The following is a 94,856-nucleotide window of genomic DNA, read 5'->3' on the forward strand; positions in this document are numbered from 1 at the left end:
GGCCTGGTCAGAAATGAGGGAAAGTTTTCCTCAAAGGCCCCAAAAATCTTGTCCAGATGGTCAAATTTTGCGTCGACTGCAAAATCCGAACACCTTCCCTCTATATACATCCTCTCCGGCTAGCGAAGCCCATCCCTTCGAACACTCGCACGGCACATCGGGTTGCCCGGCAAAACCATCGGCTCCAAGCCTTAGAAAAACCGAGATTTTCCATAGAGTTTCTGCTATGGTTCAGGCCAGATATAAGAGAAGGGAGGAAACAATGCATACAACAAGACCGGAAAGCATCATCGAAGTCAGCTTCGACAGCGCCAGTGGCCGCCGCGCACTCGGTATTATGAGCATGCGCCAGGCATTGGATCTGCCCGACCTACCGAGCTTTACTTATACGCATCCGGATCCGCAGAAAGCAGCAGCCGGTATCGTATTGAACCGGCAAGAGCTGCAGAGATTCCTGACCTGCCATTGAGCAGGCCGCTCCGCGCAGACAGGCGATCGCGCGCCAGCGCGATTGGCTGGCAGGCGCGCTTATTTTAAGCTGCTTTTCTTTCCATCATCGTCGGCGGCAACACGACAACGGCGCTCAATCCGCCCCCTTCGCGGTCTTCCAGACAGAGCGCGCCGCCATGCGCATCGAGGATCTGGCGGACGATCGCCAAGCCAAGCCCACTGCCTCCGAGATCACGATTGCGCGATTCCTCCAGCCGCACGAAGGGTTCGAGGACCTCCTTGCGTCGCTCTGCGGGAATACCCGGTCCACGATCACCGACGATGATGGCAGCCTGATCACCGCGGCGCTCGACGACAATATCGGCCTGGCCGCCATAGCGCAGCGCGTTGTCCATGAGATTATCGAGCACTCGCACGAGAGCGGTCTCCGTCATTGCGACGGCGATCGGCTGGCCGACGGGCGTGAAACCTACTAGGCCCTTGCCGTCCTGCCGCTCCGCGAGGTGACGTTGGATGGCGACGTCGAGATCGACAATGGTCTTGCCGTCCGAGACGACGGTGCTGCGGGCGAAGCCGAGCGCGTCCTCCACCAGCCGCTGCATGGCCTCGACATCGGCAATCGCCCGCTCGCGATGCGGCGTTTCCGGCATCATTTCCATGCGCAGTCGGAAACGGGTGAGATAGGTCCTCAGATCATGCGATATCGCTCCGAGTATCAGGGTACGATTATTGACGAGCGCAGCGATACGCAGCTGCATGGCGTTGATCGCCTTGATCAGCATGCGCAGCTCGCAGGCGCCTCTTTCCGGAATATGAACCGGCTGCAATCCGTTGCCGATCGAGTTGACGGTACGGGACAAGCGCGTCAGGGGCCGGGTTTCCCGCGCAACGGCGGCAATGGCGATGACGGCGACCAGTATGCCAAGGATACCGCCAATGAGGCCGATGGGAATACCGTTCAATCGCACGGTCGGCGTTTCGGGCAGGTTGAAGACGGCGACCTTGCCGCCGGCGACGCCGATCGACACTTCCACGATCCTGTCCGGCGCGCCGACGGAGAACCAGCCCTGCGGCTTTTCGGAAAGCGAGCGCATGTTGAAATAACGATTGCCGAGGGCGATCGCTGCAAATTCGCGGGCGAGCTTGTCGGCAAGCGTCAGATTGGACGTCTCCTCCCGACCCGGAGCCGGCGGATCGGCCAGGTGGATCGTCAGGCCGTTGGCATTCAGTGCCCGCACGGCTACCTGCTGCGCCTCCGGTGGAATAGCATCGAGAAGACGGATGGCGGTCTTCACCTGTTTGGCGGGCGATCGCTCCGGATTGAACGGCGTGTCCGGCTTCAGCTGTGCAGCCGCAAAGGCCGCAAGCTGAATGATGAAGAGCGCCACGGCGACGATCATGATGATGCGAGCGACCAGACCGAGTTTCAGCATGGTTCAGACATCCTTCACGTCCATTGTCAGAAGATAGCCGGCATTGCGCACAGTGGTGATGATCTGGGCGCCATCGGGCAGGCAATGGCCGAGCTTGGTGCGCAGACGGGAGACGGTAACATCGATCGTCCGGTCGAAAGGATCGGCGCCGCGGCCGCGCGTCCAGTCGAGCAATTGCTCGCGCGACAGCACGCGGCGCGGTCTTTCGAGGAAGCAGACCAGCAGATCGAATTCGGCAGTCGTCAGATGTATCGCCCGCTCGCCATCCATCTCGATCACCCGGCCATCGAGATCGACGATCAATCCGGCGAAGCTCTTGCGCCGCGATGGAATGCCACCATCCTCTTGCCGCTCCGGTCCGGAGCGGCGGAGAATGGCGCGGATTCGTGCCAGGAGCTCGCGCGGATTGAAAGGCTTGCCGAGATAATCATCTGCGCCCATTTCGAGGCCGAGAATGCGGTCGATATCTTCGGTCTTCGCCGTCAGCATCAGGATAGGTACCTTGCTGCGGGTGCGGATGCGCCGACAAGCGGAGAGACCATCTTCACCCGGCAGCATCAGATCGAGGATGATCAGATCGGGGAACCCCTTGGACAGGATGCGATCCATCGCGGCGGCGCTGTCGGCGGTCTGCACGGCAAAACCTTCCCGGCTCAGGAACTCCTCCAGGAGCGCTCTAATCTCGCGGTCGTCTTCGACCAGAAGCAGCGATGCGGAAACCATGGCTCTTCCATGCGGGGCGAGAGGCGGTTTTGGCAACAGGGAAACGACCGGCGTTACAAACTGTAACAAATTTCCCTTTTTTTGAAAAATGCCAGCAAAAGAAGCCATGCGGCTTCTCCGCAACCGGATCCCTCCGGAGCGAAAGGCGGCAGCTTCGTTGCCGCCTACCCAACCCCATCGCCCGCTCCGGCCCGCGACAGGGCTTGCATCCATGAAATGCGAGCCCTGTCTGCTTTTTTCAAACCGCAATCCTTTAGCCTCTTTTCGACAATGTGGGTTTGCGTCCTGTTATCTGCCGTGCGAAAGGATTGACCTTCACCGACGGCAATGTCGGTCACGGCAACATGCTCATGAGGCAGGACGGTTGAGCCAAAGGCAATCACCGCTGAGATCCGGCAAGGCAGCGCGGCGCACTCAGGAGCCGGAAGGCAAGCGCGTGACCTTGCCGCGGGCGCTTTCGAAGCTCGGCTATTGCTCGCGCACGCAGGCGGAAGCGCTGATCGTCGCGGGCCGCGTGACCGTCGACGGCCGCAAGATTTCCGATCCCGCCACCTGGGTCGATCTGGAGCATTCGAAATTCGCGGTCGACGGCGTGGAGATATCAGCCGAGAAGAAGCTCTATTTCATGCTGAACAAGCCGCGCGGTCTGGTGACGACGCGCGACGATCCAGAAGGACGGCCGACTGTTTATGATTGCCTGAGGGAGATCGATGCCCGCCATCTCGCGCCCGTCGGCCGCCTGGACAAGGCGAGCGAGGGATTGCTGCTCTTCACCAACGACACGGTCCTGGCGCAGGCCCTGCTCGATCCCGTCAGCCACGTCGGCAAGGCCTATCATGTGCAGGTCGATCGCATCATGGACCAGGAACAGCTGGCGCGCATGGAGCGCGGCATCGTCGACGAAGGTGAACTCTTGACCGCGAGCTCGGCCCGGCTGCTGCGTAGCGGCGACCGTAACAGCTGGATCGAAGTGGAGCTCAAGGAAGGGCGGAACCGCCAGATCCGGCGCATGCTGGAGGCGCTTGGCATCGAATGCCTGCGGCTGGTGCGCGTTGCCTTTGGCGATATCGTGCTCGGCGATCTGCGGAAAGGCGGCGTGCGGGCCTTGACCGAGACAGAAGTTCTAAGCTTGCACCGGCGCGCCGGAATGAAAGTCAATCGATAGAAGGCTGAGCGCGATGCAACCCCATAACTTCTGGCAGGAACTGCATGCGCCGGGCACCTTCGATCCGACGGAGGAGCGTGCGGATTTCCATGTGGCCGAGCTTCCGGACGGACGGCAATTGCGGCTGCCGATCCGTGTGCTCGCCGACGGCGAACACGCGCTGGCGTCGTTGATCGTCAATCAGGCAAGCTTCACCGTGCTGGATGCTCTCGCGGAGATGCTTGCGAAGCGAATGACAGCATATGATATCGATGTCGTCGCCGGATTGCCGACGCTGGGACTGACGCTGGGGGCCGCAGTGGCCCGCGCGCTGGGCCATACGCGCTACGTGCCGCTAGGAACATCGCGAAAGTTCTGGTATCGCGAGGAACTGTCGATCCCGCTTTCCTCCATCACCACGCCGAACCAGGAGAAGCGGCTTTATATCGACCCGCGCATGCTGCCGTTGCTGGAAGGAAAGCGCGTCGCGTTGATCGATGACGTGATCTCTAGCGGCGCCTCGATCGTTGCAGGACTTGCTCTTTTGACGTCTTGCGGCATTGAGCCTGTCGTGATCGGCGCGGCGATGCTGCAGTCCGAACGCTGGCGGGATGTTGTCGATCTGGGCGGCAAGCGCTGGAGCGAGAAAATCGTCGGCGTGTTTTCGACGCCCATCCTCGAGCGGAGCGAAAATGGCTGCTGGCATCGGCCAGGTTGAACGCCTTTTGCTCCGGCAACCCAACGAACAGAGCCGATTACCTATTATGATCTATGAAAACCGTTCCGATTTCGACAGCAATGCGTTAAGGGTCCGCTCAAGAAGCATCCGCCAGGCGGATGCATGAGCCTGTTGGTGGACGCCTTGCGAACTCTCTCCGAAGCCTATTTTCCGGAATTGCCCAACTACTATCGCGGCAAGGTGCGCGAGAATTACGATCTGCCCGACGGCAGCCGCATCATCATCAGCACCGACCGGTTGAGCGCGTTCGACCGCATTCTCACCTGCATTCCCTATAAAGGGCAGGTGCTGACGCAAACCGCCCGCTACTGGTTCGAACAGACACGCGACATCTGCCCTAACCACGTGATCGACTATCCCGACCCGAACGTCGTGGTCGGCAAGCGGCTGAATATCCTGCCTGTCGAGATCGTCGTTCGCGGCTATCTCGCCGGCACCACAGGGACCTCGATCCTGACGCTCTACAAGAAGGGTCAGCGCGAGATGTACGGCATCACGCTGCCTGACGGCATGCGCGACAACCAAATCCTGCCGCAGCCGATCATTACGCCGACGAGCAAGGAATTCGATGGCGGTCACGACGAGCCTCTGACGCCGAAGCAGATCGTTGAGGGCGGGCTTCTGACGCAGCAGCAATGGCAGACGCTGACGAATTATGCTTTCGCCTTGTTCGCGCGCGGACAGGACATCGCCCGCAAACGTGGTCTCATCCTCGTCGATACCAAATATGAGTTCGGGACCGACGAAAACGGCACCATCATTCTCGCCGACGAAATCCACACGCCCGATAGCAGCCGCTACTGGCTGGCCGACAGTTATCAGGAGCGCTTCGAAAAGGGCATGCGCCCGGAAAGTTTCGACAAGGACTTCGTGCGCGCCTGGGTGACGGAGCGCTGCGATCCCTACAAGGACGAGATTCCAGAGATTCCGAGCGAGCTCGTCGAGCAGACGTCCAAGGTCTATATCGGCGCCTTTGAGGCGATAACGGGCATGCCTTTCGTGCCTGACGATCGCGAAGCAACACCACGTGACCGGGTTCGCGCAAGCCTCGCCCGCTATTTCCCCTCAGAGACCGTCTGAACGGTCGTTTCGCTGAATTTACACACCGCAACTTCCCGTAAGTTGCGGTGACTATGAGGTTTTGCGCTTTTCGCACCCCCTGATTGCGGATGGGAGGGTATGTTTTTTGCAACACTTCAGATTTTTTTTACCGATAAGCTGATATTTCGCCCGATCCCACATATGTTCGCAGCCGAGAATTCGTAAAAGCCACTGTGCTATTGCAAAACTCATTGCTAGATTGACGCCGACCGCTTCGCGTCGTTGTTTGTGTTGCGTTAAGACTGGAGCGCCGGCATATGGGATCAATCCGATCCCGAAAAACACTGATCAGTAAATTGAATTGTGGGACAATGTGATGGTTTCCATTCGTACTGCCGCCCCCGCCCTGCTGCTTGTTTTGGCAGGTTGCGTCAGCGGCCCAGACCATAAGCCACCGGAAATGCCTCTCCCGGCCAAATTCTCGGAGGGTGGTACGAAGGCGAACGGCGATGTCGCCGGCTCGCAATGGTGGACCGCTTTCGGCGACGCCAAGCTGAATGCCTTCGCCGCACAGGGACTTGCCCAGAACTTGAACATCCAGCAATCGCTGGAACGCATCAACCAGGCGGAAGCTGCCGTCGTCACTGCAGGCGCAGGCGGTCTCCCGAGCCTCACCCTGTTGGGCGACAACACAACCAGCGGCCAAAAGGGTGGCTCGAGGGTTTCTTCGTCGTCTGGACGGCGCAACACCACGCAAGGCACCGCTTCGGCTTCCTGGCTGCTCGACCTCTGGGGTCAGTATCGCCGCGCCACGGAAAGCGCTAATGCCTCGCTCGATGCCGCCTATTCCAGCGTCGACGTTGCACGCCTGACCTATCTGCAGGATCTCGCGAACAGCTATGTCAATGCCCGCTATTACCAGCGGCTCATCTCCATCGCCCAGGAAAACCTGAAGTCGCGGCGCGATACTCTTTCGCTGACCAAGTTCCAGCTTGAAGCCGGCGCGGCTTCCCGCCTCGACGTGGTTCAGGCCGAGGGCCTCGTCAACCAGACGCTGGCGTTGGTACCTGGCTATGAGATTCAATACCGTCAGCAGGTGCATCACATCGCAACGCTGCTCAACGTTCCCTCCTCGACTATCATCGCGCAGATGCAGGGCGGCGGCAGGCAGCCGATCTTCCGCGGTAGCGTCCGCACAGGTGTTCCGGCCGACCTCATCCGCAACCGTCCTGATATTCGCGTTGCAGAGCGTCAGCTTGCATCCGCCACAGCCGAGATCGGCGTAGCAGAAGCCAAGCTCCTTCCGTCGATCACGCTTAGCGGCTCGATTTCGCCGACCTATATCCACACTTCGGCGGCGAGTGGCGGCTTGACCACCTGGTCCTTCGGCCCGTCGCTGAACCTGCCGATCTTCGATGGCGGCGCCCTGCGTGCCGGCGTCAAGAACGCTGAATCGGCGAGCCGCGAACAATACATCGTCTGGCAGCAGAAGGTTCGCTCCGCGATCGAAGAGGTCGAAAACGCCCTGTCCGCGGTCGCCCGCGACGCACAGACGGTCGCGGCGTTGCAGGCTCAGGTCAAATCCTATCAGGAAGCCCTTCAGCTCTCGACGGCAAGCTACAAGGACGGTGCATCTTCGCTGCTCGACGTTCTCGATGCCCAGCGCAACGTGACCGCTGCCCAGCAAAGCCTGGCGCAGGCCATTCAATCAAGCGCTCTCGATTATATCTCGTTGAACGTCAACATCGGCGCAGGCTATGTGCCGGCCGATAAGGCGATCGCGGCCGCTGGACCGACCAGAGCCAAGGCCGAAGCCATCAAGGTTGCGGCCAAGAAGGCGATGTAACCTATAGCTTGGGGGCCGTACCAGGGCCTTACCGCTTGAACTTGAAAACCGCCGCAGTATCTGCGGCGGTTTTCTTTTGAGCGCAAGGAGATGCGAAAATGAAAATGGCGCGCTCCGCTTCCGCGGGAACACGCCATCGCAAAAAACAAAAAAGGCCGGAATAACCCGGCCTTTCGCCATCCGCCTTCTCATCAGTGCCAGTACATCCGTGGTCAAAGGCAAGGGCGGAACTGCAGCCAGATTGATCATGAAAGGTCAACGAAGAGTTAACGCCACTTTCATGATTTCATGGGCGAAACGGCTCGCTTTCCAGCGCGCCAGCGCCCATCGGCTGCATGACTGAACCCTATATGTGGGGGCAAGGTGGCAATTTCAAGGCCGCTTTGTCGTTTCTGCCAGGACCTTCTAAAACAGCCCTGCAGCCTTCATCAAAAACCTTAACGCCTTTTCGGATTCGAACTGACGCGTTCAAGCTGTATTCATGCAAGTGCTTCTACAATACATGCAGAGATTGAGGAGGCGGCCGGGATTTCTATCAGATCCCGTACATGGAGAAGCCTTTATCTTGCCGAAGTCGGCAAGTCTTAGCAGAGAGAGCGCCGGGGTAGGCGTATGACAGCAAACAAGCGCCGGGGTGGCGAAGTGCGCAAAAGGGAGAGTGATTTATGAAATTCAAGGTTCTCGCGGCGAGTCTTCTGACGGCGCTCGTGGCACTGCCAGCCATCGCGGAAGCGGCGGCAGGCTTTGCGACGGCAAACGTCAATATGCGGTCTGGCCCAAGCACCGCCTATCCGGCTGTCACGATGATCCCCGTCGGTGCGCCCCTTCAGATCAATGGCTGCCTCAATGATACGCCGTGGTGCGATGTTTCCTTCTATGGCGGCCGCGGATGGGTTGCAGGCCGCTATATTCAGGCGACCTACCAATCGCGTCGCATCTATGTCGACCGGCAATACTACCGGCCACTCGGTATTCCGACGGTGGTGTTCAATTTCGACGACTATTGGGGTCGCTATTACCGCGGCCGCGACTTCTACCGCGATCGCGATCGCTGGCGCCGCGGCCCCGGCTGGGTCGATCGGCGGCCCGACAGCGGCTGGGATCGCAATTCTCCAGGCTGGGATAATGAACCCGATCGCAATTGGGACCGCCGCCCAGATCGCAACCGCGATTGGGATCGCGGATCGGACTGGAATGACGGACAGGATCGCAGCTGGGATCGCCGGCCTGATCGTGATCGTAACCGCGACTGGGACAGACAACGCGACGGCAATCGCGACTGGGGCAGACAGCGCCCGGATGACAATCGGGACTGGGGTAACCGGCCAGACCGCCAGCGCGACAGCAACCGTCCGGACAGTAATCGCCCGGACAACCGCCCCCGCCCGGAACCGCAGCAGGCTCAACCGCAACCACAGCCGCAGAACAATCCGCGGCCAAATGCAAGCGAGCCGGGACCTTATAGCCCTAACCACAGGGATCCATGCCCCGCGTCGGAGCCCAATTGCCGGATGTCCGTGAGAGGCTCGAACCGCTGACCGCCAGGACTCGACCGCCTAAAAGCTAAAAGGCCGGCGACTTTGAAAGTCGTCAGCCTTTTTGTGACGTGCATCGCCTCCGAGAAGAATGCGTTCACCGCCATGCGGGAGCCTCACTCAGGAGATGCTTTCATGGAAGAGTACCTGTCCAACACTCTCGACGTCTACCGCGTTTTGCCGGTTCGCAAGGTTTGGCCGTTTAATCCGCAATCCTGGGCACCGTGCTTCAATGCATTTTCAGGTGCGCTTCCCGCGTCGCCGAAATGAACATCTCGCGCGCCTCTTCGGCCGACTTACGACCGTCTATGGCAGCCCGACAAAGGCTTCTTGCCGCCACATAGAGGGGACCACGGCGGTCAGGCCATAGATTGGCCATGCAGTTGAGGGCCTCGGAAGGGCCCGTCACGACCTGGAACGAATCCTGAGCAAAACCGATCTCAATCGGATTGCTCCATTTGATGTGTCGCATGAACACTCCTCCTCACGCGCTACCAATTGCTTGGAACCATCAATTAAGACGGCCACGTGACGATACTATAACCTTGATCAGATCATTCGAAAATATGGAAGATTGCCTGTTTTGCGTGAAGTATTGCCGCAGCCTCATCCGACACGAGTGCAAGTACGATAGTATCGCCAATTTGTAGGAGAACATCGGCTGTTGCGATACCTCAAGCCACCGGGGATCTACTTTTCTCGTGCAATCCGCCTTGCCTCATCCGGCGAGAAGCCGGCACGGCGCGCAAGCCGCTCAAGGCCGAATATCCGATCGATCCGATCCACCAGCCACAGTTCGAAACGTTTCCACATTGGCATAGCCTCCTCTGCTGCGATCTGTTTGCCGCAGCAGCCCACGATGGATATCGCGCCCCGCCAACCACCATTTTATTTCAACGAAATTGCGGCGGCCGCTGCGCGTTGGAGAGCAATTCCTGCTTCGTTGCGAAGTCGCCAAACAGCTTTTTCAGCCGGGCTTCCTCCTCCTTGCAAATCCGATGGCGCCGTACGAAATCTTCGACGCTCCAGACCTCGCGCAATTTGCTCTCTTCAACTTCCTCTATCTTCAGCAATGAAGTCATGTGCTCACCCTCTTTGTTTTATGAGAGGATAATGCTCAGGGTAGCAAAAAGTTCCTTACGTATCCCCCGCCGGTTTCAGGGCGGGTTCGCCGCCATTGCAGATTGGAATGTTCTTAATCCCTCCTTAAATCGCCGCATTTACAGTGCAGGCGGGATTTGATGTCTTCAGGAAAAGCGCGCGAACCAAGGCAGGTTGCTTTACCTCGATCGCCCATTGGCTCAAAGAGCGCTACCGCCGCTGCGATCAGCCTGATAGAAGATCTGAAACAAACTGGGCACCGAGGTACGACCGGCCGGCAATGGCAGATAAGAAAAAATCACGCCAGAGGATAGAACCATCCTTCTCCAGCGGCCGGGAACGCATCGATGACGGATTCAATGCAGGCGAACGCATCGTCGGCGGCAGGCAGTCTGCGAAGAAATATTACCGGGAGCCCGACGAAGAAGAGGACGATGACGACGAGGAAGAACCCGTGGTCGAAAAGCCTCGCCGAACTCGCGCCCGTAGCCGCCGCAAACCTGCGCGCCGTGCGCGGCCGCGCCGCGGCTTCTTCGGTTTCATCCGTTCGACGATCTATTGGGGCCTCGTACTGTGCCTCTGGGCCGGCATCGGCCTTGCAGGCCTCGTCGCCTATTATGGCTCTCGCATGCCGAGCGCCAGCACCTGGTCCATTCCCGAACGACCGCCGAACGTCAAGATCAACGATCTCGGCGGAACCCTGATCGCCAATCGCGGCACCACTGGGGGCGAAGCCGTATCGCTCAGCGAGATGTCGCCCTTTATTCCCGAGGCGATCGTCGCGATCGAGGATCGGCGATTCTACTCGCATTTCGGCTTCGACCCGATCGGCCTTGCCCGCGCCATGGTAACGAACGTGGTGACCGGACACGCCGTCCAGGGCGGCTCGACGCTGACGCAGCAGCTCGCCAAGAACCTGTTCCTGTCACCGGACCGCACATTGGAGCGCAAGGTGCAGGAAGTGCTGCTGGCGTTGTGGCTGGAGCACAAGTACACCAAGGATCAGATCCTGACGATGTATCTGAACCGCGTCTATTTCGGTTCCAACGCCTATGGCGTCGAGGCCGCCTCGCGGCGCTATTTCAATAAATCGGCCAAGGACGTCAATCTCGGCGAAGCCGCCATGCTGGCCGGTCTCGTCAAGGCTCCCTCTCGGCTATCGCCCGCCCGCGATCCCGCCGCCGCCGAGGCCCGCGCGCAGCTGGTGTTGCAGGCGATGCACGATCAGGGCTTCATCAGCGAATCTGACATCAAGACGGCGATGTCGCAGCCGCCGACCCGATCGAAGAGCTATTGGAGCGGCGCCGAGAATTACGTCGCCGACATGGTCATGGACCAGCTACCGAAGCTGATCGGCGGCGATGTCAAGGAAGACCTCATCGTCGACACCACGCTCGACATGTCGCTCGAAGAAAAGGCCGAGAAGGCGCTGAGCGACGTGCTCGAAAAGGAAGGCAAGAAGCTCAACGCCTCGCAGGCCTCGCTCGTCTCCGTCGATGCGACGGGTGCGGTCCGCGCGCTTGTCGGCGGCCGCGACTACGCGCAGAGCCAGTTCAACCGTGCCGTGACGGCAAAGCGTCAGCCAGGCTCCGCCTTCAAGCCTTTCGTCTATACCGCCGCGCTCGAGATGGGCCTGACGCCCAATTCGATCCGCAACGACATGCCGGTCAAGATCGGCAATTGGGCACCCGAGAATTACGAGCAGCGCTACAGTGGACCGGTGACGCTTGCCACCGCCATTGCGAAATCGCTGAACACGGTTGCCGCCCAGCTCGTGGCCGAAGTCGGGCCGGATCAGGTCATCAAGGTCGCCCGCAGGCTCGGCATCGAATCGGATCTGCAGGCCAATGCCTCGATCGCGCTCGGCACCTCCGAAGTGTCGCTGCTGGAGCTCACCTCCGCATACGCCACTTTCATGAACGGCGGCTACAAAGTGGCCCCGCATGTCATCACCAAGGTGACGACCGCCTCTGGCAAAGTGCTCTACCAGACCAATACAGACAATCCTGAGCGCGTCTTGAACCCGGATATCGTCACCAACATGAACGCCATGATGGCCGGCGTCATCGCCAATGGAACGGGCAAGACAGCGCGCATTCCCGGCTGGCAAGCGGCCGGCAAGTCGGGCACGACGCAATCTTTCCGTGACGCGCTGTTCGTCGGCTTCACAAGCCACCTGACCACAGGCGTCTGGTTCGGCAATGACGATGGCAAGTCGATGCGCAAGGTAACCGGCGGCGGCCTGCCAGCGAAGGCATGGAAGGAATTCATGGTTGCCGCCCACAAGGGCATCACGCCGACGCCGATCTTCGGCGGCGGCCAGATCATCGACAACGGCCTGCCGATGGCGCAGGCCGGGCAGAATGGCGACCAGCCGACCACCATCGGCAACATCATCTCCGGCGTCGCCGATGGCGGACAGCCGGTCCAGCAGCCAACCTTGCAGCAAAGACCGTCGCAACAGCCGATCCAGCCGCAGGTTGTCAACCAGGCCTCGGCAAACGACGAACCGCTGGACCTGCCGCCCGCAAATCTTGCCGACGACAGCAACCCCTACAGCTCCAATCCCTATGACAGCGATATACCGCCCGCCGATGTCGGCGACAGCGGCGCTCCGGTCGCCACCGCGCGGCCCCACCGCTCGTCGCTACTCGACGTCATCCTCGGTCGTTAAAATCGCGATTTTGCATCTACAGCGCCGCGCGCCGCACATCGCGGAGTGGGGCCGCTGCAGCACTTTAGATCTGCCACGTAATTTTATTCCTGAATCGATCCCGATTTAAGGAATTATGCAGTAGACGCTTGCATGGCCGCGGCAAGGCTGCTCTGATACGCGGTCGCGTCAAATCCTGAGGTCCTCGGCGCATATGGGACCATATGGAATTTGAGCGACAAACCATTTGTTTTGCTGGATTTCGGGCTATTTCCTGCCTTGCAGTCAGTAAAACCGCTACTTATATACGCGGCATCACCGCAGTCATGGCTGCGCAATCCTCAAGACCATCCCGTAAGGGGCTGTCAATGGAATGCCTGACAGGGGTTCCGATAGCTTGCTTCAAGGAGAGAATGACATGGCAAAAGTAATTGGTATCGACCTTGGAACGACAAATTCCTGCGTCGCCGTCATGGACGGTAAGGACGCAAAAGTGATCGAAAATGCCGAAGGCGCCCGGACCACCCCCTCCATGGTTGCCTTCACCGACGATGGTGAACGTCTCGTCGGCCAGCCGGCCAAGCGCCAGGCTGTCACCAACCCCACAAACACCCTCTTCGCTGTCAAGCGCCTCATCGGCCGCCGCTACGAAGATCCGACCGTCGAGAAGGACAAGCATCTTGTTCCCTTCAACATCGTTCGGGGCGACAATGGCGACGCCTGGGTAGAAGCCAACGGCAAGGGCTATTCGCCCGCACAGATTTCCGCAATGATCCTTCAGAAGATGAAGGAAACCGCCGAATCCTATCTCGGCGAAAAGGTCGACAAGGCCGTTATCACCGTTCCCGCATACTTCAACGACGCTCAGCGCCAGGCAACCAAGGATGCCGGCAAGATCGCCGGTCTCGAAGTCCTGCGCATCATCAACGAGCCAACCGCTGCCGCGCTCGCCTATGGCCTCGACAAGAAGGACGGCAAGACCATCGCCGTTTACGACCTTGGCGGCGGCACCTTCGATATCTCCATCCTCGAAATCGGTGATGGTGTCTTTGAAGTGAAGTCGACCAATGGCGACACCTTCCTTGGCGGTGAAGATTTCGACATGCGTCTCGTCGAATACCTCGTTGCCGAGTTCAAGAAGGACAACGGCATCGACCTCAAGGGTGACAAGCTCGCTCTGCAGCGCCTCAAGGAAGCTGCCGAAAAGGCCAAGATCGAATTGTCTTCTTCGCAGCAGACCGAAATCAACCTGCCCTTCATCACGGCAGACGCCACCGGCCCGAAGCACCTGACGTTGAAGCTGACCCGCGCCAAGCTAGAAAGCCTGGTCGACGATCTCGTCCAGCGCACCATCGCTCCGTGCAAGGCAGCACTCAAGGATGCCGGCGTCACTGCCGCTGAAATCGATGAAGTCGTTCTCGTCGGCGGCATGAGCCGCATGCCGAAGGTACAGGAAGTCGTGAAGCAGCTGTTCGGCAAGGAGCCGCACAAGGGCGTCAACCCGGATGAAGTCGTCGCGCTCGGCGCTGCCATCCAGGCCGGCGTTCTGCAGGGCGACGTCAAGGACGTTCTGCTCCTCGACGTGACCCCGCTGTCTCTCGGCATCGAAACGCTGGGCGGCGTCTTCACCCGTCTGATCGAGCGTAACACGACGATCCCGACGAAGAAGTCGCAGACCTTCTCGACCGCCGACGACAACCAGTCAGCCGTGACCATCCGCGTTTCGCAGGGCGAGCGCGAAATGGCCGCCGACAACAAGCTGCTCGGCCAGTTCGACCTCGTCGGCCTGCCGCCGGCTCCGCGTGGCGTTCCGCAGATCGAAGTCACCTTCGACATTGACGCCAACGGCATCGTTCAGGTTTCGGCCAAGGACAAGGGTACCGGCAAGGAACAGCAGATCCGCATCCAGGCTTCCGGCGGTCTTTCCGACGCTGACATCGAGAAGATGGTCAAGGATGCCGAAGCCCATGCTGCGGAAGACAAGAAGCGCCGCGAAGGTGTCGAAGCCAAGAACCAGGCCGAGAGCCTGATCCACTCCAGCGAGAAGTCGCTGAAGGATTATGGCGACAAGGTCACGGAAGCCGATCGCACCGCGATCTCCGATGCGATTGCAGCGCTCAAGGCGGCAACCGAAGCTTCCGAGCCGGATGCCGAAGACATCAAGGCCAAGACCCAGACGCTGATGGAAGTTTCCATGAAGCTCGGCCAGGCGATCTATGAGTCGCAGCAGGCGGAAGCCGGTTCCGGTGATGCCTCGGCAGCAGGCGGCAAGGACGATGTCGTCGATGCCGACTACGAGGAAATCAAGGACGAAGGCGACCACAAGCGGTCTGCATAAGCGCGAACCGAAAGGTTCTCGAGGAACTTTGATCCGGCTGCCTTCGGGCAGCCGGAAATCCATTTCCGGGGTCGAATGCTGAATGGCAAAAGCGGATTTTTACGAGACATTGGGCGTCTCCAGGACGGCGGACGAGAAAGAGCTGAAAAGCGCCTTTCGTAAGCTGGCAATGCAATATCATCCGGACAAGAATCCGGACGACAGCAACGCCGAGCGGAAGTTCAAGGAAATCAACGAAGCCTACGAAACGCTCAAGGACCCGCAGAAACGCGCAGCCTATGACCGCTATGGCCATGCTGCTTTCGAGCATGGCGGCATGGGCGGCGGTGGCGGCTTTGGAGCCGGTTTCGGCGGCGGTGGTTTCTCCGATATTTTCGAGGATATTTTCGGCGAGATGATGGGTGGCGGGCGCTCCCGCGGACGCTCTTCCGGCGGTCGCGAGCGCGGTGCTGATCTTCGCTACAATATGGAAATCTCGCTGGAGGAAGCCTTCAGCGGCAAGACGGCGCAGATTCGCGTCCCAACTTCGATCACCTGCGACGTCTGTTCGGGCTCGGGCGCCAAGCCCGGCACGCAGCCGAAGACCTGCGGTACCTGTCAGGGTTCCGGCCGCGTCCGCGCCGCGCAGGGCTTCTTCTCCGTCGAACGCACCTGCCCGACCTGCCATGGCCGCGGCCAGATCATTCCCGACCCCTGCACCAAGTGTCATGGCCAGGGCCGCGTGACCGAGGAGCGTTCGCTCTCCGTCAACATCCCGGCCGGCATTGAAGACGGCACGCGCATTCGTCTGCAAGGCGAAGGCGAAGCGGGTCTTCGCGGCGGCCCCTCGGGCGACCTCTACATCTTCCTCTCCGTCAAGCCGCATGAGTTCTTCCAGCGGGATGGCGCCGACCTATATTGCGCCGTGCCGATCTCGATGACGACGGCGGCACTCGGCGGTACCTTCGATGTGGCGACGCTCGATGGCACGAAATCGCGCGTCAGCGTTCCCGAGGGAACCCAGGTCGGCAAGCAGTTCCGTCTGAAGGGCAAAGGCATGCCCGTGCTGCGCTCCAGCCAGGTCGGCGATCTCTACATCCAGATCCAGATCGAGACCCCGCAGAAGCTGACCAAGCGCCAGCGCGAGCTGCTGCAGGAGTTCGAACAGATCTCCTCGAAGGACAACAATCCCGAATCGACGGGCTTCTTCGCCCGCATGAAGGATTTCTTCGATACGTTCAGCGACTGATTCGCGAATCAGAAGTGTTTCACATGAATCCGGCCGATGATTCGGCCGGATTTTTTATTGGCATACGCGAATCAGCCCCAGGTCAGGGGATCGAGCCGGAGATAGAAGGTGAGACGTTCGCGATCTGGCTCTGCTATTTCCAGGGTTTCGAACAGAATCGAAAAGGCTCGTTCTCCTTGTTCGGGCGTCATCCAGCTCTCCCCGGCATTGGCAATCATCAGCGAGAGATCGACATAGCGATCCGCCGTCCCTGCCCGGCCGAGATCGATCAGGCCCGTGCATTGCAGGCTATGCGGGTCGACCATGAAGTTCGGCATGCAGGCATCGCCATGACAAAGCACTCTATTGGTGGCCTCCTGATCGAGCCGCAGCGGCAGGTCGCGCTTAACGCGATCAAGCAGTTCGCGGGCCGGCCTATCCTGATCCTCCGGCGGCAGGAAATCCCGGTTCACGGCATCGCGTGAGACCACATCCGCCGCCTTCGCGAACATCACAGACAGCCTGCGATCAAACGGGAATTGATTCGGCGGCAGCTCATGAAGAGCTTGCAGCTGCCGCGCCATTGATGGCCAGGCCTTCAGCAGCGCATCTCCGTCCAGCTCGGCTGCCGGTACGCCGGGAATAGCAGTCATGATCAGGCACGCGCCCTCCTCCGCCTCCCGCCAATCAATGACCTCAGGCACGGCAATGCCCTTGCCTTGCAGCCAAAGCAATCGGTCGCGCTCGCCGGCAAGATCGGTCGATCGGGCCGACGCAGCTATTTTTGCATAGGCTTGGCCGTCTTCCCGCCGATAGACAAGATCGCCCGATTCGCCGGTCTTTATGCGCGTCCAACCGACAAGCGTATGCGCGAGCAATGTCTTTGCAAATTCCAATTGACGGCCCCTCCATCCAAAACTTTCCCGAGCAACGCGATATAGGGAGCGTAGTCTGTGAGTGCCAGAGCCCGATTCCAGCCGTTACGCTTTGTCGAGAACGAAGAAAAGCGGCAAAAACCTTGCACTCCTGCAGGGTTCGGCATACCCCTCGCCCATCGACTAGGAATCTCAAGAACCGATGCCGAACAAGGTTTCCATTTCGCGCCTGAAGCTGACCGACTTCCGCAACTATGCGGCGGCAGCGCTGGCGCTTGACGAGCGGCATGTGGTGCTGACCGGCGATAACGGCGCGGGCAAGACCAACCTCATGGAAGCGGTCTCGCTGCTTTCGCCCGGCCGAGGCCTGCGCCGCGCCGCATATGCCGATGTCACCCGGGTCAATGCCCCAGGCGGATTTTCTATCTTTGCCGAGCTCGAAGGCATGGATGGCAGCGTTGAAATCGGTACCGGCATCGACACGGTGGACGAATCGACCGCCCGCCGGCTGCGAATCAACGGCACGCCGGCCAAGACGGTCGACGAGCTGACCGAGCATTTGCGCGTTCTATGGCTGACGCCGGCGATGGACGGCCTCTTTACCGGCGGCTCCTCGGAGCGTCGTCGCTTCCTGGATCGGCTGGTGCTGTCGCTCGATCCCGCCCATGGCCGCCGTGCCAGCGACTTCGAGCGTGCCATGCGCAGCCGCAATAAGCTTTTATCCGAAAACCGGTTCGATCCATCCTGGCTTAGCGGCATTGAGGAGCAAATGGCAAGCCTCGGCATTGCCATGGCGATCGCGCGGCAGGAAATGCTCGGCCTTCTCTCGCGGCTGATCGCCGAAACGCGCGAGGCGACGCCGTTCCCCTCCGCGGCGCTGGAGCTTTCCGGCTTCCTCGACGGACAGTTCGACCGCCCGGCCGTCGACCTGGAAGATGCCTATGCCGATATGCTGCGCGAGGGGCGTTACCGCGACGCCGCTGCCGGCCGCACGCTGGACGGGCCGCACCGTGTCGATCTTCTCGTACGGCATCGCGAAAAGGACATGGAAGCAGAACGCTGCTCCACCGGTGAGCAGAAAGCCTTGCTCGTCGGGCTTATCCTTGCGCATGCACGGCTCGTCGGCAATCTCACGGGCTATGCGCCGATCCTACTGCTCGACGAAATCGCGGCGCATCTCGACAAGGGTCGGCGTGCGGCCCTCTTCGATCTCATCGACGGGCTCGGCGGCCAGGCCTTCATGACCGGCACGGACAAATCCATGTTCTCGGCCCTTGGCGAACGGGCGCAATTCTTTACCGTGGCGCATGGCGGCATTACGGAATCCTAGCGCCTCCCTGGCCGCGATTGTGTTAGACTTCTGCCCATGGATCCTTTGAGCTCAGACGAAATCGGCCGCTATCACCGTCATATCCTCCTGCCGGAGGTCGGCGGGGCCGGCCAGCAAAAATTGAAAGCGGCCCGCGTGCTTGTTATCGGCGCCGGCGGCCTTGGTGCGCCGGTGCTGCAATATCTCGCTGCCGCCGGCGTTGGCACGCTTGGCATTGCCGATGATGACCGCGTTTCGCTGTCCAACCTGCAGCGGCAGGTCATTCACGATACGGGCACGATCGGCGAACTGAAAACCCAGAGCGCGGCAGACGCCATCGCGCGGCTGAACCCGCATGTGCGGGTCATCCGTTTCGAGGAGCGGTTCAGCCTCGATACCGCAGCGCGGCATCTAGCCGGTTTCGATCTCGTCATCGACGGTTCCGACAATTTCGATACGCGCTATGCGGCTGCCGATGCGACTGAAGCAGCGCATTTGCCGCTGGTGACCGGCGCCGTCGGCCGATTCGATGGGTCCGTGACTACGCTGAAGCCTTACGAAAGCGATGCGGACGGTAACCTCAATCCGCGCTATCGCGATCTCTTCCCGGCACCACCGCCGGAAGGTCTCATCCCGAGTTGCGCGGAGGCGGGCATCATCGGCGCCCTAACCGGCGTCATCGGCACGCTGATGGCGATGGAAGCGATCAAGCTGATCACAGGCATCGGCGAGCCGCTGATCGGCCGCCTGCTGCTTTATGACGGGCTTTCCTCGCGCTTCGAAACGGTGCGCTATCGCCGCAAACGTGCCCAGGTTGCTGCCGAATGAGCGAAACCACACTTCAGCGCCTCGATGACGGATTCGACCGCTGGGATGCCTTGCTGGACCTTATCCTGACGTCCTTTGCCTATATGAACGGACGCATCGATCCGCCCTCCTCGGCGTTAGCGCTGGCATCCGAAACGTTGAAAGCGAAGGCACTTTGCGAGATCGCTTATGTGGCGCTCGATGGCGAACAGTTGGTCGGCTGCATTTTCTGCCGGCCGGAGGCAGAGAGCCTTTATGTCGGCAAGCTCGCTGTGCTGCCGGCGGCACAGAGTAATGGTATCGGCAGGCGACTGCTGGGCCTGGCCGAGACAACGGCCCAAGAGCTTGGCCTGAGGGCGTTGCGGCTGGAAACGCGGATCGAGCTCACCGACAATCACGCTACCTTCGCGGCATGGGGTTTTCAGAAGACGGCCGAAAATCGTCAGACCGGGTTCGATCGGACGACATCGATCGAGATGCGCAAGGCGATTGCCTAGTGCATCCTCAGCCGGTGGATGGAGCCGTCACGCTTCGCGCGGCGGGATGCGGGTGATGCGGGCACCCAGGGCGTTCAACCGCTCCTCGATGCGCTCATAGCCGCGCTCGATCTGCTGGGCATTGTTGATGACGCTTGTGCCCTCGGCGCACATGGCCGCGATCAGCATCGCCATGCCGGCACGGATATCCGGGCTTTCGAGCTGGGCGGCGCGCAGCTTGGAAGGGCCGGCAACGATGGCGCGATGCGGATCGCACAGCACGATGCGGGCGCCCATGGCGATCAGCTTGTCGACGAAGAACATGCGGCTTTCGAACATTTTTTCGAACATCAGCACGACACCATCGCATTGCGTGGCGGTGACGATGGCGATCGACATGGTGTCGGCCGGAAAGGCCGGCCAGGGCTGATCCTCGATCTTCGGAATATGGCCGCCGAAATCGGGCTGGATCTTCATCTCCTGGTCGGAACGAATGATGAGATCATCGCCATCGATCTGGCAGCGGATGCCGAGGCGCTCGAAGGTCATCAGCGTGGAGCGCAGATGCTCGACGCCTGCGCGGCGGATGGTGATTTCCGAGCCGGTGACGGCGGCAAGGCCGATCAGCGAGCCAACCTCATTGTGATCGGGGCCGATGCGATGCGATGCACCGCCCAGCCGCTGCCCGCCGTGAATGGTCATCATATTGGTGCCGACGCCCTCGATTCGGGCGCCCATGGCAATCAGGAAGCGGGCAAGATCCTGAACATGCGGTTCAGAGGCGCAATTGCGCAGGATGGTCGTCCCCTCGGCGAAAACGGCAGCGCAAAGGGCATTTTCAGTCGCCGTCACGGAGGGCTCGTCGAGGAAGACATCGGCGCCGCGCAGTCCTTCCGTGCGAAAGCTGTAGACGCTGTTGACCTCAATCTTGGCGCCAAGCTGTTCCAGCGCCAGGAAATGCGTATCGACGCGCCGGCGGCCGATGACGTCGCCGCCAGGCGGCGGCAAGGTGATCTCGCCGCAGCGCGCCAGCATCGGTCCGGCAAGCAGGATGGAGGCGCGGATGCGGGCACAGAGATCGGGATCGAGATTGGCGGGGCGAAGCTCACGCGCCTCGATTTCGAGTTCGTTGCGACCGAGCCAGCGCACTTTCGCGCCGACGGATTGAATCAGCTCCACCAGCGCCTCGACATCGCGAATGCGCGGCACATTGCTGAGCTCGACACGTTGATCGGTCAGAAGCGATGCGGCGATGATCGGCAATGCGGCGTTCTTGTTGCCGCTCGGCTCGATCTCGCCCGACAGCCTGAAGCCGCCCTCGACCACATATTGAATCCGCTCATGCGGCAGCGCCCGCGCCATGATTTCCGCCCTTCCTGATTTGTGTTTGTGGTCACCTCTGGGCCGGCATTGTGACATGCACATGACCGGCGAGAGGGACGTGAGATCAAATTTGCAGCCGAGACTAGCCGCTTGGCTTCGGCGAGAGAATCAGGGCGATTCGCTTATCGAAAGGGCAGCACGCGGTTGGGTGGGCGATGACCATCGATGAAGGTGCGGATGTTGATGATCACCTTGTCGCCCATGTCAATTCGGCCCTCGAGCGTCGCCGAACTCATATGCGGCAGGATGACCACCTTGCCCTCATTGGCGAGCTTCACCAGCTTCGGATTGACGGCCGGTTCGTTCTCGAAAACGTCAAGGCCAGCACCTGCGATCTTGCCTTCGCGCAGGATCTTGATCAGAGCTGCCTCGTCGATGACATCGCCGCGGGCCGTATTGACGATGTAGCTTGTCGGCTGCAGCAGTGCCAGGCGGCGGGCCGAGATGAGGTGATAGGTAGCCGGCGTCGACGGGCAATTGACCGAAACGATATCGACGCGGGCGAGCATCTGGTCGAGGCTGTCCCAATAGGTCGCCTCCAGCTCGTCCTCGGTCGCCGGATTGACCCGCTTGCGATTGTGATAATGGATCGACAGGCCGAATGCCTTGGCGCGACGAGCAACGGCGGTGCCGATCCGCCCCATGCCGACGATGCCGATGCGCTTGCCGTGGATGCGGCGGCCAAGCATCCAAGTGGGCGACCATCCGGCCCATTCGCCAGGGCTGTCCGTCAGCACGCGCGCACCTTCCGCCAGACGTCGCGGCACGGCGAGGATGAGCGCCATGGTCATGTCGGCCGTATCTTCGGTGAGCACATTCGGCGTATTGGTGACGGTGATGCCGCGCCGTGCTGCGGCTTCGACATCGATATGATCGGTGCCGTTGGAGAAGCTGGCAATGAGCTTCATCTGCGGGCCGGCTTCTTCGATGATCTCGGCGTCGATGCGGTCGGTGACCGTCGGCACCAGCACGTCGACGGAGCGAACGGCCTCGATCAATTCCTCCTTGGTGCGTGGGCGATCATCTATGTTGAGTTCGGCATCGAAGAGTTCGCGCATGCGCGTCTCCACCGCGTCAGGCAGTTTGCGCGTGACGTAGACCTTCGGTTTTTTCTTCGTCGTCATGGCGAGCGGCGATGCCTTGTTCAGATGTTCTTAACCAAGAAGCAGGATAATTTTCCCGTTCCGGGCATTTCTACCAGACCCGCAGGCGAAGACAAACAAAACTCGCTGACGCGATCCGAGGATTTGCCGCTCACCGGAGCGAAAGGTCGCCGGAATGGCGCCTTTGTCATGACGAACGAACGGAAATCCCATGCGTGGCAACGTCTTGAAGTCCTGCGCCATTTTCGCAATCGGCCTGATGATGGCCGCTGTGTCGGCCGATCTTGCCGCGGCCCAGGCCGCCAAGGGGCCGAGCGGTTTGCCGCTGCCGCGCTTCGTCACACTGAAATCGAAGCGGGTCAATCTGCGCATCGGCCCGAGCGCGGATTATGCCGTATCCTGGCTCTACCTCAAGCAGGGCCTGCCGGTCGAAATCATCCAGGAATATGATAATTGGCGGCGCGTGCGCGATGCCGATGGCACCGAAGGCTGGGTCAACCAGTCGCTGCTGTCAGGTCAGCGCTCGGCCATTGCTGCTCCGTGGATGAAGGGCAAGGGCAAGGCCGTCTTCGTCAACATGCGTCGCGAATCCCAGCCGTCCGCCGCCGTCATCGCCAAGCTTCAGCCCGGCGTGATGATGAGCGTCAAGGAATGCACGGGCGACTGGTGCCTCGTCACCGCCGACGGCACCGAGGGCTGGGTTGCGCAATCCGAGATCTGGGGCGCCTACCCCGGCGAAGCTTTCAAGTAACTTATTCCCAGGCGGTTTTTACGCTTAAACGATGATGCGACTTTTCCGGCACGATGATGTATCCGGTATGAGAAACGGAGACCGGTTACCTTGGCGTATGTGCTCGGCGTTCTTGGCGTTGCAGTCGCTACTTTCACATCGACGAACATAGACGATATTTTCGTGCTCCTCGGCTTCTTTGCCGATCCGAAGTTCCGCCTGAGGCAGATCATCATAGGCCAATATCTGGGTATTGGCGTTCTTTACGGCGTCAGTGCTATTGCCGCATTGCTCGTTCTCGTCATTCCCGCTGCTTATATCGGCCTGCTCGGCCTTGCGCCGATCTACTTCGGACTGAGGAGGTTGTGGGAGTTCTGGAACGGCGGAGAGGCCGACGACAATCCAGAGGATCATGCCAAGGCCTCGGCAGGACATGGAAACATCGTGGCGGTCGCCTTGGTAACGATCGCGAATGGCGGAGACAATATCAGCGTCTATACGCCGCTCTTTGCGACGCGATCGGCTTATGAGGTTTTGGCGATCGGCTGCATCTTCGCGGTACTGACGGCAGTTTGGCTGGGTGCAGCACATTCTCTCGTCAATCATCCGAAGCTCGGCGTCCCGATCAGGCGCCATGGGCATAGGGTCGTGCCGTTCGTACTGATCGCACTCGGCATCCTCATCCTCTATGAAGCGGGAACCGTGACGCTCTTTCGGTGACAGGCTTGCGCCGCTTCATAGCAAAATCCGCCCCGCGATCTGCCGGAGGCGGCTTCCATGATCTGCCGATAGGCGCCCCTGAAAACGAACTCCGTCAGAGAAGCCCGAATTCCTTGGCGGCCTCCGATAGCGACCGCATGGGCCGGGGGCCAATCTGCTCGATGACGATGGCAGCGGCGAGATTGCCGAGCTTGGCGCAATCTTCCAGGTCTCGACCCTGTGTGTAGCCGAAGAGGAAGCCGGCGGCGAAAAGATCGCCCGCGCCGGTCGTATCGACACGCTCCTCGATCGGATGAGCATCTACGACATAGCGCTCGTTGCCGCGTACGACGACAGCGCCATCCTTGCCCGTCGTCACGGCGGCGATCTTGCAATCGGCCGCAATGAGGTTCAGGGCCTTTTCGAAATCGTCGGTCTCGTAAAGCGAGAGGGCCTCGTCACGATTGGCGAAGACGATATCGACGGTGCCGGAGCGCATGAGGTCGAGGAATTCGTCACGGTAGCGGCCGACGCAGAAGCTGTCGGAGAGCGTCATCGACATTTCCCGGCCATTGGCATGGGCGATGCGGGCGCATTCGAGGATCGCTTCCTTGGCGCGTGGCGGGTCCCAGAGATAGCCTTCGAAATAGGTCACCTTGGCGTCGGCGACGACATCTTCCTCGACATCCTCCGGACCTAGCTCGACGCAGGCGCCGAGATAGGTGTTCATGGAGCGCTCGCCATCCTCTGTGACGAAGATCATCGAGCGCGCGGTCGGCGGGAAAGTGCCCTTCGGCTTGGTTTCGTAATGAACGCCCTGGGCGCGGATATCATGGCCGAAGATCTGGCCGAGCTGGTCTTCGGCAACCTTGCCGAAATAAGCAGCCTTGCCGCCGAAATTCGCCACTCCTGCCGCCGTGTTGCCGGCACTGCCGCCCGAGGCTTCCAGCGCAGGGCCCATGCGCGAATAGAGCAGCTCGGCGCGCTCGGCATCTATGAGGTTCATCGCGGCTTTGGTGATGTTGTTTTCGATCAGAAACTGATCGTCGCAACGGGCGATAATGTCGACGATAGCATTGCCAACGGTCAGTACGTCGAAGCGAGTCATCTATAGGAAGATCCCGGTATTGGTGATAGCCGGTATCCGGTAATATCGGTTTTTCTGAAGTTTTAAAGCAAAATCCGCGCCAACGCGGCCAACTTGATTCCAATCAGTCATTTGCCTGTTACTTTCTATCTTTAAATGCTCATCAAGCGGCTGGGATGGGAAGCTCGAAAGACTTCCAGGCCAGTCTGGGAAGGAATGATGCCTTCCGCCTCACCGGTACGCTGCCGACCACGGATGAACTGGCGGCATGTGCACCGGGGGGATCTCCCCACCGGGGCGAGATCGACAAGAGCGGGCCAAGCCCGCTTTTTTTGTTTTGCGGGTTTCCAGCCCGAGGCAAGCTGCTACAAGTTTCGGGTCCAATTCCTCGAAATCACGAGCTTCACACCCGCGTGTCCGAATTCCTCACAGACGTTCTTCCTGTCTTCCTGCTTATTCTCGTCGGCTGGGTCATCGTGCGCGCGGGTTTGCTGAAAACCGATGTCGGTGAAGCCATGAGCGAGTTCGTCTTCAAGGTCGCGGTGCCGCTGCTGCTGTTCCGGACCATCGCCGAAGCGGATTTTCGCGGTGCTTCGCCGTTTCGATTGTGGATCGCCTATTTCTCCGGCGTCGCCATCACCTGGACTGCCGGGCATATCGTCGCGACGCGGCTATTCGGGCGGGATGCGCGCATCGGCGTACTCGCCGGCGTTTCCTCGGCGTTTGCCAATACGATCTTCATCGGCCTGCCGCTGGTCGGGCGCACGGTGGGGCCTGACGGCGTCATGGCGATGTCGATCCTGATCGCCGTGCATCTGCCGACGATGATGATTGCAGGCACGCTGCTGATGGAACAGGCCGAGCGCAGGGAGAATGCCGGCGTCGGCCGCAGCACTGGCGAATTGCTGCGTCAGGTCGGCAGGAACCTCCTCCGCAATCCGCTCGTCATCGGGCTTTTCTGCGGTCTCGTCGTCCATCTGACCGGCCTTCCTATCCCCGCAACGCTTGGCACGGTCGTCGACAACATTGCCAACATCGCCGGCCCGGCGGCGCTGATCTCGCTCGGAATGGCGCTGCGCCAATATGGGCTGTCGGGCAATCTCGGCATCACCAGCGTCATCGCGGCCTTCAAGCTTTTTCTGCTGCCGGCCTGCGTGCTGGCTGCCGGACTTCTTCTCGGTCTGAGCCCGGAATGGCGGGCCGCACTCGTCCTCACGGCCGCCGTTCCTACAGGTGTGAACGCCTGGCTGATTGCCAATCGCTTCGGGGTGGGCCACAGTCTCGCCGCCTCGACGATTACCTTGACGACGGCGCTCGGGGCATTCTCGGTGTCGCTTTGGGCTTATCTGCTCGGATAGCCGACGCAGAGACCCGCCGATCGTAGCGACATCTCTCCGCTATCGGAGAAGCAGGCAGGAAAATGGTCATATATTTGCGCATCCCGGCCTTCCCATCCGGAGCGCAGCAAAGGATGGCACATGAACATTGCAACCCAAGTCACCAATCCCGCGTCAGCCTATGCGCAGAAGGTCTTCGTGCTCCAAGGCGGCGGCGCGCTCGGCTCCTATCAGGCAGGCGCGTTCCAGGCGCTCAGAGAACAGAATATCGAGCCGGACTGGATCGCCGGTATCTCGATCGGCGCGATCAACGCCTCCATCATGGCCGGCAACGTGCCCGGCGAACGGCTCAAGGCGCTGAGCTCCTTTTGGAACAAGGTAACTGTGCATCTCCCCGTCGATCTGCTGATGGAAAATCGGCGCGAGACAAATCCCTTCTACCGCACCGTCAGCAGCTGGTGGGTGTCAACCTTCGGCGTTCCAGGCTTCTTTTCCCCATGGCAGATCCCGGCCTGGTTCCAGACGCGCGGATCGGCGGGCGCAACCAGCATCTACGATACGGAGCAATTGCGCCAGACGCTGCTCGACCATGTGGATTTCGACCGGATCAATCACGGCCCGGTGCGTTTGAGCCTCGGCGCCGTCAATGTGCGCACCGGCAACTTCGCCTTCTTCGACAACAGGGACATCAAGATCGGGCCGGAGCACGTGATGGCAAGCGGCGCCCTGCCGCCGGGCTTTCCGGCCGTCAAGATCGGCAACGAGCATTACTGGGACGGTGGCCTCGTCTCGAACACGCCGCTCAGCTACGTGCTGCGCAATGGTGCCGATATCGATACGGTCGTGTTCCAAGTCGATCTCTTCAGCGCCGTCGGTCCCTTGCCGCAGGATCTCGAGGAAGTCGAGGAACGGCGCAAGGACATTACCTATTCAAGCCGCACCCGGCTCAACACCGATCTCTTCCTGGAGCGTCATCGCCTGCGGCGTGCAATATCTGATCTTTATGCGCGACTTCCCGAAGGGGCCAAGGCCGATCCGGAGATCAAAAAGCTGGAGCAGCATTGTTCCGATTACGGCGTCACCATCATCCACCTGATCTACCGCAACAAGCAATTCCGCTCGCATTCAAAGGATTACGAGTTTTCTGCGCTATCGATGCACGAGCATTGGGAAGCAGGCTTGCGCTATGCCCGCAAAGCGCTAATCGCGGAAGACTGGCGTACGCCTCCGAGCGCCGAGGACGGGTTGAAAGTCTTCGACCTCGATCAGCGTAGGGCCTCGCGCCGGCACGCGATCTGAACGATTAAACCCAAAAACGCGGTCCCGGCGACCGCGTTTTTCAATCGATCCAGTTAATTGGCTCAGTTCGTCGCAGCCGGTGCGTTCGGGTCCGGCAGCGGGACCTGCGTATCGGCAAGCGTACGCAGATAGGCGATCACATTTGCGCGATCCTCTTCCTTCGGCAAGCCGGCAAAGCCCATTGCCGTTCCGGCGACGAATTTCTTCGGTGCAGCCAGGAAGTGATAGAGGTGATCATAGGTCCATTTTTCCGAACCGCCCTTGGAAAAATCCTTCATGCCGGCCGAATAGGCAAAGCCCTCGTGCTCGGCGACCGGGCGGTCGACAATACCCCAGAGATCGGGGCCGACCTTGTTCGGACCACCCTTTTCTCCGGAATGACAGGCCTGACACTTCTTGAAGATCGTTTCGCCGGCCTTGGCATCAGCCTTCTGCAGGAGCTGAGCGATCGGCGTTTCCGCCTTGGCGGCCGCGCCCTTGTCACCGCCCGCAGCCGGCTCCTCGGTCGCGACGATGGCAAAACCGGGCTTTTCCGGCGCCTCTGAATGGAAAATAAATCCTGACGCGAGCGACACGGACTTCAACACGAACAGCGTGGCCAGAAGTGCCCCGACTCCCATGTTCACGTAGGATGAATTCATCTGCTATGCTCCCCTCGCCGCCAGCATCCTCCGCTGGCCCATCTTGAATTCGCGCGAAACCTATGTCTTTTGGCTGTTTCTTGCAACTCTGTAAACGGTCTCCACCATGAGACGTTTTGACACTTTTCCCTCGGGAATAGAAGGCCCAACAATGACTGATCCAAATTTAGACAAGACGCTGGTCCTCATTCCCGCCCGCATGGCCTCCACGCGCCTGCCGGGCAAGCCGCTCGCCGACATTTGTGGCCTGCCCATGATCGTACAGGTTGCCAAGCGCGCACGCGAGGCGGCGATCGGTCGCATCGTCGTAGCCGTCGACCATGAGGATACCTATGCCGCAGTCGCCGATGCCGGCTTTGACGTCGTCATGACGCGTGGAGATCATCAATCCGGTTCCGACCGCATCTATGAGGCGTTGCAGGCCGTCGATCCGCAAGGCCGGGCCGAAATCATCGTCAATGTGCAGGGCGACCTGCCGACGGTGGATCCCGAGACCATCCGAGCCTCGCTGCGCCCGCTCGAAAACCCGGCCGTCGACATCGCGACGCTCACCGTCGAGATCAAGGATGAAGAAGAAAAGACCCTGCCGAGCGTCGTTAAGGTCGTCGGCTCCCCGATTTCCGAAAATCGCCTGCGCGCGCTCTATTTCACCCGGGCCACTGCGCCCTATGGGCAGGGGCCGCTCTATCATCACATCGGCCTCTACACCTATCGCCGCTCTGCTCTCGAAAAATTCGTCAAGGCTGGACCGTCGCCGCTGGAGCGGCGCGAATCACTGGAGCAGTTGCGGGCGCTGGAGGCGGGCATGCGCATCGATGTCGAGATCGTTGACACGGTCCCGCTCGGTGTCGATACTCCCGCCGACCTCGAAAAGGCCAGACGCATCCTCTCCGCCGCTTCTCTCTGACGGCATTCCCCCAAGGGCAGTCCCATGATTACCAAGACCAACAAGATCTCCTTCCAGGGCGAGTACGGCGCCAATTCCGATATGGCCAGCCGTGACATGTTCCCGACCATGGAGCCGTTGCCCTGCCAGACCTTCGAGGATGCCCTCACCGCCATCGAGAACGGCGATGCCGATCTCGGCATGATCCCGATCGAAAACACGATCGCCGGCCGCGTCGCCGACATCCATCATCTGCTGCCGGAATCGCGCCTGCATATCGTCGGCGAATATTTCATGCCGATCCGTTTCCAACTGATGGTGCTGCCCGGCGTGAAGAAGGAAGAGATCCGCACGGTACACAGCCATATCCACGCGCTCGGCCAATGCCGTAACATCGTCCGCGCCAACGGCTGGAAACCGGTCATCGCCGGCGATACGGCAGGGGCTGCCAAGCTGATCAAGGAAACCGGCGACCGCAGCATGGCGGCGCTGGCGCCACGGCTCGCGGCCGATCTCTATGGGCTGGAAATCATCGCCGAGAATGTCGAAGACACCGAAAACAACATGACGCGTTTCGTCATCCTGTCGCGCGACGAGGATTGGGCGGAACGCAGCTCGGCGGACGAAAAGATCGTCACGACTTTCGTCTTCAACGTCCGCAACATTCCCGCCGCGCTCTACAAGGCGCTCGGCGGCTTTGCCACCAACGGCATCAATATGACGAAGCTCGAAAGCTATCAGCTGGGCGGCCGTTTTGTCGCAACGCAATTCTATGCCGACATCGAAGGTCATCCCGCCGATGCGCATGTGCGCCGCGCGCTGGAAGAACTGCGCTTCTTCTCCGAGAAGGTCCGGATCTTGGGCGTCTACAAAGGGCATCCCACGCGGGGCGATCTCTAAGTAGCGGTAATCATAATGCCTTGGTGACGAGTTCCCCTGCCCGCGCGCGAGCAGGGGTTAGGGTGCGGGGAAGGAGATGGCTTCTTACTTATCCGGCTCACAAACGCGCAGCCGATGGCCGTCCGGATCGAGCACGACGAAGGTTGGACCGAAATCCATGGTCGTCAGCTCCTGCGCGATCGGCAGGCCGCGTGCCTTCCAATCCTTGTAATGCTGCTCGACGGCGCCGGGGCCTTCGACCATGAAGCCCAGCTCGCCGCGATTGCCGATGGCGGAGGGCTGGGGCTCGACGCTGCTGCGGCGCCAGAGGCCGAGGCTAAGGCCGTTGTCGAGCGCAAAGGCCACGAAGTTCGGCGATGCGAATGCCGGCTCACGGCCGAAGAGATCGCGATAGAACGGCGTGCTTTCGCTGGGGTCCTTGACATAGAAGATGATGAGGTTGGGGCTGGTCATTTGGATGATCCTCTCGTTTGGATGAATTTAATGGCATGCGGATAGGGACCGGCGAACGGAGCAAAGTTCGCCTGACATGACTGTGTCATTGCCTGTTGGATGCTTGCGAAGATGCCGTTTCAAAGCGCATTGCACTTTTCGAATCGGCGTCTTGCGTTTGGATCTTTGATTATGCGTAGGTCGTTATCGCGAAGGCCGCGGCGAGGTCCCGTGGCGGGCCTCAGTGCATCCGATCTTCCTCTCGATACGGCGCACAACCGTCCAGGAAGCCAAGGTCCCGCTTCACGGAATCAGGCACTTCTTCGATATCGAGCCGATTCCACCGGTGGGAGAAATAGCCGAGCACGACCTCAAAGAGGCGAGCCGGCCATGACCCACGCTTGCCCCTGCGCGCGCCGACGTTTCCGCGATGCAGTTCTTTCGTTGTAATAAAAACAGTGCTTGCCATGATCGGTCCTCCTTCCTGATTGGATGGGCCCATTATAGCCAAGCCTACTGACAGTTTCTGGCAGTAGCGTTGCGTCAGACGGTCAGGTGTGGGCAATGCCCTCTTTGGCCTGCCATTCTCTTGCTAGGGCGACGCGGCGGCGTGGGTAACGCGCCTCGAGCACCGCGAAATCGACGATGCGGTCGGCGCGGAAATGGCGGAAATCCTGACGCAGCTCGCACCATGCCATAATGATGCGGGAGTTGTCGAAATAGCCGAGCGCGAAAGGCCAGATACGACGGGTGGAAATGGCGCCGTTCACATCCCCATAGGTCAGTTGCACCATACGTTCGGTGCGGATCGCCTTGCGCATCAGGGAGAGATCGGCCTTGTCTTCCGTGATGCGGCGTGTGCCGACGACCACGGCGGCCTGATCAATCGCCTCGCGCATCTCTGGAGGCAGAACGGCGGCGATCTTGGCGAGAGCATCGGTTCCGGCCGCCGCCAGGCGGGCATCGGTTGCTCGCGCCACCCATCGCGATCCCAGCACCAGCGCTTCGATCTCATCCTGGGAAAACATCATCGGCGGCAGCATGAAGCCGGGCTTCAGAACATAGCCGATGCCCGGTTCGCCCTCGATCATGGCGCCCTGCGACTGCAGGCTGGCGATATCGCGATAGAGCGTACGCAGGCTGACGCCCGTTTCCTCCGCCAGAACGGCACCGCTCACCGGACGACGATAGCGCCGCAGCGTCTGCAACAGCGTCAGCAAGCGTTCGGAGCGAGCCATGGCAGGATAGTCCTAGCGCTTCCATTCCACCCAGTCGCGCATCAGGCGATGGGCGATGGCGCCCTTGGGCGGAGAGGTATTGCCGGAGGCCGAGACGCGGTCGAGCATGGCGAGCGTCTCTTCCGGAGTAAACCAGCGGCAATCCTCAAGCTCGGCCTCATCCATATGGATTTCCATCGATTTGGCCTCGGCATAGCAGCCGATCATGAGGGAATGCGGCATGGGCCAGGGCTGCGAGGCGTGATAGCGCACACGGCCGATATGAATACCGGATTCCTCGAGTGTTTCGCGGCGCACCGCATTCTCGATGGTTTCACCCGGCTCGACGAAACCGGCGAGACAAGAATACATGCCCGGCGCGAAATGATGGCTACGGCCGAGGAGGCAGCGATTTCTTTCTTCATCGATACCAAGCATAATAACCACGGGATCTGTGCGCGGGAAAATCACATGTTCGCAAGCCGTGCAGATCCGCTTGTACCCGCCGATCCGGCTTTCCATGACCGAGCCGCAGCGTCCGCAAAAACGGTTGTCGCCGTTCCAGCGCAAGAGGCTCATGCCCTGCGCCGCTTCGCCTAGGATCTCGCCTTCCAGCAGGAGATCGCGCCAGAGAGAGCGCATATCAGCGGGTTTATACTGGCTCGCCAGTTCATCGGCATGTACACCAACAGGGACGGCAAGCCGGGGCTCGCCGGTCTTGCGGTAGCCGAGCAACACGGCCTCCTCCCAATTCGGGTCGAGCTCCTGCAGCTCGTAGCGGGCAAACAGCGGGTCGAGCACCTGGCCATCATGCTTCAAGACAAGCCGGTCCTGAGCGAAGGCCAGGATGTGCGTGCCTTCCTTGGCGAGCGCATGCTTGATCGATTCCTCGTCGCGATGCTCGGCATCCCGGTTGAGCTGGTTTTCCGCGAAAGCGGTGAGACTGCTGGCTTCCGGATGCGGGGCATCCGAGGAAAAGATGGAATGGCTCATTGTGAAAGCGTTTCCCGCAACTTGGCTATGAGGCTGTTCATGTCTTCGTCCGAATAGGGTTCCGCCTTGCCATAGCCCCAGACCGGGCCGGGCCAGTTGGCATCACCTTCGAACCGCGCGATGACATGAACATGCAGCTGCCGGACGATATTTCCAAGTGCCCCGAGATTGATTTTTGTTGCTCCCGTCACCGTCTTCAGGGCGCTTGCGACCTTATCCGTTTCGAAGGTCAGCAAGATCCGGTCGAGCGGGGTCAGCTCGAAGACCTCCGATTTGTCGGGCCGGCGCGGGATCAGCACCAGCCACGGCCAGCGGCTGTCTTTCATCAGCCTGACGTCGCAAAGGCCAGTTATGGTGACGGAAACGCTGTCATTCGCAAGACGATCGTCGAGCGTGAACTCCTTCAAGGGGGCATCCTCCATTGTTTTATCAAATGTTTAGCAGTTTTTTTTGACCTTGGCTTGCTTTTGATGACGATATTGCCGATATGTGCATCCGGGAGGTTGGTGGTGGACGAGCCACTCGCCAACCGGGTCAGGTCCGGAAGGAAGCAGCCCTAACGAGCCCGGCACGGGTCATTCGTGCCAGCCTCCCACCCTTTCCGAAAGCAAGACCCGGCTTTCCGGGCAACAAGCAGGGCGATGAGCGACACCGAGCGACAAGCAAAAGATGCCGCCTCGACCGGCACCGGCTACCGGGTGCTGGCCCGCAAATACAGACCCAAGGACTTCACGGACCTGATGGTTGGCCAGGAGCCGATGGTCCGTACGCTGACCAACGCGTTCGAGACCGGCCGCATCGCCCAAGCCTATATGCTGACCGGCGTGCGCGGTGTCGGCAAGACCACGACCGCCCGCATCCTTGCCCGCGCGCTCAACTACAAGACCGCTGACATCGATCGGCCCACCATCGACCTGCGCGAGCCGGGCGACCATTGCCAGGCAATCATGGAAGGCCGGCATGTCGACGTCATCGAGATGGACGCCGCTTCGCATACGGGTATCGACGATATCCGGGAGATCATCGAGCAGGTGCGGTATCGGCCGGTATCGGCGCGCTACAAGGTCTATATCATCGACGAAGTGCACATGCTGTCGACGGCCGCTTTCAACGGGCTGCTGAAGACGCTCGAAGAGCCGCCCGAGCATGTAAAATTCATCTTCGCGACCACCGAAATCCGCAAGGTGCCGATCACGGTACTGTCGCGATGCCAGCGCTTCGACCTGCGCCGCATCAGCGCCTCCGATCTCGTCGGGTTGTTCACCACCATTGCCGCCAAGGAAGGCATCGAGGCCGAGCCGGAAGCGCTCGCCATGATCGCGCGTGCCGCCGAAGGTTCGGCGCGCGACGGTCTGTCGCTGCTCGACCAGGCGATCGCCCATGGCAGCGGCTTCGTTGCCGCCGATGCGGTGCGTGCCATGCTCGGCCTTGCCGACCGCGCCCGCATTGTCGATCTCTTCGGCCATGTCGTCAAAGGCGATGTCTCGGCAGCCCTTGCCGAATTCAATAGCCAGTACGAGGCCGGCGCCAATCCCGTCGTTGTCTTGACCGACCTTGCCGATTTCACTCATCTCGTGACCCGCCTCAAATATGTGCCCGATGCCGCCGACGATCCGTCGCTCAGCGAAGTCGAGCGCACGAAAGCGGCGGAATTCGCGCAAGGCGTTGCGGTCACCGCACTTTCCCGCATCTGGCAGATGCTGCTCAAGGGCATTGCCGAGACTGAGAATGCCTCGCGCACCGCCGGCGCCGCCGAAATGGTGCTGATCCGTCTTGCGCATGCCGCCCACCTTCCCGCACCCGAAGATGCGGCACGCAGGCTTGCCGAATTTTCCGACACCAATGGCGGCTCCCGCCCCTCACCATCTTCGAGCGGCGGCAATGGCGGCGGCGCAGTGTCCTATCAGGGCAGCGCCATGGCCCGCGCGGTCGAAACGCCGGCGCCACGGCCTGCACCTTCCGCCCCGGTCGCCATGTTGCGCGCCGTGCCGAATACACAGCCGGATTCGCAGCCCGTCGGCCGCATCGAGACGAAACCAGCCGAAGTGCCGAAACCGCTCGTACCGGTCAATTCGATGGCTGATATCGCCGAACTTGCGAGCCAGAAGCGCGATCCGAAGATGAAGGCGCTGGTGCGTACCTTCGTGCGCCCGGTCAAGCTGGAGCCAGGAAGGCTCGATGTGAGCCTAGCCCCCGGTGCTCCCGGCACGCTGCTGAATGAGCTTGCCGTCAAGCTGAAGGAATGGACCGGCATCCACTGGATCGTCAGCCTCAGCCGCGAGGAAGGCCAACCGACGCTTGTCGAGGCCGAGGCGAACGCCCAGAAGCAGCGGGTCGCCGATGCGCGGCAAGACCCTGATGTCGCGGCGATCCTTGCGCAATTTCCGGGCGCAAAGATCATCGATGTGCGGGTGCGAGCTCCCGAAACGGACGAAGAGGATGAAGCTGCGGCTCCGCCGGCAATCGCCGAATCCGTCGATGGCGATATTCTACCCGGCGACGACATCGAATTCTAAGGCTAGGATGAATGCTGACGGAACCGCTTCGACTTGAAGCGGTTGACGACCACGACGACATATCCTGCCGCTCAAACAGAGACTTGGAGAAGAAGGACCAAAGACGATGCGCGACATCATGGGCATGATGGGCAAAGTGAAGGAAATGCAGGCGAAGATGGAGAAGATGCAGTCGGAGATCGCCGACATTCGCGTCGAAGGCAAGGCCGGCGGCGGCCTCGTCACCGTCACCGTCAACGGCAAAGGCCTGATGGTCGGCCTCAAGATCGACCCCTCGCTCTTCAAGGAAGACGATGTCGAGATCCTCGAAGACCTGATCGTCGCCGCCAACAAGGATGCTCAGGAGAAGGCTGAGGCGATCGCCGCCGAAAAGACGCGCGAACTGACCGCCGGCCTGCCGATCCCGCCTGGTTTCAAGCTGCCGTTCTGAGGCTGGACTATTTCTTTCAGCGTGCGGCCGCCTTGCGAATGAGATCGCGGCCTATCGCCTTTACAGGTTCGTTCCGTAGCACCAGCGATGTCCTCACCGCGCCGTGGCGGGCGATAGAATCAACGATGGTTTCAAGGTCTGATGGTGTCGGCACGAGAACCTTGAGCAGGAAGCAATCCTCGCCTGTCAGCCTCAGAACCTCGATAATTTCAGGCATTTCCGAAAACTGCTTCAGATACGGCCGGATATGCTCATGCGTGGTGCGCAGGCGGATCACTGCCATCATGCCGAGCCCGACGGCAGCGGGATCGACGACGGCGCGATAAGCTGCAATCACGCCACGCTCCTCCAGCCGCTTCAGCCGCTCCGATGCCGCCGGCTGCGACAGGCCGACACGACGGCCGAGCTCCGATACCGAAATTCGCCCGTCCTGCTGCAGGATTTCGATGATCGATAGATCCGTCGGATCCAGTCCTCTTTCAAAAGTATCCATCGCTCACCTTCAGTTCATCGGTTGGTGAAAGTTTTATCCGATGGATTGCAATGTCAATCCACGTCCCGGCATGCCAGCTTTTCTCCGTGAAAGACTATGGAGAAAGGATAGAGATGAGCGATATCATCACGCTACCGGGACTTGGCGGTTCGGGCCAAGGTCACTGGCAGACATTGTGGGAACGGGACGATCCGGCCATGCGACGCTTCCAGCCTTCCAGCTGGGACAGGCCAATACTCACGGATTGGATTGCCGCGCTCGAGCGCGAAATCTCGCGCTCCAAAACGCCGCCGATCCTGATCGCGCACAGCCTTGCCTGCCAGCTGATAGCCCATTGGGCGCCCATCAAGAAGGCGGCGATCCTCGGCGCGTTCATGGTGGCCGCGCCCGACCCTACAGGCGAAATCTATCTTGCCGAGGCCGGCAGCTTTGCCAATCCGCCACGGCAGCGGCTGCCTTTTCCATCCCTGCTTGTCGCCAGCACCGATGATCCTTTCAGCTCCTTCGACCATGCGCGTCGCAGCGCCGAAAGCTGGGGCAGCACCTTCGTCGATGTCGGGCCACACGGGCATATCAATGCGGCATCCGGACTGGGCAACTGGCCGGAAGGTAAGGCGATCTTCGGGCGTTTTCGCGCCGAGCTTGGCTGAACGCAAATCCTGCATTTGGAAAAGCCGCGCCGGAATGCTATCTCTGGCGCTCTTCTTCCAGATATCGTCCAGCCTGCCCTGTTGGAGGGAATGCGATGAGCCTATCGACGCTGCTTGTTTTTGCCGGTGCCTTGTTCATTGCGGCGGGATCGCCGGGACCGAACATCGCGGCACTCGTGGCGCGCGTGCTGACGAAAGGCGCGCGCAACGTGCTGCCCTTCCTCTCCGGCATGTGGCTCGGCGAGGCGATCTGGTTGACCTGCGCCGTTGCCGGCCTTGCGACCATTGCCGAAACCTTCCACCTCGCCTTCGTGGCGATCAAGTGGCTTGGCGTCGCCTATCTGCTCTATCTTGCCTGGAAGATGTGGTTTGCCTCCTCCGATACGGCGGGAGAGGAGTTGCCGGACGAGCAATCAGCCGTGCGGCTCTTCCTCGCCGGTTTCACGGTTACCATGGGCAATCCGAAGATCATGGTCTTCTATGTAGCGCTACTGCCCTCGATCATCGATCTGCACGGCGTGACGATTTCGGGCTGGGCCGAGCTGGTCGCGACGATGTTTGCGGTGCTCGTCATCATCGACCTCTCCTGGGCGATGCTCGCCGCCAAGGCCAGAACTTTCCTCAAGAGCCGCCGAGCCGTGCGCATCGCCAATCGTGCCAGCGCCGGCACCATGGCAGGTGCGGCTGTCGCCATCGCCATGCGGTGATTTCAGGCCGCTGCGTCGCTTTCGATGAACGCACGCAGCTTATGATGGATAGGCGTCGCCAGATAGCGCGCCCGATCCTGCGGCGACAATCGCCTCCCGAAGGTCGCCATCATTTCCGGCATCGTCACCCTCTCGCCGGCATAGGGCAGGTAGGTGACCGGCATGTCGGCGCTCACCGTGCCCCCCGCAAGAACGCGGCAATAGATGCCGGGCCGCCCGGCCCGGATGTATCGCTTGACGAATTGCGGATCATCCATCTTCGCCGCGAAGGTCGAGCAGGGAATGCGCGCGGAGCTCACTTCCAGAACAAGATCGCCGGCTATGAATCGATCGCCGACAGCGATCTCGCGATTGTCCAGGCCTTCGATGATGAGATTTTCACCGAAGATGCCCGGCTCCAGCGATCGCCCAAGCTCGCTTGCCCACCAGTCCAGCGTCAGCGAGCCCTCGAGATAGACGGCTTGATCACGGCCGCCATGATGCTTGCGATTGCAGATAGCATCGCCGAGCAGCCCCAGCTCGTCGATCATGACCGCACCACTGACTGCGTGCTTGTTGATCCCGGTCTTCGCCTTCTTGCCTGGCAGCGTTTCAGGGGCACCGCGGCACACGGCCAGAATTTTCATCGCTCAACCGTTCCTTCCGAGATTCCGTTCTTGAAGCTTATGAGCTAAAAGCCTCCCATGGCAAAGCGAGTCACCGGCCCCGAAATCGAAAAACTCATCCAGCTCCTGGCGAAAGTGCCGGGCCTTGGGCCGCGTTCGGCGCGCCGCGCGGCGCTGCATCTGATCAAGAAGAAGGACCAGCTGCTCGGGCCTCTGTCCCATGCCATGGGCGATGCCTATGACAAGGTGAAGATCTGCTCGCGCTGCGGCAATGTCGATACCGTCGACCCCTGCACCGTCTGCACCGACGATCGTCGCGATCAGTCCGTTATCATCGTCGTCGAGGATGTCTCCGATCTCTGGGCTCTGGAACGATCTGGCGCGATGAACGCCGCCTATCACGTTCTCGGCGGCGTCCTGTCGCCGCTCGACGGCGTCGGGCCTGACGATCTCAATATTCGCGGATTGATCGCCCGCGTCGGCGAAGGCGGCGTCCGCGAGATCATCATCGCCGTCAATGCGACGGTCGAGGGGCAAACCACAGCACACTATATAACCGATCAGCTCGATGGCCTCGAGGTCAAGATCACCCGTCTTGCCCATGGTGTGCCCGTTGGCGGCGAGCTCGATTATCTTGACGAAGGCACGCTTGCGGCGGCGCTGAGGGCGCGGACGGCGATTTGAGAGCCGCGACAAAGGAAAGAGTATGAGGAGAGTTTTTACCCCCCTCCGTCAGCTTCCGCTGAGATCTCTCCCACAAGGGGGGAGATTGGTGGCCCGCAGCGGCGATCTGCCTCAAACCAATATCCCGCCTGCAGATGCCGAGGGAAATTTCGCGGATAACGGCGGCAGCGAACTCCCAACAATCTCCCCCCGAGCGGGGGAGATGTCGCGAAAGCGACAGAGGGGGGTATCAGCGGCTCGGCATGCACAAAGGCTGCTTTCCCTACTCTGCGCCTTCCTCCTCACCCTTCTCCCCCTCCCCGCACTCGCCGCCTCGAAAGCCGATGTCGAAGCGCAGTTTCAGGCCTGGATTCAGAAGGATCTCTGGCCGGAAGCGCGAAAGGCGGGGATTTCGGAAAAGACCTTCCAGGCAGCTTTCGCCGGCGTGATGCTGAACTGGGATCTGCCTGACCTCGAGCCGCCGGGTTTCCCGAAACCGAAGCAGCAGGCACAGAGCCAGGCCGAATTCTCGTCCCCCGCCCCATACTTCAATGAGGGACGGCTGCAGAAACTGGCGGTAACCGGGCGAAGTCTCGCCTCGCAATATGGGCCGGTGCTACGGCGGATCGAGAAGGCCTATGGCGTACCGGGGCCGATACTGCTGGCCATCTGGGGGCGGGAAACCGGTTTCGGCATCGCCAAACTGCCGAATTCCGCAATTCAGGTCCTGGCGACCAAGGCCTTCATGTCGACCCGCAAGGACATGTTCCGCAACGAGCTGATCGCTGGGCTGCGCATCCTCGAGCATGGCGACGTCACGCCTGATCAGTTCAAGGGCTCCTGGGCCGGTGCACTCGGCCAGCCGCAGTTCATGCCGACCAACTACCTGAAATATGCCGTCGATTTCGATGGCGACGGCCATCGCAACATCTGGACTTCGGTGCCGGACACGCTGGCATCCATAGCCAACTATATGGTTCAGAAGGGCTGGCAGCGCGATCGTGGCTGGGGATACGAAGTGACGATCCCGCAAAATGTCTCCTGCGCGCAGGAAGGGCCTGATCTCGCCAAGCCCATCTCTCAATGGGCCTCGCTCGGGATCAAGCCGGTTTCCCGCAAGGCCCTTCCGGCAGACGAAATGCGCGCCAGCGGCATGATGCTGGTCCCGGCCGGCCGCGATGGGCCGGAATTCATCGTCACGCCGAATTTCTACGTCATCAAGGAATACAACAATTCCGACCTCTACGGCCTCTACATCGGCAATCTCGCCGATCGTATCGCCAATGGCAGCGGTGCCTTCCAGGAAAAATGGGGCGATGTCGGCAAGATGCTGCGCTCCGACGTCGCCAACATGCAGAAGGCTTTGGAGCGCAAGGGTTATGATGTCGGCGGCACGGACGGCCTGCCGGGCTACAAGACCCGGCGCTCGATCGGCCAATGGCAGGAAAAGAGCGGCATGAAGCCCACCTGCTATCCCGACAGCTCCATGCTCGGTGTGCTGAAATAGCTGCGGAAACGCCTTTCGGCGCGAATGCCTTGCAATTTGCCGGAAAGAGGCTTATATCCGCATCAAATTCTTGATCGTGTGATGAAGAGTGGGCCGCAAGGACCCGCTCTTTTTTATTAGCGCGATCTCCCAATGCATGAACAATGCGGAGTGAATGCTTGTCGGACGTGACAAACGCAGACAATACCAATGAACCCCGGCTGATCGTCGAAACCGGCCTTGATCAGCGCGTCGCCGCGATCATCGAGCCCGTGCTTGTGGGCATGGGCTTCCGTCTGGTGCGCGTTCGCCTCCTCAATCTGAACGGCCTGACGCTGCAGGTCATGACCGAGCGTAACGACGGCACCATGACCGTCGAGGACTGCGAAGAGGTCTCCATGGCCATTTCTCCGGTCCTGGATGTGGAAGATCCGATCGATAAGGCGTATCATCTCGAAGTGTCTTCGCCAGGCATCGACCGCCCGATGGTGCGAAAGTCAGATTTCCAGCGCTGGATCGGCCACCTCGTTAAGTGCGAAACGTCGATCCTCGTCGATAACCGCAAGCGTTTCCGCGGCAAGATCGTCGCAGTCGATGCGGATGGTTTCACGATCGAGCGCGACCAGGTTACCCGTGGCGAAGAGCTCAAGGTGACCATTCCGTTCAGCACCTTGGCCGAAGCCAAGCTGATCCTGACGGACGATCTCATCCGCGACGCGCTGCGCGCCGACAAGCTGGCGAAAGCCGAGGCAGCGAACCAGAACGAAGCGGACGACGAAGAAGAATAACCGATCAACGAACCGCCTGACGGAACGGGAAACCTGAAGGCAGGAAGACGGAGACTAAGAACAATGGCAGTCAGTGCGAACCGGCTAGAACTTCTGCAGATCGCAGATGCAGTGGCGCGCGAAAAGGTCATCGACCGCGAGATCGTGCTTGCCGCAATGGCGGATGCGATCCAGAAGGCCGCGCGCTCGCGTTATGGCACGGAATCGAACATCCGCGCCGACATCAATCCGAAGACGGGCGAAATCCGACTTCAACGCCTGCTCGAAGTGGTCGAGAAGGCCGAGGACTATTCCACGCAGATCCCGCTGGAACTGGCCCGCGACCGCAATCCCGACGCAGCCCTTGGCGATTTCATCGCCGATCCGCTGCCGCCAATGGATTTTGGCCGCATCGCTGCCCAGTCGGCCAAGCAGGTCATCGTGCAGAAGGTGCGCGAAGCCGAGCGTGACCGCCAGTTCGACGAATTCAAGGATCGCGTCGGCGAAATCGTCAACGGCACCGTCAAGCGCGTCGAATACGGCAACGTTATCGTCGACCTCGGCCGTGGCGAAGGCATCATCCGCCGCGACGAAATGATCCCGCGCGAAAACTTCCGCTATGGCGATCGCGTCCGCGCCTATGTCTACGACGTCCGCCGCGAGCAACGCGGCCCGCAGATCTTCCTGTCGCGCACGCATCCGCAGTTCATGGTCAAGCTCTTCACCATGGAAGTGCCCGAAATCTATGACGGCATCATTCAGGTGAAGTCGGTTGCCCGCGATCCGGGTTCTCGCGCCAAGATCGCCGTCATCTCGAACGACTCGTCGATCGATCCGGTCGGCGCCTGCGTCGGTATGCGCGGTTCGCGCGTCCAGGCCGTCGTCGGCGAGCTGCAGGGCGAAAAGATCGACATCATTCCCTGGTCCAGCGAGCCGGCGAACTTCGTCGTCAACGCGCTGCAGCCGGCCGAAGTCGCCAAGGTCGTTCTCGATGAGGACGCCGAGCGCATCGAAGTCGTGGTGCCGGACGAGCAGCTTTCGCTCGCCATCGGCCGCCGCGGCCAGAACGTCCGCCTCGCTTCGCAGCTGACAGGCTGGGATATCGACATCATGACGGAAGCCGAGGAATCGGAGCGCCGTCAGAAGGAATTCAACGAACGCACCAACCTGTTCATGGACGCGCTCGACGTCGACGAAATGGTTGGCCAGGTTCTGGCCTCGGAAGGCTTTGCCGCTGTCGAGGAACTGGCTTACGTCGATCTCGACGAAATCTCCTCGATCGACGGCTTCGACGAAGATACGGCGCAGGAAATACAGACCCGTGCCCGCGAATATCTCGAAAAGCTCGAAGCCGAGATGGACGAGAAGCGCAAGGCGCTCGGCGTCTCCGACGAACTGCGTCAGATCAACGGCATGACCGCACAGATGATGGTCGCCCTCGGCGAGGACGGCATCAAGACGATCGAGGACTTTGCCGGCTGCGCCGCTGACGACCTCGTCGGCTGGAGCGAACGCAAGAACGGCGAAACGAAGAAGTTCGAGGGCCTGTTCTCCAAGCTCGAAGTCTCGCGCGTCGAAGCCGAACAGATGGTCGTGCAGGCTCGCCTGCTGGCCGGCTGGATCACCGAAGCCGATCTCGCCGCCGAAGCCGAAGAGGCATCGGAAGGTGAAGGCGAGGCCGAGCAGGAAGCATGATGAGCGCAGAGGGGCCGAAGGCCGCGCCCGAAGACGACGATCTTTCGGGTGACGGCGCAAATGGCCGTATGTGCATCGTAACACGCGAAAGCGGATCGCCGGATGAGCTGATCCGCTTCGTCGCCGCTCCGGACGGAACAGTCGTTCCGGATCTGAAGCGGCAGCTGCCGGGACGCGGATGCTGGGTCAAGATCGACCGGGCGCTCGTGGACAAGGCAGTGGCAAAGAAGTTGTTCTCCCGCGCCCTGAAGGCGGAGGTGACCGCGCCGAGCGATCTCGGCGCCACCGTCGACCGCCTTCTTGCGGCGCAACTGGCCGGGATGATGAACATGGCACGCAAGGCGGGCCAATTCGTATCCGGCTCGTCGAAGGTGGATGGCGCCGTTCGCAACGGCTCGGCACTTGCCGTGTTCCATGCGATGAACGCCGCCGCCGATGGCGTGCGCAAGATCGATCAGGCAAGGAAGGCCTGGCATCTCGGCATGGAGACCGAAGCGGAAATACCGTCCTTCCGTGTCTTTACGGAGGCGGAAATGGACGAACTGATGGGCCAGAATGCTTTTATCCATGCCGCGGCGCTTGCAGGGCAGGCGGGTGAGGGTGTAGTGAAGCGCGCAAACCTGCTCGAACGGTACCGCAACGGCGGTCAGTCCCGGGCAACGGGCGGCGCTGGCCGGCGAAAACAATGACGCGGTCACCGGCCTTTGCCGGACGCCTCATTAAGGTACATGCATTGAACGACAGGGTCTGACGGACATTTCCGTGCCCTGTCCGAAGGAACAGGAACGGAATGACCGACAATCAAGACGACAAGACGCTGAGTGTTTCGGGTAAGAAGACCCTCACCTTGAAGCCTTCAGGCGTAAACCAGGGCACCGTGCGCCAGGACATGGGCCGCGGTCGCACCAAGGCGGTCGTGGTTGAGACCCGTAAGCGCCGCCCGCTACGTCCTGAAGACGAAAAGCCAATCACGCCGGTAACGACAGCCGCGCCGTCAGTGACGCGCGTCGCCGAGCCGACGCCGCAGCCGCCGCGCCCGCCGCAGCCGGCTCCGCGCATTCATCAGCCTGGTGGCCAGCAGCAGCGGCCTGCGCAATCAAACCAGGGCTATCAGCAGCGCCCGCAGCAGGAACGCCAGTCGCGTCCGGTGGTTCTGAACCATCTGTCGGCCGACGAGATGGACGCCCGCCGACGCGCGCTCGCCGAAGCTCAGGCTCGTGACGCCGCCGACGCTGTTCGTCGCGCCGAGGAAGAAGCACGTCGTCGCCAGGAAGAGGAAGCACGCCGCATCGCCGAGCAGGCAGAAGCTGCCCGTCGCGCCGCCGAAGAGGCCGCCCGTGCCGCCGAAGCCAAGGTGGCTGCCCCTGCCGTACCGGCCGCGCCCCAGGCAGAAGCTCCGAAGCCGGCGGCACAGCCGGCTGCGGCGCCAGTCGTGGCGCGTCGTCCGGACGCGGCTCCCCAGTCGGCCCGTCCCGGCGCTCCTTCGGTGGAAGCTCCGGCCAACCGTCGCCGACTCAATCAGGAAGACGAGGATCGCGGCCCGCCGCGTGGTGGCGCGCCTGCTCGCGGCAAGATCGTACGCCCGGAACCGGCAAAGCCGGTCACCACGCGTCCGAAAACCGAGGACGAACGCCGCCGCGGCAAGCTGACGGTTACGACAGCTGACGTGGACGAAGACGGCAATGCCCGTGGTCGTTCGCTTTCGGCCATGCGCCGCCGCCAGGAAAAGTTCCGCCGCAGCCAGATGCAGGAGACGCGCGAAAAGATCTCGCGTGAAGTCGTGCTGCCTGAGACCATTACCATTCAGGAACTGTCGCAGCGCATGTCCGAACGCGCCGTCGATGTCATCAAGTATCTGATGAAGGAAGGTCAGATGATGAAGCCGGGCGACGTCATCGACGCCGATCTGGCAGAGCTCATCGCCGGCGAATTCGGCCACACGGTGAAGCGCGTTTCGGAATCCGACGTCGAACAGGGCATCTTCAACGTTGCCGACGAGGAAGGTGAACTGGTTTCGCGTCCGCCCGTCGTCACCATCATGGGCCACGTCGACCACGGCAAGACCTCGCTGCTCGACGCTATCCGTCATGCGAACGTGGTCGCCGGCGAAGCCGGTGGCATCACCCAGCATATCGGTGCCTATCAGGTCGAGCAGAACGGTCAGAAGATCACCTTCATCGACACCCCCGGCCACGCCGCCTTCACGGCGATGCGTGCTCGCGGTGCCCAGGCGACCGATATCGCGATCCTCGTGGTAGCGGCTGACGACAGCGTGATGCCGCAGACGATCGAATCGATCAACCACGCCAAGGCGGCCGGTGTTCCGATCATCGTGGCGATCAACAAGATCGACAAGCACGAAGCCAATCCGCAGAAGGTCCGCACGGAACTGCTGCAGCACGAAGTCTTCGTCGAATCGATGGGCGGTGAAGTGCTCGACGTGGAAGTCTCCGCGAAGAACCGCACCAACCTCGACAAGCTGCTCGAAGCCATCCTGCTGCAGGCGGAAATCCTTGACCTCAAGGCCAATCCGAACCGCACGGCGGAAGGCACCGTCATCGAAGCCCAGCTCGACCGCGGCCGCGGCTCCGTCGCCACCGTGCTCGTGCAGAAGGGCACGCTTCGTCCAGGCCAGATCGTCGTTGCCGGCGATCAATGGGGCCGCGTTCGTGCACTCGTCAACGACAAGGGTGAGCATGTGAAGGAAGCAGGCCCGGCCATGCCGGTCGAACTGCTCGGCCTTTCCGGCGCACCGCAGGCCGGCGACAAGTTCGCCGTCGTCGAAAGCGAAAGCCGTGCCCGCGAAATCTCGGAATACCGCCAGCGCCTCACCCGCGACAAGGCGGCTGCCCGCCTGTCGGGTCAGCGCGGCTCGCTCGAGCAGATGATGACCCAGCTCCAGACTGTCGGCGTGAAAGAATTCCCGCTTGTTATCAAGGGCGACGTGCAGGGCTCGATCGAAGCCATTGCCGGCGCGCTCGAAAAGCTCGGCACCGACGAAGTTCGTGCGCGCATCGTCCATTCGGGCGCAGGCGGCATCACCGAGTCGGACGTCTCGCTGGCGGAAGCCTCCAATGCGGCGATCATCGGCTTCAACGTGCGCGCCAACGCGCAGGCACGTCAGTTCGCCGAGCGTCAGGGCATCGAGATCCGCTACTACAACATCATCTACGATCTGGTGGATGACGTGAAGGCGGCCATGTCGGGCCTGCTCTCTCCGGAGCGCCGCGAAACCTTCCTCGGCAATGCCGAAATCCTCGAGGTGTTCAACATCACGAAGGTCGGCAAGGTCGCGGGTTGCCGCGTCACCGAAGGCAAGGTCGAGCGTGGCGTCGGTGTTCGCCTCGTTCGCGACAACGTCGTCATCCACGAAGGCAAGCTCAAGACGCTCAAGCGCTTCAAGGACGAAGTCGCCGAGGTCAATATGGGCCAGGAATGCGGTATGGCCTTCGAAAACTACGAAGACATCCGCGTCGGCGATACGATCGAATGCTTCCGCGTCGAGCACATCACCCGCACGCTGTAAGCAATCCTTCGATTTGCTAGATATCAAAACCGCCGGCCGAAACCGGCGGTTTTTCATTGGATGCTACCGAACGGGGATGCGCAGCCAGTATGACGACAGGGTCTGAAGACGAACATTCAATCACCGTCTCCTTCATTCGCCAGCCGGACGAGCACGTCGCGGTGATGCTGCGGGCGGGCAGACGCGTGGCGCGCCGCAGCCCGCAGAAAGCGCAGAACGAGGTGGCATGGTTCTTCATATCGGCGATCGCCGTCGGCGCGGGCCTGCCGGTTCTTTTCTATTTGCTAAGACGCTATGTCTATGTCCCCGTCCTCGGACTATCACCTTCCATCCACGAAGCCGACATTGCCATTATATGGCTCGTGCCTTCCCTGATGATCTACGCGCTCATTCTGGTCTACTACCGCTGGGCAATCCGGCGGCGACGGATGGCGATGCGCTCGCGCATTCGACCCGGCGTCGTGATTACCGCAACGGCCGATGCTCAGGGTGCGTCTTGGGCGTCGACGGATATCAAGATCTGGCTCGGTTGGAGCGAAATCATCAATATCAGCCGCGCCGACGGGCGGATCGAATTCGATCTCGAATCCTTCGTTACCTATATTCCTGCCTCCGCCTTTTCCGATCAGCAGGCGCAGGATACCGCTTTCGCAAGGATTCTCGGCTTCTGGCGGGCAGCAAACCCTGTCCAGCCTTGACCTTTGCGCCGGATCGAGTCATTTGACCCGCTTTATTGCGTCCACGGGACGCTGCTAATGGAACAACCATGACCAAACCAACTTCTTCCGCGCCCTCGCAGCGCATGCTTCGCGTCGGCGAGCAGGTGCGCTCAGCGATCACGCAGGTTCTGCAGCGCGGCGAAGTGCGCGACGACCTGATCGAGCGCACCGTAATCTCCATTTCCGAAGTGCGCATGTCGCCCGATCTGAAGATCGCGACCGCCTTCGTGACCCCGCTCGGCGTCGCCGACCATGGCGCCGTGATCGAGGCGCTGAACCGCCATGCGAAATATATTCGCGGCCGTCTCGGCCCGCAGCTTCGCCAGATGAAGTACATGCCGGAAGTCCGCTTCCGCGACGATACGAGCTTCGACAATTACAAGAAGATCGACGCGCTTCTGCGCTCGCCCGAGGTCAGCCGCGACCTCGACGACGACAACGACCAAGATCAATAACAGAGACAGAGAATGTCCAAATCACGCAAACCCAAGGGCCGCCCGATTTCGGGCTGGCTCATCCTCGACAAGCCGATCGATTTCGGCTCGACCGAAGCTGTATCCAAGATCAAGTGGCTGTTTAAGGCGCAGAAGGCCGGCCATGCCGGTACGCTCGATCCGCTCGCCTCCGGCATGCTGCCGATCGCGCTCGGCGACGCCACCAAGACGGTTCCCTATGTCATGGATGGTCGCAAGATCTATGAATTCACCGTAACCTGGGGCGAGGAACGCGCGTCCGACGACCTCGAGGGCGAAGTCACGGCCACTTCCGACAAACGCCCGAGCGAAGAGGATATTCGCGCGCTGCTGCCCAAATATACCGGCGTTATCCAGCAAGTCCCGCCGCAATTCTCCGCCATCAAAATATCGGGCGAGCGCGCCTATGACCTCGCCCGCGAAGGCGAGACAGTCGAGATCCCATCGCGCGAAGTCGAGATTTTCCGCCTGACGCTGCTTGCTTGCCCGGATGCCAATACCGCGCATTTCGAAGTCGAGTGCGGCAAGGGCACCTATGTGCGTGCGCTTGCGCGCGATTTCGGCCGCGATCTTGGTTGCTACGGCCATATTTCCGGCCTGCGCCGCAGCTTCGTTGCGCCCTTCGCCGAAGAGGCGATGGTGCCGCTTGCGGATCTTGTAGCACTGGAAGAGATCGAGGATGCGGACGAGCGGCTCGCGGCCCTCGACGCGCTTCTGATCGATACGGCCGAGGCTCTTTCTTCGCTCCCGCATCTCGTGATCAGCGACGATCAGGCGCACCGCCTGAAGATGGGCAACCCTATCCTCGTGCGTGGCCGCGATGCGCCGGTTGCCGAAACCGAGGCCTATGCCACGGCTCGCGGCAAGCTGATTGCGATCGGCGAGATCGGCCAGGGTGAATTCCGTCCAAAGCGCGTGTTCGGCTGACTCCAATCAACCGGAAATAGCGGCTATTGCGGGCGATGGCTATGCGATATGCTCCCGACGGGCCATCATGGCCCGTTCAAAAAGGGGGCAAACATGCGCAGAGTTGCATTCGGAATAGTTGCATTCCTTTCCCTGTTCCTGACAGCTGCGAACGCCCAATCCGCCGAACGGTGGGCCGGGCTACCGCCATTTCCGCCGATGCCGCAGCCAAAGGCGAGCGGCATGGCCGATGTCAACGACATCAAGATGTACTATGCCGAATATGGCGCGGGTGACCCGATCCTCTTCATCCATGGCGGCCTCGGAAATGCCGATATCTGGGGCGCTCAGGTCGCCGAATTCGCGAGAGATCATCTCGTCATCGTCGCCGACAGCCGCGGGCATGGCCGCTCGACGCGCAGCGAACAGCCCTTTGGCTACGATCTGATGACCTCCGATTACGCCGCACTGCTCGATTATCTGAAGGTCGGCAAGGTGACGCTGGTCGGATGGTCTGACGGTGGCATCATCGGCATCGACATGGCGATGAAATATCCCGAAAAGCTGACGCGCGTAATCGCTCAAGCCGCCAATGTCACGACGGACGGCGTGAAGCCCAACGTCATGAGCAACAAGACTTTCAACGACTACATCAATGTCGCCGGCGAGTATTACAGGAAGCTGTCGCCGACCCCCAACGAATATGACGCCTTCGTCAAACAGATCTCGAAGATGTGGGAGACGCAGCCGGCATGGACCGCAGCCGACCTCGGCAAGATCACGGTGCCGGTGACACTTGCCATCGGCGACCATGACGAAGCGGTGAAGCTGGATCATACCGAGATGATGGCGAAGGAGATCCCGGGCGCCAAGCTTGTCATCCTGAAGGATGCCAGTCATTTCGCCATGCTGCAGGATCCAGGAGGCTACAATGCCATGATCCGGGACGCCATGGCAGGGCGCTGAAAGGCGCCCAGGGAGAACCCTCTTTCAATTGGCGCTTATTTGGTTTATAGGCAGCGCCAGCATCAGGCATGCCTGATTGCATTCGCGGCCAATGCTGGACGACATCCCGGCGTTTGGCGACTTCAATCTCCTCTCATAGAAAGGACCATCCGATGTCGATCACTGCTGAGCGCAAGGCTGCGCTAATCAAGGAATACGCTACTGCCGAAGGCGACACCGGTTCTCCGGAAGTCCAGGTTGCGATCCTGACCGAGCGCATCAACAACCTCACGGAACACTTCAAGGACCACAAGAAGGACAACCACTCCCGTCGTGGCCTCCTGACGATGGTTTCCAGCCGGCGCTCGCTTCTTGATTACCTCAAGAAGAAGGACGAAGGCCGTTATACCAAGCTGATCACCAGCCTCGGTATCCGCCGCTAACGGAATTTCCGGCGGGCGTTCACCTGAACGTCCGCCGGATGCTTATGAAGGGTATGAACCCTTGAGACCCGTTTCCCTCGCGCCTTATGACGGTGCGATGCGAGACCGACGGCAGGCCGGATGGGCCGGTGCTGCCAACAACAACCGTTGACCTGTCATGGGGCAGGATTGCCGGATGCTTTCAGCCGAAGCCTAGCGCTTCGGCCGATCTTCGAAAGCCTCTCGTTGTCTTGCCCGTGATGCGTCACATTTCGTGCGGTCGAAGATGCGCTCTGCCGAATTCGTCGGCGATGGCGCCTTTTCCCGCATCATGCAAGGACAAGATATGTTCGATATCCATACCGTCGAAATCGAGTGGGCAGGCCGCCCGCTGAAGCTCGAAACCGGCAAGATCGCCCGCCAGGCCGACGGCGCCGTCGTTGCCACCTATGGCGAGACCGTGGTGCTTGCGACCGTCGTTTCCGCCAAGGCGCCGAAGCCGGGCCAGGACTTCTTCCCGCTCACCGTCAACTATCAGGAAAAGACCTACGCAGCCGGCAAAATCCCCGGCGGCTACTTCAAGCGCGAGGGACGTCCGAGCGAAAACGAAACGCTCGTTTCCCGCCTGATCGACCGCCCGATCCGCCCGCTTTTCCCGGAAGGCTACAAGAACGACACGCAGGTCGTCGTCACGGTCATCCAGCATGACCTCGAAAACGATCCGGACATCCTGTCCATGGTCGCGACCTCCGCAGCCCTGACGCTCTCCGGCATCCCCTTCATGGGCCCGATCGGCGGCGCCCGCGTCGGCTACATCAATGGCGAATACGTTCTCAACCCGCATCTCGACGAGATGGACGAGTCGACCCTCGACCTCGTCGTCGCCGGTACGCAGGACGCCGTTCTGATGGTTGAATCCGAAGCCAAGGAACTGCCTGAAGACGTCATGCTCGGCGCCGTCATGTTCGGTCACCGCGGCTTCCAGCCGGTCATCGACGCGATCATCAAGCTCGCGGAAGTCGCTGCCAAGGAGCCCCGCGACTTCCAGCCGGAAGATTATTCCGAACTCGAGAAGGAAATGCTCGGCCTCGCCGAAGCCGAACTCCGCGACGCCTACAAGATCACCCAGAAGGCCGATCGCTACGCTGCCGTCGACGCCGTCAAAGCGAAGGTGAAGGCACACTTCCTGCCGGAAGAAGGCGAAGCCAAATACACGGCCGAAGAAGTCGGCGCCATCTTCAAGCACCTGCAGGCGAAGATCGTTCGCTGGAACATCCTCGACACGTCGAGCCGTATCGACGGCCGTGACCTGCAGACGGTTCGCCCGATCGTTTCGGAAGTCGGCATTCTGCCGCGCACGCACGGTTCGGCCCTGTTTACCCGCGGTGAAACGCAGGCAATCGTCGTTGCCACGCTCGGCACCGGCGAAGACGAACAGTATGTCGACAGCCTGACCGGCATGTACAAGGAGCGCTTCCTGCTCCATTACAACTTCCCTCCCTACTCGGTTGGCGAAACCGGCCGTATGGGCTCCCCGGGCCGCCGTGAAATCGGTCACGGCAAGCTCGCATGGCGCGCTATCCGCCCGATGCTGCCGTCGGCTGAACAGTTCCCCTACACGCTGCGCGTTGTCTCGGAGATCACCGAATCGAACGGCTCGTCCTCGATGGCAACGGTTTGCGGCACGTCGCTCGCCCTGATGGATGCCGGCGTTCCGCTGGCAAAGCCGGTTGCCGGTATCGCCATGGGTCTGATCCTGGAAGGTGATCGCTTCGCGGTTCTCTCCGACATTCTCGGTGACGAAGACCACCTCGGCGACATGGACTTCAAGGTCGCCGGCACTGCCGACGGCATCACCTCGCTGCAGATGGACATCAAGATCGCCGGCATCACCGAGGAGATCATGAAGGTCGCTCTCGGCCAGGCACAGGGCGGTCGTGCCCACATCCTCGGCGAGATGTCCAAGGCCATCACCGAAAGCCGCGGCCAGCTCGGCGAATTCGCTCCGCGCATCGAAGTCATGAACATCCCGGTCGACAAGATCCGCGAAGTCATCGGCTCCGGCGGCAAGGTCATCCGCGAAATCGTCGAAAAGACCGGCGCCAAGATCAACATCGAGGACGACGGCACCGTTAAGATCGCCTCCTCCTCCGGCAAGGAAATCGAAGCGGCCCGCAAGTGGATCCACTCGATCGTCGCCGAGCCGGAAGTCGGCCAGATCTACGAAGGTACGGTTGTGAAGACCGCCGACTTCGGCGCCTTCGTCAACTTCTTCGGCGCCCGCGACGGCCTCGTCCATATCTCGCAGCTCGCTTCCGAGCGCGTTGCCAAGACGCAGGATGTTGTCAAGGAAGGCGACAAGGTCTGGGTCAAGCTGCTCGGCTTCGACGAGCGCGGCAAGGTTCGCCTGTCCATGAAGGTTGTCGATCAGGCGACCGGCCAGGAAATCGTTGCCGAAAAGAAGAAGGACGACGCAGCCGAGTAAGCTGCGCCTTCATCCAAGTTCCGGGGCGCGGGATCTTTTCCGCGCCCTTTTTATATTGAATGCCCGTTGGTTTGGCTGGATCGTGGAATCGGTGCCTGGCCTCTCACCCTAGCCCTTTCCCCGCACATGCGGGGTGAGGGGACATGACTGTGCTCGATAACGGCCTCCACACCAAGGGGCATGTTTTCCGGCTCTGTCGTCCCCTCTCCCCGTCCCAACGGGGAGAGGGCTAAGGTGAGGGGTAAGCACGAGATACGATAAGGCCACAGATATCTGACGGTTCAAGTCCACCTTTCAAGACGAGACCACGCCCATGAGCCGCGATGCCCTGAAGACCCTATTCCATCCCTTTGCCTCCGGCACTATCGAAGCGCCCGGCGAGGGTCAGCGCATCCTGTTTCTCGGCGCCGAAGCCGGCTTTGCGCTGCCGGAGGGATTTACTGCCGAGCTTTCCGCCGTCCAGGGCTTCCGCCCCTTCTTTCGCCAGCTGCAGGCGCAGCGCATCAACGTGACACCGGAGGTCGAAGGCGAAGGCTATGACGGCGCGCTGGTGCTCTGCGGCAAGCACAAGGGCGAGAATGAGGATCATATCGCCGAAGCGCTGGCGCGCGTAAAGGAAGGCGGCCTCATTGTCGTTGCCGGCGGCAAGGAAGACGGTATCCAGCCGCTGCGCAAGCGCATCGAGGCCTTCGGGCTCGAAATCGAGCACATGCCGAAATATCACGGCGTGGCCTTCTGGTTTGCGCGGCCTGCCGATATCAAGCTTTTGACGGCGCAGCTCGCAAAGCCGGCGACGCTGGTCGACGACAGCTTCACCACGGCGCCCGGCATGTTCTCACATGACCGTATCGATGCCGGCTCGGAACTTCTCGCCTCGCGCCTGCCGACCGATTTTGCCGGTGATGCCGCCGATTTCGGCGCCGGCTGGGGCTATCTCTCCGTAGAGCTCGCAACGAAATCGCCACGGATCGAGCGCATCGACCTCTACGAGGCCCATTACGGCTCTCTGGAGGCCGCACGTGCCAATCTGCTATCGCACTGCCCGCAGGTCGCCCAGCGCTTCTTCTGGCACGATCTGGCGAGCGAGCCGGTCAAGGACAAATACGACCTGATCATCATGAACCCGCCCTTCCATGAGGGCCATGCCGCCGAGCCCTCGCTCGGCCAGGCGATGATCAAGACCGCTGCTTCGGCTCTGCGCAGCGGCGGCCGCCTGATGCTGGTCGCCAATCGCGGCCTGCCCTACGAGCCGGTGCTGGCGGAATACTTCAAGGAGTTCGGCGAGACCTGCCGCAATGCCCGCTACAAGGTGCTCTGGGCAAAGAAATGAGGGATCATGGCGGTCAGATGGCCGCCATTTTTCGAATGGGCTCAGGAGCTTCGTTTCGACGCTCGTGCGACCCATTCGCGGTTCAGCACGGCGTAGATGCATTCGTCGCCCCATATGCCGTTGAAGCGATCGTTCTCGATCAGAAGCGCCTCGCGGCGCAGGCCGAGCCGTTCGACGACGCCAACTGAGCCGGCATTTTTCGCATCCAGCCGTGCAAAGATCCGGTGGAAGCCAAATTTTTCGAAGCCGAGGGTAATCATGGCTTCCGCCGCCTCGGTGGCATAGCCCTTCCTGGCATAGGCTGGGTTGGAAGTATAGCCGAGCTCGGCCTGAAGTGCGGCCTTGTTTGCAAACGTCAGGCTGACATCGCCCACCAAAGCACCATCCTCCCGCCGAATGACAGCGCATAGCAGCGTATCTCCATCCTCGGAGAAAGGGGAATTCAGCCTGATATCGAAACGCTCCCTCATCACTTCAGGCGAAGGAGGGTCGCGGTAGAGGAAACGATAGATTTCCGGTAGGGAGCGATAGGCGCTATAGGCGGCAAAATCCTCCAGCACAAAGCGGCGAAGGATAAGACGGTCGGTCGATGCCAAAGGTTCTGCTTCGTCGATGGACGTCATCGGGAATCCTCTGGAAGGATATCCGGAAATTCGATCCTCCCGGCCAAAACCGGGAGGACACGATTGAGATCGGGAGCTTATTCCGTATCTGCGCTCGACAGCGTTTCCAGCGTCGGCATCGAGGTGATGTTGTAGCCAGCATCGACAAAATGGACTTCGCCGGTGACGCCTGCTGCCAGATCCGACAGGAGGTAGAGCGACGACGAGCCGACCTGATCGATGGTGACGGACTTGCGCAGCGGCGCGTTGCGCTGGTTCCACGACAGGATGGCACGGGCGTCGGAAATGCCGGCGCCGGCGAGCGTGCGGATCGGGCCGGCGGAAACGGCATTGACGCGAATGCCGCGCGGGCCGTAATCCGCAGCGAGATAGCGAACGGAAGCCTCGAGCGCCGCCTTGGCGACGCCCATGACGTTGTAGTTCGGGATCACGCGCGTCGAGCCGTTATAGGTCAGCGTCAGCATGCTGCCGCCTTCCGTCATCAGTTCGGCGGCCCGCTTGGCGACCTCGGTGAAGGAGAAGCAGGAAATCACCATCGTACGGGTGAAATTCTCCCGCGTGGTGTTGGCATAAAGCCCCTTCAGTTCGTTCTTGTCGGAAAAGCCGATGGCGTGGACGACGAAGTCCAGCTTGCCCCAGCGCTCCTTGATGGCGTCAAAGACGGCATCGACCGAAGCGAGATCCTCGACATCGCAAGGCAGTAGGAAATCCGAGCCGACTTCGGCTGCGAGCGGCTTGACGCGCTTGCCGAGCGCTTCGCCCTGAAAGGTGAAAGCCAGTTCAGCGCCTTCGGCGGCCAGTGCCTTTGAAATACCCCAGGCAATCGAATGGTTGTTTGCGACGCCCATGATGAGGCCGCGCTTACCCTGCATAATTCCCGTCATTGCCTTATCCGTTATAGCGCTGGAATACGAGCGTGGCGTTGGTGCCGCCGAAGCCGAAGGAGTTCGAAAGAGCGATATCGAACTTGGCGTTGTCGATACGCTTGCGCACGATCGGCACGCCTTCAAATTCCGGATCGAGTTCGGTGATATGGGCGCTTTCGCCGATAAAGCGCTCCTGCATCATCAGGATCGAATAGATCGATTCCTGAACGCCCGCTGCGCCGAGCGAATGGCCCGTCAGCGACTTGGTCGACTGGACCGGTGGGATCTTGTCGCCGAAGACTTCGCGGATCGCACCGATTTCCTTGCTGTCGCCCACCGGCGTCGAGGTGCCGTGGGTGTTGATGTAGTCGATATCGCCCTTCACGGTGGCCAGCGCCTGGCGCATGCAGCGCACGGCGCCTTCGCCTGACGGCGCGACCATGTCGTAACCGTCCGAGGTAGCGCCGTAGCCGATGATTTCGGCATAGATCTTGGCGCCGCGTGCCTTGGCATGCTCAAGCTCTTCCAGGACCAGGACGCCGGCGCCGCCGGCGATGACGAAGCCGTCACGCTTGGCGTCATAGGCGCGCGAGGCGGTTTCCGGATGGTTTTCGTTGAAGTCCGACGACATGGCGCCCATGGCGTCGAAGAGGTTCGACATGGTCCAGTCAAGATCTTCATGGCCGCCGGCAAACATGACGTCCTGCTTGCCCCACTGGATCATTTCGGCGGCATTGCCGATGCAGTGCGCCGAGGTCGAGCAGGCCGACGAGATGGAGTAGTTGACGCCGTGGATCTTGAACCAGGTCGCAAGCGTGGCTGAGGCGGTCGACGACATCGACTTCGGCACGGCAAACGGGCCGATGCGCTTCGGGCTGTTGTTCTTGCGGGTGATGTCGGCAGCTTCAATCAGGGTGCGCGTCGATGGGCCGCCGGAGCCCATGATGATGCCGGTGCGCTCGTTGGTGATATCGCTTTCCTCGAGGCCGCTATCGGCGATCGCCTGCTTCATGGCGACATGGTTCCAGGCGCCGCCCTGCGACAGGAAACGCATGGCGCGGCGATCCACCAGGTCGGTCGTATCGATTTTCGGCGCGCCCCAGACCTGGCATTTGAAGCCATGCTCGGCAAAGTCGGGGGAGAAGGAAATGCCGGATTTGGCGTCGCGCAGCGAGGCGGTCACTTCTTGAGCATTGTTTCCAATCGAAGAGACAATACCCAGACCCGTAACAACTACCCGTCTCATGTCGATGACCTTTTCTAAAACATCTGTCTTTGTGGAGGCGGCGAGGCCGCAGTTCAGGCAACCTTGTCCTTGGACAGGCCCACGCGCAGGTCCGTCGCCTGATAGATGGTCTCGCCATCGGCCTTCAGCCAGCCGTCGGCAGTACCGAGGACGAGGCGGCCGCGCATGACGCGCTTGAAGTCGATGCCGTATTCGAGAAGCTTCGTATCCGGACGAACCATGCCCTTGAACTTCACTTCGCCTGTCGAAAGCGCCATGCCGCGGCCAGGCTCGCCGAGCCAACCGAGGAAGAAGCCGGTCAGCTGCCACATGCCGTCGAGGCCGAGGCAGCCCGGCATGATCGGATTGCCGGCAAAATGGCAGGGGAAATACCAGTCATCGGGGCGCACGTCATATTCGGCGCGGATATAGCCCTTGTCGAAAGCTCCGCCCGTCTCGGAAATATCTGTAATGCGATGGACCATCAGCATCGGCGGCAGGGGAAGCTGTGCATTGCCCGGGCCGAACAGCTCGCCGCGGCCGCAGGCCAGGATTTCCTCATAATTGAAGCTGGATTGTCTCGTCGTCATAAAAATTCCGTTTCCCCCGCATGAATGCCGATGGATGTGAAGCTTTAGTGCAAGATGGACAGAAAATGAAGCACAAGCATTGGACTCTCATTCATCTATTCGATCGACGGCACTAGCCATTATGTGGTGGTCGCATACAGGAACGCCAGAGCCGCTACCAGAGCCAAATGCGGCAAAAGCCCGTTTTTTGCGGCTTTTGAGCACCTTCCCACCCCATTGAAACTATTGAAAGCAATCAAGGCAAAAGTTATATGGCTTAGTAAAGAATTATAGAGATCAGGAATCCGGAGTCCCTGAATGGCAGAACATGCCGAAATCGCGATCGAAACCAGGCTGCGCAATGTGGGCCTAAGGCCGACTAGGCAGCGGATCGCACTGGGGGACCTCCTTTTCGCCAAGGGCGACCGCCATCTGACCGTGGAAGAGCTTCACGAAGAGGCGGTTGCCGCCGGCGTTCCTGTTTCGCTGGCGACCGTCTACAACACCCTGCACCAATTCACTGAGGCCGGCCTGATCCGCGTGCTCGCCGTCGAAAGCACCAAGACCTATTTCGACACCAACGTCTCAGATCATCATCACTTTTTCGTGGAAGGCCACAACGAGGTGCTGGATATTCCGATCAGCAATCTGACGATCGACAATCTTCCGGAACCGCCGCAGGGCATGGAAATCGCCCATGTCGACGTTGTGATCCGTCTGCGCCGCAAGCAGCAGCGCTAAGAATAGCGCTGCGTCGGCTCATCTGCGGCAAATTCTCTGTCACATCACATCATCCGGATGGCGGCCCGGCTTATGGTGATAGGTCGGAAAGGTCCAGCCGAACCAGAGCGCGCCGCCGCGCACCGCAAAGGCGGCAGTCACGCCCAGCCCCGCGGAGGCATAAAGCGGCAGCATCGTCGCATTGGCGGCGGTGAAGACGCCGGCGCCGACGATTGAGGCCGTCACATAGATTTCTGGGCGCAGCAGGACCGAAGGTTCATTCGCAAGCAGATCGCGCAGGATGCCGCCGAAGGTCGCGGTCAGCGCGCCGGTGACGATGGCGACGGTGGGCGAGCCCGTCGCCGCCATTCCCTTGGCCGCCCCCATTACGCAGTAGGCCGATAGCCCCACGGCATCGAGCCAGATGAGCAACCGATAGCGCGATTCGAACAGGTGCGCGGTGAAGAAGACCAGAACGCCGACCATGGCGCAGATAATAATATAGGTCGGATTCAGCACCCAGAAGACCGGTACTCGACCAAGGACGATATCGCGAAGCGTGCCGCCGCCGATGCCGGTGACGGCTGCCAGGAACAGGAAGCCGATCAGATCGAGCTGCTTGCGCGAGGCGGCGAGCGCGCCGGTTGCGGCAAAAAGGGCGACGCCGGCATAATCAAGAAACGAGAGAAGCGACATCGAAAACTCCAGCGGAACGCCCGCGATTTTTCCGAAATGAATCACGACGGCAAGGGCCGCGCAAGCAGGCGCGTGCAAAGATGTCGCAGCGGCTGCGGCTGTTATCGTGACCGCAACGGCGCTTCGAAAAGGAATCCCCCGTGAAATCCCTGCTGATCGTAATCCTCAACCTCTTCGCTCTCGTGGTCATGCCCGTTGCGGCCGAGGCGCAGCAATCGATCCTGCAGGACCCTGTAGCCTTCGAAAAGGACCACTTCACCAAGAGCTGCGACGGACAAGTAAGTTTCGGCGACAAATTCGCCACCCAACAGGATATCAACAACGACAAGCTGATGGATATCGTCATCAATGAAGGCGAGATCACCTGCAAGGGCGAAAAGGGACCTTACTGCACGGACGAAGGCTGCCCCTACAATTTCTATGTCCAGGTGGCCGAAGGCGGCTACCTGATGATCGCTACGGCGAAAATTTACGGCTACGATTTCATCCAGCGCTTCGGCAACATGGTGCTGGTCATGAAGATGCATCCGCGCTTCTGCGACCGCAAGGATGGCGAAGCGGTCTGCGAAATCACCGTCAGGGTGCGCGGTACCAAATTCGTTACTATTTCGCAGAAATAGGTTTCACGGCGCATCGCATCGTTAAGGTCTGGACACGTCATTACGGCCCTGGATACAGCGCCGAGGTGCGGCCGACGACGTAATAGCCGACCAAACCGACCCATTCGCGCAATCCCGTCGCCAGCAGCTGCGCATTGCGCGAGGGCTGGGTGAAATCGAGGCCGAGCGTTTCCTTGCCGGTGCTGCGATAATCGACTGGCCATGGGACGACATCGATACCCTGCTTACGAAAAATGCCCATCGAGCGCGGCATATGGAAGCCGGAAGTGATCAACAGGCAATCCGAAAGACCGTTCTGCGCGAGCAGCTGCTTCGTGTTAACGGCATTTTCGAAGGTCGTGCGCGAGGTCTTATCCTCAACCAGGCGACTTGTTGGAATGCCGAGCGCGGTGAAGAAGCGCTCGGAAATCACGGCATCGCCCTCATAGGTGCCGCCGATCGAACCATCACCACCTGAGATCACGATGCGCGCCTGCGGATATTTCTGCGCGAGACGCAGCGCTTCGATCAGGCGATCGCCGGCCGAATCGAGTTCGTAGCCGCCCCGCACCGTCGTCACCTCGTTCTGCGTCGCGCCGCCGAGAACGATCATGCATTTGAAATCGGCGGGATCGGCCGCGGGATGCGGAAAGCGCTCTTCCAGCGTTTGAACAACATAGGCACCGGCCGTCGTATAGAGCGACACGAACAGGATCAGCGCCGACAAGAGCGCCGAGGTGATGACGGTCGCGCGCCAGCGCAGCAGAGCGGCGATGAATGCCAGCAGGACAAACACAAAGGCCAGCGACAGCGGCTGACCGAAGATCCAGACAAGTTTCGAAAAAACGAACACGGCACATCCTTACGCTTGTCGGCAAAACGATTCGTTTTATTCCCTAGCAGATTTTTGTGCGCCGCAATGTGGCTATTTCATCCGCGGCTCTGCCGGGCCGCCACCGTCAGCCGTTGGCCGAAGCGACGCTGCAGCGGGCGTGGGATAAAGAGAGTGATAAGCGCGAGTACGAGCGCGACCATCGAAACCAGCCAGAGCGCGTGTGCGCCAAAGGAGCCGGCCAGAAGCGCGCCGATAGTGGCGCCCGATATCATGCCGCTCCAGGGCACAATCTGCACCCTCCAGGCAAGATCCCGGTCACCGAGCAGAAAGCGGCCGATGCCGCGGCCGAAGCGCGAGAGCGCGCCGGTAACGTAAGTGAGGCCGATCGGCAGGCCTTCTATATGCTCGACCGTGGCGTTGACCATGCCCATGGCGAGCACCACGAGATAAAACTGCACGAGAATCAGAGACGGCACGGCAAAACCTGCGGCCGCCGCCAGAAGGATGCTGACGCAGGCGAGCACGACAAAAGCCCGCCGCTCCGCTGCGTGGGCAATAACGATGCCGAGTGCATTGCCGGCAATGAACGTCAGAATGGCGGAAAACAGCACCGCCGCATGGCCGAAATCTCCCGTCCCCAGCGCAATCGCCGCCCGCGTCGTGTTCCCAGTCATGAAGGACACGAAATTCCCCGTCAGCATCAGCCCGACCGCATCGGTCATGCCGGCGAGGAAAGCAATGGATGCAACAAGCAAAAGCCCCGTCACGGTACGACGGGTCTTGATGAGATGACGGCGGCGCTGTCTTGTCATGGGCGATTCAGGGTGGGTTAAGGAGAAAGGGAAGCTAGCATGAAGTTGGGCGAATGCGGAGAATGGATTAAATTATCGATACGCTGAAATAGGCGGGGTTATTTAGAGCAGCCGCTTCTTTGCAAATGCTCAGCCGGAATGAGACTTCAGATAGGCCTCAAATTCAAGAGCTCGGTATTTGTCGGGAAAGGCAGAATACCAGAGGAGAGCCCACGGCATGAACTTTGCGGTGTGGGTCGATTTACCAGCATTGTGGTCGGCAAGCCGCTGCCTAAGGTCCGAAGTCGATCCGGTATATTGCTGGTCGGGAAAATCTGCGCTTTGAAGGATGTAAACATATCACATCCGCATCTCGATCAATTGGCATCCGGTGATTCGCGTGCAAACTCTACATGCAATGGAGCGTGTCTTTGTATCGGGAAATGTTTTTCGGAGATTTCAGCCCGTCGTCGCCCAGCGGGCTTTGCCGGGCACTGCTTCAGCCTAACGCCTTCCCGCGGCCGCGCCACGCGAAGCCCGTAAGGGCGAAGCGTGGTGGAGCTAAGCGGGATCGAACCGCTGACCTCTTGCATGCCATGCAAGCGCTCTCCCAGCTGAGCTATAGCCCCATCAAGATGGTGCCGTTTGACCGGCCCTGGGTCCCTTCCGAGCGCTTCGCCCGTCGGGGTGGCGGCTTATTACTTGTGGTTTTCACAGATAGCAAGCCGAAAAATTCGGCCCGGGAAATTTTTTCGTTTACCGGGCCGATTGTCTTTCAGATCAGACGTCGTCTTCGTCGCCGGTGACGCCGATGATGTCGCTCATGTCGTCATCGTCTTCATCTTCGTCGGCTTCGAGGAAGGTATCGTCGTCATCGTCGCCGATTTCGACATCGTCATCGCCGATATCCGGAATGTCGTCGCCGCCGGCAGCGTCGTCGGCATCCTCGAGCGAAACCAGTTCGACTTCCGTGTTTTCGGTATCGACTTCGGCTACTTCGTCCTCTTCCGGAACTTCCTTGGAAGCGGAGGTTTCTTCGAAGAAGGACAAGGGCCAGGACTTGCCGGTATAGGGCGAGACCACCGGATCCCGGTTCAGGTCATAGAACTTCTTGCCGGTATCTGGGTCGGTACGTTTTGTTCCAAGTTCCGCTTTCGCCACTGTCAAAGCCTCATGAATGGCCGAATGGAAATTCGGCAATGCCGGGGAAGCCGGCGTTTTAAGGGAAATATCAGCCGGTCCCCTTAATCGTTGCGGCCGTTTCTGTCAAAGCTAAAGTTCATGCCGCTTTGCATGGGGTTTAGTATAATGAGCAACCGGCCTTTGCCGAAGGGCTGTGCGATGCCGGAGGGCGGCAAGGGAATGCTCACCCGGAAATAGGCACTGCCCCCGGGCGCGCCGAGCCATGGACAGTGAAAAAATATGCCGCCGGACTACATCGCGACGCTGATGAAAGGTATCGTCGGCATCGAAATCGACATCGAGACGATTGACGGCAAATGGAAGGTGAGCCAGAACCGGCCGCTGCTGAGCGACAGGGCGTGGCAGAAGGCTTTCGGCGATCGATCGCTTGGAGGCCGCGGAAATGGCCGATCGGGTGCGTCGCTACAGCAAATCACGAAAGACCGGGTAGGGACGGAAGAAGACATGATCATCGCCATCGACGGACCAGCGGCTGCCGGCAAGGGAACTCTGGCACGCCGGATCGCCGAGGCCTATGGCTATCATCACCTCGATACCGGCCTCACCTACCGCGCGACCGCCAAGGCACTGCTCGATGCGGGACTGCCACTCGACGACGAAGCGATTGCCGAAGGAATGGCGCGCAAGGTCGATCTGGCCGGGCTCGACCGGACCATTCTATCCCGGCACGAGATCGGCGAGGCCGCATCGAAGATCGCCGTCATGCCGGCCGTGCGCAGGGCTCTGGTCGAAGCGCAGCGGCGCTTTTCCGAAAAGAAGCCGGGCGCGGTGCTCGACGGTCGCGATATCGGAACCGTGGTCTGCCCCGATGCGCCAATAAAACTTTATGTGACGGCTTCGGCCGAAGTCCGGGCCAAGCGGCGCTACGAGGAAATCGTCGACGCCGGCGGCATTGCCGATTACGGCGCCATTTTCGAGGATGTGAAACGGCGCGACGAGCGCGATATGGGCCGCACAGACAGCCCCTTGAAACCAGCTGAAGACGCGTACTTGCTAGATACCTCAGAAATGAGTATAGAAGCGGCGTTTCAGACGGCAAAATCGATCATCGATGCCGCTCTGAGCCGAAATGCCTGAAAATTTTGAGCGGTCTTGCGTGCCTTGCGCCGGAAACCGCCGATTTCAAGATAGCCTGACATTCCGTCCAAGCGCCGGATAGCTTCCCAAAGGGAGGCGGACTGGGGTCAGGCCTGTTCAACGCGAACCACCGGCGCGTCAGTGTCCAGATTGCATAATAAGGACACGCCAGGAGATTTTATGTCTGTAACTTCCCCCTCTCGCGAAGATTTCGCGGCCCTTCTCGAAGAATCCTTTGCCAAGAACGATCTGGCTGAAGGCTACGTCACCAAGGGCATCATCACCGCCATCGAAAAGGATGTCGCCGTTGTAGACGTCGGCCTCAAGGTCGAAGGCCGCATCGCGCTGAAGGAATTCGGTGCACGCGCCAAGGACGGCACGCTCAAGGTTGGCGATGAAGTCGAAGTCTATGTCGAGCGTATTGAAAACGCGCTTGGCGAAGCCGTTCTGTCGCGCGAAAAGGCTCGCCGCGAAGAAAGCTGGATCAAGCTCGAAGCCAAGTTCGAAGCTGGCGAGCGCGTTGAAGGCGTCATCTTCAACCAGGTCAAGGGTGGCTTCACCGTCGATCTCGACGGCGCTATCGCCTTCCTGCCGCGTTCGCAGGTCGACATCCGTCCGATCCGCGACGTGACCCCGCTGATGCACAACCCGCAGCCCTTCGAAATCCTCAAGATGGACAAGCGCCGCGGCAACATCGTCGTTTCGCGTCGTACGGTTCTGGAAGAGTCCCGTGCCGAACAGCGTTCTGAAATCGTTCAGAACCTCGAAGAAGGCCAGGTTGTTGACGGCGTCGTCAAGAACATCACCGATTACGGTGCGTTCGTTGACCTCGGCGGCATCGACGGCCTGCTGCACGTCACCGACATGGCATGGCGCCGTGTGAACCATCCGTCGGAAATCCTGTCCATCGGCCAGCAGGTCAAGGTACAGATCATCCGCATCAACCAGGAAACCCACCGTATCTCGCTCGGCATGAAGCAGCTCGAGAGCGATCCGTGGGATGGCATCCAGGCCAAGTATCCGGAAGGCAAGAAGATCTCGGGTACCGTCACGAACATCACCGACTACGGTGCGTTCGTCGAGCTGGAGCCGGGCATCGAAGGCCTGATCCACATCTCGGAAATGTCCTGGACCAAGAAGAACGTTCACCCCGGCAAGATCCTGTCCACGAGCCAGGAAGTCGAAGTCGTCGTTCTCGAAGTCGATCCGACCAAGCGTCGTATCTCTCTCGGCCTGAAGCAGACGCTGGAAAACCCGTGGGCAGCATTCGCCCGCAACCATCCGGCTGGCACCGAAGTCGAAGGCGAAGTCAAGAACAAGACCGAATTCGGCCTGTTCATCGGCCTCGACGGCGATGTGGACGGCATGGTTCACCTCTCCGACCTCGACTGGAACCGTCCGGGCGAGCAGGTCATCGAAGAGTACAACAAGGGTGACGTCGTCAAGGCTGTCGTTCTCGACGTCGACGTCGAGAAGGAACGCATTTCGCTCGGCATCAAGCAGCTCGGCAAGGATGCGGTCGGCGAAGCAGCCGCTTCCGGCGACCTGCGCAAGAATGCAGTCGTTTCCTGCGAAGTCATCGCAGTCAACGACGGCGGCATCGAAGTGAAGCTCGTCAACCACGAAGACATCACCTCGTTCATCCGCCGCGCCGATCTGTCGCGTGACCGTGACGAACAGCGTCCGGAGCGTTTCTCGGTTGGTCAGGTTGTCGACGCCCGCGTCACCAACTTCTCCAAGAAGGACCGCAAGATCATGCTGTCCATCAAGGCTCTGGAAATCGCAGAAGAGAAGGAAGCCGTTGCTCAGTTCGGTTCTTCCGACTCGGGCGCTTCGCTTGGCGACATCCTGGGTGCGGCTCTGAAGAACCGCAACGCCGAATAATTTTCGGTAGAAGCCTGGAACAAAAGACCCGCCGGATCGCTCCGGCGGGTTTTTCTTTGTCCACCACGCGGTTGCCCGTGCCACCTGTCCGTTGCGAGGTCGCCTATTCCCAGGTCACCATGCGCCGATAGAAATCGAAGGCATGGTCGTGCAGCGGGTCACGCAGAGGCTGCGGCAGGGCAGCGAGCTCCGGCCGGATACGATCGCTTGGCAGTGCGGTTGATTCCGCTTCGTCGGATGCCTCCTCTGCTGCCTGCATCGGTGGCTCCTCCGCTTGGGCCTGCTCTTCATCCTGACCTTGCGGGTTCTCCTCGTCCTGAGTTTGCCCGCTCTCCTCATCGCCGATGGGATCGACGCGATCGAGCAATTTCGATTCGCTGTTCTTATCGGGAGTGTCGACCGGCAGATAATTCGCCACGACGAAGGGAACGCCGAACGGGAGGGGAGCCGGCATTACCGTCTGCTCCGCGGCCTCATAGGCTGCAATCGACACGGCGGACGGTGCCTGCAATGCCAGCTTGCCGGAAGAGAGTGAGGCAGCAGCAGGCGCTTCAGGCTGTACCGCCAATGACACCGGCATGGCCACCGCTGCGACCGGGCTCTTGGCACCTTCATTGACGGCCGGCGGCTGCGTCGACGATGCCTGCGCCGCGGTATTGCCGGTCAGCGCCTGGGCGATGATCTTCTCGACGGAAGACGTGGGATTGTTGATAATCTGCAGAAGGTCGGTATTGGTCTCCATCACGGGCGGACTGATGACGACCTGCAGGCCCTGTTTGATATCGGCTTCTATCTGCTGGATAACGCGCGGCACTGGCGGCGGCGTTAGCGGCGACCGAATCAGCGCGACTTCGGTCGGGAGCTCGGCTTCGGCGGCGAGCGCGGTCAGCAGCACGCTCGCAGTCAAATCATCGACAAGGGAAGCGAGCGCGGAAGGCTGGGCAGTGGCAGCCGCAGCAGCAGTGCTGCCGGCAGGCGCGATTTGCGGGGCAGCCGCGGTACCGTTTTGTGCAACCGTCTGCGCTTGAGCGGTCTGGGCAACAGCCGGCGCGGATTGAGATTGTACGGAAATGCCCGATTGCGGCGTCGGCTGTGTCGCGGGTCCTGGCTGTGCGGCAGACTGAGTCGTCGCTGGTGTAGTCGCCGGAGGCGCAGATGTCGATATGGCTGAAGCCGGTTCTTCTGCGGCAGCGGCAAGCGCCGTTGACAGCGCGGCCAGATCGGCCGCCTTCTGCATCGGGGCTGATACAGGTGCTTGGGACGCTGGCGTTCGCGCTTCGCCGGCATTCTGGCCATAGGAATTGACGACCGCTTTCAGCACAGCATCCGGCTGGGCGACCGACGCCTGCTCCAAGCTGAGGGCCAGCTGCACCGCCTGCGGGCTTTCCGGATTCTCCAATGCCGCTGCCAGAAGCGGCAAGGGGACCGGCGTCCTCATCTGCGCGTCCATCCGCTGCTGCGCGGCGGCGAGTTGCGGCGGCGTCAGGCTGCGGATTGCAGCGGCAACGCGCTGCGCATAGGCGGTATTGCTTTCACCCGGCTCACGGGAAACATTCACCGCCTTGCTGGCAGCATCGATCGCGGAGAGCAGGCTGTCGAGCATACGTTCGCGAGCCGCGACCAGCAGCATGTTCAGCTTGCCCTCGACGCTGGCATTGACCGCACTCGACAGAACGGCGACCGGCGTCGCCGTCGTCTGAAGCCCGGAGGTTTCAGCCGTCGCAGCAATCGGCTTCTCAACGGACACACCCACAGGGGACACGGCACCAACGGGAAGCAACATGACATGCTCCTTTGTCTGGCAAGGCGACGATGGAGGTGGGGAAGCAGGTTTAATCGAGGTCCGCTCATGCGGCCTGTGGATTTCCTAGCGCCGAATGACCGAATTGGCGAGGCGCGAACGCGCAGAACTGGAAATCTCCCGCAAAATAGCAGTCTAGTCCTTAACAGATCACTAAATAAAAGGGCCGGCGCCACTTCCACGACACCGGCCTCTTGGATTTCGCCCTGCAAGCGAAGCGATTAGCTATGCGCGAAGATATCCGCCTCTTCCCAGCCAAGGAGGTCGAGCTTGGCTCGGGTAGGAAGGAAGGCGAAGCAATCATCGGCATAGTCCATTCGACCGTCGCGCAGCAGGCGCTGCGTCAGCTTCTCGCGCAGCGCGTGGAGATAAAGCACGTCCGAGGCGGCATATTCGAGCTGTGCCGGCGACAGCGTTTCCGCCGCCCAGTCCGACGATTGCTGGGCTTTGGAGATATCGACCTCGAGCATCTCCTTGAGATTGTCCTTCAGGCCGTGACGGTCGGTATAGGTACGGCAGAGGCGAGAGGCGATCTTGGTGCAGAAGACCGGCGTCGTGGTGACACCGAACGTATGAAAGAGGACGGCGATGTCGAAGCGGCCGTAATGAAAGATCTTCTGACGCGCAGGATCGGCGAGCATGGTAACGAGATTGGGCGCCTGCTTCTGGCCGGCGGCGATGCGGATGATATCGGCCGTTCCATCGCCGGGCGAAAGCTGCACGAGGCAAAGTCGGTCACGGCGCGGAACGAGGCCGAGGGTTTCGGTATCGATGGCAATGGCGCCGGTATAGCGGGCGGCATCCTCAGTGGAAATATCGCCTTCGTGATAGCGGATGGTGGCAGCCATGAGATTCTCCCGGCTCTGTCCTTCTGAATTCGCGTTTCGTCCGTTCTATATAACGGAGAAGATGAGAACCATACCGGCCCGGTCAAAATGTCGGCGGCGTATTGATCCAGAGCAATATGGTCTCACCATCATGGCGGTTGCGCCAGGAATGATAACGGCGACTTTCGAAATAAAGGGAATCACCCGGCAGGAGATCGAAGAATTGATCGCTGTCGAGCACCAGCTCCAGGCGACCGGCGAGAACGTGGATGAATTCCTCTCCCTCGTGTCGATAGGCGCCTTCGCTCGTCGCGCCAGGCGCGAGCACGAAACGATGGCAATCCATCATCGTCCTGCCTTCGGCGAGCAGCTGGACGGTGACGCCCGGTGTCGTTGCCGGCCAGGCACGCCATTCGCCGGATCGGACGAGCACGGAAGCATCTTCGCGCTCCTCGCCCGAAAGGCGCGACACCGTGGTTCCGTAGTATTCCGCGAGGTCATGCAGCGTCTTGAAGCTGACACCCTGCGAGGTGCGTTCCAGGGTCGAGAGCGTCGACGACGTCATGCCCATGTCGGCGGAAACCTGCTCCAGCGTCTTGCCGGCGGCATGGCGCAGCGACCGGAGCCTGCGGCCGATATCCGAGGAGGCCGGTTGCTCGCCATTCTCCAGGCTAGCCGGGCCACCCTCTTCCATCTCCAGTGCCTCGCGAATGGCAGCCGGATTGAGACCGCGCTCCGCCCGAAACCATGCAATGCGCTTCAGCCGCGCCACGTCTTCTGCGCTATACTGACGGTGCCCAGTCTCTGAGCGGAAGGGGACGACAAGCCCCTGGCTTTCCCATAACCGCAGCGTGGAAGCCGATACGCCGGCAAGACGCGCCGCTTCCGCCACCTTATAGCGCACCGGATATCGCTCCGGCTCGATGCTGCTCATTTGCCAATATCCCTGATTTTCCTTTTTCGATCCGTTTAGCACGGATGATGCGACTTAGCGCGCCCTAAAGGAAAGCGGCAACCTCCCGCCGCCTTCGGCTCATTCTTGTCTCCCTTACAAAATCCCGCTTGAAATCCTACAGGAAAAATGTAGGAATTTTACAGATAGCTTGCAGAAGTTCTGCAAGATAATTCGCACGCACTTTCTGGGAGCCACTGCAATGACTTTGACCGAGCGGAAGAACGCCGCCATTTCCCGCGGCGTCGGCATGACAACGCAGATCTACGCCGATCGTGCCGAAAATGCTGAGATCTGGGATAAGGAAGGCAATCGCTATATCGATTTCGCTTCCGGCATCGCCGTGGTGAACACAGGCCATCGCCATCCTCGCGTCATTGCTGCCGTCAAGGAACAGCTCGATCGTTTCACGCATACCTGCCACCAGGTCGTGCCCTATGAGAGCTATGTGCATCTCGCCGAGCGGCTGAATGCGATCGTCCCCGGCGATTTCACGAAGAAGACGATTTTCGTGACGACGGGTGCGGAAGCGGTTGAAAATGCCGTCAAGATCGCCCGCGCCGCCACCGGCCGCTCCGCCATCATCGCCTTTGGCGGCGGTTTCCACGGCCGCACCTTCATGGGCATGGCGCTGACCGGCAAGGTGGCGCCTTATAAGATCGGCTTTGGCCCGATGCCGGGCGATGTCTTCCATGCGCCCTTCCCCGTGCCGCTGCACGGCATCAGCGTCGAGCAGTCGCTGGCGACGCTGAAGAAGCTTTTTTCCGCCGATGTCGACCCGCAGCGCGTGGCCGCGATCATTCTCGAGCCCGTTCAGGGCGAAGGCGGTTTCTATCCGGCGCCCTCAGCCTTCATGAAGGCGCTGCGCGAGATCTGCGACCAGCACGGCATTCTCCTGATAGCCGATGAGGTTCAGACCGGCTTTGCGCGCACTGGCAAGATGTTTGCAATGGATCACCATGAGGTGGCGGCCGATCTCGTCACCATGGCGAAGAGCCTTGCCGGCGGCTTCCCGCTCGCCGCCGTCACCGGTCGCGCCGAGATCATGGATGCTCCCAGGCCGGGCGGCCTCGGCGGCACCTATGGCGGCAATCCGCTCGGCATCGCCGCAGCCCATGCCGTGCTGGACGTCATCGCCGATGAAGGCTTGTGCGACCGCGCCAACCAACTCGGCTCGCGCCTGAAACAACGGCTGGAATCGCTGCGTGACAAGGTGCCCGAGATCGCTGATATCCGCGGTCCTGGCTTCATGAATGCGGTCGAATTCAACGATGCGGCGACGAAGCTGCCGAGCGCGGATTTCGCCAACAAGGTGCGGCTGACCGCGCTCGACAAGGGGCTGATCCTGTTAACCTGCGGTGTTTACGGCAACGTCATCCGGTTCTTGTCGCCAATCACCATTCAGGACGGCGTGTTCAACGAAGCGCTCGACATTCTTGAGGCATCGCTGATCGAGGCGAGCGTCTCGCATTAATTAAGCCGACCCGCGTATTTCCCTTATCCGTCCGTGCAGCCTGCCGGGCGAAATCTATCGGAGTGCATAGCATGTCCTTTACAACGGCAATGACAAAGCATGTTCCCTTCTCGTCGCGCCTACTACGCGCCGCCGGCTATATCAACGGCGCCTGGACGGGCGGCGGGGCGACGAAGACCTTCGATGTCATCAATCCCGCGACCGGCGAAGTGCTTGCCTCACTGCCCGATATGGGTGCCGCCGAGACAACCGCTGCCATCGACGCCGCCCATATCGCCCAGGTCGCCTGGGCCGCTCGCCCGGCCAAGGAACGGGCCGCAATCCTACGCAAATGGTTCGATCTCATGATCGCCAACGCCGATGAGCTGGCGGCGATCCTGACCGCCGAAATGGGCAAGCCCCTGCCGGAAGCCAGAGGCGAGATCCTCTACGCCGCCTCCTACGTCGAATGGTATGCGGAAGAGGCCAAGCGCATCTATGGCGAAACCATTCCCGCGCCGTCCAACGACAAGCGCATGGTCGTCATCAAGCAGCCGGTCGGCGTCGTCGGCACCATCACGCCCTGGAATTTCCCGGCGGCCATGATCGCTCGCAAGATCGCGCCGGCGCTTGCCGTCGGTTGCACCGTCGTCTCGAAGCCTGCCGAGCAGACGCCGCTGACGGCGATCGCGCTTGCTGTGCTTGCCGAAGAGGCGGGCGTTCCCGCCGGCGTGCTCAACATCATCGTCGGCCTCGATGGCCCGGCAATCGGTCGCGAGCTTTGCGGCAATGCGAAGGTGCGCAAGATCAGCTTCACCGGCTCGACCGAAGTCGGTCGCATCCTGATGCGCCAGTGCGCCGACCAGATCAAGAAGGTCAGCCTCGAGCTTGGCGGCAATGCGCCCTTCATCGTCTTCAATGATGCCGATCTCGACGCCGCCGTCGAAGGTGCGATGGCTTCAAAATATCGTAACGCCGGTCAGACCTGCGTCTGCGCCAACCGCATCTATGTGCAATCCAACGTCTATGACGCCTTTGCCGCCAAGCTTGCCGCGAAGGTGGGCGAACTTTCCGTGGGTGACGGCTTCAAGCCGGGCGTAACCGTGGGGCCGCTGATCGACGAACAAGGCGTCGCCAAGGCCGAAGACCATGTTCGGGATGCCGTTTCGAAGGGTGCTCGCGTCGTACTCGGCGGCAAGCGCATCGAAGGTGCCGGCACCTTCTTTGCACCGACCATCCTGACGGGCGTCGACCGAAACATGAAGGTCGCCCGCGAGGAAACCTTCGGTCCGGTTGCACCGCTTTTCCGCTTCGACACTGTCGAGGATGTCATCGCACAGGCTAACGATACGGAATTCGGCCTCGCGGCCTATTTCTTCGCCGGCGACCTGAAGAAAGTCTGGCGTGTGGCGGAAGCGCTGGAATATGGCATGGTCGGCATCAATACCGGCCTGATGTCATCGGAAACGGCACCCTTCGGCGGCATCAAGCAATCCGGCCTCGGCCGCGAAGGCTCGCGCCATGGTGCCGATGACTATCTGGAAATGAAGTATCTCTGCATCGGCAATCTGTAGCCAGCTATCAGGTTGAGGTGATATGAATGCGGCCCTGCCACAGGCGGGCCGCACTCAGCCGGTCGCTGTAAAAGGCGCCAGTATCGAGATTGAGCCTGAGACCGTTGACTTCCGCCCGCTGGACCGGTGTGTGGCCGTGGATAATCAACTTCGGCAGCGGTTGTGCGCTGTCGTAGAAGCGGGAGCGGATGAAGACGAGGTCGTCGTCTTGCTGGTCGGCAATCGACCGATCCGGATCGATGCCGGCATGAACAAACAGTGCATCTGGCGTATCCAGCAGGATCGGCAGGCGACGCAGGAAATTAACGTGATCGTCGGGCAACCAGGTGCGGATGAACGTATCGAGCTTCTTCCGCTTGGGATATAGCTGCTGAAGGCGAGGGATATCCACGCCATAGGAGGCGAGCGTCGCATCCCCGCCGAGCGCCACCCAATCCTCGAGCGATATCTCACCGTCGATATAGGACAGCATCGCCATCTCATGATTGCCGGTCAGGCAGATGCGGTCGAAACCGTTCGGCGGCGGCGCCATCAAGCGGCTGACGACCTGCGCCGACGCCGGACCGCGATCGATGAAATCCCCCAGCATGATGATGAGCTTGCGGCCGGGGAGCCCAGCCGCATCGGCAAAGATCTTGCGCTCCAGTGCGCTCAGAAGATCGTAACGGCCGTGGACATCGCCGATGACGTAGGTAGGCATATCGAGATCTTCGAGCCACTCCCGGTGCCGACGATGAGCGAAGCCATTGGCCATTTTTTCGCGTATCCTGGACGCCGCCATAAAACTGCCTTTCGAGCGCACACTTCGGAACGCCTCAACCGTGTCTGCAAAAAGGACTCAAAAATGACGATTCTTTGCCAAAAAGGCAGAAATCATCGCCGATGATGGTTCCAGCAGCAAGGCCGAGCCCTCGGCACCAACCCCGCCTTGCGGCAAAGCGTCCCGAACGACGCTCTTATGCACGGAGAAAGTTGACAGTGCGTATCCGCACTCCTATCGCGCTAGCCAAGCTGGCGCGAGAAATTCCCGCCGTTCAACCCGAGAAAGACATGGATGTCGGAAGCTTCGGCATATTGGCTGCCGGATTTGCTATCGCAAACGACATGCCCCGAACTGGAACGTCCCATTCATGGCGCCTGTAAACTTATCGTGAAGCCGTAATGGATCCGACAACAGCGCTCCAACTCTGCCGCTTCCTGCATGATGCATCCCTGATGTTTCTATGGGGCGCCTGCGCCTATCTCTCGTTCCTGGTACCAGGAGCACTTGCCGACATCGTTTGGCGCATGGTTGCAAAGCCGTTCCTGCTGATTGCTGCGCTTGCCATTTCAACAGTGTTGGCCGCGCTACCGGTGACGACGGCGATTATCGGCAACGGTTGGAGCGAAGCCCTCGATGTCGGCATGATCCGTGACGTGGTCTTCCAAACCACGGTCGGGGTTGCCTGGCAGGCGCAGGCGCTGGCGACTATCGTGATGGTTTTCGCCTTGCTACTGCCCGAGAACCGGCGCCGCCATGGGCTGGCCCTGGGTGCCGGCCTCGGGCTTGCCTCGCTGTCACTGACCGGGCATGCCTCGATGCTGGAAGGCTGGCTAAAGCAGGCGCACCGGGTTAGCGATATCTTGCATGTGCTCGTCGGCGGCGGCTGGCTGGGTGCGCTGGTGGCGCTTATCCCTATCCTCAAGCTTCTCAGCCGGCCGGAATGCAGGGCCGAGGCACAAGCGGCGCTGCGCCGGTTCTCCAATGCCGGTCACGTTGCGGTCGCGCTCGTCATCCTCTCCGGTATCATCAATACGCTGCTGATCCTGAAACGGCTGCCGACGGACTTGTCTTCGCCCTACCAGAAACTGCTTGCCATCAAGATCGCGCTGGTCGGCGTCATGGCGATGCTGGCCATCATCAACCGCTACGTCTTCGTTCCCTGGATCGGCCGCAAGCCGGCGCGCGCTCTGCTGGCCCTCCGGCTTGGAAGCATCGCCGAGATCGTCATCGGCATTGTCGTCATCGCGCTTGTCGCCGTCTTTGGCACGATGGAGCCAGTCTAGAGCCGTTTCGCTTTTCTTCGAATCGCGAAATGCTCTATCTCTTTGTTTTTACGCAATTCCTGACGGAAAACCGCTCCGCACTTTTCCTGGAATTGCTCTAACCGCCGAGCGATTTCACAACAGCGCGAACGGCTGCCGGATCTTGCGTCGTCGGCTTATATTCCAGACCCACCCTGCCGCGATAGCCTTGGCCGTACAGCCAATCCAGTCGCTTCGCCAGATCGATATGGCCGCTGCCGGGATCGTTGCGGCCGGGATGATCGGCAACATGGAGATGGACGATGCGGTCGATGCGATCGCCGATCACCTGCTGCGTGTCCTCGCCCATGACGGCAGAATGATAGAGATCGTAGACGATGCCCACTTCCGGGCGGTCCACCTCATCGACGATATCGAGGCCTTCCATGGTCGAGGACAGATAGTAGCCGGCATGGTCTATCCTCGTGTTCAGTGGCTCGAGGCCGAGCCGAACGCCGGACCCCTCGAGAATACCGGCGCCGGCGCTGAGGGCAGCGACGATGGCTGCCCGCTGCTCGGTGCGGGAAAATTCCGGCAGATCATCACCGGCTTGCGCGATCAGAACTGGCGCCCCGAGACGCTGGGCGATAGCAACGGACTTTCGCAGCCCCTTGAGCCAGCTCTCTTTGTTTGCCGGATTCGTCAGCGCGATCATCGGCTCCGCGACGATGCCGGACACCGCAATTCCAGTCTCGGCGACTGCAGCTACGATCGCGTCCAGATCCTTGTTGGTCCAGTGCCAGAACTCGACCGCATCGAAGCCGGCCGCATGCGCCAGCCAGATACGATCGGCAAAAACATCGCCATCGCGCGCAAACAACCACTCGATACAAGCTGAAAACCGCCGCATGAGATTCTCCTCCCTCATCGGTCAGGAGCAATGCGCGAGATCATGCGTGACCGCAAGCCTCTCTAGCGATGATATTGCTGCGACGGTCGCGGCATTGAAGGTTTGAGGGCCTCTACTTTCACTGCGGAAAGCACGCGCATATCGCGCCGGAAATCGGAGGGCGTCATCCCGGCAATATGGCGGAAGGATTTGTTGAAAGCGCTGATCGAGCCGAAGCCACTGTCCATGGCGACCTGCAGAACATTGGCGCCATCGCGCATCAGCATCGCCTGCGCCCGCGAAAGCCGCAGCAGGCTCACATATTTCGCCAGCGTCATGCCGGTGGATTTCTTGAAGAGGTTCATGGCGTATTTTGGATGAAGATTCGCCGCCTTGGCGATATCCACCGTATCGATGTCATGCAGGAAATTTTCGGCAATGAAATCGCACATGCGCGCCAAGCTGCGCGAGGATTGCGGATGAGCTTGGTCATTCACCGGATTCGCCGGCTTTTCCGGAACCATGCGATAGGGCTCAAAGGCGATGCGCTCCAGACGCAGGAGGAGTTCCGCAACGGCATGTTCGGCCTTGGCACCGTCTTCGGACATGACATAACGGTGCCATCGCGCGAAGTTTTCATCATCGGCGGTATCCGTCGCCGAGCTTATCAATGTCTGTCCGCGAATGAGGCGGCCCGAGATATCGAGCGGCAGCCGCAGTCGAAAAAAATGGACGAGCGGTAGATGCGCGCCGGCATAGATCGAATCCTCTGACAGTTCGTCCAGCTGATGCGGCTGACCACCCCAGAAGAGGCAGATCTCACCGGCTCGCAAAGTAAGCTCGTGATCGCCGATGCGATAGTGCACGGTTCCGCGGACGATGTAATTGACTTCCACCTGTGCGTGCCAATGCGGCTTTGCCATCGGCAACGGGTGGTTATGAAACATCTGCAGGACGTTTGGGAGCCCTTCGACACTGCTCGCACCCGGCTGATAAACTGCCCGTTGACCCACCTTACTTTTCGCCAAGTCGATGTTCCCTTTTTAGGAGACAGAAGCGTACCGGCGGATAGTTTAAGCGTGTTCTACTGAGGACGGCAATTGAAAAGGGAGGATTTTCAATGCGTTTAAAACTTGCTGGAGCGACGGCACTTGCTGCCCTGCTTGCTTCCGGTTCTGCCTTTGCTGAGCAAACCACCATCACAGTCTGGAGCTGGAATATCGCCGCGTCGGCGCTGAAGTCGACGGTCGAGGGATTCAATAAGAAAAATCCCGACATCAAGGTCGAGGTGCAAGACATCGGCAACCCAGGCGTCTTCGACAAGATGCTGGCTGCCTGCGCTGCCGGCGGCGATGGCCTGCCCGATGTCATGTCGATCGAAAACCACAAGGCTTCGATCTTCTGGAACCGCTTTCCGGACTGCCTGACCGATCTCACGAAGCTTGGCTATAACGACCAACTGAAGAAGCAGTTCCCGAATTTCAAGCGCGCCGAGCTTGAAGTCGGCGATGCCGCCTACGCCATGCCGTGGGATTCCGGCCCGGTCACCATGTTCTATCGCCGCGACATGTATGAAAAGGCAGGCGTCGATCCGGCAACGATCAAGACCTGGGACGATTTCATCGCCGCTGGCAAGAAAATCTCCGCCGCCAATCCTGGTGTCGTGATGACGCAGGCCGATCTCAACGGCGACACCGAATGGTTCCGCATGCTCGCCAACGAACAGGGTTGCGGTTATTTTTCGGGTGACAGCCAGAGCATCACTGTCAACCAGCCCGGCTGCGTCAAGGCACTGGACAAGGTAAAAGAAATCAAAGACGCGGGGCTGATGACCGCGGCGAACTGGAACGAGAAGATCCAGGCGAACACGGCAAGCAAGGTGGCCTCGCAGCTCTATGGTGGTTGGTATGAAGGCACTGTCCGCTCCACCTCGCCGGATCTTGCCGGCAAATGGGGCGTCTACCCGATGCCGAGCATGACGGCCGACGGCCCGCACGCAGCCAATCTTGGCGGCTCGTCGCTCGCAATCGCCAGCGGATCCAAGCACAAGGAAGCCGCTTGGAAGTTTCTCGAATACACGCTTGGCACCAATGAGGGTCAGGTGACTATGCTGAAATCCTTCGGCCTTGTTCCATCGCTGCTGACGGCGGTCCAGGATCCCTTCGTCAACCAGCCGCAGCCCTATTGGGGCGGGCAAAAGGTCTGGGCCGATATTCTTGCCACCCTGCCGAAAATCAACCCAAGCCCGGGCACGCAGTATTTCAGTGATGCCGATGAGGTCATAAAGGCTGTCCAGACGAAATATCTCGCTGGCGGCTATCCGAATGGCAAGGCCGCGCTCGACGATGCAGCTCAGCAGATCGCTTCGGCGACGGGTCTGCCGCTCGCGAAATGAGCGACACTACCGGGCGTGCCTCCCAAGCCGCGCCCGGCATCCCCGCCGCTCTAAAATCAAAGACGTAGAGCGTGACGTCGTCGGAAAACCGCCTACACTTTTCGGCGTCACGCTCTAGGAGCGGCGGGGATGTGATGTCACGCATCATTTTCCTGCGCTAAAGGAGAAGGCTTTCATGCGGTTGCGAAACCGGAGCGCCTATGCGTTCCTTGCACCCTATCTTCTGGTATTCGCCGCGTTCTGGGTCTGGCCGATCATCGATTCGTTCCTGATTTCGTTCCAGAATACCCGGGTTAATCCCTGGACCTTCAATCTGTCGCTCAATTGGGGGCGGCTGTTCGGCGATCCGGCATTCTACAACGCGCTCGAAAATACGCTGATCATCCTGATCGTTCAGGTGCCTGTCATGATCACGCTCGCCACTGTCATGGCGGTGCTGCTGAATTCGCCGCTGTTGAAGGCGCGTGGCATTTTTCGCTTTGCTTTCTTCGCGCCTGTCGTTGTTGGCGAAGTGGCCTATGCAGCCGTCTTCCGCCTGATGTTCAATGTCGACTTCGGCATCATCAACAAGCTGCTCGGCGGCGTGGGCATTGCGCCGATATCGTGGTTTGCCGACTCGCATGCCGCCATGGTCCTTATCATCATCGCGGTGACCTGGCGCTGGGCCGGGTACAACGCCATCATCATCTTGTCGGGGCTGCAATCGATCCCCGAAGATGTTTACGAGGCCGCGACCCTCGACCGCGTCAGCCGCTTCAAGCAGTTCATCCACATCACCCTGCCGCTCCTGAAGCCGATCATCCTCTTCTGCGTCGTCCTGTCTGTCATCGGCACCATGCAGCTCTTCACCGAACCGTATCTGATCACCAACAGAGGCGGCCCTGGCGGTGGGACGGAAACGCTCGGCCTGCTGCTCTATCGCCAGGCTTTCCAGTCGACCAACTTCGGCTACGCCTCCGCGATCGCCTATACGATGGCGGCGCTTGCGGTAGCCATCTCTCTTCTCAATCTCTGGGTGGGGCGCGAACCGAAATGAAATCAAAGTCCAAATCCACTCTGATCCGCTCGATCGCCTTGCACGGCCTGCTGGCGCCGCTCGCCATCATCTGGCTGTTTCCGATCTGGATGATGTTCGTCTTCTCGACCATGCCCGATTACGGCATTTTCAGCCCCGGCATCGTCCTGACACCGTCGACTGGTTTCATGGACAACTTCCGGAACCTGCAGGCCGACACCAACTTCGTCGGCGCGATGACGATCTCCATCGTCGTTGCCATCGTCTACACTTTCCTGTCGGTGCTGCTGACATCGATGGCCGGCTGGGCGCTGGCGCGCTATCAGTTCGCCGGCCGCGCGGGAGTCATCGGCATCATCCTCGGCACCATCACGCTGCCCTACTCCGTCGTCATCATTCCGCAATTCATCATGGTGGCGCGTGATTTCGGGCTGGCGAACACATGGGTTGCGCTGATTGTGCCGCCGCTCTTCAATTCGCTCGGCGTGCTGTTCATGCGTCAGGCCTTCTCGATGATGCCGGGCGAACTCTTTGACGCCGCCCGCGTTGAGGGCGTCAAGGAATGGCAGATCTTCCTGCGCATCGCCCTGCCGCTTGCAAGGCCGACGATGGCGGCACTCGCCATCATCCTGTTCCTGGCCTCCTGGAACAACTACCTCTGGCCGCTGCTCATCAACTCCCGGCCTGGAATGATGACCGCACCCGTGGCACTTGGAACGCTGATCGGCCTCACCAGGGTCTCCTGGGGCGGCATCATGGCTGGTGCCGTGATGCTGACGGCGCCGATCCTCATCATCTTCGTTCTCCTGCAACGCCACTTCATCGCCGGCATTGCCGCCGGCGCAATCAAATAATTCCGGGAGACCCGTATGGCTGAACTGTCTCTTACCAATATCGTCAAACGCTACGGTTCGCTGGAAATCATCCACGGCGCCAATCTCGAGGTGAAGGACGGCGAATTCGTCGTCTTCGTCGGGCCGTCCGGATGCGGCAAGTCCACACTGCTGCGCATGATCGCCGGGCTCGAGGATATTTCCGGCGGCGAACTGAAGATCGGCGGCCGCGTCGTCAATGATGTGGAACCAGCCGATCGCGGCATCGCCATGGTCTTCCAGTCCTATGCCCTCTACCCGCACCTGACCGTCGAGCAGAACCTCAATTTCGGGCTGCGGATGAACGGCAATCCGAAGGCCGACACCGACCGCCGCGTCAAACAGGCGGCCGAGATCCTGCAGATCACGGAGCTGATGCAGCGCCGGCCGAAGCAGCTTTCCGGCGGCCAGCGTCAGCGCGTCGCCATCGGCCGCGCCATCGTTCGCGAACCGCAGATCTTCCTGTTTGACGAGCCGCTCTCAAACCTCGACGCCGAACTGCGCGTACAGATGCGCGTGGAAATCTCGCGCCTTCACAAGAAGCTCGGCACGACGATGATCTACGTCACCCACGACCAGACCGAGGCGATGACGCTCGCCGACAAGATCGTCGTGCTGCGCGGCGGCAACATCGAGCAGGTCGGCGCGCCGCTCGATCTCTATGATGACCCGGCCAACCAGTTCGTCGCGGGCTTCGTCGGCTCGCCGAAAATGAACTTCCTGCAGGCCGAGGTCGCAGACAATCAGCAGGGCCGCATCGCCGTCGTGCTCAAGGGCCAGCGCAATGTCCGCCTCACATTGCCGATCACCTCGGCAAAGCTGGAGGTCGGGCAGCAGGTGACGCTCGGAGTCCGCCCTGAACATTTCCTCGAGGCCGGACGGGGTGATGTGGACATGACCGTCGATGTCGACGTCGCAGAGCATCTCGGCAATACCAGCTACATCTACGCCAATGTCGACGGCGGCGAGCAGATCGTCATCGAGCGCGAGGAATCCCGCAACACGGGCAACCGCGACAAGCTCACCGTGGCGCTTTCCGCCGCCAAGACATTCCTGTTCGACGGCGCCGGCAACCGATTGCGATAGGCGCTGCCCATTCTCCCAAGACAGCATGCAGATTTAGAAAGGATCGTTCCATGACTACTAAGACACAAATCCGCTGGGGCATCATCGGCCCCGGCAGGATCGCACAGACTTTTGCCGATGGTATCGCCCATTCCCGCAGCGGTAAGCTGGTGGCGATCGCCAGCCGCAACCCGGACAAGCCGGGCCTCGGTGACGGTTTCCCAGGCGCACGCATCGTCAATGGGTATGAAGCCCTCCTCGCCGACAAGGAGATCGACGCCGTCTATATCGCCACGCCGCATACCGGCCATGCCGAATGGGCGATCAAAGCAATCCGCGCCGGCAAGCATGTACTCGTCGAAAAGCCGATAGCGCTTTCCGCCTTCGATGCGGAGGCCATCTATTATGAGGCCAAGAAAGCCGGTGTCTTCGCTGGCGAAGCCTTCATGTATCGTGTCCATCCGCAGACGGCGAAGCTGATCGAGCTCGTAAAAAGCGGCGTGATCGGTGAGCTGCGCATCATCCGCACCTCCTTCGGTTTCAACATGGGCAAGGTCAATCCAGAGCATCGGCTGTTTGCCAATGAGATGGCCGGTGGCGGCATTCTCGATGTCGGCGGCTATCCGGTCTCGATGGCCCGGCTGATCGCCGGCGCGGTCGACGGCAAGCCGTTCCTCGATCCGGAAAAGGTGTCGGGCGTCGGCCATCTCGGCCAGACCGGCGTCGACGAATGGGCTTCGGCCGTGCTGAAGTTCCCGAACGACATCATTGCCGAAGTGTCCTGCTCCATCATGGCGAACCAGGACAACACGCTGCGCATCATCGGCTCCGAAGGCCGTATCGAAGTCAAGGACTTCTGGTTTGCCTCCGGTCACAAGGGCGGTGTCGGCAAGATCGACGTCATCAAGGGCGGCGAGACCCAGACGATCGAGGTCAAGGAAGATCGCTGGCTCTATTCCTTCGAAGTCGATGGGGCCGGCGATGCCATCTGCGCCGGGCAAAAGGAATTCGCCTATCCCGGCATCAGCTGGGCCGATTCGATCGGAAACCTCAAGGTGCTCGACCAATGGCGCGCTTCGATCGGCCTTGAATATAGCGTCGAGAAAGCAGCGAAGCGCACGAAGAACATTGCTGGCGCGACCGTCATTAAAGGCAACAGCATTCCGAAGCGCAGTATTCCCGGCATATCCAAGCCGGCATCGCTGGTCACGCTCGGCTTCGAATTCTTCCCGAATTTCGCAGCCGCCTCGCTAACGCTCGACGCCTTCTATGAAGCCGGCGGCAATGCCTTCGACACGGCTTATGTCTATGGCGGCGGCAAAACGGAGAGCATCTTCGGCGACTGGCACACCAGCCGCAACGTGCCGCGCGAGGAGATCGTGCTGATCGGCAAGGGTGCCCATTCGCCGCTCTGCTATCCGGATGTGATCGCCAAGCAGCTCGACCAATCCCTCAACCGCCTGAAGACCGACTATGTCGACATCTACTTCATGCACCGCGACAATACCGACGTTCCGGTCGGCGAGTTCGTCGATGCCATGGATGCCGAGGTGAAGGCCGGCCGCATCCGCGGCATCTTCGGCGGCTCGAACTGGACGCGCGCTCGCTTCGACGAGGCGATCGCCTATGCCGAGAAGAACGGCAAGACGGCACCGGCGGCCCTTTCCAACAACTTCTCGCTTGCGGAAATGCTCGACCCGATCTGGGCCGGCTGCATCGCCGCCTCGGACGATGAGTGGAAGACGTGGCTCAATGCCAAGCAGATCCCGAACTTCGCCTGGTCGAGCCAGGGGCGCGGCTTCTTTACCGACCGCGCCGGCCGCGACAAGCGCGACGACGAGGAATTGGTCCGCGTCTGGTATTCCGACCGCAATTTCGGTCGCCGTGATCGGGCGATCGAACTGGCGCAGAAGCTCGGCCGCAACCCGATCCACATCGCGCTGGCCTATGTCGTCGCGCAACCCTTCCCTGTAATACCGCTGATCGGCCCGCGCACGATCGCCGAGCTGGAAGACAGCCTTTCGGCGCTCGATATCAAACTGACGCCGGAACAGGTGAAGTGGCTCGAGGGCTGAAATAGGTCTGGCGCCTTCAAACAGCGCTGAAACAAAAAGCCCATCCGGGAAACCGGATGGGCTTTTATGCCTCCCTGAATGACCATCAAACGATCAAGCGGCAAAATCGAATGTCTTCGTGTCCGCGCCCTCAAGCCTCAGCAGATAGGCCTTGCGCTCGAGACCGCCGGCGAACCCGCGCAGATCACCAGCCGAACCCACTACGCGATGGCAGGGCGCGATGATCGAGATCGGGTTGCGGCCATTGGCGGCGCCGACGGCGCGGATCGCCTTTGCCGAGCCGATCTCGGTCGCGATCTGGCGATAGCTGCGCGTCTCGCCGAAGGGAATGGCGAGCAGGGCCTGCCAGACCTTCTGCTGAAACTCCGTTCCGGCAAAATCGAGCGGCAGATCGAAAACCTGTCGTTCGCCGGCGAAATATTCGCGGAGCTGCCGCTCGGTTTCCAAGAGCACGGGATGGCTGTCATCTTCCGCCACGATCAGCAAGGGCACACGGCCTGGGCGATCATTGTCCCAGAGGATCGCGGCAAGCCCATCATCGCTGCCGACGAGCTTCAATGCGCCGACGGGCGAGTTCATGATCCGATAGACATACTGCTTTTCCGCATTTTTCGAGGCTTTGGTCATGCCGATATCCTTTCTTTGAATTGCGCTCATGGCATCGGGCGAGATTACCTCTGATGGAGCGCTTATGTCCCCATTGGACCGCAAATGACCGTCGCCAACCACCCGAAAACGGACGCCGGGCGCGAAAACCCCGGCATTTCCAGATTTGTGTGCCCAGCCGCAAGATGACGCAGCCGCCATGCGCCCGCTTGGGGAATGTACTGGAATTGTGTAGAATCGCGGAAAGCCAGCTCGTCACGCATGCGGAGCTCGATATGACTGTTCGCCCGCCACGCAACTTCAATCCCTCTCAAACCAAAGAAACCGGGCTTGGCATTCTCGAATATGAGATGATGTCGGAACGCGCCAGCACGCTCGGCCATCATGGCATGAAGGTGGAAGCGGCGCTTGCAGCCTTGCAGGAGAGCGAGGCCAACGGCAAGGAGGGCGTCGAGCACGAGCGGCTGGTGGACATCGCGGCGCAAGCCGTCTGGGCCATGTTCATCCATCGCGAGATCTGCGGCCTGCGCAACGGCCGCGATGTCATCCAGCGCTATGGCATTCCGAACAAGGTGCTCGCGCGGCTCGGCGCCAGCCCGAGACATCCCTGACTATTAGGATTTCAAGATCGCCTGGAAACGCGGATCGAAGGCGTGGCCGATCGGCTCTGCCGCCGCACCGCGCGCTACTGCCCAAGGATCGGTCATGCCGAGCTGCAGGCGCGGCAGCAACCGATCGGGACGATCGGCATTGGAGGGTAGGAGCGGTTGCATGGCAGCAATCAACCGCGTCGCGAGCGCCGCCGGTGCGCCGCCGCACAGAATCACCGTCTGTGGGTCGAAGATTGTTTCGATGAGCTGCACGCTCCAGCGCAGATCGACCGCCGCCCTCTCGACCCAGGCGAGAATATCGGGATCGTCTGCAGCTGCGCGCTTATCTATCAGCGAATAGATATCCGGCGCCATCGGATCGACGCCGAGGTGATCGTAGAGTGAAGCCAACGAGGCGCGATGCTCCAGCTGGGTCTGTTTCCCGCCTGATGTCAGCAGCGCCATGCCGATTTCGCCGGCATTGCCATGGGCGCCGCTATAGAGCTCGCCGCCGAGGATGAGCCCGGCACCAATACCATAGCCGACATAGAGGCAGACGGCATGGTCGAGGCCATGTGCGGCGCCGACCATGCGCTCGGCGGTCGCGCAAGCCGCGGCGTCATTCTGCAGGGTGACGTTGAGGCCAGTTCCGGCCGACAGCGTTTCGAGCAGCGGAAAGCGCTGCCATGCGCCCATCATCCAGGGATTGTCGGCATCCTCTTGCTCGATGCCGAAGGGACCCGGCATCGCCACGCCGAGGCCGACGAGGCGTTTCTCCGCCTGCGCCACGCGTTGCCGAAGCTCGACGCGCACGTCTTCTATCAGTTTCAGAACCACCGGTGTGCCCGTCGCCGGGCCACCGGCCGGCAAATTTGCTTCCTTGCGGATGAGGACATTGCCGACGAGATCGACGGCGATGGCGCGGGTGATGTGCCGGTCGATCTGCAGCCCGATGGCGAAAGCGCCTTCCGGCACCAAGCCATAAGGGGTCGAGGGCTGGCCGCGGCCGCGTCGCACCGTTTCCCTTGAGGTCACCAACCCGTCGTGCTCCAGCTCCTCCATGATGTTGGAGACCGTCTGTTTCGTGAGGCGCGTGGCGCGAGCGAGGTCGGCGCGGGAGAGCGCACCATTCAATCGCAAGGCGTCGATGATCACCCGCCGGTTATGGGCGCTGGTGCCCTCGTGGTTCGTTCCGCTGGTAGCCCTGATCGGGCGAATATCGTTCATCTGTTTTTGCCTCTTGACAGCAATAGAATATTGAAGAAGAAATTAGTCAAGACAATTGACTTAAAAGAAACCACAGAGTTTCATCAGGGAACTTAAGCGACGCTCCGATCAATGTTCGGCAGCCAGCCCGGCCAATTGCCTGCTCGACAACCGATGGCGACGTTAGCCGCCTTTGGAAAAATCGCGTGACTGTCAAAAACTGGAGGATGGAATGTTGAAATCATTGAACAAGACATTGCTGGGCGCGGCGCTGATCGGCGCATCCCTCGCCTCGCACGCCTTTGCCGAAACCACGATCAATGCCCTCTTCATGGCGCAGGCTGCCTATAGCGAAGCCGATGTGCGCGCCATGACGGATGCCTTTTCCAAGGCCAATCCGGACATCAAGGTCAATCTCGAATTCGTCCCTTATGAAGGCCTGCACGACAAGACCGTGCTGGCGCAGGGTTCTGGGGGCGGCTACGACGTCGTGCTCTTTGACGTGATCTGGCCTGCCGAATACGCGACCAACAAGGTTCTGGTCGACGTCTCCTCGCGCATCTCCGACGACACGAAGAAGAGCGTTTTGCCAGGTGCCTGGACGACGGTCCAGTATGACGGCAAGTACTATGGAATGCCGTGGATCCTCGATACCAAGTACCTGTTCTATAACAAGGACATCCTTGACAAGGCCGGCATCAAGACGCCGCCGAAGACCTGGGACGAACTGAATGAACAGGCGAAGATCATCAAGGACAAGGGTCTTCTCGCCACCCCGATCGCCTGGAGCTGGTCACAGGCCGAAGCAGCAATCTGCGACTACGCCACACTCGTCAGTGCCTACAAGGGCGACTTCATCAAGGACGGCAAGCCCGACTTCCAAACCGGCGGCGGCCTCGATGCCCTGAAATACATGGTCACCAGCTACAAGTCCGGCCTCACCAACCCGAACTCCAAGGAATTCCTCGAAGAGGACGTCCGCAAGGTCTTCGAAAATGGCGATGCCGCCTTCGCGCTGAACTGGACCTACATGTACAACATGGCGAACGACCCGAAGGACAGCAAGGTCGCGGGCAAGGTCGGTGTCGTCCCGGCACCGGGCGTTGCCGGCAAGAGCGAGGCTTCGGCCGTCAACGGTTCGATGGGCCTCGGCATCACCTCTGCCAGCAAGCATCCCGACGAAGCCTGGAAGTACATCTCCTTCATGACCTCGCAGGCAACGCAGAACCAGTATGCCAAGCTCAGCCTGCCGATCTGGGCATCGTCCTATAGCGATCCGGCCGTGACCAAGGGCCAGGAAGAACTGATCGCGGCCGCAAAGGTCGGCCTCGCTGCCATGTATCCGCGTCCGACGACGCCGAAATATCAGGAACTGTCGACCGCACTTCAGCAGGCGATCCAGGAATCGCTGCTCGGCCAGTCTTCTCCGGAAGATGCGCTGAAGTCTGCTGCCGACAATAGCGGTCTCTGATAATCTCATCGGGCGGCGCCAATCGCCGCCCGCCTCTTACCTCCTCCATAAAGAATGAAAGAAGGGGCCCGCCAATGTCCGGCACCTCCATGACAACTCGCGCCTGGCTTTTGATGCTGCCGCTGCTTGTGGTGATGATCGCTGTCATCGGCTGGCCCCTCGCCGACACGGTCGGCCTTTCTTTCACCGATGCGAAGCTTGTGGGAACCGGCGGCAATTTCGTCGGTATCGACAACTACGCGAAGATGCTGGCGAATTCCAATTTCCAACGGACCCTCATCACCACGGCGTGGTTCGCGATCATTTCCGTTGCCGCCGAAATGGTGCTCGGCGTGCTGGCTGCCCTGCTGCTGAACCAGAATTTCAAGGGCCGCGGCGTGCTGCGCGCGCTGATGATCCTGCCCTGGGCGCTGCCGACTGTCGTCAACGCAACGCTGTGGCGGCTGATCTATAATCCAGAATATGGCGCGCTGAACGCAGCCCTCACTCAGCTTGGCCTCATCGACGCCTACCGCTCCTGGCTCGGCGAGCCGGGCACGGCGCTGACGGCACTCATCGTTGCCGACTGCTGGAAGAATTTCCCGCTGGTGGCGCTGATTGCGCTCGCCGCCCTGCAGGCGGTACCGCGCGATATCACCGCCGCCTCGCTGGTCGATGGCGCCGGCCCCTTCAAGCGCTTCCGCTTCGTCATCCTTCCCTATCTTGTGGGGCCGCTGATGGTGGCGCTGGTGCTGCGCACCATCGAGGCTTTCAAGGTCTTCGATATCATCTGGGTGATGACACGCGGCGGCCCGGCAAACAGCACGCGCACGCTCTCCATCCTCGTCTATCAGGAAGCTTTCTCCTTCCAGCGAGCGGGGTCGGGCGCATCGCTTGCCCTCATCGTCACGCTGCTGGTCACGCTGCTTGCCGCCGCTTATGCCGCCCTTGTCCGCAAAACCGCAGGGAGTGCCACCTGATGGAACGCCAAAGCCCGCTCCTCACCTGCTTCATCTATATCTGCGCCATCCTGCTCGCCGTCGTCATCCTGGCGCCGATCGCCTGGCTCTTCATCATGAGCATTTCGCCGGCTGCCGATCTCGCCGCCAAGCCCTTGCGCTGGTGGCCGCAGACGGCGGATTTCTCGCGCTACAAGCTGCTGCTGTCGACGCTGGAAAACAGCGAGGGTGCCGCCTTCACCTCGTCGCTGCGCAACAGCATCGAAGTCGCAGGCATGGCGACGATCGCGGCAATCGCGCTCGCTATCCCCGCCGGCTGGGCCGTGTCGCGCACACCGTCTGTTGGATGGTCGCTTTCTATGGTCATCGCCACCTATATGCTGCCGCCGGTGGCGCTTGCCGTGCCGCTCTATATGGGCCTTGCCAATCTCGGCATGCTCAACAACGTTTTCGGCCTGGCGCTCGTCTATCTGACCATTCTCGCGCCATTCACGACCTGGCTTATGAAATCCGGCTTCGATTCCATTCCAAAGGAGATAGAGGCTGCGGCGATGATCGATGGTGCCGGGCTGTTCCAGACGCTGCGAATCATCACGCTGCCGCTTGCGATGCCCGTGATGGCAACCTCGGCGCTTTTCGCCTTCCTGCTTGCCTGGGATGAATTCTTCTATGCGCTGCTCTTTACCTCGGACCAGCGCGCCAAGACCCTCACGGTCGCCATTGCCGATCTCGCCGGCGGCCGTGTCTCGGATTACGGACTGATCGCGACTGCCGGTGTGCTAGCCGCCCTGCCCCCGGTGCTGATCGGCCTTGTCATGCAACGCGCCCTGATCTCGGGCCTCACCAATGGCGGCGTCAAGGGATGACCATGACCAAAGAGAAAACACGCCCCGCCGGCCTTGCCGCCATCGACCGCGAAATGGCCCGCCAGCATACCGATGCACTCGCCTCCTTCGAGGCCGCTGCCGAGATGGCCGCCAAGGCCGCTGCCTCGCTGAAACGCACCGGCAGGCTCCTGCTGCTCGGCATGGGCGGTTCCCACGCGGTCAATCGTGCCGTCGAGCCGCTCTATCGCGCCGCCGGCATCGATGCGATCGCCCTGCCGCTTTCCGAACAGCTCGGCCAACCATTGTCGCTGGCGGGCCGCACGATCTTCATGACCTCGCAATCCGGCGAGAGCGCCGAGGTCGTGCGCTGGTTCAACGAGACGGGCGGCACCGCCGAGACTTTCGGCCTGACGCTGGAGGGCAGCTCCTTCCTGGCCAGAACTGCGCCTTCTCTTGTCGGCGCCGGCGGTACCGAGCTTGCCTTCGCGGCAACCCGCAGCCTCACCATCACCTTCGCGCTGCATCTGGCGATCTTCGCCGCTCTCGGGCAGGATCCGGCGCGCGCCCTGGCCGTGCTTCGCGCGCCCGAAACGCTCGATATCAAGCCTGCGCTCGCAGCACTCGCCAATGTCGCCACGGTCGTCACCTCGGGCCGCCGTCTGCAGGGCGTAGCCGAAGCCTTGGCGCTCGGTCTCACCGAACTGTCCCGCCGTCCGTGCTTCTCCCTCGAAGGAGGCCAGCTACGTCACGGTCCGATGGAAATGCTTGGCCCCTCCATCGGCGTGGCGCTGTTCCGCGGCAATGATGCGACCGCCGGGCTCGTAACGGCAATGGCCGTTTCCGCCGCCGAGACAGGCGCGCCGGTGATCATCTTCGATGGCTCGGAGGACGAGCCGGTTCCCGGCTGCGTCTCCCTTCGCTTCAAGCCGGAAAGCGGCCTTGCCGCCATCTTCCAGATGCTGCCCGTCGCCCAGTCGCTGATGATCGCCTTTGCCGACGAGCGCGTGGAGAATGCCGGCACGCCGGTACGCTCCACCAAGATCACCCGGAGCGAATGAATGAAGCCGCTTGCAGTCATCGGCAATGTCAATATCGACCTGATCCTCGGACCGGCGACACCATGGCCAAAGGCCGGCACCGAGATCATCGTCGACCACGACGAGCTGCGCGTAGGCGGCCAGGCGGGCAACACCGCGCTTGCCTGGGAAGGTCTTGGCGTCGATTATGAGATTGCAGCCAATGTCGGCAGCGATCAGTTCGGGCGCTGGCTCAGCGAGGCATTTGGCGTGCGCAGCAGCAAATGGCCTATCAGCCCTGAGAGCACGACGCTCTCGGTCGGCATTACTCATCCCGATGGCGAGCGCACCTTCTTCACGACACGCGGCCACCTGCCGCGCTTCAATCTCGGCAACGTGCTGACTGTGCTCGACGGCAAACGACTTGCCGGCGGCTATGCGCTGCTCTGCGGCGCCTTCCTCACAGAAGATCTCACGCGGGATTACGACGCCCTGTTTGACTGGGCCGACAAGCATGGAATCACCGTCGCGCTCGACACAGGCTGGCCGCTCGACGGCTGGACTAAGGGGAATTGCGATGCCACGCGGCGTTGGCTCTCCCGCTGCGGCGTGGCGCTCATGAACGAGGTCGAAACGACGACCTTAGCCGGCATGGATGATCCGGCCGAAGCCGCGCGCGCGCTCCATGCACTGATGCCTGAAGGCGCCATCTTTGTCGTCAAGCGCGGTCCGGATGGTGCGGTCGCCATCGATGCCGACGGCAAGCTCGTTTCGGCCACGGCGCGCCGTGTCACGATCGTCGATACGATCGGCGCCGGCGATGTCTTCAATGCGGGCTTCCTGGCCGCCCTTGCCCGCGGCGAGCCGCCTGCGGCCTGCCTTTCGGCGGGGACCGCAGTCGCATCTCGCGCCATTTCCACTCTGCCGCGCAGCTACGGCCCGGCCCAAGCATCCGAGGAGGCCCTTCCATGAGCGCGCTCGAAATCCAGAACATCCGCAAAAGCTACGGCGAAGTAGAGACACTGAAAGGCATCGATATTTCGCTCGAAAGCGGCGAATTCCTGGTTCTGCTCGGCTCTTCGGGCTGCGGCAAGTCCACGCTTCTGAACATCATCGCCGGGCTTGCCGAGGCGACCAGCGGCGATATCCGTATCGGTGATCGCTCCGTGCTCGGCGTGCATCCGAAGGACCGCGACATCGCCATGGTGTTCCAATCCTATGCGCTCTATCCGAACCTCTCCGTTCATCGCAACATCGGCTTCGGCCTGGAGATGCGCAAGGTGCCTGCCGCCGAGCGCGACAAGGCGGTGCGCGAGGCGGCGAAGCTTTTGCAGATTGAGGCGCTGCTGGAGCGCAAGCCAAGCCAGCTCTCCGGCGGCCAACGCCAGCGTGTGGCGATCGGCCGGGCACTGGTGCGCAAGCCGGAAGTCTTCCTGTTCGACGAGCCGCTCTCGAATCTTGACGCCAAGCTGCGCATGGAGATGCGCACCGAGCTGAAGCGCCTGCACCAGATGCTGAAGACCACCGTCGTCTATGTCACACACGACCAGATCGAAGCGATGACGCTCGCAACCCGCATCGCAGTGATGCGGGACGGGCGGATCGAACAGCTCGGCACGCCGGACGAAATCTACAATCATCCGGCAACACTCTATGTCGCGACCTTCGTCGGCGCGCCGCCGATGAACCTTTTGAACGCAACTGCCGACCAGGGTTCGCTCCGCATCGACGGAACCTCGATCACGCTACCAATGCCGTCGAGGAAAACCGAAATTAAGCAGGACCAGGAGCTGGTCATCGGCATTCGGCCGGAAACACTGTATCTAGAGGAAGACGGCAAGCTTGAGGCCGTGTGCGAGGTTGCGGAACTCACCGGCCCGGAGCTGATCGTGACGGCACAAGCCGGCTCGCAGCGGCTGATGGCCTGCCTGCCGCCGCGCACCGTGATTGCTGAAGGGCAGACATTCAAGCTCGGTTTCGATGCCAACGCGCTGCATCTCTTCGATCGCGCCACCGGGCAGCGCTGCTAATAGATCTTTGCACCCTGGAGACATGATCGCTGAGGCTGGCGCAGGCGGCCGCTGCGGTCCCCGGAGCCCGCCTGCAATAGTTTTATTTCCGTAATGTTGCCGCAAGGTGGAGCACCGAACCTGACGATGCAAACGATCGTTGGGAAAGAATCGTGTTTCAACAATTTCAACGCAGCACGCGCTGGCCGTTCATCGGGCTTCAGCTCAGCAATGTCGCCTTGAACACCAGCCACGCCTTCGCGACCGTCCTCTATCCTTGGATCATGTACGACCTCACCGGCAGCGTCGTATGCATGGCGCTGATCGCTTTCGTGAACGGCGTGGTTCTTCTGATCGGCATGGTTTTTGGCGGCTATGTGGCGGAGATGCTGGGCACGCGCCATACCGCGCTCATCTCCGCGAAGATCGGCATGCTGTCGTCGTTGATGATCGCGATCCTTTATATGGCAGATTTACTGCATCCTGGCACCTTCCTCCTTCTCAGCTTCGCGGGGTCGATCCTCGACGGTCCGGCAACTGTTGCCACCGAGGCGAAGACGCCGGAAATCGCACGGCTTTCAAGACTGTCATCCGCTGCAGCCGCTTCCATCGACGACACGATCGACGGCCTCCTGTTGCTGACGGCTTCGGCTGCCAGCGCCTTCCTCGTTGCCGTTATCGGTCCAAAAGATGCGGCATGGTGGATCGTGATCGGCAATTTCATCGCCATGATGCTGCTGTCCTTCAGCCTGCCGCGGTTCCGCTTAGGCCCGGCGCCGACGCTTGGCGGTATTCTCCGCGCCGGGAGGCGGTTCCGCACGGCGGCCGTGTCTTTGCCGTTCGCTCTTTGCGCGAGCGCTGCGCTCGGCTTCTTCATGGTACTGCAGATTTTCATCGTGCCGGCCGCTCTGCGCCTGCAGGGCGATTCGGTTGCATGGCTCGGGCTCTTCATCGCGGCATCGGCGACGGGCACGATCATGATGAACCTGCATCTCGCATCGCGCCATGCCGCGCCGGCGCCTGCGGCCATCGTTTCGAAGGCTCTGCTCGGCCTGGCCCTTTCGATGGGTATTCTATGGGTCGAGATTTCGCCGCTGACGATGATGGTGGCCGGTCTCGTCGCCGGATTGGCGAACGGCTGGCTTTCGCCCGCCTTCATCGAGATCCTGCAATTGAAGCCGCCACGCGACTGCCGACCCCATGCGATGGGTCTTTCCTATTCGATCGCTCTGCTGTTCCTGCCGCTCGAATACATGCTGACGGGTACTGCGATGGGCCTGACCTCGTTTCGCACAACCTGCATCTTTCTGGCATTCCTACTGTCGCTGGGGGCGGCCGTCGGCGCGGCATGGCTGGAATCCGTTCATGATGAGGAGCCGCAAGCAGGCGAATAAGCACGGGGGATGGGCAGGTAGACCGCGTGCAAGGATGCTAATCGGGCGGGTAAGGAATATCGCGCTCGAGATTGGTAGAGGCATCCTAAGGTAATAGTCGAAAGCACTGCATATCCATCCCGAAACGCGAACAGACCTTTTGAGACCTTAAAAAATAGTTAAATAAATCTATTCAATTCTCTAAAAATATTGGTAACTTTCTCAATATTCTTGAATTCTGCAATGTACTCGCAATTCTCACCGGCAAAATGACCTCCATCTCCTGAAGACGATCCGCTCCCAAGACGGACGGCACCGGAGAGCATCAGGAACCGATGTCCGGTTCTCCAACGCAAACAGAGACCTTGCGAGCGCCGAGGGATGGCGCATGGGTTTCGTATGGAGTTAGCAATGTCGCTCAGCGCAAAATCTTTCCTGTTCGCAGCTCTGGCCATGGCGGCCACAGTCAATGCTTCCGCGGCCGATCTCACCACCTATCAAGCCCCGGACGCCGGCTATGATCGGCCGCAGGCCTTTCAGTGGAGCGGCGCCTACTTCGGTGCCCACGGCGGTATCGCCTCGCCAAAGTTCAACCCTTTCGCCAGCGGCAAGGGCCTGACAGGCGGCGTGCAAGCCGGCTACAATTTCCAGGTAGGGCCTGGCATCGTCGGCGCCGAACTGGAAGGCTCCTATCTCGGAAATAACGAGCTGCGTGTGCCGAACGGCAGGGTGGAAGAACGCTTTCGCGGCGCCGCCAAGGCGAAAGCCGGCCTGACCTTCGACCGTACGCTCGTCTATGGCACCGCAGGTCTGACGATGACGAAGTTCGAAGGCAGCAGGGGCGCTTCCACCTCCGGCAGCTGGAAGCAGGGCTATCTTGTCGGCGGCGGCGTCGAACAGGGCTTCGGCGGCGGGCTGTCGGCCAAGATCGAATACAACTACGTCATGACCAACGACGTCTCCACGACGACATCGAGCGGCAAGTCGAAGACCGATCTGCGCGATCACGTCATCAAGGCCGGCCTGAACTATCGCTTCTGATCGCCGATTTGCAGAAGTCGGCATGCCTTTTCAAGCCGGGCATGCCCGACGGAGAGCGGCGGAGGATGGCTTTGAAACCCCGCTTCTATCCTCTCGCCGCTCTTATTCATGGAAATCAACCGCTTCATCTGCACACAATCGAACCAGTCGTAATCACCGCGCCTCGCATGATCGGCCGCCTTGCCGTTGCTCGAGAGTTGCTTAACAATGCAAGCGAAGAAGTGCAGCGGAGAGATGACCGCTCGGCCGAAGGATCGACCTTATGAGAAACCAAGCCCCATGGTTCCATGTCAAAGCATACGGCTACGGGGCCGGCCTGCCTTACCGTTGGCAGGGCTGGATCGCACTTGTTATCTATGCGCTGTTGTTGACGGCCATTATCTTTGTCGGTGGGCATCATGCGGATAGTCATCCAATCGGCTATGCCGCGGCGATCATCTTCCCGACTGCAGTGCTGATTTCCGTTGCCTGGTGGAAAAGCGATGCCCCATGGCGTTGGCGATGGGGCGAAATCGATGAACCCGGTCGGGATTGAGTTGATACCTTGCGAGCAGCAGCATCATCGGCTTCCGCAAGGCAGCGAGAGGGATTTATTCGCATTCAAGCGAGGGTTGGCGAAAACTCGTCACATACCAATCGGGACCGGAGCCTCGGGTATAGAAGGTGTAGAAACACCCCGTATGCTCGACATAGCCGGGCGTTTCGGTAACTTCATAACGCTTGCCGCGGCGCGTATCCCGGATTTTGCCGCTGGATTGGCCTGGCACCACCTGCGTCTTCTGCTTGCGCCATTGATAGGCACGCGCGCCCGGGCCTAGATCATAGACATTGTCCGGCGGGCCGTAGTCCAGCATCACGCTGCTGATCGGCGCGCCGATATAGCTCTTCATGATCTGCGAGGCGCAGGCCGACAGGATCAGAAGGACTGTAAGCGCAGCAATCCCACGGGGGAGCCGCTTCATGCGAATGGCAGTCATAAGAACGTCCTTTGCAACTGAAGGGAGATTGCAGGCAGGGGTACGTCTCATGGATTACGGCAGCATTGCGCTTGCCGGCATCAACCGCTTTTTATCGGGCGCCCAAGGATCTGGCGGATGCCTTCCTTTCGGAAAGGCTGCGCCAGCTGGCCGAGGAAGCTTTTCGCGACCTCGCCACGAATGCCGATATCCGTCGAAGATGGTCGATCGGGATTGAAGTAGGTGCCGAACAGCAAATCGATTAACACGACATTCTCGCCGTAGTTCGTGTTGCCCTCACGCATGTCCTTGGAATGATGCCAGCGATGCAGTCGCGGCGTGCTGAATATATAATCGAAGGCGCCGGTTCGCATATCGACGTTGCAGTGGGTGAGAATGCCTAGGAATGCCGTGACTGCGCCAAGCCACCAAAAGACCTGCAGCGGAGCGCCCATCAGATAGAGCGGCAGCTGGCTGAGGGCGACCTTGAACAGCGAATCGGCGATGTGAAAACGGCCCGTATTGATGACCCATAACCTGATAACGCTATGATGCAGCGCGTGAAAGCGCCAGAAGAACAGCCGTTCATGAGCGATCCGGTGCGACCAGTAAAGGCCGAATTCCGCAATGACCACGGCGATCAGCACTTGAAACGGCATGGGTAGTGCTGCTGGCCACAGATCGAAGCGGGCGTCGGCGAACGGCTGCAGTACAGTGGCCGCCAGCATCGGAAAAACGGCGCCGACTAGCGCGAGTAGCTGCACCACACCCTTGGTCAGCAGCGTGTGAGCGATATTATTTGCCGTTTCGCCATCAGGAAGCAGCCAGTGCCGCTCATAAGGAATATGGCGTTCGAGCAGCAGGAGCAGCAGTACCTCGCCGGCATAGACTAGCGCAAAGCCAAGCATTGGCCGTTCGCTCTCAAAGGCGAAATGGGTGAGAATCAGGCCCGAGAAGAACACCAAAGGCCAGGACGACAGCGAAAGGGCCGCTTTCATTGCGAATCCAGCCAGTCCAGCAGCTCCCTGCAGGATCGGGGCCGGCCGTCGTTAAAGCGGCCGTTCATGCATGGATCGATAAAGGATCGCCGTGCACGACTGTATTCTGCATCCGGCCGGTCCCGCCATCGATCATGCCGCCAGGCGCGCCGCAACTCCTCGCAACTGTGTGGGCGACCGTCGCTTATGCGACCATCGGTACATGGGTCATATCTATATTGAACGAGGAAAGGGTGCTGATTGCCGCGCTCCGAACCGAGTTCGGCAGCCGATAAACAGGAGCTGACGACCGCCAAGATGCAGGCCACAAGAAGAAAAGATCGCATAACCACCCGCCTTTGATTGGTCTGTTGCGCGGATGGTCTGCGATGCAGATTACGGGAGCATTGCGTTATTTCGAGAAAAAGTGCGGCAGCCGCGGATGCTTGGCGTCGCCGTTCATGCCTCTGCGCGAGGGCTACGGTGCTGGGACGGGGAGCTGTTTGGTTTGCTGGGAGGTTCTGACCCGTTCGTTAGTTGGGACAGTCCAGTGGACTGTCTGCTCGAGTCGAGCTCGAACGCCGCTGAGGCATGAGGTTTTGCCGAGACGCAAGAAGCGCGCGTTAGGCGGGCC

At 60.6% G+C, this 94,856-nt stretch carries 95 protein-coding genes, 1 tRNA gene and 1 other RNA gene; 59 read left to right on the top strand and 38 right to left on the bottom strand.

Annotation, left to right across the window (positions count from 1 at the left end; genetic code table 11):
• The first annotated feature begins 262 nt into the window (after positions 1 to 262).
• A complete protein-coding gene (locus tag ACYJRZ_RS28310; protein WP_112338926.1) occupies positions 263 to 469 on the top strand; it encodes a hypothetical protein in 207 nt (68 codons plus the stop codon).
• Between the two features lie 64 nt (positions 470 to 533).
• Here the strand turns inward: ACYJRZ_RS28310 and ACYJRZ_RS28315 are convergent, their stop codons facing one another.
• Both ACYJRZ_RS28315 and ACYJRZ_RS28320 read right to left on the bottom strand, forming a co-directional pair.
• Positions 534 to 1,883: an ATP-binding protein gene (locus tag ACYJRZ_RS28315; RefSeq protein WP_459464329.1), complete on the bottom strand. Its 1,350-nt coding sequence runs from the start codon at positions 1,881 to 1,883 to the stop codon at positions 534 to 536.
• A 3-nt stretch (positions 1,884 to 1,886) separates the two neighbouring features.
• Positions 1,887 to 2,606 carry a response regulator gene (locus ACYJRZ_RS28320; protein WP_459464331.1) on the bottom strand — a complete coding sequence of 240 codons (720 nt, stop codon included), beginning with the start codon at positions 2,604 to 2,606 and terminating at the stop codon, positions 1,887 to 1,889.
• Positions 2,607 to 2,970: 364 nt separating this feature from the next.
• On the opposite strand from ACYJRZ_RS28320, the gene ACYJRZ_RS28325 reads away from it, so the two are divergent.
• The 5 genes from ACYJRZ_RS28325 to ACYJRZ_RS28345 all read left to right on the top strand — a co-directional run bounded on the left by ACYJRZ_RS28325 (position 2,971) and on the right by ACYJRZ_RS28345 (position 8,914).
• The gene (locus ACYJRZ_RS28325; RefSeq protein ID WP_459464333.1) at positions 2,971 to 3,771 is read left to right on the top strand and encodes a pseudouridine synthase; all 801 of its coding nucleotides are present in this window, start codon (positions 2,971 to 2,973) and stop codon (positions 3,769 to 3,771) included.
• 13 nt (positions 3,772 to 3,784) lie between these two features.
• Entirely contained in the window at positions 3,785 to 4,468 is a 684-nt protein-coding gene (locus ACYJRZ_RS28330) for a phosphoribosyltransferase (protein WP_459464335.1), read from the top strand.
• A gap of 144 nt (positions 4,469 to 4,612) precedes the next feature.
• Positions 4,613 to 5,569, top strand: coding sequence for a phosphoribosylaminoimidazolesuccinocarboxamide synthase (locus ACYJRZ_RS28335; protein ID WP_459464482.1), 957 nt, complete (start codon positions 4,613 to 4,615; stop codon positions 5,567 to 5,569).
• A gap of 337 nt (positions 5,570 to 5,906) precedes the next feature.
• Complete coding sequence (locus tag ACYJRZ_RS28340; protein WP_459464337.1) at positions 5,907 to 7,376, top strand: efflux transporter outer membrane subunit; 1,470 nt, start codon at positions 5,907 to 5,909, stop codon at positions 7,374 to 7,376.
• Between the two features lie 665 nt (positions 7,377 to 8,041).
• A complete protein-coding gene (locus ACYJRZ_RS28345; protein WP_459464339.1) occupies positions 8,042 to 8,914 on the top strand; it encodes an SH3 domain-containing protein in 873 nt (290 codons plus the stop codon).
• Positions 8,915 to 9,140: 226 nt separating this feature from the next.
• Here ACYJRZ_RS28345 and ACYJRZ_RS28350 read toward each other — a convergent pair whose 3' ends face one another.
• The 3 genes from ACYJRZ_RS28350 to ACYJRZ_RS28360 all read right to left on the bottom strand — a co-directional run bounded on the left by ACYJRZ_RS28350 (position 9,141) and on the right by ACYJRZ_RS28360 (position 9,993).
• Positions 9,141 to 9,383, bottom strand: a complete 243-nt coding sequence (locus ACYJRZ_RS28350; RefSeq protein WP_459464341.1) for a DUF982 domain-containing protein — start codon at positions 9,381 to 9,383, stop codon at positions 9,141 to 9,143.
• Between the two features lie 218 nt (positions 9,384 to 9,601).
• Positions 9,602 to 9,724 (bottom strand): hypothetical protein, encoded by a 123-nt coding sequence (locus ACYJRZ_RS28355; RefSeq protein WP_459464343.1) that lies wholly within the window; start codon positions 9,722 to 9,724, stop codon positions 9,602 to 9,604.
• A gap of 80 nt (positions 9,725 to 9,804) precedes the next feature.
• Positions 9,805 to 9,993, bottom strand: a complete 189-nt coding sequence (locus ACYJRZ_RS28360; protein ID WP_459464345.1) for a hypothetical protein — start codon at positions 9,991 to 9,993, stop codon at positions 9,805 to 9,807.
• 299 nt (positions 9,994 to 10,292) lie between these two features.
• Here ACYJRZ_RS28360 and ACYJRZ_RS28365 point away from each other — a divergent pair, with 299 nt between their 5' ends.
• From ACYJRZ_RS28365 to dnaJ, 3 genes are all read left to right on the top strand, one after another.
• Positions 10,293 to 12,686, top strand: a complete 2,394-nt coding sequence (locus ACYJRZ_RS28365; protein ID WP_459464347.1) for a transglycosylase domain-containing protein — start codon at positions 10,293 to 10,295, stop codon at positions 12,684 to 12,686.
• A gap of 397 nt (positions 12,687 to 13,083) precedes the next feature.
• On the top strand, positions 13,084 to 15,003 hold the full coding sequence (gene dnaK / locus ACYJRZ_RS28370; RefSeq protein WP_459464349.1) for a molecular chaperone DnaK: 1,920 nt from the start codon (positions 13,084 to 13,086) through the stop codon (positions 15,001 to 15,003).
• A gap of 82 nt (positions 15,004 to 15,085) precedes the next feature.
• Entirely contained in the window at positions 15,086 to 16,231 is a 1,146-nt protein-coding gene (gene dnaJ, locus ACYJRZ_RS28375; RefSeq protein WP_459464351.1) for a molecular chaperone DnaJ, read from the top strand.
• Between the two features lie 71 nt (positions 16,232 to 16,302).
• Here dnaJ and ACYJRZ_RS28380 read toward each other — a convergent pair whose 3' ends face one another.
• Entirely contained in the window at positions 16,303 to 17,106 is an 804-nt protein-coding gene (locus tag ACYJRZ_RS28380) for an APH(3'') family aminoglycoside O-phosphotransferase (RefSeq protein ID WP_459464353.1), read from the bottom strand.
• A 181-nt stretch (positions 17,107 to 17,287) separates the two neighbouring features.
• Between ACYJRZ_RS28380 and recF the strand changes: the two genes are divergently transcribed.
• The 3 genes from recF to ACYJRZ_RS28395 are packed head-to-tail and all read left to right on the top strand — an operon-like array spanning position 17,288 to position 19,698.
• On the top strand, positions 17,288 to 18,415 hold the full coding sequence (gene recF / locus ACYJRZ_RS28385) for a DNA replication/repair protein RecF (RefSeq protein ID WP_459464354.1): 1,128 nt from the start codon (positions 17,288 to 17,290) through the stop codon (positions 18,413 to 18,415).
• A 36-nt stretch (positions 18,416 to 18,451) separates the two neighbouring features.
• Entirely contained in the window at positions 18,452 to 19,222 is a 771-nt protein-coding gene (locus ACYJRZ_RS28390) for a molybdopterin-synthase adenylyltransferase MoeB (protein WP_459464356.1), read from the top strand.
• Positions 19,219 to 19,698 carry a GNAT family N-acetyltransferase gene (locus ACYJRZ_RS28395; protein ID WP_459464358.1) on the top strand — a complete coding sequence of 160 codons (480 nt, stop codon included), beginning with the start codon at positions 19,219 to 19,221 and terminating at the stop codon, positions 19,696 to 19,698. Before ACYJRZ_RS28390 ends, ACYJRZ_RS28395 begins: the two co-directional genes overlap by 4 nt.
• Positions 19,699 to 19,725: 27 nt before the next feature.
• On the opposite strand, the gene murA is transcribed toward ACYJRZ_RS28395, so the two are convergent.
• Together murA and ACYJRZ_RS28405 are read right to left on the bottom strand one after the other, a co-directional pair.
• Complete coding sequence (gene murA, locus ACYJRZ_RS28400) at positions 19,726 to 21,039, bottom strand: UDP-N-acetylglucosamine 1-carboxyvinyltransferase (protein ID WP_459464360.1); 1,314 nt, start codon at positions 21,037 to 21,039, stop codon at positions 19,726 to 19,728.
• 143 nt (positions 21,040 to 21,182) lie between these two features.
• Positions 21,183 to 22,184: a 2-hydroxyacid dehydrogenase gene (locus ACYJRZ_RS28405; RefSeq protein WP_459464362.1), complete on the bottom strand. Its 1,002-nt coding sequence runs from the start codon at positions 22,182 to 22,184 to the stop codon at positions 21,183 to 21,185.
• 190 nt (positions 22,185 to 22,374) lie between these two features.
• Between ACYJRZ_RS28405 and ACYJRZ_RS28410 the strand changes: the two genes are divergently transcribed.
• Together ACYJRZ_RS28410 and ACYJRZ_RS28415 are read left to right on the top strand one after the other, a co-directional pair.
• Positions 22,375 to 22,914 carry an SH3 domain-containing protein gene (locus ACYJRZ_RS28410; protein ID WP_113330920.1) on the top strand — a complete coding sequence of 180 codons (540 nt, stop codon included), beginning with the start codon at positions 22,375 to 22,377 and terminating at the stop codon, positions 22,912 to 22,914.
• Between the two features lie 99 nt (positions 22,915 to 23,013).
• The gene (locus tag ACYJRZ_RS28415) at positions 23,014 to 23,613 is read left to right on the top strand and encodes a cadmium resistance transporter (RefSeq protein ID WP_459464484.1); all 600 of its coding nucleotides are present in this window, start codon (positions 23,014 to 23,016) and stop codon (positions 23,611 to 23,613) included.
• 94 nt (positions 23,614 to 23,707) lie between these two features.
• Here the strand turns inward: ACYJRZ_RS28415 and ACYJRZ_RS28420 are convergent, their stop codons facing one another.
• A complete protein-coding gene (locus tag ACYJRZ_RS28420) occupies positions 23,708 to 24,700 on the bottom strand; it encodes an adenosine kinase (protein ID WP_459464365.1) in 993 nt (330 codons plus the stop codon).
• A 392-nt stretch (positions 24,701 to 25,092) separates the two neighbouring features.
• On the opposite strand from ACYJRZ_RS28420, the gene ACYJRZ_RS28425 reads away from it, so the two are divergent.
• Both ACYJRZ_RS28425 and ACYJRZ_RS28430 read left to right on the top strand, forming a co-directional pair.
• A complete protein-coding gene (locus ACYJRZ_RS28425) occupies positions 25,093 to 26,037 on the top strand; it encodes an AEC family transporter (RefSeq protein WP_459464367.1) in 945 nt (314 codons plus the stop codon).
• 120 nt (positions 26,038 to 26,157) lie between these two features.
• On the top strand, positions 26,158 to 27,315 hold the full coding sequence (locus ACYJRZ_RS28430) for a patatin-like phospholipase family protein (protein ID WP_459464369.1): 1,158 nt from the start codon (positions 26,158 to 26,160) through the stop codon (positions 27,313 to 27,315).
• Between the two features lie 62 nt (positions 27,316 to 27,377).
• Here ACYJRZ_RS28430 and ACYJRZ_RS28435 read toward each other — a convergent pair whose 3' ends face one another.
• On the bottom strand, positions 27,378 to 27,956 hold the full coding sequence (locus ACYJRZ_RS28435; RefSeq protein ID WP_095433515.1) for a c-type cytochrome: 579 nt from the start codon (positions 27,954 to 27,956) through the stop codon (positions 27,378 to 27,380).
• A 151-nt stretch (positions 27,957 to 28,107) separates the two neighbouring features.
• Here ACYJRZ_RS28435 and ACYJRZ_RS28440 point away from each other — a divergent pair, with 151 nt between their 5' ends.
• Entirely contained in the window at positions 28,108 to 28,863 is a 756-nt protein-coding gene (locus ACYJRZ_RS28440) for a 3-deoxy-manno-octulosonate cytidylyltransferase (protein WP_459464371.1), read from the top strand.
• Between the two features lie 24 nt (positions 28,864 to 28,887).
• On the top strand, positions 28,888 to 29,742 hold the full coding sequence (locus ACYJRZ_RS28445) for a prephenate dehydratase (protein ID WP_459464373.1): 855 nt from the start codon (positions 28,888 to 28,890) through the stop codon (positions 29,740 to 29,742).
• 84 nt (positions 29,743 to 29,826) lie between these two features.
• Here ACYJRZ_RS28445 and ACYJRZ_RS28450 read toward each other — a convergent pair whose 3' ends face one another.
• The 5 genes from ACYJRZ_RS28450 to ACYJRZ_RS28470 form a co-directional block, all read right to left on the bottom strand.
• Positions 29,827 to 30,195: a VOC family protein gene (locus ACYJRZ_RS28450; protein ID WP_459464375.1), complete on the bottom strand. Its 369-nt coding sequence runs from the start codon at positions 30,193 to 30,195 to the stop codon at positions 29,827 to 29,829.
• 220 nt (positions 30,196 to 30,415) lie between these two features.
• The gene (locus ACYJRZ_RS28455) at positions 30,416 to 30,643 is read right to left on the bottom strand and encodes a hypothetical protein (protein ID WP_459464377.1); all 228 of its coding nucleotides are present in this window, start codon (positions 30,641 to 30,643) and stop codon (positions 30,416 to 30,418) included.
• 82 nt (positions 30,644 to 30,725) lie between these two features.
• Positions 30,726 to 31,412 (bottom strand): helix-turn-helix transcriptional regulator, encoded by a 687-nt coding sequence (locus ACYJRZ_RS28460; protein ID WP_459464379.1) that lies wholly within the window; start codon positions 31,410 to 31,412, stop codon positions 30,726 to 30,728.
• 12 nt (positions 31,413 to 31,424) lie between these two features.
• Positions 31,425 to 32,384 carry an NAD(+) diphosphatase gene (nudC, locus tag ACYJRZ_RS28465; protein ID WP_459464381.1) on the bottom strand — a complete coding sequence of 320 codons (960 nt, stop codon included), beginning with the start codon at positions 32,382 to 32,384 and terminating at the stop codon, positions 31,425 to 31,427.
• Entirely contained in the window at positions 32,381 to 32,791 is a 411-nt protein-coding gene (locus ACYJRZ_RS28470) for an HIT family protein (protein ID WP_459464383.1), read from the bottom strand. Before ACYJRZ_RS28470 ends, nudC begins: the two co-directional genes overlap by 4 nt.
• Before the next feature lie 91 nt (positions 32,792 to 32,882).
• Between ACYJRZ_RS28470 and ffs the strand changes: the two genes are divergently transcribed.
• The 3 genes from ffs to ACYJRZ_RS28485 all read left to right on the top strand — a co-directional run bounded on the left by ffs (position 32,883) and on the right by ACYJRZ_RS28485 (position 35,330).
• Positions 32,883 to 32,980, top strand: an RNA gene (gene ffs, locus ACYJRZ_RS28475) — signal recognition particle sRNA small type.
• A 45-nt stretch (positions 32,981 to 33,025) separates the two neighbouring features.
• Positions 33,026 to 34,900: a DNA polymerase III subunit gamma/tau gene (locus ACYJRZ_RS28480; RefSeq protein WP_459464385.1), complete on the top strand. Its 1,875-nt coding sequence runs from the start codon at positions 33,026 to 33,028 to the stop codon at positions 34,898 to 34,900.
• Positions 34,901 to 35,006: 106 nt separating this feature from the next.
• Positions 35,007 to 35,330 (top strand): YbaB/EbfC family nucleoid-associated protein, encoded by a 324-nt coding sequence (locus ACYJRZ_RS28485; protein ID WP_037155519.1) that lies wholly within the window; start codon positions 35,007 to 35,009, stop codon positions 35,328 to 35,330.
• A gap of 16 nt (positions 35,331 to 35,346) precedes the next feature.
• On the opposite strand, the gene ACYJRZ_RS28490 is transcribed toward ACYJRZ_RS28485, so the two are convergent.
• A complete protein-coding gene (locus ACYJRZ_RS28490; protein WP_459464387.1) occupies positions 35,347 to 35,823 on the bottom strand; it encodes an Lrp/AsnC family transcriptional regulator in 477 nt (158 codons plus the stop codon).
• A 113-nt stretch (positions 35,824 to 35,936) separates the two neighbouring features.
• On the opposite strand from ACYJRZ_RS28490, the gene ACYJRZ_RS28495 reads away from it, so the two are divergent.
• Together ACYJRZ_RS28495 and ACYJRZ_RS28500 are read left to right on the top strand one after the other, a co-directional pair.
• Positions 35,937 to 36,473, top strand: coding sequence for an RBBP9/YdeN family alpha/beta hydrolase (locus ACYJRZ_RS28495; RefSeq protein ID WP_459464389.1), 537 nt, complete (start codon positions 35,937 to 35,939; stop codon positions 36,471 to 36,473).
• A 95-nt stretch (positions 36,474 to 36,568) separates the two neighbouring features.
• Positions 36,569 to 37,180 carry a LysE family translocator gene (locus tag ACYJRZ_RS28500; protein ID WP_459464391.1) on the top strand — a complete coding sequence of 204 codons (612 nt, stop codon included), beginning with the start codon at positions 36,569 to 36,571 and terminating at the stop codon, positions 37,178 to 37,180.
• A gap of 2 nt (positions 37,181 to 37,182) precedes the next feature.
• Here the strand turns inward: ACYJRZ_RS28500 and ACYJRZ_RS28505 are convergent, their stop codons facing one another.
• Positions 37,183 to 37,806 (bottom strand): MOSC domain-containing protein, encoded by a 624-nt coding sequence (locus ACYJRZ_RS28505; protein ID WP_459464393.1) that lies wholly within the window; start codon positions 37,804 to 37,806, stop codon positions 37,183 to 37,185.
• A gap of 57 nt (positions 37,807 to 37,863) precedes the next feature.
• Between ACYJRZ_RS28505 and recR the strand changes: the two genes are divergently transcribed.
• The 13 genes from recR (at position 37,864) to ACYJRZ_RS28570 (ending at position 53,202) form a co-directional block, all read left to right on the top strand.
• Positions 37,864 to 38,469 carry a recombination mediator RecR gene (gene recR / locus ACYJRZ_RS28510; RefSeq protein WP_112338892.1) on the top strand — a complete coding sequence of 202 codons (606 nt, stop codon included), beginning with the start codon at positions 37,864 to 37,866 and terminating at the stop codon, positions 38,467 to 38,469.
• A 202-nt stretch (positions 38,470 to 38,671) separates the two neighbouring features.
• The gene (locus ACYJRZ_RS28515) at positions 38,672 to 39,955 is read left to right on the top strand and encodes a lytic murein transglycosylase (protein WP_459464396.1); all 1,284 of its coding nucleotides are present in this window, start codon (positions 38,672 to 38,674) and stop codon (positions 39,953 to 39,955) included.
• A gap of 158 nt (positions 39,956 to 40,113) precedes the next feature.
• The gene (gene rimP / locus ACYJRZ_RS28520; RefSeq protein ID WP_459464398.1) at positions 40,114 to 40,722 is read left to right on the top strand and encodes a ribosome maturation factor RimP; all 609 of its coding nucleotides are present in this window, start codon (positions 40,114 to 40,116) and stop codon (positions 40,720 to 40,722) included.
• A gap of 63 nt (positions 40,723 to 40,785) precedes the next feature.
• Positions 40,786 to 42,396: a transcription termination factor NusA gene (gene nusA, locus ACYJRZ_RS28525; RefSeq protein WP_069613595.1), complete on the top strand. Its 1,611-nt coding sequence runs from the start codon at positions 40,786 to 40,788 to the stop codon at positions 42,394 to 42,396.
• Positions 42,393 to 43,085: an RNA-binding protein gene (locus ACYJRZ_RS28530; protein WP_069613594.1), complete on the top strand. Its 693-nt coding sequence runs from the start codon at positions 42,393 to 42,395 to the stop codon at positions 43,083 to 43,085. Before nusA ends, ACYJRZ_RS28530 begins: the two co-directional genes overlap by 4 nt.
• A gap of 101 nt (positions 43,086 to 43,186) precedes the next feature.
• Complete coding sequence (gene infB / locus ACYJRZ_RS28535) at positions 43,187 to 45,922, top strand: translation initiation factor IF-2 (protein ID WP_459464400.1); 2,736 nt, start codon at positions 43,187 to 43,189, stop codon at positions 45,920 to 45,922.
• Positions 45,923 to 46,011: 89 nt separating this feature from the next.
• Positions 46,012 to 46,620 carry a hypothetical protein gene (locus ACYJRZ_RS28540; RefSeq protein ID WP_459464402.1) on the top strand — a complete coding sequence of 203 codons (609 nt, stop codon included), beginning with the start codon at positions 46,012 to 46,014 and terminating at the stop codon, positions 46,618 to 46,620.
• A gap of 68 nt (positions 46,621 to 46,688) precedes the next feature.
• Complete coding sequence (gene rbfA, locus ACYJRZ_RS28545; protein ID WP_459464404.1) at positions 46,689 to 47,096, top strand: 30S ribosome-binding factor RbfA; 408 nt, start codon at positions 46,689 to 46,691, stop codon at positions 47,094 to 47,096.
• 12 nt (positions 47,097 to 47,108) lie between these two features.
• Complete coding sequence (gene truB, locus ACYJRZ_RS28550) at positions 47,109 to 48,041, top strand: tRNA pseudouridine(55) synthase TruB (RefSeq protein ID WP_459464405.1); 933 nt, start codon at positions 47,109 to 47,111, stop codon at positions 48,039 to 48,041.
• A 93-nt stretch (positions 48,042 to 48,134) separates the two neighbouring features.
• Positions 48,135 to 48,986: an alpha/beta fold hydrolase gene (locus tag ACYJRZ_RS28555; protein ID WP_459464407.1), complete on the top strand. Its 852-nt coding sequence runs from the start codon at positions 48,135 to 48,137 to the stop codon at positions 48,984 to 48,986.
• A 152-nt stretch (positions 48,987 to 49,138) separates the two neighbouring features.
• Positions 49,139 to 49,408, top strand: a complete 270-nt coding sequence (gene rpsO / locus ACYJRZ_RS28560) for a 30S ribosomal protein S15 (RefSeq protein ID WP_069613589.1) — start codon at positions 49,139 to 49,141, stop codon at positions 49,406 to 49,408.
• Between the two features lie 325 nt (positions 49,409 to 49,733).
• Positions 49,734 to 51,872, top strand: coding sequence for a polyribonucleotide nucleotidyltransferase (gene pnp, locus ACYJRZ_RS28565; protein ID WP_459464486.1), 2,139 nt, complete (start codon positions 49,734 to 49,736; stop codon positions 51,870 to 51,872).
• 313 nt (positions 51,873 to 52,185) lie between these two features.
• Positions 52,186 to 53,202 (top strand): class I SAM-dependent methyltransferase, encoded by a 1,017-nt coding sequence (locus tag ACYJRZ_RS28570; RefSeq protein ID WP_459464409.1) that lies wholly within the window; start codon positions 52,186 to 52,188, stop codon positions 53,200 to 53,202.
• Between the two features lie 41 nt (positions 53,203 to 53,243).
• Here the strand turns inward: ACYJRZ_RS28570 and ACYJRZ_RS28575 are convergent, their stop codons facing one another.
• The 4 genes from ACYJRZ_RS28575 to fabA form a co-directional block, all read right to left on the bottom strand.
• Positions 53,244 to 53,825, bottom strand: a complete 582-nt coding sequence (locus ACYJRZ_RS28575; protein ID WP_459464411.1) for a GNAT family N-acetyltransferase — start codon at positions 53,823 to 53,825, stop codon at positions 53,244 to 53,246.
• Positions 53,826 to 53,902: 77 nt separating this feature from the next.
• On the bottom strand, positions 53,903 to 54,709 hold the full coding sequence (gene fabI, locus ACYJRZ_RS28580; RefSeq protein ID WP_459464413.1) for an enoyl-ACP reductase FabI: 807 nt from the start codon (positions 54,707 to 54,709) through the stop codon (positions 53,903 to 53,905).
• 4 nt (positions 54,710 to 54,713) lie between these two features.
• Positions 54,714 to 55,937, bottom strand: coding sequence for a beta-ketoacyl-ACP synthase I (fabB, locus tag ACYJRZ_RS28585; protein ID WP_459464415.1), 1,224 nt, complete (start codon positions 55,935 to 55,937; stop codon positions 54,714 to 54,716).
• A gap of 53 nt (positions 55,938 to 55,990) precedes the next feature.
• Positions 55,991 to 56,506 (bottom strand): 3-hydroxyacyl-[acyl-carrier-protein] dehydratase FabA, encoded by a 516-nt coding sequence (gene fabA / locus ACYJRZ_RS28590; RefSeq protein WP_106996153.1) that lies wholly within the window; start codon positions 56,504 to 56,506, stop codon positions 55,991 to 55,993.
• 297 nt (positions 56,507 to 56,803) lie between these two features.
• Between fabA and irrA the strand changes: the two genes are divergently transcribed.
• Positions 56,804 to 57,226, top strand: coding sequence for an iron response transcriptional regulator IrrA (gene irrA, locus ACYJRZ_RS28595; RefSeq protein ID WP_112338881.1), 423 nt, complete (start codon positions 56,804 to 56,806; stop codon positions 57,224 to 57,226).
• 39 nt (positions 57,227 to 57,265) lie between these two features.
• Here irrA and ACYJRZ_RS28600 read toward each other — a convergent pair whose 3' ends face one another.
• Positions 57,266 to 57,901 (bottom strand): trimeric intracellular cation channel family protein, encoded by a 636-nt coding sequence (locus tag ACYJRZ_RS28600; protein ID WP_459464417.1) that lies wholly within the window; start codon positions 57,899 to 57,901, stop codon positions 57,266 to 57,268.
• A gap of 140 nt (positions 57,902 to 58,041) precedes the next feature.
• Between ACYJRZ_RS28600 and ACYJRZ_RS28605 the strand changes: the two genes are divergently transcribed.
• Complete coding sequence (locus ACYJRZ_RS28605; RefSeq protein ID WP_459464419.1) at positions 58,042 to 58,521, top strand: hypothetical protein; 480 nt, start codon at positions 58,042 to 58,044, stop codon at positions 58,519 to 58,521.
• 40 nt (positions 58,522 to 58,561) lie between these two features.
• Here the strand turns inward: ACYJRZ_RS28605 and ACYJRZ_RS28610 are convergent, their stop codons facing one another.
• The 5 genes from ACYJRZ_RS28610 to ACYJRZ_RS28630 form a co-directional block, all read right to left on the bottom strand.
• On the bottom strand, positions 58,562 to 59,353 hold the full coding sequence (locus ACYJRZ_RS28610) for a YdcF family protein (protein WP_459464421.1): 792 nt from the start codon (positions 59,351 to 59,353) through the stop codon (positions 58,562 to 58,564).
• Between the two features lie 77 nt (positions 59,354 to 59,430).
• A complete protein-coding gene (locus ACYJRZ_RS28615; RefSeq protein WP_459464423.1) occupies positions 59,431 to 60,147 on the bottom strand; it encodes a YoaK family protein in 717 nt (238 codons plus the stop codon).
• A 129-nt stretch (positions 60,148 to 60,276) separates the two neighbouring features.
• The gene (locus ACYJRZ_RS28620; protein WP_459464488.1) at positions 60,277 to 60,477 is read right to left on the bottom strand and encodes a GIY-YIG nuclease family protein; all 201 of its coding nucleotides are present in this window, start codon (positions 60,475 to 60,477) and stop codon (positions 60,277 to 60,279) included.
• Positions 60,478 to 60,679: 202 nt separating this feature from the next.
• Positions 60,680 to 60,755: transfer RNA gene (locus ACYJRZ_RS28625), tRNA-Ala, on the bottom strand.
• Positions 60,756 to 60,906: 151 nt separating this feature from the next.
• Entirely contained in the window at positions 60,907 to 61,287 is a 381-nt protein-coding gene (locus tag ACYJRZ_RS28630; protein ID WP_095436113.1) for a TIGR02300 family protein, read from the bottom strand.
• A 486-nt stretch (positions 61,288 to 61,773) separates the two neighbouring features.
• Here ACYJRZ_RS28630 and cmk point away from each other — a divergent pair, with 486 nt between their 5' ends.
• Both cmk and rpsA read left to right on the top strand, forming a co-directional pair.
• Positions 61,774 to 62,406 (top strand): (d)CMP kinase, encoded by a 633-nt coding sequence (cmk, locus tag ACYJRZ_RS28635; protein ID WP_459464490.1) that lies wholly within the window; start codon positions 61,774 to 61,776, stop codon positions 62,404 to 62,406.
• A gap of 180 nt (positions 62,407 to 62,586) precedes the next feature.
• Positions 62,587 to 64,290: a 30S ribosomal protein S1 gene (gene rpsA / locus ACYJRZ_RS28640; protein ID WP_092720370.1), complete on the top strand. Its 1,704-nt coding sequence runs from the start codon at positions 62,587 to 62,589 to the stop codon at positions 64,288 to 64,290.
• Between the two features lie 103 nt (positions 64,291 to 64,393).
• Here the strand turns inward: rpsA and ACYJRZ_RS28645 are convergent, their stop codons facing one another.
• The 3 genes from ACYJRZ_RS28645 to ACYJRZ_RS28655 form a co-directional block, all read right to left on the bottom strand.
• Positions 64,394 to 66,073, bottom strand: coding sequence for a hypothetical protein (locus ACYJRZ_RS28645; RefSeq protein WP_459464425.1), 1,680 nt, complete (start codon positions 66,071 to 66,073; stop codon positions 64,394 to 64,396).
• 239 nt (positions 66,074 to 66,312) lie between these two features.
• Positions 66,313 to 66,939, bottom strand: coding sequence for a ribonuclease D (locus tag ACYJRZ_RS28650; protein WP_459464427.1), 627 nt, complete (start codon positions 66,937 to 66,939; stop codon positions 66,313 to 66,315).
• Positions 66,940 to 67,021: 82 nt separating this feature from the next.
• The gene (locus ACYJRZ_RS28655) at positions 67,022 to 67,852 is read right to left on the bottom strand and encodes a MerR family transcriptional regulator (RefSeq protein ID WP_459464429.1); all 831 of its coding nucleotides are present in this window, start codon (positions 67,850 to 67,852) and stop codon (positions 67,022 to 67,024) included.
• Between the two features lie 220 nt (positions 67,853 to 68,072).
• Between ACYJRZ_RS28655 and ACYJRZ_RS28660 the strand changes: the two genes are divergently transcribed.
• Together ACYJRZ_RS28660 and ACYJRZ_RS28665 are read left to right on the top strand one after the other, a co-directional pair.
• Positions 68,073 to 69,344 carry a 4-aminobutyrate--2-oxoglutarate transaminase gene (locus ACYJRZ_RS28660; RefSeq protein ID WP_459464431.1) on the top strand — a complete coding sequence of 424 codons (1,272 nt, stop codon included), beginning with the start codon at positions 68,073 to 68,075 and terminating at the stop codon, positions 69,342 to 69,344.
• Positions 69,345 to 69,415: 71 nt separating this feature from the next.
• Positions 69,416 to 70,897, top strand: a complete 1,482-nt coding sequence (locus ACYJRZ_RS28665; RefSeq protein ID WP_459464433.1) for an NAD-dependent succinate-semialdehyde dehydrogenase — start codon at positions 69,416 to 69,418, stop codon at positions 70,895 to 70,897.
• A 7-nt stretch (positions 70,898 to 70,904) separates the two neighbouring features.
• Here ACYJRZ_RS28665 and ACYJRZ_RS28670 read toward each other — a convergent pair whose 3' ends face one another.
• Both ACYJRZ_RS28670 and ACYJRZ_RS28675 read right to left on the bottom strand, forming a co-directional pair.
• Positions 70,905 to 71,678, bottom strand: coding sequence for a metallophosphoesterase (locus ACYJRZ_RS28670; RefSeq protein ID WP_459464435.1), 774 nt, complete (start codon positions 71,676 to 71,678; stop codon positions 70,905 to 70,907).
• A 221-nt stretch (positions 71,679 to 71,899) separates the two neighbouring features.
• On the bottom strand, positions 71,900 to 72,025 hold the full coding sequence (locus ACYJRZ_RS28675; protein WP_459464437.1) for a hypothetical protein: 126 nt from the start codon (positions 72,023 to 72,025) through the stop codon (positions 71,900 to 71,902).
• A 33-nt stretch (positions 72,026 to 72,058) separates the two neighbouring features.
• Between ACYJRZ_RS28675 and copD the strand changes: the two genes are divergently transcribed.
• On the top strand, positions 72,059 to 72,943 hold the full coding sequence (gene copD, locus ACYJRZ_RS28680; protein WP_459464439.1) for a copper homeostasis membrane protein CopD: 885 nt from the start codon (positions 72,059 to 72,061) through the stop codon (positions 72,941 to 72,943).
• Between the two features lie 97 nt (positions 72,944 to 73,040).
• Here the strand turns inward: copD and ACYJRZ_RS28685 are convergent, their stop codons facing one another.
• The gene (locus ACYJRZ_RS28685; RefSeq protein ID WP_459464441.1) at positions 73,041 to 73,811 is read right to left on the bottom strand and encodes a TIM barrel protein; all 771 of its coding nucleotides are present in this window, start codon (positions 73,809 to 73,811) and stop codon (positions 73,041 to 73,043) included.
• Between the two features lie 62 nt (positions 73,812 to 73,873).
• The gene (locus ACYJRZ_RS28690; protein ID WP_459464492.1) at positions 73,874 to 74,824 is read right to left on the bottom strand and encodes a helix-turn-helix domain-containing protein; all 951 of its coding nucleotides are present in this window, start codon (positions 74,822 to 74,824) and stop codon (positions 73,874 to 73,876) included.
• Positions 74,825 to 74,910: 86 nt separating this feature from the next.
• Between ACYJRZ_RS28690 and ACYJRZ_RS28695 the strand changes: the two genes are divergently transcribed.
• The 5 genes from ACYJRZ_RS28695 (at position 74,911) to ACYJRZ_RS28715 (ending at position 81,212) form a co-directional block, all read left to right on the top strand.
• Positions 74,911 to 76,185: an ABC transporter substrate-binding protein gene (locus tag ACYJRZ_RS28695; protein WP_459464443.1), complete on the top strand. Its 1,275-nt coding sequence runs from the start codon at positions 74,911 to 74,913 to the stop codon at positions 76,183 to 76,185.
• A gap of 175 nt (positions 76,186 to 76,360) precedes the next feature.
• Entirely contained in the window at positions 76,361 to 77,221 is an 861-nt protein-coding gene (locus tag ACYJRZ_RS28700; protein ID WP_459464445.1) for a carbohydrate ABC transporter permease, read from the top strand.
• The gene (locus tag ACYJRZ_RS28705) at positions 77,218 to 78,054 is read left to right on the top strand and encodes a carbohydrate ABC transporter permease (RefSeq protein WP_459464447.1); all 837 of its coding nucleotides are present in this window, start codon (positions 77,218 to 77,220) and stop codon (positions 78,052 to 78,054) included. Before ACYJRZ_RS28700 ends, ACYJRZ_RS28705 begins: the two co-directional genes overlap by 4 nt.
• A gap of 15 nt (positions 78,055 to 78,069) precedes the next feature.
• A complete protein-coding gene (locus ACYJRZ_RS28710) occupies positions 78,070 to 79,158 on the top strand; it encodes an ABC transporter ATP-binding protein (RefSeq protein WP_459464449.1) in 1,089 nt (362 codons plus the stop codon).
• Positions 79,159 to 79,208: 50 nt separating this feature from the next.
• Positions 79,209 to 81,212 (top strand): aldo/keto reductase, encoded by a 2,004-nt coding sequence (locus ACYJRZ_RS28715; protein ID WP_459464451.1) that lies wholly within the window; start codon positions 79,209 to 79,211, stop codon positions 81,210 to 81,212.
• A gap of 93 nt (positions 81,213 to 81,305) precedes the next feature.
• Here the strand turns inward: ACYJRZ_RS28715 and ACYJRZ_RS28720 are convergent, their stop codons facing one another.
• Positions 81,306 to 81,839, bottom strand: a complete 534-nt coding sequence (locus ACYJRZ_RS28720; protein WP_459464453.1) for a methylated-DNA--[protein]-cysteine S-methyltransferase — start codon at positions 81,837 to 81,839, stop codon at positions 81,306 to 81,308.
• Positions 81,840 to 82,093: 254 nt separating this feature from the next.
• Between ACYJRZ_RS28720 and ACYJRZ_RS28725 the strand changes: the two genes are divergently transcribed.
• Complete coding sequence (locus tag ACYJRZ_RS28725) at positions 82,094 to 82,429, top strand: DUF6665 family protein (RefSeq protein WP_459464455.1); 336 nt, start codon at positions 82,094 to 82,096, stop codon at positions 82,427 to 82,429.
• 3 nt (positions 82,430 to 82,432) lie between these two features.
• Here the strand turns inward: ACYJRZ_RS28725 and ACYJRZ_RS28730 are convergent, their stop codons facing one another.
• The gene (locus tag ACYJRZ_RS28730; RefSeq protein WP_459464457.1) at positions 82,433 to 83,635 is read right to left on the bottom strand and encodes an ROK family transcriptional regulator; all 1,203 of its coding nucleotides are present in this window, start codon (positions 83,633 to 83,635) and stop codon (positions 82,433 to 82,435) included.
• A 211-nt stretch (positions 83,636 to 83,846) separates the two neighbouring features.
• Here ACYJRZ_RS28730 and ACYJRZ_RS28735 point away from each other — a divergent pair, with 211 nt between their 5' ends.
• The 10 genes from ACYJRZ_RS28735 to ACYJRZ_RS28780 all read left to right on the top strand — a co-directional run bounded on the left by ACYJRZ_RS28735 (position 83,847) and on the right by ACYJRZ_RS28780 (position 92,824).
• Complete coding sequence (locus tag ACYJRZ_RS28735; protein ID WP_459464459.1) at positions 83,847 to 85,085, top strand: extracellular solute-binding protein; 1,239 nt, start codon at positions 83,847 to 83,849, stop codon at positions 85,083 to 85,085.
• A gap of 74 nt (positions 85,086 to 85,159) precedes the next feature.
• Positions 85,160 to 86,044, top strand: a complete 885-nt coding sequence (locus ACYJRZ_RS28740) for a carbohydrate ABC transporter permease (protein WP_459464461.1) — start codon at positions 85,160 to 85,162, stop codon at positions 86,042 to 86,044.
• Positions 86,044 to 86,889 (top strand): carbohydrate ABC transporter permease, encoded by an 846-nt coding sequence (locus ACYJRZ_RS28745; RefSeq protein WP_459464463.1) that lies wholly within the window; start codon positions 86,044 to 86,046, stop codon positions 86,887 to 86,889. The genes ACYJRZ_RS28740 and ACYJRZ_RS28745 overlap by 1 nt, the downstream gene beginning before the upstream one ends.
• Positions 86,886 to 87,908, top strand: coding sequence for an SIS domain-containing protein (locus ACYJRZ_RS28750; protein WP_459464465.1), 1,023 nt, complete (start codon positions 86,886 to 86,888; stop codon positions 87,906 to 87,908). Before ACYJRZ_RS28745 ends, ACYJRZ_RS28750 begins: the two co-directional genes overlap by 4 nt.
• On the top strand, positions 87,909 to 88,838 hold the full coding sequence (locus ACYJRZ_RS28755) for a PfkB family carbohydrate kinase (RefSeq protein WP_459464467.1): 930 nt from the start codon (positions 87,909 to 87,911) through the stop codon (positions 88,836 to 88,838).
• A complete protein-coding gene (locus ACYJRZ_RS28760; protein WP_459464469.1) occupies positions 88,835 to 89,896 on the top strand; it encodes an ABC transporter ATP-binding protein in 1,062 nt (353 codons plus the stop codon). The genes ACYJRZ_RS28755 and ACYJRZ_RS28760 overlap by 4 nt, the downstream gene beginning before the upstream one ends.
• A 152-nt stretch (positions 89,897 to 90,048) precedes the next feature.
• Positions 90,049 to 91,269 (top strand): MFS transporter, encoded by a 1,221-nt coding sequence (locus ACYJRZ_RS28765; RefSeq protein ID WP_459464471.1) that lies wholly within the window; start codon positions 90,049 to 90,051, stop codon positions 91,267 to 91,269.
• Between the two features lie 390 nt (positions 91,270 to 91,659).
• Positions 91,660 to 92,289: an outer membrane protein gene (locus tag ACYJRZ_RS28770; protein WP_459464473.1), complete on the top strand. Its 630-nt coding sequence runs from the start codon at positions 91,660 to 91,662 to the stop codon at positions 92,287 to 92,289.
• Positions 92,290 to 92,354: 65 nt separating this feature from the next.
• The gene (locus tag ACYJRZ_RS28775) at positions 92,355 to 92,555 is read left to right on the top strand and encodes a hypothetical protein (protein WP_459464475.1); all 201 of its coding nucleotides are present in this window, start codon (positions 92,355 to 92,357) and stop codon (positions 92,553 to 92,555) included.
• Positions 92,552 to 92,824 (top strand): hypothetical protein, encoded by a 273-nt coding sequence (locus ACYJRZ_RS28780; RefSeq protein WP_459464476.1) that lies wholly within the window; start codon positions 92,552 to 92,554, stop codon positions 92,822 to 92,824. Before ACYJRZ_RS28775 ends, ACYJRZ_RS28780 begins: the two co-directional genes overlap by 4 nt.
• 55 nt (positions 92,825 to 92,879) lie before the next feature.
• Here ACYJRZ_RS28780 and ACYJRZ_RS28785 read toward each other — a convergent pair whose 3' ends face one another.
• Both ACYJRZ_RS28785 and olsE read right to left on the bottom strand, forming a co-directional pair.
• On the bottom strand, positions 92,880 to 93,266 hold the full coding sequence (locus ACYJRZ_RS28785; protein ID WP_459464478.1) for a hypothetical protein: 387 nt from the start codon (positions 93,264 to 93,266) through the stop codon (positions 92,880 to 92,882).
• An 80-nt stretch (positions 93,267 to 93,346) separates the two neighbouring features.
• On the bottom strand, positions 93,347 to 94,243 hold the full coding sequence (gene olsE, locus ACYJRZ_RS28790) for an ornithine lipid hydroxylase OlsE (protein WP_459464480.1): 897 nt from the start codon (positions 94,241 to 94,243) through the stop codon (positions 93,347 to 93,349).
• Positions 94,244 to 94,856 lie beyond the last annotated feature (613 nt).

The sequence above is a fragment of the Rhizobium sp. No.120 genome (genome assembly GCF_054558365.1).

What these genes read in the sequence shown, in the direction of transcription:
- ACYJRZ_RS28310 (WP_112338926.1), top strand. Translation starts at nt 263, where the DNA reads ATGCATACAACAAGACCGGAAAGCATCATCGAAGTCAGCTTCGACAGC.
- ACYJRZ_RS28315 (WP_459464329.1), bottom strand. Translation starts at nt 1,883, where the DNA reads ATGCTGAAACTCGGTCTGGTCGCTCGCATCATCATGATCGTCGCCGTG.
- ACYJRZ_RS28320 (WP_459464331.1), bottom strand. Translation starts at nt 2,606, where the DNA reads ATGGTTTCCGCATCGCTGCTTCTGGTCGAAGACGACCGCGAGATTAGA.
- ACYJRZ_RS28330 (WP_459464335.1), top strand. Translation starts at nt 3,785, where the DNA reads ATGCAACCCCATAACTTCTGGCAGGAACTGCATGCGCCGGGCACCTTC.
- ACYJRZ_RS28340 (WP_459464337.1), top strand. Translation starts at nt 5,907, where the DNA reads ATGGTTTCCATTCGTACTGCCGCCCCCGCCCTGCTGCTTGTTTTGGCA.
- ACYJRZ_RS28345 (WP_459464339.1), top strand. Translation starts at nt 8,042, where the DNA reads ATGAAATTCAAGGTTCTCGCGGCGAGTCTTCTGACGGCGCTCGTGGCA.
- ACYJRZ_RS28350 (WP_459464341.1), bottom strand. Translation starts at nt 9,383, where the DNA reads ATGCGACACATCAAATGGAGCAATCCGATTGAGATCGGTTTTGCTCAG.
- ACYJRZ_RS28355 (WP_459464343.1), bottom strand. Translation starts at nt 9,724, where the DNA reads ATGTGGAAACGTTTCGAACTGTGGCTGGTGGATCGGATCGATCGGATA.
- ACYJRZ_RS28360 (WP_459464345.1), bottom strand. Translation starts at nt 9,993, where the DNA reads ATGACTTCATTGCTGAAGATAGAGGAAGTTGAAGAGAGCAAATTGCGC.
- ACYJRZ_RS28365 (WP_459464347.1), top strand. Translation starts at nt 10,293, where the DNA reads ATGGCAGATAAGAAAAAATCACGCCAGAGGATAGAACCATCCTTCTCC.
- dnaK (WP_459464349.1), top strand. Translation starts at nt 13,084, where the DNA reads ATGGCAAAAGTAATTGGTATCGACCTTGGAACGACAAATTCCTGCGTC.
- dnaJ (WP_459464351.1), top strand. Translation starts at nt 15,086, where the DNA reads ATGGCAAAAGCGGATTTTTACGAGACATTGGGCGTCTCCAGGACGGCG.
- recF (WP_459464354.1), top strand. Translation starts at nt 17,288, where the DNA reads ATGCCGAACAAGGTTTCCATTTCGCGCCTGAAGCTGACCGACTTCCGC.
- ACYJRZ_RS28390 (WP_459464356.1), top strand. Translation starts at nt 18,452, where the DNA reads ATGGATCCTTTGAGCTCAGACGAAATCGGCCGCTATCACCGTCATATC.
- ACYJRZ_RS28395 (WP_459464358.1), top strand. Translation starts at nt 19,219, where the DNA reads ATGAGCGAAACCACACTTCAGCGCCTCGATGACGGATTCGACCGCTGG.
- murA (WP_459464360.1), bottom strand. Translation starts at nt 21,039, where the DNA reads ATGGCGCGGGCGCTGCCGCATGAGCGGATTCAATATGTGGTCGAGGGC.
- ACYJRZ_RS28405 (WP_459464362.1), bottom strand. Translation starts at nt 22,184, where the DNA reads ATGACGACGAAGAAAAAACCGAAGGTCTACGTCACGCGCAAACTGCCT.
- ACYJRZ_RS28410 (WP_113330920.1), top strand. Translation starts at nt 22,375, where the DNA reads ATGCGTGGCAACGTCTTGAAGTCCTGCGCCATTTTCGCAATCGGCCTG.
- ACYJRZ_RS28420 (WP_459464365.1), bottom strand. Translation starts at nt 24,700, where the DNA reads ATGACTCGCTTCGACGTACTGACCGTTGGCAATGCTATCGTCGACATT.
- ACYJRZ_RS28430 (WP_459464369.1), top strand. Translation starts at nt 26,158, where the DNA reads ATGAACATTGCAACCCAAGTCACCAATCCCGCGTCAGCCTATGCGCAG.
- ACYJRZ_RS28435 (WP_095433515.1), bottom strand. Translation starts at nt 27,956, where the DNA reads ATGAATTCATCCTACGTGAACATGGGAGTCGGGGCACTTCTGGCCACG.
- ACYJRZ_RS28440 (WP_459464371.1), top strand. Translation starts at nt 28,108, where the DNA reads ATGACTGATCCAAATTTAGACAAGACGCTGGTCCTCATTCCCGCCCGC.
- ACYJRZ_RS28445 (WP_459464373.1), top strand. Translation starts at nt 28,888, where the DNA reads ATGATTACCAAGACCAACAAGATCTCCTTCCAGGGCGAGTACGGCGCC.
- ACYJRZ_RS28450 (WP_459464375.1), bottom strand. Translation starts at nt 30,195, where the DNA reads ATGACCAGCCCCAACCTCATCATCTTCTATGTCAAGGACCCCAGCGAA.
- ACYJRZ_RS28455 (WP_459464377.1), bottom strand. Translation starts at nt 30,643, where the DNA reads ATGGCAAGCACTGTTTTTATTACAACGAAAGAACTGCATCGCGGAAAC.
- ACYJRZ_RS28460 (WP_459464379.1), bottom strand. Translation starts at nt 31,412, where the DNA reads ATGGCTCGCTCCGAACGCTTGCTGACGCTGTTGCAGACGCTGCGGCGC.
- nudC (WP_459464381.1), bottom strand. Translation starts at nt 32,384, where the DNA reads ATGAGCCATTCCATCTTTTCCTCGGATGCCCCGCATCCGGAAGCCAGC.
- ACYJRZ_RS28480 (WP_459464385.1), top strand. Translation starts at nt 33,026, where the DNA reads ATGAGCGACACCGAGCGACAAGCAAAAGATGCCGCCTCGACCGGCACC.
- ACYJRZ_RS28485 (WP_037155519.1), top strand. Translation starts at nt 35,007, where the DNA reads ATGCGCGACATCATGGGCATGATGGGCAAAGTGAAGGAAATGCAGGCG.
- ACYJRZ_RS28490 (WP_459464387.1), bottom strand. Translation starts at nt 35,823, where the DNA reads ATGGATACTTTTGAAAGAGGACTGGATCCGACGGATCTATCGATCATC.
- ACYJRZ_RS28495 (WP_459464389.1), top strand. Translation starts at nt 35,937, where the DNA reads ATGAGCGATATCATCACGCTACCGGGACTTGGCGGTTCGGGCCAAGGT.
- ACYJRZ_RS28500 (WP_459464391.1), top strand. Translation starts at nt 36,569, where the DNA reads ATGAGCCTATCGACGCTGCTTGTTTTTGCCGGTGCCTTGTTCATTGCG.
- ACYJRZ_RS28505 (WP_459464393.1), bottom strand. Translation starts at nt 37,806, where the DNA reads ATGAAAATTCTGGCCGTGTGCCGCGGTGCCCCTGAAACGCTGCCAGGC.
- recR (WP_112338892.1), top strand. Translation starts at nt 37,864, where the DNA reads ATGGCAAAGCGAGTCACCGGCCCCGAAATCGAAAAACTCATCCAGCTC.
- ACYJRZ_RS28515 (WP_459464396.1), top strand. Translation starts at nt 38,672, where the DNA reads ATGTCGCGAAAGCGACAGAGGGGGGTATCAGCGGCTCGGCATGCACAA.
- nusA (WP_069613595.1), top strand. Translation starts at nt 40,786, where the DNA reads ATGGCAGTCAGTGCGAACCGGCTAGAACTTCTGCAGATCGCAGATGCA.
- ACYJRZ_RS28530 (WP_069613594.1), top strand. Translation starts at nt 42,393, where the DNA reads ATGATGAGCGCAGAGGGGCCGAAGGCCGCGCCCGAAGACGACGATCTT.
- infB (WP_459464400.1), top strand. Translation starts at nt 43,187, where the DNA reads ATGACCGACAATCAAGACGACAAGACGCTGAGTGTTTCGGGTAAGAAG.
- ACYJRZ_RS28540 (WP_459464402.1), top strand. Translation starts at nt 46,012, where the DNA reads ATGACGACAGGGTCTGAAGACGAACATTCAATCACCGTCTCCTTCATT.
- rbfA (WP_459464404.1), top strand. Translation starts at nt 46,689, where the DNA reads ATGACCAAACCAACTTCTTCCGCGCCCTCGCAGCGCATGCTTCGCGTC.
- truB (WP_459464405.1), top strand. Translation starts at nt 47,109, where the DNA reads ATGTCCAAATCACGCAAACCCAAGGGCCGCCCGATTTCGGGCTGGCTC.
- ACYJRZ_RS28555 (WP_459464407.1), top strand. Translation starts at nt 48,135, where the DNA reads ATGCGCAGAGTTGCATTCGGAATAGTTGCATTCCTTTCCCTGTTCCTG.
- rpsO (WP_069613589.1), top strand. Translation starts at nt 49,139, where the DNA reads ATGTCGATCACTGCTGAGCGCAAGGCTGCGCTAATCAAGGAATACGCT.
- pnp (WP_459464486.1), top strand. Translation starts at nt 49,734, where the DNA reads ATGTTCGATATCCATACCGTCGAAATCGAGTGGGCAGGCCGCCCGCTG.
- ACYJRZ_RS28570 (WP_459464409.1), top strand. Translation starts at nt 52,186, where the DNA reads ATGAGCCGCGATGCCCTGAAGACCCTATTCCATCCCTTTGCCTCCGGC.
- ACYJRZ_RS28575 (WP_459464411.1), bottom strand. Translation starts at nt 53,825, where the DNA reads ATGACGTCCATCGACGAAGCAGAACCTTTGGCATCGACCGACCGTCTT.
- fabI (WP_459464413.1), bottom strand. Translation starts at nt 54,709, where the DNA reads ATGACGGGAATTATGCAGGGTAAGCGCGGCCTCATCATGGGCGTCGCA.
- fabB (WP_459464415.1), bottom strand. Translation starts at nt 55,937, where the DNA reads ATGAGACGGGTAGTTGTTACGGGTCTGGGTATTGTCTCTTCGATTGGA.
- fabA (WP_106996153.1), bottom strand. Translation starts at nt 56,506, where the DNA reads ATGACGACGAGACAATCCAGCTTCAATTATGAGGAAATCCTGGCCTGC.
- irrA (WP_112338881.1), top strand. Translation starts at nt 56,804, where the DNA reads ATGGCAGAACATGCCGAAATCGCGATCGAAACCAGGCTGCGCAATGTG.
- ACYJRZ_RS28600 (WP_459464417.1), bottom strand. Translation starts at nt 57,901, where the DNA reads ATGTCGCTTCTCTCGTTTCTTGATTATGCCGGCGTCGCCCTTTTTGCC.
- ACYJRZ_RS28615 (WP_459464423.1), bottom strand. Translation starts at nt 60,147, where the DNA reads ATGACAAGACAGCGCCGCCGTCATCTCATCAAGACCCGTCGTACCGTG.
- cmk (WP_459464490.1), top strand. Translation starts at nt 61,774, where the DNA reads ATGATCATCGCCATCGACGGACCAGCGGCTGCCGGCAAGGGAACTCTG.
- rpsA (WP_092720370.1), top strand. Translation starts at nt 62,587, where the DNA reads ATGTCTGTAACTTCCCCCTCTCGCGAAGATTTCGCGGCCCTTCTCGAA.
- ACYJRZ_RS28645 (WP_459464425.1), bottom strand. Translation starts at nt 66,073, where the DNA reads ATGTTGCTTCCCGTTGGTGCCGTGTCCCCTGTGGGTGTGTCCGTTGAG.
- ACYJRZ_RS28650 (WP_459464427.1), bottom strand. Translation starts at nt 66,939, where the DNA reads ATGGCTGCCACCATCCGCTATCACGAAGGCGATATTTCCACTGAGGAT.
- ACYJRZ_RS28655 (WP_459464429.1), bottom strand. Translation starts at nt 67,852, where the DNA reads ATGAGCAGCATCGAGCCGGAGCGATATCCGGTGCGCTATAAGGTGGCG.
- ACYJRZ_RS28660 (WP_459464431.1), top strand. Translation starts at nt 68,073, where the DNA reads ATGACTTTGACCGAGCGGAAGAACGCCGCCATTTCCCGCGGCGTCGGC.
- ACYJRZ_RS28665 (WP_459464433.1), top strand. Translation starts at nt 69,416, where the DNA reads ATGTCCTTTACAACGGCAATGACAAAGCATGTTCCCTTCTCGTCGCGC.
- ACYJRZ_RS28670 (WP_459464435.1), bottom strand. Translation starts at nt 71,678, where the DNA reads ATGGCGGCGTCCAGGATACGCGAAAAAATGGCCAATGGCTTCGCTCAT.
- ACYJRZ_RS28675 (WP_459464437.1), bottom strand. Translation starts at nt 72,025, where the DNA reads ATGGGACGTTCCAGTTCGGGGCATGTCGTTTGCGATAGCAAATCCGGC.
- copD (WP_459464439.1), top strand. Translation starts at nt 72,059, where the DNA reads ATGGATCCGACAACAGCGCTCCAACTCTGCCGCTTCCTGCATGATGCA.
- ACYJRZ_RS28685 (WP_459464441.1), bottom strand. Translation starts at nt 73,811, where the DNA reads ATGCGGCGGTTTTCAGCTTGTATCGAGTGGTTGTTTGCGCGCGATGGC.
- ACYJRZ_RS28695 (WP_459464443.1), top strand. Translation starts at nt 74,911, where the DNA reads ATGCGTTTAAAACTTGCTGGAGCGACGGCACTTGCTGCCCTGCTTGCT.
- ACYJRZ_RS28700 (WP_459464445.1), top strand. Translation starts at nt 76,361, where the DNA reads ATGCGGTTGCGAAACCGGAGCGCCTATGCGTTCCTTGCACCCTATCTT.
- ACYJRZ_RS28705 (WP_459464447.1), top strand. Translation starts at nt 77,218, where the DNA reads ATGAAATCAAAGTCCAAATCCACTCTGATCCGCTCGATCGCCTTGCAC.
- ACYJRZ_RS28710 (WP_459464449.1), top strand. Translation starts at nt 78,070, where the DNA reads ATGGCTGAACTGTCTCTTACCAATATCGTCAAACGCTACGGTTCGCTG.
- ACYJRZ_RS28715 (WP_459464451.1), top strand. Translation starts at nt 79,209, where the DNA reads ATGACTACTAAGACACAAATCCGCTGGGGCATCATCGGCCCCGGCAGG.
- ACYJRZ_RS28720 (WP_459464453.1), bottom strand. Translation starts at nt 81,839, where the DNA reads ATGACCAAAGCCTCGAAAAATGCGGAAAAGCAGTATGTCTATCGGATC.
- ACYJRZ_RS28725 (WP_459464455.1), top strand. Translation starts at nt 82,094, where the DNA reads ATGACTGTTCGCCCGCCACGCAACTTCAATCCCTCTCAAACCAAAGAA.
- ACYJRZ_RS28730 (WP_459464457.1), bottom strand. Translation starts at nt 83,635, where the DNA reads ATGAACGATATTCGCCCGATCAGGGCTACCAGCGGAACGAACCACGAG.
- ACYJRZ_RS28735 (WP_459464459.1), top strand. Translation starts at nt 83,847, where the DNA reads ATGTTGAAATCATTGAACAAGACATTGCTGGGCGCGGCGCTGATCGGC.
- ACYJRZ_RS28740 (WP_459464461.1), top strand. Translation starts at nt 85,160, where the DNA reads ATGTCCGGCACCTCCATGACAACTCGCGCCTGGCTTTTGATGCTGCCG.
- ACYJRZ_RS28745 (WP_459464463.1), top strand. Translation starts at nt 86,044, where the DNA reads ATGGAACGCCAAAGCCCGCTCCTCACCTGCTTCATCTATATCTGCGCC.
- ACYJRZ_RS28750 (WP_459464465.1), top strand. Translation starts at nt 86,886, where the DNA reads ATGACCATGACCAAAGAGAAAACACGCCCCGCCGGCCTTGCCGCCATC.
- ACYJRZ_RS28755 (WP_459464467.1), top strand. Translation starts at nt 87,909, where the DNA reads ATGAAGCCGCTTGCAGTCATCGGCAATGTCAATATCGACCTGATCCTC.
- ACYJRZ_RS28760 (WP_459464469.1), top strand. Translation starts at nt 88,835, where the DNA reads ATGAGCGCGCTCGAAATCCAGAACATCCGCAAAAGCTACGGCGAAGTA.
- ACYJRZ_RS28770 (WP_459464473.1), top strand. Translation starts at nt 91,660, where the DNA reads ATGTCGCTCAGCGCAAAATCTTTCCTGTTCGCAGCTCTGGCCATGGCG.
- ACYJRZ_RS28775 (WP_459464475.1), top strand. Translation starts at nt 92,355, where the DNA reads ATGGCTTTGAAACCCCGCTTCTATCCTCTCGCCGCTCTTATTCATGGA.
- ACYJRZ_RS28780 (WP_459464476.1), top strand. Translation starts at nt 92,552, where the DNA reads ATGAGAAACCAAGCCCCATGGTTCCATGTCAAAGCATACGGCTACGGG.
- ACYJRZ_RS28785 (WP_459464478.1), bottom strand. Translation starts at nt 93,266, where the DNA reads ATGACTGCCATTCGCATGAAGCGGCTCCCCCGTGGGATTGCTGCGCTT.
- olsE (WP_459464480.1), bottom strand. Translation starts at nt 94,243, where the DNA reads ATGAAAGCGGCCCTTTCGCTGTCGTCCTGGCCTTTGGTGTTCTTCTCG.